The sequence below is a fragment of the Nitrobacter sp. TKz-YC02 genome (assembly GCF_049852135.1).
In the GTDB taxonomy this organism is placed as follows: Bacteria; Pseudomonadota; Alphaproteobacteria; order Rhizobiales; family Xanthobacteraceae; genus Nitrobacter; species Nitrobacter vulgaris.
The window spans coordinates 1,520,209-1,632,335 of sequence record NZ_CP180728.1; the positions used below are offsets into that span (position 1 = coordinate 1,520,209).

The window sequence follows — 112,127 nt, forward strand, 5'->3', positions numbered from 1 at the left end:
CGACCGACAGCGAACTCTACATGGCGCACTTCATGGGCGTCAGCGGGGCCGCGAAACTGATCGCGAATGCCGAGGACAATCCGCAAGCGTCCGGCGCGCGGCTGTTTCCGAATGCCGCCGCCGCCAATCGTCCGATCTTCTATGATTCTGACGGCCGCGCGCGTAGCGTCTCGGAAGTCTACGCCGATCTGGATCGGCGCTACGCTGTCGCCGCCAATTCGCCCGCGACCCGTATGGCCATGACGTCTGAGGCGCAATTCTCGACGCCATCCGACCACGCGGCCTATCTGTCACGCCTGCCCGACGTGCGCGGCGTCGCGCCGATCGCGGCATCCTCCTCGGTCGCGCCAAGCCAGCCGACGTTCCGTTCGCTGTTTCAGGTCGGCGAGCGTAGCCAGCCGGTGTCTCCGGTCGTTCAGGAATTGTGGGGTGTGCCATCCCCCACGGCGCAGAACCCATCGGTTTCAGATCCGCGTCCACCGTTCGATCTGTTCAGCGATCGCAGCGGCGCTTACAGCGGGTAGGGGCGCAACGAACCCTGGACGAGTTGTAGTCCAGAGTCGTTAGTCGTTTTCCGAACGACGCTGCGTACGGCTAACCCCTCGCAATGACGGTCTAACGCGATCGTCTCATCGTGCGCGTGAACTCGCCGCGTTAACGAAGCGTCAACGAAGGCAAACGGTTATGGTGAACCCTTTGTTAAGCGTCATGGTTTATTTTCTATGACCGACACCGTTTCGCGGTGTCGGTGCGTAAGCCGGAAACACCATGATCGTTCGGCAATTCCTAAGCTGGGTACGAACCGCTCCCGCAGGCGAGCGGGCCGAAGCGACGCGAGCGCTAGCCCGCGCGTGGCTCATATCCGATCTGTCCAATGACGACCGCGCCGCTGCCGAGGGTGGGCTGCTGTTGCAGCTCGATGACTCGTCTCCACTGGTTCGCCGGGCGATGGCGGACGTTTTCGCGCGCAGCGCGAGCGCGCCGCCGGCCATTGTCCGGGCGCTGTCGGTCGATCAGCCGTCGGTCGCTATTCCGATCCTCGAACATTCGCCACTCTTGATCGATGCGGACCTCGTCGACATCGTCGCGACAGGTAGCTGTGAAGTGCAGTGCGCCGTTGCGCGCCGCGTTCACGTGCCGGTCCCGGTCTGCGCAGCCCTTGCCGAGGTTGGCTCGGCGGCGGCGGCACTCGAACTGATCGAAAATCCGGGCGCGAATATCGCGCCGATGTCATGGGACCGCATCGTCGAGCGGCATGGTCATCTCGCGGCGATCCGGGAATCGATGCTGGCGCTCGACGATCTGCCCGTGGTCACGCGGCTCGCGCTGGCTACAAAGCTTTCGAATTCGCTGGCGCAGTTCGTTGTCTCACGGAGCTGGCTCAATGCCGATCGTGCCGGCCGCACGGTTAGCGATGCGCGCGATCGCTCGATCGTTGACATCGCTGCACATGCGCGAGACGACGACATGTGCAGTCTGGTCGCGCATCTGCGCGCCACTGGGCAACTCACCCCCGGATTGATTTTGCGCGCGCTGCTGTCAGGCAATACGGACCTGTTCGACCATGCGCTGGTGGAACTGTCCGGCCTGCCTTTAAGTCGCGTCACCGCGCTGGTTCATGATCGCGGCGGCGCGAGCCTTCCCGCGCTGCTGACGCGGGCGGGGCTGCCGGAATCCACGTTCCCTGCGTTTCGCGCCGCGCTGGAAGCGCGCGACGAAATCGGCTTTGTCGGGACGGTCCGCGGCGCGACGCGGCTGCGCCGCCGCATGGTCGAGCGCGTGCTGACGATGTGCGAAACGGCGCCCGCTGAGGTTTCGGAGCCTCTGCTGATCCTGCTGCGGCGTTTCGCGACGGAATCGGCGCGCGAGGAAGCGCGTGTGTTCTGTGACGAACTGGTTACCGAAGCAGCCGCCGAGCCGACGCGCGACGAAATTGATGAAATGCCGGTTTGCGAGCCGGAGTTTTACGAACCTGAGTTTCGCGAGGAGTTCCTCGAACCTGCGCCCTCTATAGCGTTTTTGAGCGACGTGGAATCCGGTTCGCGTGAAGAAAACGCGTCAAATCAAAATGCTAGAGTCCTTCACCGTCTCCGTGAAGCGGTGAAGGATTTCAGGCCGCGATTCCTCGACCGCTTGGCGTTCAAGATTCAGATCGACGAACGCGAGTTTGATGAAATTGAGCTCGACGACACGAGGTCTTGTGAAGCTTTGCCTTACGAAGCGGAGCCTTACGAAATTGAACCTTACGAAACTGAGCCTTACGAAGCCGAACTTTGCGAGGCTGGGTCTTACGCTGTTGCGTCTTATGAACCGGAACGCCTCGAACCGAGGTTTGACGCGCCGGCGTCATACGAGCCCGTGTCTCGTGAGCCGAGTTTTGGTGAGCCCAAAGATTCACCGCGAGCATATCGCGAACCCCTGCTCAGCGATTTACTTGCGGCGGCGTAGTTCGTTCGCGCGAGCGAAGACTCAAAATTCATCGCTCACGGAAACGGCAAAGGATTTTCTTTTGGCTGACGCGTTTCTTACGCGAGCCGGATTCCACTTCGTTCGAAAAACGCCGATACGGCGGATCTTCCGGCGGAAATCTTAGCGATCAAAAATCCGCGTGAGAACAAATCCTCAGTCGTTTGCAAGAACGGCCGAGCGCTATTCTGTCGGCGCAATGCTCGGCGCGAGAATGGCTTCAAGGTGTTCGGGACGGTCCTGGTTGACCGTTGCGAGATATTCGTCGGCGACGAGACGAAGTTTCCGGTTGATCTCCTTTGCCATGGCCTCGGTGCCAGGGCTGGCGTGCTCACGCACGATCGCCTGGATCGCATTGATGTGATAGGCAATCAACTCCGCAGGTACCCGGTCGAGAGCCGGCGAATGTTCGATGATGCGACAGAGACTTTCGGCGCCGGCGGCGGCGGCGGGATACTCGAAGGTTGCGGCGTCGCCTTTGATGTCATGTGCGGCGCGAAACAGTTCGTCACGCGTAGCCGGCGTGAATCCATTCTTGAGAATAGCCGCGTGGGCGGCGACAAGGCGGTCACACTCGATCGCCATCCACTTGGAGAATTCGTCCGAGAGCTCCGCTAGTGCCTTTTCGGCAAGCGCGATCGGGTCGTCTAAATTTTTCTCGTCGATCAGGCGAACGACGTTGCGCAGCCGATTGGGCTGGGTGATGACGTGATGGTCGGCGAATGCCTGGATCGTCAGTTCGGCGGGATCTTTCTTCTGCATCGCCGTGCCTTTTAGCCCGGGGCTCGCGCCTTATCCAGCAGCGATGGCTGCGGGATAACGTCGGGCTCCTTGGTGCCGCGGCGTTCGGGCCCGATATAGCCGTTGCTGGTATTGCGCCGGCGGTCCGGACCGAAATAGTTTTTGGTCTTGATGAAAGGGCGTGGCGAGACCACGACGTTCAGGATTCGTTGATAGAGCCCCTTGGCTGAAATCGGTTTTGCAAGGAATTCGGTGACACCAGCATCGCGCGCGACCGTGACGCGCCGCTTTTCAGAGTGTCCGGTCAGCATGATGATCGGGGCGAACGGGTTTCCCTTCGAGTCCGGCTGGCGGATCATTTGCGTAAGCTCGATGCCGTCGAAGATCGGCATCGCCCAGTCGACGATGACGATGTCCGGAACATAATGAGTAAACATTTCGAGGGCGGTGGCTCCGTCCTCGGCCTCGTAAACTTCGCGCGCGCCAAACGAATGCAGCAGCGTGCGCAGAATGCGGCGCATGTGTGCGTTGTCATCGCAGACGAGAAACCGCAGCTTGTTGAAGTCAATGCCGTACATGATGCGGGCCCGGTATACTTGCCGTTAACTATATGCCGTCGCCGTTAATGAATGGTTGCGTTCCTTCTGTCTCCCTCGGAAAGGCGAAACGAGGGCAGCGAAGTTCGAGCCTGCGAGGGGCGACGAGATCGATCGCTTCACCAGGTTTCGCGCGTCGCTCGAAACCGTCCACTCTAAAATGGAGGGAGAGGGAAGGGACTCAGTATCCGAACTGCTCTCTGAGGATTCGTTCCTCGAGGCTATGGCCCGGGTCGAACAGCATTCGCATTGAAATCATCTTGTCCGATGAGACCTCGACGCGGCGGACATTGCGAGCTTCATCGTGATCGGCGACGGCGGCAACCGGGCGCTTTTCGCCCTCAAGCACCTCGATTGTCACCATGGCCGTATCTGGCAACAGCGCGCCGCGCCAGCGCCGCGGACGGAAGGGACTGATCGGAGTCAGAGCGAGCAGCGCCGCGTTGATCGGCAGGATCGGTCCCTGCGCAGATAGGTTATAGGCGGTCGATCCGGCCGGCGTGGCAACCAGTATGCCGTCGGCGACGAGTTCGGCCATGCGTTCGCGCTCGTCGATCAAGATGCGCAGCCGCGCTGCCTGGTGAGTCTGGCGAAATACCGAAACTTCATTGATAGCGTGATGATTGTGAATCGTGCCATGAATATCGGTCGCGCGCATCAACAGCGGATGGATAACGGTGTCGGTCGCGGCAGCGAGGCGCGCCTGGAGATCATGCCGGGTGTATTCGTTCATCAGAAATCCAACCGTGCCGCGATGCATCCCGTAGATCGGCTTTCCCGACCGCATGTTCCGCTGAAGAGTTTGCAGCATCAACCCATCGCCGCCGAGCGCAACCAGCACATCGGCGTCCGCGGGATCGCGATTGCCATAGGTCTCTACCAACTCTGTCAGCGCCTGCTGGGCTTCTGGACTTGCGCCCGCGACAAAGGCGATCCGGTTATAGGACTGGGGTGAGGGCATGATGATTCGCAGGCTTCCGCAGCTGCCGTCGACGTGTTGTTTCCGGTCGCGCCGGCTATCGAAGAGGTACTTAACCGCGCTTTGCAGTCGCGTGTCGAGGCCCTGGTCGGTCCATGGTTAGCGGAAAGGACAAGGCTCCGCCGGTCGCGCTTATGACCAACTGTTCATCAAGGTGAACAGAAGCCGTCATCGCGCTTCAGCGTGCATTCAGCTACGCGCTTTCATGATGGGGGTCTTATCGAAGAGCCCGGCCATCCGGACGGCGGCCTCGGCGATCCACGCTCCAAGGAGACCAATCGATGTTCAAGACGATTTCGGCCGCACTGCTCGCGGCTTCCGTGTTTGTTGCGCCCGCGATGGCCGGCACCTCCCGCACGGACCAGGCCCCGGCGGCCAAGACGGCGACCGTCAATTCGAAAGTGCTGAACGCCAACGCGAAGGCCAAGGCGAAATCTCATCACCATCGTGCTCACCGTCATCATCGCGCCGCCCCCAAGCAGAGCTAATTCCGTCACGAGGTGCGATCAGGGCTTGCGGCGATCGCTTTTGGCTGCCGCAAGCCTCGATTCGTCGCAACCCCGAACTTTTGCGCGGATAAGCGAAATACGAATTTGTTTTCGGCAGCGGACGGTTTAGTGCTTTCGGGAGAAATACAAACCGGAAAGACGGACCGACGTTGGGGGCATCTGCAAAATTCCTGGCGATCGTGATGCTGGCGGCATCGCTCGCGGCCTGCATGACAGACAGCGAGCAGGGCGGTGGTCAGGGCGGCCTCGTCTATACCGATGATCGCGGGGTGGCCAATCAACCGTTTCCAGCCGATTATCGCGCTCAATTGCTGGCGTTTCTCAGAACCTACCTCAACAACCCCGCCGGCATCCGGGACGCCGCGATGGCTGAACCGGCTCAGCGTACCGTCGGTGGCCGGCTGCGTTATGTGAGTTGCCTGCGCTATAACGCCCGAGAGATCGACGGCAGTTATCGGGGTGTGGTGCAGCGCGCGGTCGTGTATGTCGATGCGCGGCTCGATCGCATGATTGAGAAGGTTGATGACATCTGTGCGGGCGCGGTTTACGCGCCGTTCCCGGAGCTTGAGAAGCTGACGCGCTGAGCCACCGGAGGGGCTGGGCTTCGGGTCTCAATCAGTTATCACATTTTGACGAGTCTGGAGCCCTTAGGTCCGCGGGGATTCTGTGGTGGAACCGCGGCAAAACGAGGCCCTGTTTTTCCGGCCGACAGTTCCTACATAGGAACAGCGTTGTGGTGCGCCGACGTGCCGTTGTGCAGCCCGGCAACCAAATTCGCGCCACGTTGTTTGACCATGGTGAACGAACGATGGTGGTAATCCAATGAGAGGGGAAACCCATCATGAAAAAATTCTTGCTTACTGTCGCTGCCGTTGCAGCCTTCGCCGCACCAGCATTTGCGGCTGACCTTCAGCCGCGACCCTATACCAAGGCGCCACTGCCCTCTACGCCGCCGCAGGCTGTCTACAACTGGACTGGCTTCTACGTCGGCGGCCATCTCGGCGGTGCGTTCGGCGGTGGCCTGGGGGGGAGCGACGGTCGTTTCCTCGGAGGCGTGCAGGGCGGTGCCGACTACCAGTTCGCGAACCAATGGGTCCTCGGCATCGAGGCCCAATATAGCTGGCTCGCCAACTACAGAGGAGATGTGGTCTTCCCTGGCGGCAGTATTGTGACTGGTGGTAACCCCGGCCTGGGCTCAGTGACCGGTCGGCTCGGCTATGCCTGGGGGCCGGCCCTTCTGTATACGAAAGGCGGTTATGCGTTCAGGGACAGCACGCTGGGTGTCTCCAACGCGGCCGGGGTGCCGCAGGCTTTCACAACCAATGGAAATCGGGACAGTGGTTACACTGTCGGTGCAGGTCTCGAATATATGTTCGCGCCGAACTGGTCCGCTAAGGCGGAGTACCAGTATTACAATTTCGGCAAGACGACATTCGGCGCGGGTTCGCCGGCTGATGTTGTCGGAGCGAGCTTCCGCAACGACGAGCATACCGTCAAGGCCGGCGTGAACTATCGCTTTGGCTGGGGCGGACCGGCGGTCCCTCATTACTGAGATCGCCTCCGGTTTATCTGCTCCGATTGATTGGCGAAAAGGCCGGCTTCGCCGACCTTTTTAGTTGTGCGTAATGCGATCTGCTGTTCGGCTGCGGAATCAAATGCGGTCGACCCACTGCGCGGCGCGTAATCCATAGTTGCGGGCGCGCGTCATCTTAAAGCAACCATCACCACTTGTAGGAGAGGCTTCCCGTGATACGGCGCCGGTCGCCGTAGTAGCATAAATTAAAAGAGCCGCAGCCTGAGACATAAGTGGTGTCGGCGACGTTCATAATGTTGACAGCCGCGCGCCAGTTGTTCGCCCATTCGTAGTGAACGGCAAGATCGCCAAGCACCCTGGACGGCACTACAATAAGATTGGCGGTGTCCGCGAAAGATGAGCCGACATAGCGCACGCCGCCGCCGAGACCAAAGCCGTCCAGCGGGCCTTCCCGGAACGTGTAGTCCGTCCAGAACGAAGCGGTCTGCCGCGGGACGCTGACCGGAACGCTGCCGATCAGGGTCGGATCGAGGTCCTTGCTGATAAACAACTGGTAGTTGGTATAGCTTGCAACCACTTTGAAATCGCGGGTGATGTTGGCCACGGCTTCCAGCTCGACGCCGCGCGACGTCACCTCGCCGGTCTGTCTCTGGAAAAGCGGATTATTCGGGTCGGTGGTCAGGGCGTTCGTGCGTTTGAGGTCGAACAAAGCGATGCCGAACCGCGCGTTCAGACCAGTCGGTGGCGTAGCCCCCGCCAAACAAGGCATTATAGTCAACAACGAGATTCGCAACGCGCCCATTCTGGCGGAACGTCGCGTTCTCCGAGAGATGCTTTTCGAATTGATAGCCGACCATTTTTTGCTGTTTATTGTGGTAGCCAATAGAAGGGTCACCGCTGAACAGGTTCGTCGGTATCCGGCCGAACGGAGCGTCGACCACTGTTCCGATATAAGGCAGAAAACCGAACAGCATGGTCTTGTTCTGGGATGCCAGGGCGAGCACCGTAAGCCGCGTGTCCACATCGGGTAGAAAGGTCACGGACGGCGCAATGAAATAGCTGTCGTCAGGGACGAAGTTTGTCTGGGTGCCGCCGCGATTGACCTGGCCGACGATCCTGTAGAGAATCTTGCCGGTTCCCGGCTCGGTCGCGACAGGACCGCCGAAGTCGAACTGCGTGTAAGCGTTACCGAAATTGTTGACGCCGGCCTCGATAAAGCCAAGGCGCTCCGCGGGAGGCAGCTTGCTTACGGCGTTGACCAGTCCGCCCGGCGCCGATCCACCGTACATCATTGCCGCCGGACCGCGCAGCACTTCGACCCGCTCAAGATTGAACGGCGGCAGTTTCCAGCTGGAAAAAGAAGCACTGAAAAGCTGCAGGCCATCGAGAAAAACATTGTTCTGCGCCTGAAATCCGCGGATCATAAACCAATCATCGCCATGATCTTGACCGTAGGTGGAAGTAGTGACTCCCGGCGTATAGTTCAGGATTTCATCGAGCTTCGAAATGATTTTCTGGTCGCGGACTTGCTCGGCCCCGATGACCGAGATCGACTGCGGCACCTCGATCAGCGGCGTATCGGTTTTGGTGGCTGTTGCGCTGCGGTTTGCAACATAACCTTGCACCGGCCCCCCCGCGGTCTCGCCCTGTACGTCGATGGTATCGAGCGAGATCGCTCCGGCCAGCGCCGTGCCGTTGGCCGCTGACGGCGAGACGATCGTGATCGCGTTTGGACCGGTCGCCCGCGCGACGAGGCCGGTTCCGCTCAGGATCGCCGACAACGCCTGGTTAGCAGTCAGTTCACCGTGGGCCCCGCCCGTCGTTTTGCCCCGCGCGATCGATGCGTCGAATAGTACCTGCAGTCTGGTCTGGGCGGCCAGCCGATTCAAGGCCGTTGTCAGCGGGCCAGCAGGAATGGACATGGTCCGCGACACGGACGCAGGCGCATTCTGAGCAATTGCCGGCACGATGAAACCGGTCGCAAGCAGCGTCGTCCCCAACAGAAGAGAACGAGCCCGCCTCAAAATCTGTGATTGCCGCCGCTGCCCCGTTGCTTCCCCCGCCATCGAACCCGTCCCCAAAATCATGCCGCTCCGCCGGGATGGCGGACAGTCAGCCTTTCAATGGAGTGACGAACGAAGCGAACGCTTTGGGACTCTGGACGATGAGGAAAGTAACTTGGAAGGTTTCAAGTATCGATCGAGCGCCTTGTGACGTCATTGACGTCAAGTCCGCGTGTGACTATGGCAAGGATGGATTTTCAGCCCCGCAGCACGATCAGCGGACCCATCCGGATCACACTAAGTCCCAGAGACTCGCGCAAGAGCGCGAGCGCCGCATCGGTATCGGTGACGTTAAATGTACCGCTGACGCGGCGTGCGGCGAGGTCCGAATTCGATATGATGATACGCCCCGCAAAATGGCGACCTATCTCTGTCACAACGTCGGCCAACAGCGCATTGTCAACCACGAGTTGGCCCCGGCGCCACGCCAGCACGGTATGAGTATCGGCCTGTCGGACATCCTTCACCCTGCCGTCACGGTCATATACGGCCTGCTGGCCCTCGTTCACCCGGACCGCAAGGTCGGCGTGCGTATGAGGGGTGACCGATACAGCATGTTCGGTCACCGTTACTTCCGTTGAGTTCGGATCCAGTCGGACATCGAAGGCCGTCCCGAGCGCGGTCGTCAGCCCGCCGTTCGCCTCGACAACAAACGGACGATTTGTGTCCTTCGCAACCTGGAAGAATGCCTGACCGCGCAGCAATGTTACCGTGCGAGTTTCTGCTGTAAATCGGTAGGAGATGGCGGAAAAGGCGTTGAGCTGAATGGTGGTGCCATCCGCCAGTTCAATGGTCGGCATTTCTCCCGTGCCCGACCTCGCGTTGGCCAGAAGCCGCATCGGGCCGTCGGAATAGACGAAGGCGCCGCCGGCGAGCGCCGCGCCGAGAATCGCGACCGCAAGCGTCTTGGCGACGCGCGGGCGCGGCTTGACTTTGAAGTTCCGTAGGGCCGGATCGTTCAAAATGGCCGTGCGCGCTTCGCCCATCAGCCGCTCTGCCGCCTCGTACGCCGTTCTGTTCTCCTGGCTTCGGTCGAGCCACTCCTCAAATGCGCGACTTTCGTGTGCGCTTTGATTCATGTCGCGATTTTTCAGCACCCAGGCAGCGGCTTCTTCATGTCGTTTGCGGCTTGCCTGCGCTGATTGGTCGGTTGTCATCGCGACTCCTGATCGCTTCTCACCCGTTATTATGGAGACGAGCGAGTCCTCTTGAGAAGGACTCTTACTCGATACCGAGCAGGCGATCGAGGCAATGCGCGAGTGCCCGCCGAAGGTGCCGGTCGACCATATTTCGCGAGATATTGAGCTTTCGCGCGATCTGGTCGGGCTCGAGTCGGTGGAGACGGTGCAGGACGAAAACGGCGCGCCGTCGCGCCGGAAGCTCCGCAATGGCCTCGCGCAACACCGCGAGGCGAGCCTCGACCTCGAGGCCATAATCAGGCGCAGCCGTTTCGGCAGGAACCGCGAGCGCCTCGACCGCTGTTCCTGAAAAAAGGTGCTGCTCAAGCCGCGTCCGGCGCATGCGATCGATGCCGAGGTTGATCGCCGAGCGGCACAGGAAAGCGCATAATGAACGCTTGCCCTTCAGGACCTCGGGCTGTTCGGCAAGTTTGATATAGAGATCGTGGACCACATCCGAGACGAATCCGCGTGCGCAGCCCCGGCGAAGCACCGCCGCCTTGATCTCGGCGTAGTGCGCTTCGATGGCGCGATCCAGAAGGTTGTCGCTGTCAAGAATGCCCGCCGGCGCCACGCTACGATTCCTGTCTGAGAATGCAGGCATATACAGAGACAAATAAGGTGCAGCGCAAGCTCATAACTTTAGATCACATCTAAATCAGTTCCCGCATTCGAAGCGGGATCAGCTCCTCTTGGTCAAGGTCAGACCAGGAAGTCGGTGCGGAATTCGGCTTGAACGGGGGCATTATCCGCAGTAACCCACCCGCGGTTTGATGCCGCCCGTGTGCCGGATCGTAAGGGGTGAGGAATGGCCAAAGCGAAATTTGAACGTAACAAGCCGCATTGCAACATTGGGACGATTGGTCATGTTGATCATGGCAAGACGTCATTGACGGCTGCGATTACGAAGGTTCTGGCGGAGACGGGCGGGGCGACGTTCACGGCGTACGACCAGATTGACAAGGCTCCGGAAGAGAAGGCGCGCGGCATTACGATTTCGACGGCGCATGTGGAGTACGAGACGGCGAACCGTCACTATGCGCATGTCGACTGTCCTGGCCATGCGGACTACGTGAAGAACATGATCACGGGTGCGGCGCAGATGGACGGCGCGATCCTGGTTGTTTCGGCGGCGGACGGCCCGATGCCGCAGACCCGCGAGCACATTCTTCTGGCGCGTCAGGTCGGCGTTCCGGCGCTGGTTGTGTTTTTGAACAAGTGCGACATGGTTGACGATCCGGAGCTGCTCGAGCTGGTTGAGATGGAAGTGCGGGAGCTTTTGTCGAAGTACGAATTTCCGGGCGACGACATTCCGATCGTGAAGGGGTCGGCGCTGGCGGCGCTTGAGAACTCGGACCAGAAGCTTGGCCATGACGCGATTCTGGAACTGATGAAGAACGTCGACGCCTACATTCCGCAGCCGGAGCGACCGATCGATCAGCCGTTCCTGATGCCGGTTGAGGACGTGTTCTCGATTTCGGGACGCGGTACGGTTGTGACGGGCCGGGTGGAGCGCGGGGTTGTCAAGGTCGGCGAGGAAATCGAGATTGTCGGCATCCGCGAGACACAGAAGACGACGGTGACGGGCGTGGAGATGTTCCGCAAGCTTCTGGACCAGGGGCAGGCGGGCGACAACATCGGGGCGTTGTTGCGCGGCACCAAGCGCGAGGACGTGGAGCGCGGCCAGGTTCTGTGCAAGCCGGGTTCGGTGAAGCCGCACACCAAGTTCAAGGCCGAAGCCTATATCCTGACCAAGGAGGAGGGCGGTCGCCACACGCCGTTCTTCACCAACTACCGTCCGCAGTTTTATTTCCGCACCACCGACGTGACGGGTGTTGTGCATCTTCCGGCCGGCACCGAGATGGTGATGCCGGGCGACAACATCGCGATGGAAGTGCATCTGATCGTGCCGATCGCGATGGAGGAGAAGCTGCGCTTCGCCATCCGCGAGGGCGGACGTACCGTCGGAGCAGGCGTCGTCGCCAGCATCATCGAGTAAGGACGCGGAGCGCCGTCAGCGTCGGCCAGAAGGGGTAGCCTCGCAGGAACTCGCGATCCGGGGATTGCTTGCCACTTGCAATCAGGGCGCCCGTCATGCTTGAAACGGCTAGGGTCTGCGGCGACGCGGCCCTCACAGGAGTGTAGCTCAATTGGTAGAGCACCGGTCTCCAAAACCGGGGGTCGCAGGTTCGAGCCCTGCCACTCCTGCCAGTCAATCGTGCACCTCCAATCCACCCCTAAGCATTGTTGCTCAGTAGGACTGCTGACCATCCCTTGACCTTTCCAGCCGCCAGCAGTAGATAGCGGCACCTGCTGTCGGCCCGATTTTACGGACATCCGACGCGGCCATGAATTTCCCGGACAGTCGAGCCCGCTGGGCGACTACCCTCAAAGGAGGAGTGGGCGCGCGAGAGAGTCTGTCCAGACATCCGAAATCAGATCGGCAACGAACGCGGATCATCAACGATGGCTTTCAGCCCGTTCAAATTCCTACAGGAAGTGCGCACCGAGACTGCGAAGGTCACCTGGCCGTCCCGTCGCGAGACCACGGTCACGACGATCATGGTGTTCCTGATGGTGGCGTTGGCGTCGATTTTCTTCTTCTTCACGGATCAGTTAATCCGTTTTTTCATTACGTTCGTCCTGAGTCTTCATTGAAGACACGAGCGACTCGCGCAACGGAACTGAACCATGAGCATGCGCTGGTATATCGTCCACGCCTATTCGAATTTCGAAAAAAAGGTCTCGGAATCGATCCGGGAGCAGGCCAAGCAGCGGGGGCTTGAGGATCTCTTCGAGCAGGTGCTGGTGCCGACCGAGAAGGTCACGGAGGTCCGGCGCGGCCGCAAGGTCGATACCGAGCGCAAGTTCTTCCCGGGTTACGTGCTGGTGAAGATGAACCTCACCGATGAGGCGTTCCATCTCATCAAGAACACCCCGAAAGTCACGGGCTTCCTCGGCGCCGAGAACAAGCCGATGCCGATTTCGGAGGCCGAGGCCATGCGCATCATGCATCAGGTGCAGGAAGGCGTGGAGCGGCCGAAGGCGTCGGTATCGTTCGAGATTGGCGAGAACGTTCGCGTCGCCGACGGCCCGTTCGCGTCGTTCTCCGGCGTGGTGGAGGAAATCGACGAGGCGCGTTCGCGCGTGAAGGTCGCTGTGTCGATTTTCGGTCGCGCAACGCCGGTCGAACTGGAATTCGGTCAGGTCGAGAAGGTCTGATTGGACGAAGAGGCGAAGCTTGCCTTCGCTTTTGAGAGGTCGTGGGAGGAAGAGGGTGGTTGCCAGCCGCTCTTGATCCGAACCACGAAACCTGAAACCGCCGGCCAAGCCGGCACAACAGGAGTGACGCATGGCAAAGAAAGTGACCGGATACCTGAAATTGCAGGTGCCGGCCGGTGCGGCGAATCCGTCGCCACCGATCGGTCCCGCGCTTGGTCAGCGCGGTCTCAACATCATGGAATTCTGCAAGGCGTTCAACGCCCAGACGCAGAAGGAAGAAAAGAATACGCCGATTCCGGTGGTGATCACGATCTATGCCGATCGTTCCTTCACCTTCGAGATGAAGACCCCGCCGATGTCCTACTTCCTCAAGCAGGCGGCAAAAATCCAGTCCGGTTCAAAGGCGCCGGGCCGCGATTCCGCCGGCAAGGTGACCAAGGCGCAGGTGCGCGAGATCGCCGAGAAGAAGATGAAGGACCTCAATTGCGACACCGTCGAATCGGCCATGAGCATGGTCGAGGGCTCTGCCCGCTCGATGGGCCTTCAGGTGGCGGAGTAACGAACCATGGCAACCGGAAAACGTTTGAAGAAGGCTCGCGAAGGCATTGATCGGGAAAAACTTTATCCGATCGCCGAGGCGATCAAGCTGATCAAGGAACGCGCCAAGTCAAAATTCGACGAGACGATCGAGATCGCCATGAATCTCGGCGTCGATCCGCGTCACGCCGACCAGATGGTGCGCGGCGTCGTCAGTCTGCCGAACGGCACCGGCCGCACGCTGCGCGTCGGCGTGTTTGCGCGCGGAGCCAAGGCCGAGGAAGCCAAGGCAGCAGGCGCGGACGTCGTTGGTGCGGAAGATCTGGTTGAGACCGTGCAGGGCGGTACGATCGCATTCGATCGCTGCATCGCCACGCCGGACATGATGCCGCTGGTCGGCCGTCTCGGCAAGGTGCTCGGTCCGCGGGGCATGATGCCGAACCCGAAGATCGGCACGGTGACCATGGATGTCGTCGGCGCCGTGAAGGGTGCCAAGGGCGGTTCGGTGGAATTCCGAGTCGAGAAGGCCGGTATCGTGCAGGCCGGTGTCGGCAAGGCTTCGTTCTCGGAAGAGAAGCTCGTCGAGAACATCAAGGCGTTGGCGGATGCGGTAGCGAAGGCCAAGCCGGCTGGCGCCAAGGGCACCTACATCCAGCGCATTGCAGTGTCCTCGACCATGGGACCGGGCGTCAAGGTCGAGCCGGGAACCGTGCTCGGCTGAGGCCAAGAATCTGCGACAAGCAAGGCGGGATCGGAGTTTTTCGGACCTGCCTTGATTCTTGACCGCGCGGCAGGCGGTCCCGTTGACGTCGGCCGAGTGCGGTGCGAGCTTTTCTGAAGCTGGCCGGAAAATTGCATGATTTAGAACTTGGCAGCGTGGCAAAGATTCGTTAAACACCACGCTCCGGACGTGCTGGCTCTCGCTGGCGCGGCGGTGTTCGCTTCCAAAAACCCAATGAGATTGGAGATCTTTCCTTTCCGCATGTCCATTCGGATGGTTCGGGGAGGACGGGATGCCAGTTTGGCTGGGACGACGGTGCGAGCAGGGGTCTTCGGTCGTCCCGTCAGGGACGGTGCTGTTGATCCCGTCCTGTCCGAGACTGCAGGCGCCGACGGCCGAACGCAAGTTTGTCCAATGGCTTAATTGTATGGCCTGCATAGACGGGTGAAGACCGGGTTTCGCTTTTCATCGCGGCAAGCGGTGGTTGCGAATTGGGTTCGAACCTCGACACCCCGTGCCATCCGGCCGCCAGGCCGTCAGGCGCGGGAGGGCAGGCTACTGAATTGTCGTCGCGCCCGGCGTGTGTCTTGAGGCAGGTGTCTTGTGGGACAAGTGCTTTGGGATCAGGTTTTGGGCGGGACGATGGGTATAACCCGGCGGCCTCAGCCTTGAGACAAAGGTCGCCAAACGGAAAGAGCTTGCTGTGGAACGAGCGGCAAAAAAAGAGGCGGTCGAGGCGCTGAACGAGGTCTTCAAGACCACGGGCGTTGCGGTCGTCGCTCATTATTCCGGCCTTACCGTGGCCCAGATGCAGAAGCTGCGTATGCAGATGAAGCAGGCGGGTGCGTCGGTGAAGGTCTCGAAGAACCGTCTCGCCAAAATTGCTCTTGAAGGCACAGACGTCGTTGCCATCGGCTCCCTGTTGAAGGGACCGACCGTGATCGCGACTTCCAACGATCCGGTGGCGGCGCCGAAGGTTGCCGTCGAATTCGCTAAGACGAATGAAAGCTTCGTCATTCTCGGCGGTTCGATGGGTAAAACCGTTCTGAACGTCGACAGCGTCAAGGCCTTGGCCTCGCTGCCGTCCCTCGATGAACTGCGCGGCAAGCTGGTCGGCCTCCTGGTGGCGCCGGCGACCAAGATCGCTCAGCTCTCGACTGCGCCCGCGGCCAAGCTCGCGCGCGTCGTTCAGGCCTATGCCTCAAAGAGTGAAGCGGCGTGAGGCCCTTCGCAAGTTGAATCTGGTTCGAACCGAATACGTTAAAGGAACACATCGATGGCTGATCTGCAGAAGATTGTTGATGACCTCTCGGCGCTGACCGTGCTCGAGGCTGCCGAACTGGCGAAGCTGCTTGAAGAAAAGTGGGGCGTGTCGGCGGCTGCCGCGGTTGCGGTTGCGGCGGCGCCGGGCGCCGGCGGTGGCGCTCCGGCCGCTGAAGAGAAGACCGAATTTACTGTCGTGCTCGCCTCGGCCGGTGACAAGAAGATCGAGGTCATCAAGGAGGTTCGCGCCATCACCGGGCTCGGCCTCAAGGAAGCCAAGGATCTGGTCGAAGGTGCACCGAAACCCGTCAAGGACGGCGTTGCCAAGGACGAAGCCGAGAAAATCAAGGCGCAGCTTGAGAAGGCCGGCGCCAAGGTTGAGCTTAAGTAACTGCAGTTCTTTGAGCGAGATCCGGTTTTCGTCGTCAGTTTGGCGAGCGTCAACGAGACCCGGAGATCGCCTTGCCAAAGGCGTGGATGGCCGGGACGGCCTCGCCACAACGGAGGCGGTAAGTTGTAACGAGAATTTCCGGATGGACGCGGTCGGAATCGCGCTCCATCCGGGCGCAACTGCCAAGCTTTGCTCTGGCCGGTTGTACACAGAAAAGTGTGGAGATTCAGGGGGGCGTCCCTCGAATCTCCACGATTGCCATCCCATATCGGGACGGCAGCACGAAAGCGCAGCATATGGCGGGAACGGCGGCGTTCTCTCATAAGCTGTTGGGAGAGCAGCGATTTCGGGCTTTTTCGGTCCGTTTGGATATGTTTTTGACGGGCGGGTGCATCCCTGCACCTCGCGCGTCGTTTTGCGTTCTGCGAGCCTGGCGTTCCAGTTCAGGATTTAAGTCCTGACATATGCGTGCCGCTCTTGAGAGCGTTCCGAGATTCACCCTGGAGGCGATGTCAATCGCGCTTCGGAAGGTTCGCCCCTCACGGGCGACGACATGAGAGGCCACGATGGTGCAGCAGACGTTCACCGGTCGCAAGCGGGTTCGCAAGTTCTTCGGGCATATCCGGGAAGTCGCCGAGATGCCAAACCTGATCGAGGTTCAGAAGGCGTCCTACGACCAGTTCCTGATGGTCGCCGAACCGGAAGGTGGCCGGCTCGACGAGGGCTTGCAGGCGGTTTTCAAATCCGTGTTTCCGATTAACGACTTTTCGGGCACGTCGCAGCTCGAATTCGTGCGCTACGAATTCGAGGCGCCGAAATATGACGTCGACGAGTGCCGCCAGCGCGGCATGACCTATGCCGCGCCGCTGAAGGTGACGCTCCGCCTCATCGTATTCGATATCGACGAGGAAACCGCTGCGAAGTCCGTGAAGGACATCAAGGAGCAGGACGTCTACATGGGCGACATTCCGCTCATGACAATGAACGGCACCTTCGTCGTCAACGGCACCGAGCGCGTCATCGTCTCGCAGATGCATCGGTCGCCCGGCGTGTTCTTCGATCACGACAAGGGCAAGACTCATTCGTCGGGCAAGTTGCTGTTCGCAGCGCGCGTCATTCCCTATCGCGGCTCGTGGCTCGACATCGAGTTCGATGCCAAGGACATCGTGTTCGCGCGCATCGACCGTCGCCGCAAAATTCCGGTGACGTCGCTGATGTTCGCCCTCGGCCTCGATGGCGAGGAAATCCTCAGCACGTTCTACAAAAAGATCATTTACAAGCGCGCGAAATCCGGCGGCAATTCAGACGGCTGGCGCGTGCCCTATGATCCGGTTCGCTTCCGCGGTTATTCGACGCTGAACGACCTGATCGACGCTGATACCGGCAAGGTCGTGCTCGAGGCCGGTAAGAAATTTACGGTTCGCGCTGCGCGCCAGCTCCAGGAGAAGGGGCTGAAGGCACTGCGCATGAGCGACGACGATTTGGTCGGCATGTATCTCGCCGAGGATCTCGTCAATCCCAAAACCGGTGAGATCTACGCCGAAGCCGGCGAGGAAATCACCGAGAAGTCGCTGAAGGGGCTGAACGAGCACGGCTATAAGGAATTGCCGCTGCTCGACATCGACCATATCAACGTCGGTCCTTACATCCGCAATACGCTCAGCGCTGACAAGAACATGACGCGGGAGGACGCGCTGTTCGACATCTACCGGGTGATGCGTCCGGGTGAGCCGCCGACGCTGGAGTCGGCGCAGAACATGTTCCAGTCGCTGTTCTTCGACGCCGAGCGCTACGATCTGTCCGCCGTGGGCCGCGTCAAGATGAACATGCGCCTCGATCTTGATGCGCCGGACACGTATCGCACGCTGCGCAAGGAAGACATCCTTGCGGTCATCAAGACGCTAGTCGACCTGCGCGACGGCAGGGGTGAGATCGATGATATCGACCACCTTGGCAACCGTCGCGTGCGCTCGGTCGGTGAACTGATGGAAAACCAGTATCGCGTCGGTCTGTTGCGGATGGAGCGAGCCATCAAGGAGCGGATGTCCTCCGTCGACATTGACACCGTGATGCCGCAGGATCTTATCAACGCGAAACCCGCGGCTGCTGCGGTGCGCGAGTTCTTCGGATCGTCGCAACTCTCGCAGTTCATGGATCAGACCAACCCGCTCTCGGAGATCACCCACAAGCGCCGCCTGTCGGCGCTCGGGCCGGGTGGTCTGACACGCGAACGCGCGGGCTTCGAGGTGCGCGACGTGCATCCGACGCACTACGGCCGCATTTGCCCGATCGAAACGCCGGAAGGTCCGAACATCGGCCTTATTAACTCGCTCGCGACGTTCGCGCGCGTCAACAAATACGGTTTCGTCGAGACACCGTATCGCAAGGTGAAGGATGGCCGCGTCACCGACGAGGTGGTCTATCTCTCGGCGATGGAGGAGGGCCGCTATCACGTCGCGCAGGCTAACCTGCCGCTCGACAACCGCGGCCGTTTCACTGAAGACCTCGTGGTCTGCCGTCATGCCGGCGAGGTGCTGCCGGTGACGCCGGACAAGGTCGACTTCATGGACGTCTCGCCGAAGCAGCTCGTCTCGGTCGCCGCGGCGCTCATTCCGTTCCTCGAGAACGACGACGCCAACCGCGCGCTGATGGGTTCGAACATGCAGCGTCAGGCGGTGCCGCTGGTGCGCGCCGAGGCGCCGTTCGTCGGTACCGGCATGGAAGGCGTGGTCGCCCGGGACTCGGGTGCCGCGATCGCCGCGCGCCGCTCGGGCGTGATCGATCAGATCGACGCCACCCGCGTTGTTATCCGCGCGACGGAAGATCTCGACCCGACCAAGTCGGGTGTCGATATCTACCGTCTCATGAAGTACCAGCGTTCGAACCAATCGACCTGCATCAATCAGCGTCCATTGGTGAAGGTCGGCGATATCGTCAAAAAGGGCGACATCATCGCGGACGGCCCGTCCACCGATCTTGGCGAACTCGCGCTCGGCCGCAACGTGCTGGTCGCGTTCATGCCGTGGAATGGCTACAACTTCGAAGACTCGATCCTGCTCTCGGAGCGGATCGTCAAGGAAGACGTCTTCACCTCGATCCATATCGAGGAGTTCGAAGTGATGGCCCGCGACACCAAGCTGGGTCCCGAGGAAATCACCCGCGACATTCCGAACGTTTCGGAAGAGGCGCTGAAGAACCTCGACGAAGCCGGCATCGTCTACATTGGCGCAGAGGTCCGCGCCGGCGACATCCTGGTCGGCAAGATCACGCCGAAGGGCGAAAGCCCGATGACCCCGGAAGAAAAGCTGTTGCGCGCGATCTTCGGCGAGAAGGCTTCCGACGTTCGCGATACCAGCTTGCGCGTGCCTCCGGGCGTGCAGGGCACGATTGTCGAGGTCCGCGTCTTTAACCGCCACGGTGTCGACAAGGATGAGCGTGCGCTGGCAATTGAGCGGGAAGAAATCGAGCGTCTTGCCAAGGACCGCGACGACGAGCAGGCGATTCTCGACCGCAACGTCTACGGCCGCCTCGCTGATCTGCTCGAAAACCGTCAGGGCATTGCCGGCCCGAAGGGCTTCAAGAAGGATACCAAGATCACCAAGTCGGTGCTCGAGGAATATCCGAAATCGCAGTGGTGGCTGTTCGCATCGCCAAATGACAAGCTGATGGCCGAGATCGAGGCCATGCGGAAGCAGTACGACGAGTCGAAGAAGGGCCTCGAGCAGCGCTTCCTCGACAAGGTCGAAAAGCTGCAGCGTGGTGACGAGTTGCCGCCCGGTGTGATGAAGATGGTCAAGGTCTTCGTCGCCGTGAAGCGTAAGATTCAGCCTGGCGACAAGATGGCTGGTCGTCATGGCAACAAGGGTGTGGTCTCGAAGATCGTTCCGATCGAGGACATGCCGTTCCTCGAGGATGGCACCCACGCCGACATCGTGCTGAACCCGCTCGGCGTGCCCTCGCGCATGAACGTCGGTCAGATTCTCGAAACCCACCTCGGCTGGGCATGTGCCGGCCTTGGCAGGCGGATCGGACAGGCCGTCGATGCCTATCTCGCGAGCGCGAAGCAGGAAACCAAGCCGCTGAAGGAGACCCTCAAGAAGGTCTATGGCGACAACGAGACTATCAAATCGCTCAACGATCATGAACTCGTTGAGCTCGGCCGCAATCTGAGCCGCGGCGTTCCGATCGCAACGCCGGTGTTCGACGGCGCCAAGGAAACCGATATCGAGCAGATGCTTGAGCTCGCTGGCATGGACAGGTCAGGCCAATCAACCGTTTACGACGGGAGGACCGGCGACTCGTTCGATCGTAAGGTAACGGTGGGCTACATCTACATGCTCAAGTTGCACCACCTTGTTGATGACAAGATCCACGCGCGCTCGATCGGACCTTACTCGCTCGTCACCCAGCAGCCGCTGGGCGGCAAGGCGCAGTTCGGCGGTCAGCGTTTCGGCGAAATGGAGGTGTGGGCCCTCGAGGCTTACGGCGCGGCGTACACGCTCCAGGAAATGCTGACGGTGAAGTCGGACGACGTTGCGGGCCGCACCAAGGTCTATGAGGCCATCGTGCGAGGCGACGATACCTTCGAGGCAGGCATTCCGGAATCGTTCAACGTGCTGGTCAAGGAAATGCGCTCACTGGGCCTGAATGTCGATCTGCACAACTCCAAAGTCGGCGGCATGTCCGAAGCGGCCGAGTAGCAGTTTGAGAACGCCTATTCCCGGCGCGGCGCATCGCGAGGCGTCGTAAAACCGGGACCGCAACGAATTCCGCGGACCGTGGAGGTTCCGGATCGGCAGCGCACCGGATCTCGGCTCGCGCAGCATCCGGAACGCGGCCGTCGAGGAGAAGACCATGAACCAAGAAATAATGAATTTATTCAATCCGACGACACCGGCCCAGGTCTTCGACCAGATCCGGATTTCGATCGCGTCGCCGGAGAAAATTTTGTCGTGGTCCTACGGCGAGATCAAAAAGCCGGAGACGATCAACTACCGCACGTTCAAGCCGGAGCGTGACGGCCTGTTCTGCGCGCGCATCTTCGGTCCGATCAAGGACTACGAGTGCCTGTGCGGCAAGTACAAGCGGATGAAATACAAGGGCATCATCTGCGAGAAGTGCTCGGTCGAAGTGACGCTATCGCGCGTGCGCCGCGAGCGCATGGGTCATATCGAGCTGGCCGCACCCGTTGCCCACATATGGTTTCTGAAGTCGCTGCCCTCCCGCATCGGCCTTTTGCTCGACATGACGCTGAAGGATCTCGAGCGCATTCTCTATTTCGAATACTACGTCGTTCTGGAGCCTGGTCTTACTGCGCTCAAGGACCGTCAGTTGCTGTCGGAAGAGGAATACCTTCGCGCGCAGGATGAATACGGTCAGGACAGCTTTACTGCCATGATCGGCGCCGAAGCGATACGCGAACTGCTGAAGGGCCTTGAACTCGAGAGGCTTGAGGCGGAACTGCGCGCGGAGATGCAGGCGACTGAGTCAGATATCAAGCACAAGAAGCTCGCCAAGCGCCTGAAGATCGTCGAAGCCTTCCGCTTCTCCGGCAACAAGCCGGAGTGGATGATCCTCACCGTGGTGCCGGTGATTCCGCCGGACTTGCGTCCACTGGTGCCACTCGACGGCGGCCGCTTCGCCACGTCCGACCTCAACGATCTGTATCGTCGCGTCATCAACCGCAACAACCGGCTGAAGCGGCTGATGGAGCTGCGTGCGCCTGACATCATCATCCGTAACGAGAAGCGAATGCTTCAGGAAGCGGTTGATGCGCTGTTCGACAACGGCCGGCGCGGCCGCGTCATCACTGGCGCAAACAAGCGGCCGCTCAAGTCGCTTGCCGACATGCTAAAGGGCAAGCAGGGGCGCTTCCGGCAGAACTTGCTCGGCAAGCGGGTCGATTATTCCGGCCGCTCCGTCATTGTCGTCGGTCCCGAACTGAAGCTGCACCAGTGCGGTTTGCCGAAGAAGATGGCGCTGGAACTGTTCAAGCCTTTCATCTATTCGCGGCTCGATGCCAAGGGTCTGTCTACGACCGTGAAGCAGGCAAAGAAGCTCGTTGAAAAGGAACGTCCCGAGGTCTGGGATATTCTCGATGAGGTCATTCGTGAACACCCGGTGCTCCTGAATCGTGCGCCGACGCTTCACCGGCTCGGTATTCAGGCGTTCGAGCCGGTTCTAATCGAGGGCAAGGCCATTCAGCTTCATCCGCTGGTTTGCGCCGCCTTCAACGCCGACTTCGATGGCGACCAGATGGCCGTCCACGTTCCGCTTTCGCTCGAGGCGCAGCTAGAGGCGCGCGTGCTGATGATGTCGACCAACAACATCCTGCACCCGGCGAACGGTCAGCCGATCATCGTTCCCAGCCAGGACATCGTGCTCGGTCTTTACTATCTTTCGATCATGCGTGAGGGCTTGCCCGGTGAGGGCAAGGTGTTTGGCGATATGGCCGAGCTGGAGCATGCGCTGCATTCCCGTGTCATCCATCTTCATAGCAAGATCAAGTATCGCTGGGATGTGATCAGCGAGGATGGTGAACCCGTAAAGCGTCTGATTGAAACCACTGCCGGCCGCGTCATGCTCGGCCAGGTGCTGCCGAAGTCGCCGAAGATCTCGTTCGACGTCATCAACAAGCTGATGACCAAGCGCGAAATCTCCGGTGTGATCGATCAAGTCTATCGCCACTGTGGTCAGAAGGAGACGGTGATCTTCTGCGACCGGATCATGGCGCTCGGCTTCTACAATGCGTTCAAGGCCGGCATCTCCTTCGGTAAGGACGACATGGTGGTCCCGCATGGGAAGTGGAAGATCGTCGACACCACGCGTACGCTGGCGAAGGATTTCGAGCAGCAGTACAATGATGGTCTGATCACGCATGGCGAGAAGTACAACAAGGTCGTTGACGCATGGTCCAAGGCGACGGAGGAAATCGCCAAGGAGATGATGAAGGAAATTTCTTCGACCAAGAAGGATGCCAAGGGCGTCGAGGCCCAGATCAACTCGATTTACATGATGGCACATTCCGGCGCGCGAGGTTCGCCCGCCCAGATGCGTCAGCTCGCCGGCATGCGCGGCCTGATGGCGAAGCCGTCGGGCGAGATCATCGAGACGCCGATCATTTCCAACTTTAAGGAGGGGTTGTCGGTTCTCGAATATTTCAACTCAACCCATGGCGCTCGCAAGGGTCTCGCAGACACCGCGTTGAAGACCGCAAATTCGGGCTATTTGACCCGCCGTCTGGTCGACGTCGCGCAGGACTGCATCATCACCCAGGACGACTGCGGCACCAAGCTCGGCATCAAGATGCGCGCTATCGTCGATGCCGGCACGGTGGTGGCGTCACTCGGATCGCGCATCCTGGGCCGCACGGCCTGCGATGACATCCGTGATGCCGCGAACAACAAGGTGGTAGTCAAGCGTAACACCTTGATGGAAGAAAGCCATGTCGATCAGATCTCCCGGGCCGGTATCCAGGAAGTCAAGATCCGCTCGGCCCTGACTTGCGAACTGGTCAACGGCATCTGCGGCAAGTGCTACGGTCGTGATCTGGCTCGCGGCACGCCCGTTAATCACGGCGAGGCTGTCGGCGTCATCGCGGCGCAGTCGATTGGCGAGCCTGGCACGCAGCTCACGATGCGCACGTTCCATATCGGTGGCGCTGCGCAGATCAACGAGCAGTCGGTGATCGAGTCGAACTTCGACGGCAAGATCACGTTCAGGAACAGGGCGATCGCAAGAAACGGCGAAGGTAATCTGGTTGCGATGGTGCGTAACATGGTTGTCGCCGTTGTCGATGCGGACGGCACTGAACGCGCAACTCACCGCATCCAATACGGCGCGCGCATGCACGTTGACGAAGGTGACATGGTCAAGCGCGGCCAGCGTATCGCCGAGTGGGATCCCTACACCCGGCCGATTTTGACAGAGCTTGAGGGTACTATCGGATTCGAGGATTTGGTCGAAGGTCAGTCGATCTCCGAAACGCTCGACGAATCCACTGGTATTGCCAAGCGCATCGTCATCGACTGGCGCGGCACACGCGGCGGCGCGGATCTTCGTCCGGCTATCGTGATCAAGGGCAAGGACGGCAAGGTGCTGAAGTTGCCCCGTGGCGGCGACGCCCGTTACATGCTGTCGGTCGATGCCATTCTGTCGGTCGACGTTGGCGCCAAGGTGAAACCCGGCGACATCCTGGCGCGTATCTCGACCGAGAGCGCCAAGACCCGCGACATCACCGGCGGTCTGCCGCGAGTGGCCGAACTGTTCGAGGCTCGCAGGCCGAAGGATGCGGCAATCATCGCGGAAATCGCCGGCACCATCCGGTTCGGCCGCGATTACAAGAACAAGCGCCGCATCTCGATAGAGCCGGTCGACAAGGACGAGGAGACCCGCGAGTACCTTATTCCGAAAGGCAAGCACATCCATCTGCAGGATGGTGACATCGTCGAGAAGGGCGATTTTATCGTCGATGGCAATCCCGCGCCGCACGACATCCTGGCGATCAAGGGCATCGAGGAACTCGCTGCCTATCTGGTCAACGAAATCCAGGAAGTCTACCGCTTGCAAGGCGTGCTCATCAACGACAAGCACATCGAGGTGATTGTCCGTCAGATGCTTCAAAAGGTCGAGATTACCGATCAGGGCGAGACCGACATGATCTCGGGCGAGCAAATCGACAAGATCGAGTTCGACCGGCTCAACCTCAAGGCTAAGGAAGAGGGTAAGAAGATCGCCACGGGAACGCCGGTTCTGCTCGGCATCACCAAGGCCAGCCTGCAAACACGCTCGTTCTTCTCGGCGGCGTCATTCCAGGAAACCACGCGCGTGCTCACCGAGGCTGCCGTCAACGGCAAGGTGGACCCGCTCGAGGGCCTGAAGGAAAACGTCATTGTGGGTCGACTCATTCCGGCAGGTACCGGCGCGTCGATGGCCAAGATCCGCGAAGTTGCGGTCAAGCGCGACAAGCTGATTCTCGACGAGCGCGAAAAACAGGCGACGATCGTGCCGTCCGCGCCGGAGGCCGAACCGCTGGCACTACCGCCGGCAGAGTAGGCATCGGCTGATCTCAGATGAAAAGGGCCGGTGCAAGCCGGCCTTTTTTCGTTGTGCCGCATCAGGCAACCGTTCGCGCAATCTCGCTGCTTTCCGAAATGGAAACAGTTTATGCGGTCAGCGTGAGGAAAAATTAATTTCAAGTTTAGCTAATCGGTCTTTCCGCGAGGCATTTATCTCTCCGCCGAGGCGAAATGATATACTGCGCGCAGATGGTGCGCTGGAGTGCAGGATGATGATCGCCGCAAGAAAACGGGTAGCCCGCAAGTCGGTCCGGCAATCGGCCTGGATCACTCTGGACGGCGGTTTTGCCGCAAGGCCGTGCGTCGTGCTCGACCTCTCGGCTGGGGGCGCCAAGATTACTGTCGATGACGCTGGCGCTGTACCGAGCGTTTTCCGGTTGGCTTTCTCCCGCGACGCTAGAGAAGGGCACTCGTGCAAGGTGGTGTGGCGACGCCAGGGGACGCTTGGCGTCAGGTTCATTCGCTGAAATTTCGAAGTCCCGCTCTCAAGGAGATGACCAGAGTCTGTCACCGCTTCATGGAAACGGTGAAACACTCTATCTTTTGATTTGACGCGTTTTCTTCGCGCGAACCGATTCCAGTTCGCTCGAAAACGCTATAGCCCGGTCTAAGGCCCTTACGCCAATCCCCCTTCTTGTGATTCCGGGCGCGGCGGTGATGGGGATGGCCGCATGTTGGATCTGTTCATCGGTCTGGTCAGGCCCAGAGCCAGACGCCCAATGAAGCGCGCCCATCGGCGTGCGCGCCAGGTCGGCCCATTGTCGATAGATAGCGAACGAAGATGCCAGGCTTTCGCCGCCGACCATTCATCACACTCCATCTTGACGGGATCGTCGTAGAAGGTCTCGATCTTGACGCGATCCATGCCTTCGGTCGAGAGCCAGTGCGGAATGTGGACATTGCAGAGTCGTTCGACGTCGGTAAACACCTTGTCGGTACCGGTGCCTGCGGCGGGGCACGAGGTCGCGAAAGCGTCACCGACGAGAGCGACCCCGGCCTGCCGATGATTTTCCGTAACATACAAATCTGCCGGTCTGATCTTGATCGGTCCGCTAACTTTGAAACCTCCGGTCATACGGTCGAGGCGGGGCATGACCGCGCGCATCGTCGCCTCGGGGTTGTTACGGAATTCGCGAAACCAGATGTCGTCGATTGGCCGATAGACCATCATGTTGGCCCGCATGGTATTGCCGATCGGAAACAGGGAGAGATAGGCCATCCGCGCGCCAGAGCGTTTCGGCCAATATGTCAGGGCCGGGAAGGGAAACGCCGATAGATCGACCGGCACGACGTTGAAGCCGAGCGTCACGGAATGACATTCGCTGACGACGCGACGCCTGAGGCCGAGCAGATGACGCAGGCTGACGCTAAGACCGTTCGCAAGCACGATCAGGCGCGCAGAAATTATTTCTCCATCGGCCAGCACCAGGCGCTGGCGTTCGTCGCTCGTGGCGACCTCGACGACTTTCGTGTTTAGGATCTCGACGTTGGGCGAGATTTGTGCGCGCATGGCATTGACGAGAGTGTCGTACATTACGCCGTGCTGGTCGCTTGGCTTTTTCGCCACCACAAAACCGAACCGCGCTTCCCAGATCTCGCCATCAATGGTCGTCGCCCGCAGTATTTCTTCCCCAAGCCCTGTCCTGCGTAGTCGTGGAAGTTGAGTGCCGCCGAGCTTTTCGCAGCGCAGGTCGGGCGGATACGTCATATGTGGATCAATCATGATCGCAGGGATGCCTGCACGGCCCAGCATCGCGGCGGTGGTCGAGCCGGCCAGTCCGCCGCCAACGATCGCAACATCCGTATAGCGCATGGATTGGTCCTCGTTCCGGAAGGGTTATTATTGCGCCGCAAAGGCAAATAAAATCTTGAAAGCGTCCAAGGATCGAAGGGCGACCGTCTCGATACAATTTAACTGAAAAGCAACGGGGGAGGACCAGTATCGCGGGCCGGGCGGGTCGCCGAGGATGATCCGAGGCGTCTGATGATTTCAGTAAACATTTGTTCACCAACACTGGACCTTGCGGCGCCCTGGGACGATCTCGTTCGGCGGGCGTCATCCAATGTGTTCATGAATCCAGCTGCCCTGACGGCCGCAAACGAGAGCGGGTTTGCGAGCATCCATGTTCTGTTGGCGTGGGACGACAGTACCGGACTCAAGAAGCTGGTTGGCGTATGGGCCTTGCAGGTTCGCAGAATTTCGCGGCTGTGGCCCGCGGTGCTTGAAGCATTGCCCTACAACTACGCTTTTCTTTCCAGTCCGGTCGTGGATCCTGCTTTCGTCAGAGATGTCATTCCAAGCTTTTTATCGGCGATCCGTGACAGTCGCTCACTGCCCAAGGTGATCAGTCTGAAATCGTTCAATGCCGAGGCCCGGAGCTTCGAAACGCTTGTTGATGCGTTGACCGAACAGGGCTGCGCCTACCTCAGATTGTCTGAGAATGCGCGGCCTTACGCGACTCCTGATATTGGCGTGAAACGGTCAGGCTCGACCCGGAAGAAGCTGCGGCAGGATTGGAACCGCCTTTCCGCCGTAGGCAGTGTCGATATCGTTAATCTCCGCGCTGCGGATACGAGAGAAGCGTTCGAGACGTTTCTGAAGCTGGAAGCCGCAAGCTGGAAAGGAGCGCGGGGCACGGCTTTGTTATGCAAGTCCGCGGATGCGGCCTTCGCCAGGCAGATGATTGCCGCGCTCGCCGAACGGGGCAATGCTTCGGTTGCTTTGCTTCGTGTTGATCGGCAGGCTATCGCCGCGCAGGTGCTGATGTATTGCGGCGCCACGGCCTATACTTGGAAAACGGCCTTCAGTCATGACTACGCGAAATATTCACCCGGCGTGTTGCTGATCGACAAGATCACGGACGACCTGTTCTCCTCCGCGGGGATCGAAGCGATCGATTCCTGTTCCTACGAACGGAGCTTCATGGCTCAGCTCTGGGCGGGCCGCCGAAAGATGGTCGATCTGCTGGTCGATGTTGGGCCGGGTCGATCGCCGACGTTTTTGCTGGAAGCCATTCGCCAACGGGGCTACGAGCAGCTCCGTCAGCTTCGCGACGGAGTTCGGAGTTGGTCGACGCCGGCCAACCCGAAAGCGAGTAAATAAGTGACGCATCGCCTTCGGCCTACTTCGAAAGTGCAGCCGGGGAGCGATGCCGTATTTCGAGGTCGTCAATCCAGCGTGGCTTGCCTTTGGTTGCGCAAAGAACCAAACTGTGGCCGCCGGTTTGACCTGCCGCAAGAACCGGTGATCGTGAGACAATGGTGCACGGACCAAAGAACAGCCTCCTGGCGAGCATACCGGACACGGAATGGATCGAAATTCAGAAGCTGTGTGAGTTTGTTCAACTTCCGCTTGGTTGCGTGCTGTACGAACCACGCGGCCCATTCGATTATGTGTACTTTCCCGAAACTGCGATCATCTCCAACGTCGCTCCGCTCAAGACCGACAAGACAGCTGAGACGTCGACCACGGGACGGGAGGGGATGATCAACGTCGGAGCTATCATGGGCGACGATCAATCCATGCATCGCGCCGTCGTCCAGGTTTCCGGCGACAGCATCCGGATTTCGTTTCGGGAATTTCAGGAGCTGCAAGCGCGTCTGCCAGTATTTCGGCGCAAGCTCAACGCCTACTCACGAGCGTTCCTTGCACAGGTAATGCAGTCTGTTGCGTGCAACGCCAGTCATACGCTTCTTCAGCGCTGCGCACGATGGCTGTTGAAGTCTCACGATCGTGTCGATGGTGACGAACTTCGACTTACGCAACAGTTCCTGGCCGAAATGCTCGTGGTCAGCCGCGTGGCTGTTAATGCTGAGCTAAGAAAGTTTCAGCAATTGCAGGTTCTCACATATAGCCGCGGCATCATTACCATACTGGACCGTAGACTGTTGGAGCGCACATCCTGCGAATGCTATCGCGCGGTCCGGCGCGAGTACGACAGGCTACTGCCTGGTTCTTTCACCAAATAAAAATGCCGACTATGTAAACTAGTTGGCTATACGGTCGCTGTTTCCATCAGTACACAAAGAAATCCAATAATGGAGGAGTGCACCGATGCCGCGACACATCTCTTTTTACGATGAATCTCTGGGTAAGCAGATCGACGGTTCATACACTTCGGATGGCAAGGTGATCCATGCCGGTTCGGGAGATCTGGGTGCCAAAAGCGCCACCATTGGCCATCTTGGTAACGCCACCACCTTTCCCGTCGATCAGGTCGGGCAGGATCTTCTGGCGCAGAAGCTGCTAAGCGAGCTGGCTCATCGCGAGGCGAAGAACGGCCACGGTCACGGCCACTAGGTCAAAGTCAAAATAGATGATGTGAGCCGCCATTGCGGTTCACATGTCATCGTCGCTTTCTGCCGCGGAGGCCTCCGCTGTGTTGGCCCCGCTGCAGGCAGTTGCGGTTAAAAAACCGCATCTCAAGCTCCATTCAGGCGTTCCTGGTTTCCGGCGCTTCGTTCGCTACAGCCTCAGCAGCTTGGGCTTGTCATTTCCAGACGCGTTAATCATTTTGAAGCGGTGAGCGGCGTGTTCGCTTGCCTCGATCGGGTAATCTGCGGTCGCTGACGCACTTGAGAAGCGGTGTCTGTTATTCAGCCTGTTTTCTGCGCGTGACGCGCGGTCGTCCCTAGCGACGACTCATTCGACTTCACCCGCCGGCGGACATCATGTGATCGCGAATCCAACCATCGCAGGTCATCTGTCAGGACCAGTTCGGTCTGCGAGCCTAGATCCTAGCTCAATTTGCGTGGTTCCGTTTCGTGGCGGCCCCGTCAAAACGACAGAAGATTCGCAGGGCCAGGAAGGCGTTTGATTCGACGCGCTATTGAGATGCTGCTCGGCGAAAAATCGGGCAGGAGCTGGATTCGGTGGTGTCCCTATCTGGCGAGCTGGAGCGTCCGTGGTGCGGCACCTGTCGCGCCGAAAAAGCCATTGTTACGAACGATATCCGGCCATCGGCGTACCGACTGCCCTGCCAAAGCCGGGTGAGGCGGAAGGTCGTGCGAAACGGTCAGAAGTGCTTCTGTTATGGCGTTTCAGCCTTGACTTGATGACTCGCCGTGGATAAAACCCGCCCACTTAACGGCAGGCGGTGAGCTCCACTAACGTCGGAACGGACCACCCTTTCTATCTGGTTTGATTGATAGAGACGGGCACCAACCTCGACGGATGCTGCTCAGACGCTGCCGAAATAGCTAGGCAATGCCAGGACGATGGTCATTCTCTTGAGCAAGATCTCTCGAGATTGATTTCGGATGCATGACCTCGGTGGAGGCTGGCCGGTTCGTTCCGGTTGGCGTTGGTCGCGGTCCTCTGTGGCGTCGAAGCGCTTCCCGTTCAGCAGTGAACGGTTGGCGCGATTTCGTTTTGCGTGAAACCATTCATGCATCGCGAGCGGGTGAGCGATAGCTCCGGACGAAGTGCGAAGCCGATCGGGGTTTCGCGTAAATATAAGGGTGAAGGCGAACGATGCCGACGATCAACCAGCTGATCGCAAGTCCGCGCGTCATACAGAAGTCGCGCAAGAAGGTGCCTGCGTTGCAACAATCGCCGCAAAAGCGCGGCGTGTGCACGCGTGTTTACACCACGACTCCGAAGAAGCCCAATTCGGCGCTGCGCAAGGTCGCTAAGGTACGCCTAACCAATGGCTTCGAGGTCATTGGTTATATCCCAGGTGAGGGGCATAACCTTCAGGAACATTCCGTGGTCATGATCCGTGGTGGCCGCGTGAAGGACTTGCCGGGCGTGCGCTATCATATCCTCCGCGGCGTCCTCGATACTCAGGGTGTCAAGAACCGCAAGCAGCGTCGTTCGAAGTACGGCGCGAAGCGTCCGAAATAAGCGGGAACAGAAACGATGTCGCGTCGCCATTCTGCCGAAAAGCGTGAAGTGCTCCCCGACCCGAAGTTCGGAAACGTGGTCATTACGAAGTTCATGAACTCGGTCATGTATGCCGGGAAGAAGTCTGTCGCCGAGAGCATTGTCTACGGCGCGCTCGACCTGATCGAGGCCAAGACCAAGCAGGGTCCGCTGACCGTGTTCGAGCAGGCGCTCGAAAACGTCATGCCGACCATCGAAGTGCGGTCGCGTCGCGTCGGCGGCGCTACCTATCAGGTGCCGGTGGAAGTTCGCTCGACCCGCCGTCAGGCGCTCGGCATTCGCTGGCTGATCGCGGCTGCGCGGGGGCGCAATGAAAAGACGATGACGGAGCGGCTCTCGGCTGAGTTGCTCGACGCGTCGAACAACCGGGGCAGTGCGGTCAAGAAGCGGGAAGACGTGCACAAGATGGCGGAAGCCAACCGTGCGTTCTCGCACTATCGCTGGTAACGGCGACACCACAGGAATTTAAGGATAGCTCCATGCCCCGCCAACATGCCATCGAGGATTACCGCAATTTCGGTATCATGGCGCATATCGACGCCGGCAAGACCACCACGACCGAGCGCATCCTTTATTACACCGGCAAGAGCCACAAGATCGGCGAAGTGCACGAAGGTGCCGCGACGATGGACTGGATGGCCCAGGAGCAGGAGCGCGGCATTACCATTACCTCGGCCGCGACCACCGCATTCTGGGACGGCAAACGTCTGAACATCATCGATACCCCTGGTCACGTCGACTTCACCATCGAGGTGGAGCGCTCCTTGCGGGTGCTCGACGGCGCCGTATGCGTGCTTGATAGCAACCAGGGCGTTGAGCCGCAGACCGAAACGGTCTGGCGTCAGGGCGACAAGTACAAGGTGCCGCGCATCGTCTTCTGCAACAAGATGGATAAGACCGGCGCTGACTTCTACAAGTGTCTGGCCGATATCGTCGATCGGCTCGGTGCGCGCCCGGTGGCGTTGCAGCTTCCGATCGGCTCGGAGAACAACTTCAAGGGAATGATCGACCTCGTCCGCATGAAGGCGCTGGTCTGGAACAACGAAGCGCTTGGTGCGATGTACGACATCGCCGAGATCCCCGCAGATCTTGCAGACAAGGCCAAGGAATACCGCGAGAAGCTGGTGGAAGCCGCCGTCGAACTCGATGATGACGCCATGGCCGCCTACCTCGACGGCACCGAGCCGGATGAGGCTACTCTGAAGGGGTTGATCCGTAAGGCCGTCATCACCGGCGCGTTCTATCCCGTCCTGTGCGGTACGGCGTTCAAGAACAAGGGTGTGCAGCCGCTTCTTGATGCCGTGGTTGCCTATTTGCCGTCACCGCTCGACGTGCCCGCCATCAAGGGCACCGACGACAAGGGCAACGAGGTCGTTCGTCACGCCGACGACAAGGAGCCGATGTCGTTACTGGCGTTCAAGATCATGGACGACCCGTTCGTCGGCACCATCACGTTCTGCCGCATCTATTCCGGTATTCTTCAGAGTGGCACCGGCGTCGTGAATTCGACGCGCGAGAAAAAGGAGCGCATCGGCCGGATGCTGCTGATGCATGCGAACAATCGCGAGGATATCAAGGAGGCCTATGCCGGCGACATCGTCGCGCTGGCCGGCCTGAAGGAAGCGCGCACCGGTGACACGCTGTGCGATTCAGCTCATCCCGTGATCCTTGAAAAGATGGAATTCCCTGATCCGGTCATCGAGATTGCGATCGAGCCGAAGTCCAAGGCTGACCAGGAAAAGCTCGGTGTCGCGCTGGCGAAACTCGCGGCGGAAGATCCGTCATTCCGTGTCTCAACCGATCAGGAGTCCGGCCAGACCATCCTCAAGGGCATGGGCGAACTCCATCTCGACATCAAGGTCGATATCCTCAAGCGCACCTACAAGGTCGATGCCAACATCGGTGCGCCGCAGGTGGCGTTCCGCGAGCGGGTCACTAAGCGGGTCGAACACAGCTACACCCACAAGAAGCAGACCGGCGGTACCGGTCAGTTCGCGGCTGTTACGATCATTGTCGAGCCGAGCGAGCCTGGCAAAGGTTACGAGTTCGAGTCGAAAATCGTCGGCGGCGCGGTGCCCAAGGAATACATTCCCGGCGTTGAGAAGGGCATCGAGAGTGTGCTCGGCTCTGGCGTGGTTGCGGGCTTCCCGGTGGTCGATGTCAAGGTGCAACTCATCGACGGCAAATACCATGACGTCGACTCGTCGGCACTGGCGTTCGAAATCGCGACCCGCGCCTGTTTCCGCGAGGCGCTGCAGAAGGGCAAGTCGGTGCTGCTCGAGCCGATCATGAAGGTCGAGGTGGTGACGCCGGAAGACTATACCGGATCGGTCATTGGCGATCTCAACTCGCGGCGCGGCCAGATTCAGGGTCAGGACATGCGCGGCAACGCCAACGTCATCAACGCGATGGTGCCGCTCATGAACATGTTCGGTTACGTGAATAACCTGCGCTCGATGAGCCAAGGGCGCGCCACCTTTACCATGCAGTTCGATCATTACGCTGAAGCGCCGGCGAATGTGTCGGCAGAAGTCCAGAAAAAGTTTGCCTGATTGTCGCTGGCGACAGTCGACGACTGAACGGAGAGTCAAATGGCCAAAGCGAAATTTGAACGTAACAAGCCGCATTGCAACATTGGGACGATTGGTCATGTTGATCATGGCAAGACGTCATTGACGGCTGCGATTACGAAGGTTCTGGCGGAGACGGGCGGGGCGACGTTCACGGCGTACGACCAGATTGACAAGGCTCCGGAAGAGAAGGCGCGCGGCATTACGATTTCGACGGCGCATGTGGAGTACGAGACGGCGAACCGTCACTATGCGCATGTCGACTGTCCTGGCCATGCGGACTACGTGAAGAACATGATCACGGGTGCGGCGCAGATGGACGGCGCGATCCTGGTTGTTTCGGCGGCGGACGGCCCGATGCCGCAGACCCGCGAGCACATTCTTCTGGCGCGTCAGGTCGGCGTTCCGGCGCTGGTTGTGTTTTTGAACAAGTGCGACATGGTTGACGATCCGGAGCTGCTCGAGCTGGTTGAGATGGAAGTGCGGGAGCTTTTGTCGAAGTACGAATTTCCGGGCGACGACATTCCGATCGTGAAGGGGTCGGCGCTGGCGGCGCTTGAGAACTCGGACCAGAAGCTTGGCCATGACGCGATTCTGGAACTGATGAAGAACGTCGACGCCTACATTCCGCAGCCGGAGCGACCGATCGATCAGCCGTTCCTGATGCCGGTTGAGGACGTGTTCTCGATTTCGGGACGCGGTACGGTTGTGACGGGCCGGGTGGAGCGCGGGGTTGTCAAGGTCGGCGAGGAAATCGAGATTGTCGGCATCCGCGAGACACAGAAGACGACGGTGACGGGCGTGGAGATGTTCCGCAAGCTTCTGGACCAGGGGCAGGCGGGCGACAACATCGGGGCGTTGTTGCGCGGCACCAAGCGCGAGGACGTGGAGCGCGGCCAGGTTCTGTGCAAGCCGGGTTCGGTGAAGCCGCACACCAAGTTCAAGGCCGAAGCCTATATCCTGACCAAGGAGGAGGGCGGTCGCCACACGCCGTTCTTCACCAACTACCGTCCGCAGTTTTATTTCCGCACCACCGACGTGACGGGTGTTGTGCATCTTCCGGCCGGCACCGAGATGGTGATGCCGGGCGACAACATCGCGATGGAAGTGCATCTGATCGTGCCGATCGCGATGGAGGAGAAGCTGCGCTTCGCCATCCGCGAGGGCGGACGTACCGTCGGAGCAGGCGTCGTCGCCAGCATCATCGAGTAAACAAGAGAATTGCGAATAGCGAGTGGCGAATAGAACATCTTCTATTTCGCTATTCGCTACTCACTACTCACTATTCGCTTTTCAAAGAGAGACACGGCAATGAACGGCCAGAATATCCGTATCCGTCTCAAGGCGTTCGACCATCGGATTCTCGATACGTCGACCCGCGAGATCGTAAATACCGCGAAACGCACCGGCGCGCAGGTTCGTGGACCGATCCCGCTGCCGACGCGAATCGAGAAGTTTACGGTCAACCGTTCGCCGCACGTCGATAAGAAAAGCCGCGAGCAGTTCGAAATGCGGACGCACAAGCGCCTTCTCGATATCGTCGATCCAACTCCTCAGACTGTCGATGCCTTGATGAAGCTCGATCTGGCTGCAGGCGTCGACGTCGAGATCAAGCTCTGACTCGGCAGCCCGCCGTTAGATCGGGCACGCGGAAGTCGAAACGAAGTTTGGGAAACGTTCGCACGTTAGCGGACAGAAAGAACAGGAAGCACGACGATGCGCTCCGGAGTGATCGCACAAAAGGTCGGGATGACGCGGGTCTTCACAGAGACCGGCGAGCATATCCCTGTGACCGTGCTGAAGCTGAGCAATTGTCAGGTGTTGGGGCACCGGACCGGCGAGAAGAACGGCTACGTTGCGTTGCAGCTCGGCTCGGGCGTGCGCAAGACGGTCTACCTGCCGAAGGCGGAGCGCGGACAGTTCGCGGTCGCCAAGGTCGAGCCGAAGCGCAAGGTTGCAGAATTCCGTGTGTCCGAGGATGCGCTGATTCCTGTCGGCGCGGAAATTCAGGCGGACCATTTCGTGGTCGGCCAGTTCGTCGATGTCACCGGAACCTCGGTCGGCAAAGGGTTCGCCGGCGGCATGAAGCGCTGGAACTTCGGTGGTCTGCGCGCTACGCACGGCGTCTCGGTCTCGCATCGTTCGATCGGTTCGACAGGCGGGCGTCAGGATCCAGGCAAGACCTTCAAGAACAAGAAGATGCCCGGTCACATGGGCGTCGACCGCATCACAACGCTGAATTTGCGCGTGGTGAAGACCGACGTCGAGCGCGGCCTGATCCTGGTCGAGGGCGCCGTTCCGGGCTCCAAGGGCGGCTGGATCGCGGTGCGCGACGCGGTGAAGAAGCCGTTGCCCAAGGAAGCGCCGCAACCAGGCAAGTTCAAGGTTGCAGGCGGCGCGCAGGCTGCGGACGACAAAGTCACGGCGGATGTCCCGGCCGAGAAGGAGGGGGCATAACATGGAACTGAACATTACCACCCTCGAAGGTAAGGCTGCGGGTTCGGTTCAACTATCGGACGGCATCTTCGGGCTTGAGCCGCGCAAGGATCTGATTCAGCGCTGCGTGAATTGGCAGCTTGCCAAGCGTCAGGCGGGCACCCGCAAGACCAAGGGACGTGCGGAAATCTGGCGTACCGGCAAAAAGCTGTTCAAGCAGAAGGGCACCGGCAACGCTCGTCACGGTTCAGCCCGCGCGCCCCAGTTCCGCGGCGGCGGCCGGGCGTTCGGGCCGGTCGTTCGTAGTCATGCGCATGATCTGCCCAAGAAGGTGCGCGCGCTGGCGCTGCGCCATGCTCTATCGGCGAAAGCCAAGGACGGCGGTTTGATTGTCATCGACAGCGTCGAATTGAAGGACGCCAAGACCAAGGCTCTGATGGGTCATTTTTCCGGCCTCGGTCTGACCAGTGCGCTGATCGTCGACGGCGCGCAGGTTCATGCCGGGTTCGCAACCGCTGCGCGGAACATTCCGAACATCGACGTGCTGCCGATCCAGGGCATCAACGTCTACGACATTCTGCGCCGCCAGAAGCTGGTGTTGACCAAGGCGGCGGTTGATGCGTTGGAGGCGCGCTTCAAATGACAATCGATGCGAAGCATTACGACGTGATTGTCGCTCCGGTCATTACCGAAAAGGCGACGATGGCCTCCGAGTACAACAAGGTGGTGTTCAAGGTGGCGCGCAAGGCGTCTAAGCCGCAGATCAAGGAAGCGGTCGAGAAACTGTTCGACGTCAAGGTCAAGAGCGTGAATACGCTGGTGCGCAAGGGCAAGGTAAAGGTCTTCCGCGGCAACTTAGGCTCGCAGTCGGATGTCAAGCGCGCGGTTGTGACCCTCGAAGAGGGTCACCGCATTGACGTCACTACCGGACTCTGAGGCGGAAACGGCTTTAAGGCGATAGATTATGGCACTTAAGACATACAATCCCACGACGCCAGGCCAGCGCCAGTTGGTGATGGTCGATCGCTCGGCCCTTTACAAGGGCAAGCCGGTCAAGACGCTGACCGAGGGCAAGCGCGGCAAGGGCGGCCGCAACAACACTGGGCGCATCACCGTGCGGTTCCGCGGCGGCGGCCACAAGCAGGCCTATCGCAACGTCGATTTCAAGCGCGGCAAGACAGACGTGCCGGCGGTTGTCGAGCGGCTCGAATATGATCCGAACCGCACTGCGTTCATCGCGCTGATCAAGTATCAGGACGGCGAGCAGGCTTATATCCTTGCGCCGCAGCGTCTGGCTGTCGGTGACACCGTCGTCGCGGGGAATTATGTTGACGTCAAGCCGGGCAATGTCATGCCGCTCGGCAACATGCCCGTCGGCACGATCGTCCACAATGTCGAGATGAAGATCGGCAAGGGTGGTCAGCTTGCCCGTTCCGCTGGCACCTATGCTCAGATCGTCGGCCGCGATCAGGACTATGTCATCCTGCGTCTGAATTCGGGCGAGCAGCGTCTGGTGCACGGGCGTTGCCGCGGCGCCATCGGCGCGGTATCGAATCCGGATCATATGAACACCTCGATCGGCAAGGCGGGCCGAACCCGCTGGATGGGCCGCCGTCCGCACAACCGCGGCGTGGTTATGAACCCGATCGACCATCCACATGGCGGCGGCGAAGGCCGTACCTCTGGCGGCCGTCATCCCGTGACGCCGTGGGGCAAGCCGACCAAGGGCAAGAAGACCCGTTCCAACAAGTCGACCAACAAGTTCATTCTCATCAGCCGCCACAAGCGGAAGAAGTAGTAAGGAAAGCCGGACATGGTTCGTTCAGTCTGGAAAGGCCCTTTTGTTGAAGGCTCCCTGCTCAAGAAGGCAGATGCCGCGCGGGCGAGCGGCCGTCATGACGTCATCAAGATCTGGAGCCGCCGTTCGACCATTCTGCCGCAATTCGTCGGTCTGGTGTTCGGTGTTTACAACGGTCAGAAGCACGTGCCGGTGTCGGTCAACGAGGAGATGGTCGGTCACAAGTTCGGTGAGTTTTCGCCGACTCGTACCTTCCATGGCCACTCGGGCGACAAGAAAGCCAAGAGGGCTTGAGGTTAAGTCATGAGCAAACCAAAGCGCGAACGGAGCCTCCCGGAAAACGAGGCCAAGGCGATCGCCCGGATGCTTCGGGTGAGCCCGCAGAAGCTCAACCTGGTTGCGCAATTGATCCGTGGCCGCAAGGCGTCTGCGGCGCTCGCGGACCTGCAGTTTTCGCGCAAGCGGATCGCAGTCGACGTAAAGAAGTGTCTGGAATCGGCGATCGCCAATGCGGAGAACAACCACGACCTCGACGTCGACGAGTTGATCGTATCGGAGGCGTTTGTCGGCAACGGCATGGTGATGAAGCGTTTCGCGCCGCGCGGCCGTGGCCGTTCGGGCCGTATCTATAAACCGTTCTCGCAACTGACAATCGTAGTACGTCAGGTCGAGGCCGAGGCGAGCGCTTAAAGAGGCGCGGGAGAAAACGATGGGTCAGAAGATCAATCCAATCGGGCTGCGTCTGGGTATCAACCGGACCTGGGATTCCCGTTGGTATGCCGGCAAGAGCGAGTACGGCAGACTGCTGCACGAGGATGTCAAGATCCGCGAACTCCTGCACAAGGAACTCAAGCAGGCGGCCGTTGCCCGCATCGTGATCGAGCGTCCGCATAAGAAGTGCCGCGTGACGATCCATTCGGCGCGCCCCGGTGTCGTGATCGGAAAGAAGGGCGCCGATATCGATAAGCTTCGCAAAAGGGTTGCTGACATCACCTCGTCCGACGTGGTTCTCAACATCGTCGAAATTCGCAAGCCGGAGCTCGATGCCACGCTGGTCGCCGAATCGATCGCGCAGCAGCTTGAACGCCGAGTCGCATTTCGCCGCGCGATGAAGCGCGCCGTGCAGTCGGCGATGCGTCTTGGCGCCGAAGGCATTCGGATCAATTGCTCGGGCCGTCTCGGCGGCGCCGAAATCGCCCGCATGGAGTGGTATCGCGAAGGCCGTGTGCCGCTGCACACGCTGCGCGCCGACGTGGACTACGGCGTTGCTACCGCGTTCACGACGTTTGGCACCTGCGGCGTCAAGGTCTGGATATTCAAGGGCGAGATCCTCGAGCACGATCCGATGGCTCAGGACAAGCGCCTGGCCGGCGACGACAGCCGTCCGCGCCGCGACGCGGCTTGAACGAGAGAAGGTTTGAGGGCGTAAGCCATGATGCAACCGAAGAAGACCAAGTTCCGGAAGGCACACAAGGGCCGCATCCACGGCGTCGCGTCGTCGGGCGCGACACTTGCGTTCGGCCAGTTCGGCCTGAAGGCAATGGCGCCCGAGCGCATCACGGCGCGCCAGATCGAAGCCGCGCGGCGAGCGCTTACGCGCCACATGAAGCGCGCGGGACGAGTTTGGATCCGCGTTTTTCCGGACGTGCCCGTATCGAAGAAGCCGGCCGAGGTCCGCATGGGCTCAGGCAAGGGGGCGCCAGAATTGTGGGTGGTACGGGTCAAGCCGGGCCGGGTTCTTTTCGAGATCGATGGCGTGGCCGCGCAAACCGCCAAGGAAGCGCTGACTCTCGCTGCCGCCAAGCTGCCGATCAAAACGCGCTTCGTCGCGCGTATTGCGGAGTAACCGACATGGCAGAAATGAAGACCGCCGACATCCGCGCGATGACCCCCGACCAGATGGACGACGCCGTCGCCAATCTGAAGAAGGAGCGGTTTAATCTGCGCTTCCAGCGAGCCACCGGACAGCTTGAGAACACCTCGCGGTTGCGCGAAGCCCGCCGCGATATTGCACGGATCAAGACCATCGCCGCGCAAAAGCGCGACGCGAAGAAATAAGGGGTCCGAAATGCCGAAACGTACGCTGCAGGGCGTGGTCGTTAGCGACAAGCAAGCCAAGACGGTTGTGGTGCGCGTCGATCGCCGCTTTACCCATCCGATCTACAAGAAGACCATTCGCCGCTCGAAAAACTATCACGCGCACGACGAGAACAATGAGTTCAAGCCGGGTGACATGGTGTGGATCGAGGAAAGCAAGCCGATCTCGAAGTTGAAGCGCTGGACCGTGGTTCGGGGCGAACAGAAGAAAACTGCTTAAGCGCGATTTTGCGCATTAGAAAGAGGACAAGGTGCATCAATGATTCAGATGCAGACCAACCTCGACGTGGCCGATAATTCAGGCGCACGCCGTGTCATGTGCATCAAAGTGCTTGGAGGCTCCAAGCGCCGCTATGCAACGGTGGGCGACATCATCGTCGTGTCGATCAAGGAAGCCATCCCGCGCGGGAAGGTGAAGAAGGGCGACGTCATGAAGGCGGTGGTGGTGCGGGTATCCAAGGATATCCGCCGCGCGGACGGTTCGGTGATCCGTTTTGACCGCAATGCGGCCGTTCTGATCAACAACCAGTCCGAGCCTGTCGGTACCCGCATTTTTGGGCCGGTGCCGCGCGAGCTGCGTGCCAAGAACCACATGAAGATCATATCGCTGGCGCCGGAGGTGCTGTGATGGCTGCCAAGATCCGGAAGGGCGACAAGGTTATCGTATTGTCGGGCCGCGACAAGGGTCGCACCGGCGAGGTGTTCGAGGTGCGCCCCGCAGAGGGCAGGGCGCTGGTGCGCGGCGTCAACATGGTGAAGCGCCACCAGAAGCAGAGCCAGAATCAGGAGGGCGGCATCATTTCGAAGGAGTCGCCGGTCCACCTGTCAAACATCGCGATCGTCGGCAAGGACGGAAAGCCGACCCGCGTCGGTTTCAAGATTCAGGCAGACGGCACCAAGGTGCGTGTCGCCAAGCGTTCGGGAGCGGAGATCGATGGCTGAAACAGCTTACGTGCCGCGCCTGCGCGCGGAATATGACAAGAGCATCCGCGCCAGACTCACCGAGGAGTTCGGCTACGCCAACGTCATGCAGGTGCCGCGTCTCGATAAGGTGGTCCTCAATATGGGAATCGGCGAGGCCGTGAACGACCGCAAAAAGGCCGAGACGGCGGCTGGTGACCTGGCGCTGATCGCCGGCCAGAAGGCGATCGTGACCTATTCGCGTGTCGCGATCGCGACCTACAAGCTGCGTGAAAACCAGCCGATCGGCTGCAAAGTGACGCTGCGTAAGGCGAAGATGTACGAGTTCATCGACCGCCTGGTAAACGTCGCGCTGCCGCGCGTGCGCGACTTCCGCGGTCTCAATCCGAAGAGCTTCGACGGTCGCGGCAATTACTCGCTCGGTATCAAGGAACACATCATTTTCCCCGAAATCGACTTCGACAAGGTAGGGGAGAGCTGGGGCATGGACGTCACGGTCTGCACGACGGCGCAGACGGACGACGAGGCCCGGGCGCTGCTGACTGCATTCAATTTTCCGTTCCGGCAGTGAGACGCTGAGAAGCGCTCAGACGCGGAAAGGCAAGGAGCCAAGCATGGCAAAGAAGAGTTCGATCGAGAAGAACAACCGGCGCAGGCGGATGGCTGGGAACGCGGCTGCGAAGCGCGCGCGGCTGAAGGCCATCATCTCCGACAAGACCAAGCCGATGGAGGAACGGTTCGCGGCCACTCTGAAGCTCGCCGAAATGCCGCGCAATTCGTCGGCGACACGTATCCGCAACCGCTGCGAACTGACCGGGCGTCCCCGTTCGAACTACCGCAAGAACAAGCTGAGTCGCATCGCACTGCGCGAGCTTGGCTCCAGAGGCCTGGTTCCCGGCCTCGTGAAGTCGAGCTGGTAAGGAGGGTCGCCAGATGTCCACGCACGATCCGATCAGCGATCTCATCACCCGCATCCGCAATGCGCAGATGCGTAACAAGCCAAAGGTTTCGACCCCGGGCTCGAAGATGCGAGCTAACGTGCTCGAAGTCCTCAAGAGCGAGGGCTACATCCGCGGCTACGCCAGCGTCGAGCATTCCTCGGGTCGCAGCGAGCTTGAGATCGAGTTGAAGTATTTCGACGGCGAACCCGTGATCCGCGAGATCGAGCGCGTCTCCAAGCCGGGGCGGCGTGTTTACGCTTCGGTGAAAAATCTACCGCGCGTCAACAACGGGCTGGGGATTTCGGTGCTGTCGACGCCGAAGGGAATCATGGCCGACCACGACGCGCGTGACGCGAATGTGGGCGGCGAAGTTCTCTTCACGGTGTTCTGAGGAAGGAATTAAGCCATGTCACGCATCGGCAAGAGGCCAGTCACGGTGCCATCCGGTGTCACTGCGACCGTCGAAGGGCAGACCGTCAAGATGAAGGGGCCGAAAGGCCAGCTTCAATTCGTCGTCCATGACGATGTCGAGGTGAAGCTCGAGGATGGCGCGGTGAAGGTCGCGCCGCGATACGAGACCAAGCGGGCGCAGGCGCTGTATGGTACAGCGCGCGCGCAAGTCGCAAATCTTGTCGACGGCGTCACAAAGGGATTCGAGAAGAAGCTCGAGATCGTCGGCGTCGGCTACCGCGCTGCGTTGCAAGGCAAGTCATTGCAGCTCGCGCTCGGCTATAGCCACGATGTCAATTACGCGGTCCCCGAGGGGATTACGATTGCTGTGCCGAAGCCGACTGAAATCACGATCACGGGTAATGACGCGCAGCGCGTTGGTCAGGTTGCGGCCGAAATCCGTGGCTATCGTCCGCCGGAGCCTTACAAGGGCAAGGGCGTGAAGTACGCCAACGAAACGATCTTCCGCAAGGAAGGAAAGAAGAAGTAACGGAGCCGGTCATGTCGAAACTGAAGATTACGAATGCCCGGCGCAAGCAACGCGTGAGGCTGTCGTTGCGTCGCACCGCAAATGGCAGACCGCGGCTGTCGGTGTTCCGCTCGTCGAAGCACATATATGCCCAAGTCATTGACGACCTGAAGGGCGAGACGCTGGCCTCGGCGTCCTCGCTCGAAAAGGTGATGCGCGGTACGGGCAACACGGGCGCCAATATCGAAGCAGCCAAAGCGGTCGGCAAACTGTTGGCGGAGCGGGCGGTGAAGAACGGCGTCAAGGAAGTGGTCTTCGATCGCGGCGGCTATCTCTATCACGGTCGCGTCAAGGCGCTGGCCGATGCCGCTCGCGAAAGCGGTTTGAGCTTCTAAGCGCGTATTCTGCAAAAGCGGGATCCGGTTTTGCAACAAGAATGCGTGTCTTGAAATTGATATCGAACGAATAGGACAGGGGCGAAGCCTCACAAGGATCGGAAAAACACCATGGCAGGTGAACGCGAACGCGGCGGACGCGAACGGAGCAGAGATCGCGAGGAGCGCGACAGCGAGTTCGTCGACAAGCTTGTCCACATCAATCGTGTGGCGAAGGTCGTCAAGGGCGGCAAGCGCTTCGGTTTCGCGGCGTTGGTCGTGATCGGCGATCAGAAGGGTCGGGTTGGCTTCGGTCACGGCAAGGCGCGCGAAGTTCCGGAGGCAATCCGCAAGGCGACGGAGTCGGCAAAGCGCAATCTGACGCGCGTGGCGCTGCGCGAGGGCCGGACGTTGCATCACGACATCGCAGGCCGCCACGGCGCAGGCCGCGTTTATCTGCGGGCAGCACCGGCCGGCACCGGCATCATCGCCGGCGGCCCGATGCGCGCGGTGTTCGAGACGCTCGGCATCCAGGACGTGGTGGCAAAGTCGATTGGCTCGTCCAATCCCTACAATATGATTCGCGCGACGTTCGACGCGCTGAAGCACCAGGATTCACCGCGCTCGGTTTCTGCACGCCGCAATATCAAGGTTTCCACGCTGCAATCGCGCCGTGTGGGCGGTGATGCGGAGGCTGTTGCCGAATAAGCGGAGTCCGGGCTGGGGCCGGCGGTTGCCACCTGCCCAATCCGACCGCCGGGCAAGACAGGATTTGGAGTGACGACGATGGCTAAGGCCGCAAAGACAATCAGGGTCGAGCAGACCGGCAGCGCAATCCGCCGCCACCACTCACAGCGCTCGACGTTGGTCGGGCTTAAGCTCAACAAGATCGGTCGGACCGCGGAGTTGCAGGATACGCCTGAAATTCGCGGCATGATCGAGAAGGTTCGACACATCGTCCGTGTAATCGACGAGACGTAACAATTTGCTATTTATGCCCGGCCTGTGCCGGGGGTCCACGGCTTAGAATGCGCCGGGTTCGGCAAAAGACGTGGAAGGCCGGGACGATCCTGGCACGACGAACACGATGAGGACGCGACCATGAAACTTTGCGATATCGCCGACAACGCAGGCTCGCGCAAGAAGCGCATGCGGATCGGCCGGGGTATCGGCTCCGGAAAGGGCAAGACCGGCGGCCGCGGCGGCAAGGGACAGACGGCGCGCTCGGGTGTGCGCATCAAAGGCTTCGAGGGAGGCCAAATGCCGCTGCACCGGCGTTTGCCGAAGCGCGGCTTCAACAATATCTTCCGGGTGGAGTTCGCCGAAATCAATCTTGACCGGCTTCAGGCCGCAATTGATGCCGGGTCGATCAATGCCAAGGAGACCGTTAACGCCGAGTCGCTGGTGAAATCCGGCGTGGTGCGTCGCGCTAAGGGTGGCGTCCGCCTGCTTGGCCGCGGCGAGATCAAGGCGAAACTGACTATCGAGGTTCATGGCGCCTCGAAGTCCGCGATCACGGCGGTCGAGAAAGCCGGCGGCACAGTGAAAATCCTTGCGCCGAAGAAGGACGAAGGTGAGGCAGCCTAACGTCTGCGTCATCGCCCGCTCTGGCGCACGACAAGAACTTGCGGATGTTAGATTTTATCAGAAATCGAGCACCATGAGAGATCTGGCGTCTGCCGGCTGGCCCGTTCTGGCGGAGCGTGACGGCACCATTGGCGCGGGAGAAGGCTGAATATGGTCTCAGCAGCGGAACAACTGGCGGCTAACCTAAACTTCTCGGCTTTTGCGAAAGCCGACGAGCTGAAGAAGCGCATCTGGTTCACGCTCGGCGCGTTGCTTGTCTATCGGCTGGGTACCTACATCCCGCTGCCGGGCATCGACCCGACGGTCTGGCAAAAGGTGTTCAATTCCCAGGCCGGCGGCATCCTCGGGATGTTCAACATGTTCTCCGGCGGTGGCATCGACCGCATGGCGATTTTCGCCTTGAACATCATGCCGTACATTTCGGCCTCGATCATCCTGCAACTGTTGACCTCGGTATCGCCTAAACTCGAGGCCCTCAAGAAGGAGGGCGAAGCCGGCCGCAAGATTATCAATCAATACACCCGTTATCTCACGGTGGTGCTGGCCTTCTTCCAGTCCTACGGCATTGCCGTCGGTCTCCAGGGCGCCGGCAACGTCGTCACCAATCCCGGCATGTTTTTCCTGCTCTCCACTGCGATCACATTGACCGGCGGCACCATGTTTCTGATGTGGCTCGGCGAGCAGATCACGTCGCGAGGTATCGGCAACGGCATCTCCCTCATCATTATGGCCGGTATTGTCGCCGAGCTGCCGTCCGCACTCGCCAACATGCTCGAACTCGGCCGGCAAGGCGCGCTGTCCACAGGGATTATCCTAATCGTTCTGATTATGGTCGTCGCGGTGATCGCCTTTATCGTGTTCATGGAGCGCGCCCAGCGCAGGTTGCTGATCCAGTATCCGAAGCGTCAGGTCGGCAATAAGATGTTTGATGGGCAGTCTTCTCATCTGCCGCTGAAGCTTAATACTTCGGGTGTGATCCCGCCGATTTTCGCTTCGTCGCTGCTGCTGTTGCCGACGACCGTCGCGAATTTCAACGCGGGTAGCGGACCGGAATGGTTCCAGTGGATCAATACCCAACTCGGTCACGGCCGGCCGATGTTTCTGGTCCTGTACATCGCCCTGATCGTGTTCTTCACCTTCTTCTATACCGCGATCGTCTTCAATCCGACCGAGACAGCCGATAATCTTAAAAAGCATGGCGGCTTCATTCCGGGCATCAGGCCAGGCGAGCGGACCGCCGAGTATATCGACTACGTGCTCTCGCGCATCACGGTGCCAGGGGCGGTTTATCTCGCGGTTGTCTGCCTGATTCCTGAGATTTTGATTTCTTACGCAGCGGTACCTTTCTATTTCGGCGGTACGTCGCTTCTGATCGTGGTCAGCGTCACGATGGATACAGTGTCGCAGGTGCAGGGATATCTGCTGGCCCACCAATATGAAGGCCTGATAAAAAAATCCAAGTTGAGAGGCCGCCGTCGATGACGTGAAGTGTTTCTTGCTCATCGGAATCGGTCAGTGAGAAGAAATGCTTTCAGTCAATAACTTGCGCGTGTTCTGCTTGCGATGATGATATCCACTTTTGCGGAATGCGTGTCAGATCCGCCAAACGCACCGCTTTCATACCCCGGCGTTCTTCGTTTGGGGTCGTATACGATGGCCGCGACATATCTGCCGCCTGCGATTCTTGTCCGAGGCATTGATCGCCTGAGCCGGACTGCCGTATTAGTTGCCGGAAGGGCGCAGGTCGTATTTTGCGGTGTGCCCGATATCGAAGCGCAGGTGCGCAGCTGCCCGTTCACCCGGCGATGGGGCAATTCTCTATGAGACTGATTCTTCTCGGGCCGCCGGGGGCGGGAAAAGGAACGCAGGCGCAACGTCTGGTTCATCACTACGGAATCATTCAGCTTTCTACGGGCGACATGCTGCGCGCCGCCGTCGCCGCCGGCACGCCGGTCGGCCTCAAGGCCAAGGACATCATGGCGAGCGGGGGACTGGTCCCGGACGATGTCGTCATCGGCATCATTTCCGACCGGCTGGAACAGGCGGACGCGAAGACGGGATTCATCCTCGACGGCTTTCCGCGCACCGTCCCACAGGCCGAGGCGCTGGATCGTCTGCTCCAATCCAAAAATCTCGCACTCGATGCCGTGGTTGAACTTCGCGTCGACGAAAGTGCGCTACTGCAGCGCGTTGAAAGCCGTGTCGCGGAAATGACGGCGCAGGGGGAACAGGTGCGGGCCGATGATAGGCCAGAGGTGCTCTCGAAGCGACTGGTCAGCTATCGCACGTTGACCGAGCCGCTCATTCGCTACTATTCGGAGCGAGGCAAGCTGCTGACCGTTGACGGCATGATGGCTATCGATGACGTCACACGGGATATCCGCCGCGTCCTGAGACGGTCGGGAGTTCCGATGTCAAAGTTCGGCATCCGCGGATGGTAAGCGGGCCAGAATCGACCTAAGCGCGAGAAAAACCAGTAAATGATGGTCCCAGGCGGCTCTCCCTTGGGAATGGGGAAGGAGCACGGTGAGGTGAGCAAAAATTGGCGGCCAAAAGTCACGAAAGAGCGAGCAAAAGTGGCGGGACGGTTGACGAAATGCCACCAAGTCCTTAATAAACAAGCATCCAGCGGATCGTTTCAGACGATGCCGGACCCGAAGATAACTGAGGGTCAGGCGTCGTGTTTGTGTTTGAGGATACCCGCCTGAAATATCGAAGGAAAGGCCGGCTCACCGCGAGTCGGCAACAGGAGAGAAATCTGTGGCCCGTATTGCCGGCGTGAATATCCCAACCAACAAGCGCGTTGTCATCGCGCTTCAATACATCCATGGCATTGGTCAGAAGAATGCCGCCGATATTGTCGAGAAGGTCAAGATTCCGGTCGATCGCCGGGTCTCGCAACTGACCGATCAGGAAGTGCTTCAGATTCGGGAAGTCATCGATCGCGACTATCTCGTCGAAGGCGATCTTCGCCGTGAGGTCGGCATCAACATCAAGCGGTTGATGGATCTCGGTTGTTATCGCGGTTTGCGTCATCGTCGCGGACTGCCGGTGCGCGGTCAGCGCACCCATACTAACGCGCGTACCCGCAAGGGGCCGGCCAAGTCGATTGCCGGCAAGAAAAAGTAAGAGCGCGGATACGAAATGGCGAATAACGATAGATTCTGATCGCTATTCGCTTCGTCGGTGGAGCCGCTGGCATTACGGCGGCGTTGAGATCACAGGAAAGGCTGACAATGGGTAAGGAAGCTACACGCGTTCGCCGCCGCGAGCGCAAGAACATCGCGTCCGGCATCGCGCATGTCAATTCGTCGTTCAACAACACCACCATCACCATCACCGACGCGCAGGGCAATACGATCGCCTGGTCATCGGCCGGGACGATGGGTTTCAAGGGATCACGCAAGTCGACCCCTTACGCGGCGCAGGTGGCGGCGGAAGATGTCTCCAAGAAGGCGCAGGAGCACGGCATGCGCACCCTTGAGGTCGAGGTGGCTGGTCCGGGTTCGGGTCGCGAATCGGCACTACGCGCGCTGCAGGCTGCGGGCTTCACCGTTACCTCGATCCGCGATGTGACCACGATTCCTCATAACGGTTGCCGTCCGCGCAAGCGCCGGCGCGTTTGATACTCGACAGTGGCGGTTTGTTGTTCCGCCAACTCGAGGTTTTTATCTTATTTCGCGGATTGATCCGCGTCCTCCAACGCCAACGATGTTGATGGCATGGGTGAAACAGTGACGATCCAGAAAAATTGGCAAGAGCTCATTCGGCCGAACAAGCTGCAGGTCGTTCCCGGCAGCGATCCCTCGCGCTTTGCGACCCTGATTGCCGAGCCGCTTGAGCGCGGTTTCGGCCAGACCCTCGGTAACGCGCTGCGCCGAATCCTGCTGTCCTCGCTGCAAGGCGCCGCAGTGCAGTCGGTACACATCGATGGCGTTCTACACGAATTCTCTTCGATCGCGGGCGTTCGCGAGGACGTCACCGACATCGTGCTGAATATCAAGGACATCGCGATCAAGATGCAGGGGGAAGGCCCCAAGCGCATGGTCGTGAAGAAGCAGGGTCCCGGCAGCGTCACTGCAGGTGACATCCAGACCGTCGGCGACATCGTGGTGCTTAATCCCGACCTTCAGATCTGCACCCTCGACGATGGCGCCGAGATTCGCATGGAATTCACGGTTGCCTCCGGCAAGGGTTATGTTGCCGCCGAGCGTAATCGGCCCGAGGATGCGCCGATCGGACTGATACCGGTTGATAGCCTGTATTCGCCGGTGCGCAAGGTATCCTACAAGGTCGAAAACACTCGCGAGGGTCAGATTCTCGACTACGACAAACTGACCATGACCATCGAAACGAATGGCGGGGTGACGCCCGAGGATGCCGTGGCCTTCGCCGCGCGTATTCTGCAAGATCAACTCAACGTCTTCGTCAACTTCGAGGAGCCGCGCAAGGAAGTCGCCACCGAGATCATTCCGGATCTGGCGTTCAATCCTGCCTTCCTCAAGAAAGTGGATGAACTGGAGCTGTCGGTACGTTCCGCAAATTGCCTGAAGAACGACAACATCGTTTACATCGGCGATCTGGTGCAGAAGTCGGAAGCGGAGATGCTGCGCACCCCGAACTTCGGGCGCAAGTCGCTGAACGAGATTAAGGAAGTGCTGGCCCAGATGGGTCTGCATCTCGGTATGGAAGTGCCGGGCTGGCCGCCGGAAAATATAGACGAACTGGCAAAACGCTTCGAGGACCATTACTGAGTGATCTCTTCCCCGGAGTGGGGGGAGAGAAACCCAAAATAGGGCGAACGCAGGCAGCCCACCTGAGCAGCGCGACCGCCGAGCAGTCGCAACCGGACAAGACTGAGGATCACATCAATGCGTCATGGTAAGGTTCACCGGAAGCTCAATCGCACCGCGGAGCATCGCAAGGCGATGTTCGCCAATATGGCGGCGGCGCTTATCAAGCACGAGCAGATTGTCACCACGCTGCCGAAGGCAAAAGAACTACGTCCGATCGTCGAAAAACTGGTGACCCTCGGCAAGAAGGGTGGCCTCGACAAGCGCCGTCAGGCGATCAGCGAGATGCGCGACGTCGATCAGGTGAAGAAGCTGTTCGACGTGTTGGCGCCGCGCTACAAGGACCGTCATGGTGGGTATACCCGCATTATCAAGGCCGGCTTCCGATACGGCGATAACGCGCCGATGGCAGTGATCGAGTTCGTCGATCGCGACGTCGATGCCAAGGGCCAGGACTCCGGGCCGGTGCAGGAAGCTTCGGAAGCCGCGTAAGCTCGACATCTTTTAAAACTTAGAAGGCGGCGCATCGTGGAGCGCCGCTTTTTTGTTGGTTCGAGCCTGCCCTATGAGCGTTTTCGAGCGAAGTGGACACCGGTTCGCGTAGGTGCGCGCGCTAAAAGGCTTCCATTACGGGGATGCGACAGGTGGTTCCGATTTGTGCGGCACTTCGCAGCGTCTGTGATGGACTCGCGATGTGTGTGGTTGTGCTGTCGCGACGATCATGTGCGTGCAGACGATGACATGGCGTCCTGTCTTGGCATCCGCGCGACGATCGGTCCTGATTGCGAACTTTAAACATGAAACGCGCGAGCAACAGGATATGCCGTGCGCGCATGGGCCGAAACGGCGCGGGAAAACCCGCAAGCAACTGTCGCGGACGTGAAAAGAGCGTCTTTTGCTTCTCTTGAAGGTTCGCGAAGCCTATATCTGCGGTCCTGACCCCGGGAGTGAATTCATGACGCCGTTCCGCCTGTTCGCCCCGCTATTCCTCGCTCTGACAATGCTGGCGTCTAGTCATGCTCAGGACCGCCACGTTCCGGCCTCCCAGGCCGAATTGCGGCTTTCCTATGCGCCGATCGTGCAGCGGGTGACGCCGGCTGTGGTCAATGTCTATGCCGCCAAGGTGATCCAACATCGCCATCCCTTGCTCGAGGATCCGATCTTCCGCCGTTTCTTTGGCGTTCCGGGCGGGCAGCCGGAACAGATGCAGCGCTCGCTCGGCTCAGGCGTGATGGTCGATCCGTCCGGCCTTGTCGTGACAAACAATCACGTGATTGAGGGTGCCGACCAGGTCAAGATCGCGCTGTCGGACAAGCGCGAGTTCGAGGCCGAGATCGTGCTCAAGGACACGCGGACCGACCTTGCGGTCCTGCGGCTGAAGGATGTGCATGAGAAGTTTCCGACGCTTGATTTCGCGAATTCGGATGAGTTGCAGGTCGGAGACCTCGTCATGGCGATTGGGAACCCATTCGGCGTCGGGCAGACTGTGACGCACGGCATTGTTTCGGCGTTGGCGCGCACGCAGGTGGGAATTACAGACTATCAGTTCTTCATCCAGACCGATGCGGCGATCAATCCGGGAAACTCAGGTGGGGCGCTGGTTGACATCACGGGCCGTCTCGCAGGTATCAACACCGCAATTTTCTCGCGCTCCGGAGGGTCGCAGGGCATCGGCTTCGCCATTCCGGCAAACATGGTGCGGGTTGTCGTGGCGTCCGCCAAGAACGGTGGCAAGGCGGTGCAGCGGCCCTGGCTCGGGGCGCGGCTGCAGACGATAACCCCGGAGATTGCCGAAACCATCGGCCTCAAGGCGCCGGCCGGTGCGCTGGTGGCCAGCGTTGCGGTTGGAAGTCCGGCGGCGCGTGCTGGTCTCAAACTATCCGACCTGATCGTCTTGATCGACGGACAGCCTGTCGAGGACCCCAATGCGTTTGACTATCGGTTTGCGACGCGTCCGCTCGGCGGCACATCGCAATTGGAAGTCCAACGCAATGGGAGGCCGATCAAGCTCACCGTTCCGCTCGAGGCGGCGCCGGACACCGGTCGCGACGAGTTAGCGATCACCGCGCCATCACCATTTCAAGGCGCCAAGGTTGCGAATGTCTCGCCGGCGCTGGCCGACGAACTTCATCTCGATTACGGTGCCGAAGGGGTCGTGGTCATCGCATTGGCGGACAATGGAATGGCCGCGAATGTCGGCTTCAGGAAAGGCGACATCATCCTTGCGGTCAACAACAAGAAGATCGTTAAGACGGCCGATCTCGAACAGGCCGTTCGCGAAGCGAGGCGGCTCTGGCGTATCACGCTGATGCGTGGAGGCCAGCAGATTCAAGTCATGCTAGGCGGATGAGCCCGAACCGCCAGCGCGCTTCCAAGAGCCTGTTCTCCGCGGCGGGTCTGGAACGTGATGCGCCGCATCCACTGCCGGACAAGCTGCGACCGCAGACCCTGTCGGACGTGGTCGGGCAGGATCACATTCTTGGATTGGACGGTGCGCTGACCCGGATGCTGGAAACCCGCACGCTAGGCTCGCTCATCTTCTGGGGACCGCCGGGGACTGGCAAGACTACAGTAGCGCGGCTGCTGGCGAATGCGACCGCGCTGCATTTCGAGCAACTGTCGGCGGTGTTCTCCGGTGTCGCCGATCTGAAGAAGGCGTTCGACGCCGCCCGCGCGCGCCGCGAGTCGGGGACGGGAACGCTTCTGTTCGTCGACGAGGTGCATCGTTTCAATCGCGCGCAACAGGATTCGTTTCTGCCTGTCATGGAGGACGGAACCGTCATTTTGGTCGGTGCGACCACTGAGAACCCATCGTTCGAACTGAACGCGGCGTTGTTGTCGCGGGCTCGCGTGCTTGTGTTCCGTTCGCTCGACTGGGAGGCGATCGAGAAATTGTTCGCTCGCGCCGAACAGGTCGAGGGCAAGCCGTTGCCGCTCGATGCTGAGGCGCGCTCGTCGCTGGTGCGCATGGCCGACGGCGATGGCCGCGCGGCGCTGACGCTGGTCGAGGAAGTCTGGCGGTCGGCGCGTGAGGGTGAGGTCTTCAATGCCGAGCAGTTGCAAGGCGTGCTGCAGCGCCGCGCGCCGATCTACGACAAATCCGCCGACGGCCACTACAACCTGATTTCTGCCTTGCACAAGTCGGTGCGCGGCTCCGATCCAGATGCGGCGCTTTACTATCTGGCGCGGATGTTCGAGGCGGGCGAGGATCCGTTATTTCTCGTGCGCCGCGTGGTGCGAATGGCAGTCGAGGATATCGGGCTGGCGGATCCGCAGGCGCTGGTGATCTGCAACGCGGCCAAGGATGCCTATGATTTTCTCGGCTCACCGGAAGGCGAACTCGCGATCGCGCAGGCGGTGATCTATCTCGCCACCGCGCCGAAATCCAACGCCGCCTACAAAGCGTTCGGCGCGGCGATGCGCGTCGCGAAGGACGCCGGCTCTCTCTTGCCGCCGAAGCACATCCTCAACGCGCCGACCGGTCTGATGAAATCCGAAGGTTACGGCGGCGGCTACCAATACGATCACGATATGCCCGATGCGTTCTCCGGACAGGATTATTTCCCGGAGATGCTCGGCCGCCGGACTTTCTATGATCCGCCGGATCGGGGTTTCGAGCGCGAAATCCGCAAGCGCATGGACTACTGGGCGAAACTGCGCCGGGAGCGCTCGTCGTGACGACTTCATCGACGTCAACACGCTGTCGATCTACGGTCGTAAGGCTGTTTCAAAACGGAGTGGTTTATGACGCTCCGACAAGGTGCGAGGCGTAAACAGGTGCAGGCGATGCAAAGACATATTACCCGATGGCTGTTGGCGCTGGTGCTGCTTGGCATCACGAATGCGGCGCGCGCCGAGATGGTCGAAGTTGCTCCGGGCGTGACGGTGACGAAGAAGACGTTCTCGGCGCGGATTGACGAGCAGCCGTTCTATGGTTTCTCGGAAAAAACTCCCGAACAGCAAAAGACCGATGCCGACTTTCTGGCGGCGTCGGATGAGATGGGTTCGCGCGAGGCGGTTTCCGCTGCAGCTATTGAGCGGGGCTGGGCTCATATCGATCGCGGTGACTTGTCGGAAGCGGCCAAACGATTCAATCAGGCTTGGCTGCTTGCTCCTGAGCGGAGCGAAATCTACCAAGGCTTTGCGGTGATCACGGCGGCGCGCTTCGGCGATCTCGAATACGCCGAAGAGCTGTTCAAGATTGCGTTGCGACAACCGAAGCCGCGGCGAACGCTGAAAGCTGATTACGGGCGCTTGCTATTGAAGGCCAAGCGTCCTGTCGAGGCAAAAACTATCCTGGAGGAAGGCGTGCGCGACGCGCCGGAATTCGCCGATGGATGGGTCAGTCTTGGACTTGCGCGGTTGCAGACGGACGATGCCGCGGGCGCATGTGCGGCCGCAGGCGAAGCCAACAAACTCAAGCTTTCGCGCGGGGCGATGATCGACCTCGTGTTGCTGAAGAGGCAGGGGACCTGCCCATAGCGGTCGGATGCTTGGCGATTTCACCGTGACGCTGCCGGGCTTCTGCGCTACCCACCTTGTGGGTGAACAGAGCGTGATCTGAAAAATGGAGCCGTTTTCGAAGCTTGATCAGACGAATATGATTAAGGCTTAAAGTTGAGTCTACGTAGAAGACCTAAATTCTAGAGGAACCGATGAGCCGGCGAGTCAGGCGACCGTTAGCGAAGTCCGGCGGTCGCGGGAGCGAACGCCTTAAAAGCGCTTCGGCCAAAAGCGCTTCGGCCAAAGTTGCTCGTCCAGAAAAAGGGACGAGCCGGAAAGGCCGTGGCGTCGCTGAGCGATCATCGGGCGAGCGGTGGCAGGGGGCTCGGCCGGATAGGCCGCAGCGCGCAGGTACGCCGGCCGACACTGTATGTTTCGCCGAAAAGCCGACTAAACCCGAACCAGCGCTTCTGCCGACAAAGGTCCAGACTGTCGCGGTGACGGCCGATGAAGCCAATATGCGCGTCGACCGCTTTCTTGAAGCACGCTTTCCCGGCCTGTCATTCTCTCACATTCAGCGCATCGTCCGCAAAGGCGAGTTGCGCGTGAACGGCAAGCGCGCCGACAGCAAGGATCGCGTGGGCGAAGGCGACAAGGTCCGCATTCCGCCGCTCAAGCTCGACACGCCGAAGGCCACGGCTCATCTGTCTGAGGCCGAGGCAAAGATTCGCGACGAATTGCAGAAGATGGTGCTGTTCGAGGATGCGGACGTCATGGTGCTGAACAAGCCGGCGGGCCTAGCGGTGCAGGGCGGCTCCGGCCTGTCCCGGCATATCGACGGGATGCTGGAAACGATGCGCGACGCAAAAGGGCAGCGACCGCGCCTCGTGCACCGGCTCGATCGTGAGACGGCCGGCTGTCTGCTGGTGGCCAAGACGCGTTTCGCGGCCACGGCGCTGACCGGCGCGTTCCGCCATCGTTCAGCGCGCAAGATTTACTGGGCGCTGGTCGCGGGCGTGCCAAAGCCGAAGCAGGGCCGTATCTCGACCTATCTCGCCAAGGAAGAGAATGAGGAGGAGTCGATCATGCGGGTTGCCGCGCATGGCGACGAGGGCGCGAGCCACGCGGTGACCTACTATGCGGTGGTGGAAACCTCGGCGCAGAAGCTCGCCTGGGTGTCGCTGAAGCCTGTCACGGGCCGGACCCATCAACTCCGCGCGCACATGGCGCATATCAATCACGCCATCGTCGGCGATCCAAAGTATTTCAACAAGGAAAACTGGCAATTGCCTGGAGGTCTTCAGAAACGGCTGCACCTGCTGGCGCGCCGCATCGTGATTCCGCATCCGCGGGGCGGCGTCATAGACGTCACGGCGCCGCTGCCGCCACACATGTTGCAATCCTGGAATCTGCTCGGTCTTGAAGCCGACCGGTTCGATCCGATCGAGCACGCGCCGGAGGAGTAGGTCCGTGCCGTCTCGTTGAGGCCGACCTCAGGGTGATATGAGAGTATGCCATGCGTGAATTGTTTGACGAAGATCTTGGCTCCTCGTCGCTCGACCCGGAAGAATCGGTACGCAACTCCGCGCGAGCCGGGCACCGCAACCGTTTCTATACTGCCACGAGCGTGAGGGAGACGCCGGAAGGGTTCGCTGTCCTGCTCGACGACAGGCCGGTTCGCACGCCGTCACGTAACGTGCTGGCGGCGCCTACACGCGAGATTGCCGAGACCATGGCCGCGGAATGGGAGGCGCAAAGGGACGTCATCAACCCCATGACTATGCCGCTAACGCGGCTCGCCAACAGCATCATCGACGGCGTGACTGGTCGTGTCGACGTGGTGATTGAGGATATTGCCAAGTATCTCGAAACGGACCTCCTGTTCTATCGGGCCGGCCATCCCGACGCGCTGGTGGCTCGCGAAGCCGCACATTGGGACCGCGTCCTTTTCTGGGCCGCCGAAACATTGGAAGCGCGTTTCATCCTGACCGAGGGCATCGTGCATGTCCGTCAACCGGCTCAGGCGGTCGCTGCCGTGCGCAAGGCGCTACCGTCAGACCCTTGGGTGGTTGGGGCGCTGCATGTCGTGACGACGTTGACCGGCTCCGTGCTACTCGCTCTCGCTTTAATGGCCGGGCGGTTGGATGCGGACGAGGTCTGGGCCGCCGCTCACGTCGACGAGGACTGGAACAGCGAGCAATGGGGGGTCGATGAGGAGGCGGCCGTCCAGAGGGCGTCGCGTTTGGTCGATTTTCGGTCCGCCGCTGCCGTCCTTCGGGCGCGGGCTGGACCAATCGGTTAAGGAGAGGTTTAGACACAGAAGTTAGCCTGACGGGTAAAACGAGGCTTCATGGCGATCTCGATCAACCCGATTTTCCCGGTCATTGCGGCGCAAGGCGCAGCAGCCGAAGCTGTGCTGCAGCCCGGCAGGGTGGTTGACGCGAAGGTCCAGGGAATCCTGGCCAACAATCTCGTCCGTATTGCCATCGCCGATCTGGCGATCGAGGTGCTGTCGGAAATTCCGCTTCAAGTTGGCCAGACCCTGCGGTTGGCGGTCTCGCAGACCGCGCAAGGGCTTCGGCTTGCGGTTGTGGATCAGGGCTCATCGGGCACGCATGCTGCCGGACCGGCGGATGCGTTGACGCCGACGCCGGATGCTGCGGCTGCAACGATAAGCGCCAAGGCCCCTCCGGCGCCCGTCCTGACGGCGCTGGAAGCCGTCTCGGTATCGTCCGCGGCGCAAGCAGCGGCGGCGCGACAAGGTAGCCTCTCGCCGCTCTACGCCAACCTGCTGGTTGCCGCCGGCACCGGCAGTTTGCCCCCTAACGTGCGACAGGTTCTGGACCGGCTGCTCGCTTTGCGGCCCGGTCTCGATCCGGGTCTTACGGGGAGCGATATCAAGACCGCGTTCCGTAACTCCGGCCTTTTTCTCGAAGCCTCGCTGGCGGCCGGCTTGAAGACGGGGCAGCCTGCCGCCTCGGCCAATACGTTACCCGATATGAAGGCTGCGTTGCTTGTGCTCCGCGAGGCGCTTTCGATCTCGGTCCGGGACATGTCTCGCGGTGCGCCGCCCGCCGTGGGCGCAGGATCTCAACAAGCGCAGCAGGCAGCTTCGCCGATGGCATCGGGCGCGCCGCCGCTGTCGCCGGATATCGACGCACAGGATGTGTATCTGCCGCAGGCGCACCTGGCTGTAGCTGATGATCCGGATACGCCTGCGAACCAGACATTATTTTCCCGAGTATCGGATGCAGGGCTTCGCGTCGCTGCGGCGGGTGCAGCCCTGAACGTTCTGCAGGAGGTACTTCAGAATCGAGGGACCAGCAACGATCCCGGCGCGGCGCTCGGACCCGACGGCGATCCGGCGGCCGCTACGCAGCCGTTCAGGAATGGGCCAGCGAACGGCCCCACCGAGAACCATGTCTTTGTCGTGCGCACCAGCACGCCGTCGCCGCCCTTTGGCGGCGCATTGCCAACTGCGCAGCCCGTCGCGTTGCCGGGACTGTCATCGGCTGCATCGTCGGAAGAGATCGCGCGACGACTGCTTGATGATACTGATGCTGCGATTTCCCGTCAGGTGTTGTTGCAGATCGCCTCGCTTCCGGATCGTGTCGATACAGCGGGAGCGCGGCTCGATCAGACCACGCCGCGCTGGAATTTCGAGATTCCATTTGCCGTCGCAACCGGCACGGCCATTGCGCAGTTTGAGGTTTCGCGCGACGCCGCCGGTCACAATACAGAAACAGCGACGCGGGTCTGGCGCGCACGATTTTCAGTCGACGTTGAACCCGCAGGGCCGGTTCATGCGCTGGTGTCGCTGGCCGGGGAAACCACGACGGTGCGGCTCTGGGCCGAGCGTCCTTCCACCGCGAGCCGGTTGCGCGCCGGCGCCTCGCAGCTCACTCAGGCATTGAGCGGCGCCGAATTGCAGCCGGGGGATATCATTATCCGCGAGGGCGCGCCGCCGCAGCCGAAGCCCGCGCCGGCCGGCCACTTTCTGGATCGCGCCCTATGATTGTGGAGACCAAGGATCAAGTCGCCATCGCCCTCCACTATGACAAAGGCAGCGGCGCGCCGCGTGTGGTTGCCAAGGGTAGGGGAACGCTCGGCACGAAGATCATCGAGGTGGCCAAGGAGAACGACATCCCGATCGAGGAAAACGAAGTGCTGGCCGGCGCGCTGTCGCATGTCGAACTCGGCGACGAGATTCCAGCCGAATTGTATAAGGCTGTTGCGGAGGTATTGGTGTTCGTGCTGCGGATGTCGGCGCGCGCGCCGTGATAGGTGGTGGCGCCTCCGCGCCGCGCCTGTTGGTGACAGCCTCAAAAACGGCAGTTAGGGTCTAATCCAAGTTTATTGAACCAGACCCAGGCAGGGCCATGAAAGACATCCTCCAAACGCTCGACGCCCGGCGGACGGCCGCAAAGCGTGGCGGTGGCGAGAAGCGCATCGAAGCCCAGCACAAGCGCGGCAAGCTGACGGCTCGTGAGCGCATCGAGATTTTGCTCGACAAAGACTCGTTCGAAGAATTCGACATGTTCGTCGAGCATCGGTCGATCGAATTTGGCATGGAGAAATCGAAAGTGCCGGGCGACGGCGTGGTGACCGGATGGGGCACCATCAATGGCCGCAAGATTTTCATGTTCGCGAAAGACTTCACCGTGTTCGGCGGCTCGCTGTCGGAGACACATGCGTTGAAGATCACAAAAATCCAGGACATGGCATTGAAGGCCAAGGCACCGATCATCGGCCTTTATGATGCCGGTGGCGCACGCATCCAAGAGGGCGTCGCAGCGCTGGCCGGTTACTCCTATGTCTTTCGTCGCAATGTGCAGGCCTCGGGAGTGATCCCGCAGATCAGTGTCATCATGGGGCCGTGCGCGGGCGGCGATGTCTATTCGCCTGCCATGACCGACTTCATCTTCATGGTGAAGAACACGAGCTACATGTTCGTCACTGGCCCCGATGTGGTGAAGACAGTCACCAATGAGGTGGTGTCCGCGGAAGAACTTGGGGGCGCCAGCGTGCATGCGACGAAATCGTCGATTGCCGACGGCGCGTTCGAGAACGATGTCGAGGCGCTCTTGCAGATGCGGCGCCTGATCGACTTCTTGCCGAGCAACAACACTGATGGCGTTCCGGAATGGCCGAGTTTCGATTATATCGAACGCACCGACGACTCGCTCAATACGCTGGTGCCGGACAATCCCAACAAGCCTTACGATATCAAGGAACTGATCCTGAAGGTCGTGGACGAGGGCGACTTCTTCGAGATCGCGGAAACATTCGCGAAGAACATTGTCACCGGATTCGGCCGCATTGCCGGGCGCACGGTGGGCTTCGTCGCCAACCAGCCGATGGTGCTGGCCGGCGTGCTCGACTCGGATGCGTCACGCAAGGCTGCGCGCTTTGTTCGCTTTTGCGATGCCTTCAATATTCCGATCGTGACCTTCGTGGACGTGCCGGGCTTTTTGCCGGGCACCGCGCAGGAATACGGCGGGCTGATCAAGCACGGCGCGAAGCTCCTGTTCGCCTATTCGCAATGTACGGTGCCGCTCGTCACAGTCATCACGCGAAAGGCCTACGGCGGTGCGTTCGACGTGATGGCATCAAAAGAGATCGGTGCCGACGTGAACTATGCTTGGCCGACGGCGCAGATCGCGGTGATGGGCGCCAAGGGCGCGGTTGAGATCATCTTCCGCAGCGATATCGGCGACGCGGAGAAGATCGCCGCACGCACCAAGGAATATGAGGATCGCTTCCTGTCGCCGTTCATCGCCGCCGAGCGAGGCTACATCGACGATGTCATCATGCCGCACTCGACCCGCAAGCGTATCGCTCGCGCGCTGGCGATGCTGAGGGACAAGCACGTCGACGCGCCCATGAAGAAGCATGACAATATTCCGTTGTGAATAATCTTGCTCAAGCTTCCTAACACCGGCCTGGTCGTTTTCAGAGCACGCCGACATCAACCATTCCGCAACCCTCGCCGAGACCGTCGAAAATGGCCTATAGTGGACTTCTTTGATCCAGATCAATTAATACGCTGCGGTCGCTGATTGTCTGGCCACGCCATTCGTCGCCGTCCTGGGATATTGAGGAGGAGCTCCATGAAGTGTCTATCGTCGCTTGCTGCGGTGTTGTCGGGTTTAACTCTCATGGTCTCGACATTGGCCCCAAGCGCTGCCCAATCGATTTCCGCGGACGAGGCACAAGCTATCGCTACCGAAGCGTATGTCTATTTCTATCCGCTCGTGACGATGGACGTGACGCGCAAGCAGCTCAACAATTCCGATCCGAAGACCGGAGGTATTGGCGGTCCTCCCAACGCTTTCGATAATGTCCAGGCCTACCCCACTGCGGACATGAGAGCAGTGGTGCGACCCAACTTTGACACCTTGTACTCGAGCGCTTGGCTGGACCTAACCAGCGAACCCATGATCGTTTCGGCTCCTGATACCGGCGGCCGCTACTACCTGCTGCCGATGCTCGACATGTGGACCGATGTGTTTGCGTCGCCAGGATCGCGCACGACAGGTACCAAGGCGGCCAATTTCCTGGTTGCGCCTCCGGGCTGGAATGGGAGTGTGCCGGAGGGTGTCACGCGCATCAATGCGCCGACGCCCCATGTCTGGATAATCGGCCGCACCAGGACGGATGGTCCCGCCGACTATGCCTCAGTCCACGAAGTGCAGAAGGGCTACAAGATTACGCCGCTGTCGGGATGGGGCAAACCCCCGGTCGCCGTCACGCAAACCATTGACCCCAGCGTCGATGTCAAGACTCCGCCGAAGAAGCAGGTTGATACGATGGCGGGCGATAAGTTCTTTGCGTATGCAGCCGAACTGCTCAAAGTCAACCCGCCGCACATCACCGATGAACCGATCGTCGCGCGCATGAAGCGGATCGGCCTCGAACCGGGTAAGAGCTTCGATATTACCAAAGTTGATGCGACCTCACGCAAAGCCATCGAAGATGCCCCGGCACAGGGTCTAAAGCTGATGGCATGGAAGCTCCCGACATTGGCGCGCGTAGCAAACCACTGGTCCATGAATACTGATACGATGGGTGTCTACGGGACTTATTATCTGAAGCGTGCAATCGTAGCTCAGGCTGGACTTGGTGCCAATCTGCCAGAAGATGCGATCTATCCGCTCAGCGTTGGCGATGAAAACGGCAAGCCGCTCGACGGTGCAAACAAGTACACCATCCACTTCGCCAAAGACGCGGTGCCGCCGGTCGACGCATTCTGGTCAGTCACCCTGTACGATAACGAAGGCTTCCAGGTTGCGAATCCGGCTAATCGCTTTGCGGTGAGTAGCTGGATGCCGTTCAAGCGCGGAGCCGACGGATCGCTGACGCTCTACATCCAGAACGCAAATCCCGGCAGTGATCACGAAACCAACTGGCTGCCTGCGCCTAAAGGCCCGTTCAACCTCACCATGCGTCTCTATGCGCCGAAATCGGAGGCGTTGACCGGCGTATGGAATCCGCCGACCATCAAGTCGGTGGATGGTGACATCATGGGTCGGCGGTGACGGCAGGTACTGGAGCGAACGTGGTCCGAATTAATTAAGGATGTGCTACTTCGCGCTCAGCAGCTTAAACAGCGGCGCGAGGTAGCTGATCTCCTGGCCCGATGTTGGCGTGGTGCGGCTGATGAAGTCGAAGATCTTGCCGTCCTTCAGGCCGTAATTGGCGAGCCGGGTTACCTGGCGGTTCTTGTCGAAATAGATCGCGATCACGCGCTGATCGATGACGCTTTGCTGCATGAACGCGACCTTCCGCTCGGCGCGCTGCGAGATGTAATAAAACACCTCGCCGTTCAGTGTCGCGACCGTGGATGGGGTTCCCATTACGATCAGCACCTGATCCTGGCTTGCGCCGATCTGGATTTGCTCGAGCGCGCCGGGGGGGAGGATATAGCCCTTCTGAAAGGTCTCGCCGGTGCAGCCGGCCATGACCGCGCACAGCAGTGTGGCAGCGAGCGTCGCGCGCAGACGAGGCCGTCGCATCGCGGCGTATCCGGGTGCTTTCTTCGGGACTGACACTGTCATTCCGGGACGACCTCATCCTCTTGCATCGCGCGCGCGGTTGACGTACCCGGCAACGGTCCCTGATTGCAACAACGGACCCCCTGCGGGCAGTCTTTCGGTACCCACATGCGCTGGCCGTTCAATCGGTTCAAAAAACAGTTCCCCGCGCCGCCGCGGCGCACCATTGAAGCGATCTATGGCACGATCGTGGCGCAAGCGCGAGAGCCCTTGTTTTATCAGGCGTATGGAGTGCCGGACTCCGTGAATGGCCGCTTCGATCTGGTCCTGCTGCATTTGTGGATGGTCCTTCGGCAACTGAGGTCGGGGCCTGACGAGGCTCTTCCGCAGGCCCTGTTCGATCATTTTTGCAGCGACATGGACGCCAACCTGCGCGAGATGGGCGTTGGCGATCTGAGCGTTCCGAAGCGCATGCAAGCCTTCGGAGAAGCCTTTTATGGTCGCTCGGCCGCCTACGATCGAGCCCTGGCCGAGGGCCCCGAGCCGCTGGCGCAGGCGCTCGACAAGAATATCTATAGTGGCGGGAACATCGAAAGTGCGCGACGGCTCGCCGCCTATACGGCGGACGCGATCGCCGCGCTCGCTTGTGGTGATCACGCGACGTCGACGGGAGACTTGCAGTTTCCGGACCCCGCACAACGGAAATGAAAGAGCAGGCATGATCGCCAAGGACAGGTCGGATATGGCCCCAAATCCGTGGAGCTTGCGGATCGCGGTTGCGCAGATTCCGGAAACCGGCCTTCATCGTGATGTCGAGGCCGATCAGAATGTGCGTATGGCATTGGCGAAGACCGCCGGCGTGCGCGACATCGAGTTCGCTCGGGCATCGTTCGATCTAACTCCGGGGCGCGACGACAGCGTGCATGTGCAGGGCAGGGTATCGGCGCGTGTCGGACAGACCTGCGTGGTGTCTCTCGATCCGATTGAAAACGATATCGTCGAGGAGGTCGACCTCATCTTTGTGCCGGAAAGTCAGGTTCGCGAGTTCGCCGCGCCCGTCAATGATGACGACGGTGTCACGGAGATTCCGGATTCCCCCGAACCCATCATTAATGGTGTCATTGACCTCGGGCGCCTCGCGACCGACGTCTTGTTTCTGGGAATCGATCCGTATCCGCGGAAATCCGATGCCGTTTTTGTCGCGCCCGCGAGCGCGACGGATCCTGAGGATCATCCCTTCGCTGCTCTGAAGAAGCTGAAAATCGATCCGAGCTTGCCCGGCAAGAAGAAACCGGCGCGCGATTAAGGACGGAACTCTGAATGTAATTTATAGAAAATCAAAGCAACAACATTGAAAATAAGTAGTTTTATCTAATTCCTGATATCTTGTTTTAACTTGCAAAACTGCAGGAATCGGGGTTTCGGATATTGTATCGAGGCGGGGACACGTTATTGTCGCGGCCGCGCCGGATAAAGCACCGCGCGCTGCCGTCCGTGTTTGGCCGCGCGTCTCAAGACTTCAAAAGATCAGGGTTTCCGGGACTTCCATGCCGAAAAAGGTTCGAATCGCGCTTGACGCCATGGGGGGCGACATCGGCGCATCGGTGGTCATTCCGGGCGCTGCGATTTTCCTGAACCGTCACGCCGACACCGAATTTCTGCTTTACGGCGACAACGCTCTGATCGAAGCGCAACTCGCTGCATACCCTGCGGTGAGGGCGGTATCCCGGGTCATCCACACCGATGTCGCCGTCGGCATGCACGAAAAGCCAAGCCAGGCGCTGCGTCGCGGCCGCAAGACCTCGTCGATGTGGCTTGCGATCGATGCGGTGAAGAAAGGCGAGGCCGACGTTGCGGTGTCCGCCGGCAATACTGGCGCGTTGATGGCGATGGCGCGATTCAATCTGCGGACGCTGCCCGGCATCGATCGCCCCGCGATCGCGGCGATATGGCCAACCATGCGCGGCGATTCCGTGGTGCTTGATCTCGGCGCCACGATCGGAGGCGATGCGCACCATCTGATGACACTTGCGATCATGGGCAGCGCCATGGCGCGCGTTCTATTCGACCTGGAACGGCCGACGGTCGGCCTCCTCAATATCGGCGTCGAGGAAATTAAGGGCGGGGAGGAGATTCGGGAAGCTGCGGAACTGCTGCGGGCGATGGAACTGCCGCAGCTCGAATTCATCGGCTTTGTTGAAGGCGACGGGATCGGCAAGGGGGTGGCGGACGTTATCGTGACGGAGGGCTTCAGCGGCAATATCGCGCTGAAGGCTGCCGAGGGAACGGCGCGGCAGATCAGCGAATTCTTGCGGGCGGCTCTGTCGCGAACATGGGCTTCAAAGCTCGGCTATCTTCTTGCCCGGGGCGCGTTCAAGGCGCTCAAGGAAAAGCTGGACCCGAACAGATCCAATGGCGGCGTGTTCCTCGGACTTAACGGAATCGTGGTCAAGAGTCATGGTGGAACCGACGCCGAGGGCTTTGCTTACGCGGTCGACGTTGGCTATGAGATGGTCCGTTACGATCTCCTGACCAAGATCAATCAAACGCTCAATCGCCACGGCCACACCCTTGCTTCGGCGTCGGCAGTGCAGGAGGCTATCTCTTGACTGCGATACGTTCGGTCGTGCTCGGCTGCGGCTCCTATCTGCCACAAAGGGTGCTGACCAATGCTGAACTGGCCACCAAGGTTGATACCTCGGACGAGTGGATCGTCCAGCGGACTGGTATTCGCGAGCGCCACATTGCCGCGGAAGGGGAGTTCACGTCACATCTCGCCATCCATGCGGCGAATGCCGCGCTGGCTCATGCCGGCATCGATGCGCAGTCGATCGACCTGATCGTGCTGGCGACGTCGACGCCGGACCATACGTTTCCGGCGACGGCGGTCGCGGTTCAGAACGGGCTCGGCATTGCTCACGGTGCCGCCTTCGATCTTCAGGCCGTCTGTTCCGGGTTCGTGTTTGCGTTGGCCACCGCCGACAATTTCCTTCGTTCTGGCGCGTTCAAGCGCGCGCTGGTGATCGGCGCGGAAACTTTCTCGCGAATTCTGGATTGGACCGATCGCGGAACCTGCGTTCTGTTCGGCGACGGGGCCGGCGCGGTCGTGCTGGAAGCTCGGGAGCAGCCCGGCAAGCCCTCGGATCGCGGTATTCTGACGACGCATCTGCGCTCGGACGGCCGTCATCAATCAAAACTTTATGTCGATGGCGGGCCATCCTCGACCCGGACCGTGGGCTATCTGCGGATGGAAGGCCGTGAGGTGTTCAAGCACGCCGTCGGCATGATTACAGACGTCATTGTCGATGCATTCAATGCGTCCGGCACGAGCGCGGACGACATCAACTGGTTCGTTCCACATCAGGCCAACAAGCGAATCATCGATGCGTCGGCTCATAAGCTGCATATCGCGCCGGAAAAAGTCGTCCTGACCGTCGATCGCCACGGCAACACCTCCGCTGCATCTATTCCGCTGGCATTGTCGGTCGCGGTCGCAGACGGACGCATCAAAAGCGGCGATCTGGTTTTGCTCGAGGCGATGGGAGGTGGCTTTACCTGGGGCTCGGCCCTTGTGCGATGGTAGGACTTGAATCAAAGCCGTCGTCCAGATGCCGTCATCTATCATGCGAAAGCATCATGTGATAGGTTGACCCTGGGCCGTTAAACTCTTAATTTCAGTTACAAATTGTTCGCCGGGAGCTTGGGGCAGGCGATGACCGAAACCGGAAAAACAGTCACGCGCGTTGACCTCTGCGAAGCAGTCTACAAAAAAGTAGGACTGTCGCGCACCGAGTCGTCTGCGTTTGTCGAACTCGTTCTCAAGGAGATCACCGACTGCCTGGAGAAGGGCGAGACGGTGAAGTTGTCATCCTTTGGATCGTTCATGGTGCGCAAGAAAGGCCAGCGTATCGGCCGCAATCCCAAGACCGGCACCGAGGTGCCGATCTCTCCGCGTCGCGTGATGGTCTTCAAGCCGTCGGCTATTCTGAAACAGCGGATCAACAGCAACGGCGCCGGCGCCAAAACTGACTAAACCGGCGTTCGGCGCACGATTGGCAGAGGAGCGAGCCTTGAACAAGGCACCGGATGCTTTTCGGACGATTAGCGAGGTCGCCGACGATCTCGATATCCCCCAGCATGTCCTGCGGTTCTGGGAAACCCGGTTCTCGCAGATCAAGCCGATGAAGCGCAGTGGCGGCCGGCGCTACTATCGTCCGGACGATGTCGATCTGCTTCGCGGCATTCGCCATCTGTTGTACAGCGAGGGTTACACCATCCGCGGCGTGCAACGGATTCTGAAAGAGCACGGCATCAAATCAGTGCAGAGCCTGACCGAGGGGTCGTCTGCCGCGGCTTTCGGCGCGATCGAGGACGATATCCGCAACACTCTCGGCGCAGTCGATGAGGAGGACGAGTCCGGCTACGAGACCGAGGACACAGACGACGACGAGGATGTCGACGACAGTTCGTCTCGCGCGCGAGAGCCGGGTGTGCATAAGCCGCTACGGCACGATCTCGACGACGTGCTCTGGTCCGGTCCCGACAGTGGTGCGATTCCGGGCGTGGGCGCCACCGCGATCGAGCTTACAAAACTAAAGGATGTGTTGGCTGAACTTGTTGCCTGCAGGCAACTATTGGACGACGCACTCAGCGAGGGTGAGCCGTAGCTTTTGTTGACGCATTTTCTTTATAAGACCCCGTATCACTTCGCTTGAAAACGCTATAATGGAAACGTGGCCGTAACGGCACGGAGCGTAGCGCAGCCCGGTTAGCGCACTAGTCTGGGAGACTAGGGGTCGGAGGTTCAAATCCTCTCGCTCCGACCACCATTTATAGCGTTTTCTTCACGCGAAGCGGCATCGTCCTCGGGTACACTTGAAGACCGGCTTTCGTTCGAACCGCTATATCGAGCATGATCTTAGCCGAATCCGGTTTTCACCCTTCAGAATCATGCTTTAAGCAGGACATTTTCGGGAAGGCCATGACATCGTCGTCAGCGGAGTTCGATATCATTGTCTACGGCGCAAGCGGGTTCACCGGCCGGCTCGTCGCGGAATACCTTGCTGCCAAATATGGCGGTGGCGATCTGAAGTGGGCCATCGCGGGACGCGACCTCGACAAGCTGGCGTCGGTACGCGAAGCCATCGGCGCGCCCCGCGATCTCCCGCTGATCGCCGCGGACGCCGAAAACCCCGCGTCACTCAGGACCATGGCTGGCCGGACGGCCTCGGTGCTAAGTACAGTCGGACCTTATCAGCTCTACGGTTCCGGTCTCGTCGCCGCCTGCGCGGCGAGCGGCACAGACTATCTTGACCTCTGCGGCGAGCCGATCTGGATGCGGCAGATGATCGACGCGCACGAGGCGGAGGCGCGCAGGAGCGGTGCGCGGATTGTGTTCTCCTGCGGGTACGATTCGCTGCCGTTCGAACTCGGCGTGTTCTTTCTTCAGCAGGCTGCAAAGCAGAGGTTCGGATCGAGCGTCGCGCGCGTCAAGGGTCGCGTACGTAAGATGAAGGGCACGTTTTCAGGCGGTACCGCGGCGAGCATGAAGGCGATTTTCGCCGCCGCCGCCAACGATCCAAGTCTGTTGCCGAAACTGCGCGATCCTTTCGTGCTGACGCCAGGGTTTGAGGGGCCGAAGCAGCCGCCGGGTAACAAGCCGTTGTTCGATGAGGATCTGGGGGTGTGGGTGGCGCCGTTCGTGATGGCCAACATCAACACCCGCAACGTGCATCGGTCGAATTTCCTGCTCGGGTTTCCGTACGGCAAGGATTTCGTCTACGACGAAATGGTGGTCGCGGGGCCGAAGGAGACCGGCGAGGCGACCGCAAAAGCCATCATTGCCGCCAACAACAAACTCGGCGCGCAGGGTGGCCCCAAACCGGGCGAGGGACCGTCGAAGGAAGAGCGCGAGAACGGCCATTACGATCTTCTCTTCCTCGGCATCGGCTCCGACGGGCGGCAATTGAAGGCGGTCGTGACCGGTGATCGCGATCCCGGCTACGGATCGACTTCCAAGATGATCGCGGAATGCGCAATCTGTCTGCGAAGCGACGCAGCAGACATCGCCGGCGGCTTTTGGACGCCGGGTGCTGCGATGAAGGAGGCCTTGATTAAACGGCTCGTCGACCGCGCGGGGCTGACGTTCGGGGTCGAGCCGTAACCTCACATCGCTCTGGCACTCGGGAAGCTCCGAGCCACAAATTTTGTGGTCGCAGAGCGCAGGACCTAAAACCAGCAACAGAGTCCTGCTCGCGAACACATAAAACAGTTTGAGTTAGTAAGCGAACCCCGCCTTTTCCGACCAACACCAAGAGATGACCGCGTCAGGGTTTCCGGTGGCGTCCGGATCAGTATTCAAACCAGCGCGTCCTCAACGCCGGCCTTGAATCGGATCACGGCAAGCACCGTGACAATGCCAAAGAACAGCAGCACCCCCGCCTGCGCGGCAAGGAAAGCAGGCTCGGTTTGTGTCGGTGCGTAGGCGTTGACGAAGGGTATCTTGAGGAACGCCTGCACCACTCCGACGAAGGCAAGCAGATAAACCGATAGCACCATCGCCGCCGCATACACCCAGCGCCATCCGCCTCGATAATGAAAGACGAAACGTGCGAGGAGAAGCGCAGCGAGGATGATCGCGGCAACGATGCCTGTGGCGAACGCCGGTGTGACAACGCTGAACGGGAACATGAAACCCGTAACGGTGGTTAGAACCGCGGTGATGATGAACCAATTCGTCCAACCCGATGTCCGCCGACCGTCGAACAAATTGAGAATGGTCGGAATTCCGAGGAACAGCGCGATGAGACTGATAGCCGTATGAATGAAGGTGAGCGCAACGACATACGACATGGATTACCTCCAGTGTGACGTTACCTGACCAAGGATAACACCACATTTCATGTGGTGGCTAGGCTGGACGGGAGCGAAGCGGCCGGCAAAACCCGTGTCGGAGATTTCCGATCGTACGGCCCCGGTGCGCTTATTGCAGCGCTTGTCGAAGGGAAGGCTGCCGGTCGCCGGCCATGTACTGGTGGGTTGCCGCGAACATGCCCCACATCATGCCGAGCATCAGCCAGAAATGGCGCCAGTGGTCGGTGTCGATCACAAAGCTCTCGCCGACGGTTCCCAGAAATGCCGTGAAGACGGCAAGATAAGTGCGTTGCCAGGGAACCCGGACGAAAATGTATCGAAAGCCCAAGATGACGGTGATGAAGATCAATACCGGATAGCAAATTCCGGAGATCCACCCGCCCGACATGAAAGCGTTCAGATACGAGTTGTGAGTGTCTTCCGGAAAGAACCGCGTGAACTGCAGCGGGCCGATTCCGAGCGGTAGGTCCAGCGCCATCTGGAAGCCGAGAATGTGCCGGCCGAAGCGGCCAAAACGACCCTCGTCGTAGCTCTGGTCGAAACTCGCACGTTCCTTGAACAGGCTTTCGACCGAATCGAGAGACAGCAGAATTGCCAGCAGCAGTGCAATCGCAGCGGCTGCGATCACCGCGGTCACAACCAGCCGCGACCGCTGTTTTCTTGATGGGCTGGTCAGGAACATCAGGACCAGCATCACAGCCGACGTGAGCACGAACTGGCCCCAGGCAGCGCGTGAAAAGGCCAACAGCAACGCAAGACTCATGATCCCGAGCGCAATCGCGCTGCGAGCAGCCTTTCCGAACCGATCCGAGACGACGCTTTGCAGCACGAACAATGCTGGCAAGATCAGGAACGCGGACAACACGTTCGGATCCTTGAAGGTACCTCGCGCGCGACCATAAAGGGTCAGCACGTCATGTTCGCCTGGCACCAGATGAAAATAGCCTGCGACACCAGCTACCGACGCGACAACCGCGCCGACGATCAGGCCACGCCGCATCAGGTCAAGCCGCGCCTCGGTATCTTCCGAGAAAACCAGCGCGAAGAAGATGACCGTCACCGCCATGTACCACGATGTCATGATCCAATTCACGATCGGAGTCTTGTCCATCAGGTGTATGGCGCAGATCGTGTAGCCGATATTGATGAGAAAGAGCAGCATGAGCAGGGGAACGAAGGCGAGCCGCATTCGTAAGCCGGTTGCGAAGAACACGACCATTGCCGCCAGAGTCGCAAACTCGTAGGGGCTGGGTTCGATGTAAACGATCGCGCCGCCAGCTCCCACTGCCCACAACAGCGCGCGTTGGAGCGCGGCAACGCCCGGTGCTTGCGTCGGTGACCGGAGCCAACTGTCAACTGCTGCAGGATACGCCATTACACTTTCGCAAACTCAACGTACCAAGCCGGATCAATAAGCGTTTTCGGATTTCAACAGCGCCAGCGGCGTCTTGAACAGGATATAAAGATCGAGCAGCACCGACCAGTTCTCGATGTAGTAGAGGTCAAACTCGACACGCTTCTGGATCTTTTCCTCGTTGTCGATCTCGCCGCGCCAGCCATTGATCTGCGCCCATCCCGTGATGCCCGGCTTCACGCGGTGACGCGCGAAATAGCCGTCAACGGCCTCATCGAACAGCCGCGTTTGCAATTTGCCCTGTACGGCATGGGGGCGTGGTCCAACAAGGGAGAGGTTGCCCTTGAAGACGACGTTGAAGAGTTGCGGCAATTCGTCCAGGCTGGTTTTGCGGATGAATCGTCCGACCCGGGTGACGCGACTGTCGTTCTTGGTCACGACCTTCGTAGCCATGGGATCGGCCTGGTCGTGAAACAACGAGCGGAATTTGAGGACTTCGATTCTCTCGTTGTTGAAGCCGAAGCGTTTCTGACGAAAGAGCACAGGGCCAGGACTATCCAACTTGATCGCGAGTGCGACCAGCACCATCACTGGCGAGGTGAGTAGCAAAATGAAACCACCTATGACCTTATCGAACAGCCATTTCATCACCATATCCCAGTCGGTGATCGGGGCCTCGAAGACGTCAAGCATCGGAATCGCGCCGAGAAAGGAATAGGCGCGGGGGCGAAAGCGCAGTTGGTTTGTATGCGCTGATAATCTGATATCAACCGGGAGCACCCACAGCTTCTTCAACATCGCGAGGATTCGCGTTTCCGCCGAGATCGGGAGCGCGAACAGCACGAGATCGAGCCGGGTACGCCGCGCGAATTCAAGCACGTCGTCGACCTTGCCAAGCTTGGGACTACCGGCACAGGTGTCGAGCGCGCGCGAGTCGTTACGGTCATCGAACACGCCCAGAATCTCGATGTCGGAGTCTTCCTGCGCTCGCAACGCGTTGATCAGATTTTCTCCGTTTATGTCCGCGCCGATGATGACGGTGCGGCGTTCCAGTCGGCCGTCGCGTGCCCAGCGGCGGATCATGGTGCGCAGCAGAAGCCGCCCGGCAATGAGGCCGGCGAGACCAACAAGGAAAAACTCGACCAGCCAGAGGCGCGAGACGGAACCGCCGAGCTTGACGAAGAACGAGGCGCAAATGAACAACAGGAAAACGAACGCCCAGGATGAACTCATCCGCGTTATCTGCCGCAACTGGCTACGAAAAACCTGGATGTCGTAGATGTCCGCAGCCTGGAAACACACGACCGCGGTGGCGGACATTGCGAGGATTGATGCGATGAAGCTCCAGCTAAAGCCGTCGATGCGAGCTACGTATCCGAGGTAAAGCGCGATGCCGATCAGGCTCAGCAGCAAGAAATCTGCGGCACGAACGATGCCGGTGATGATGATGGGTGAATAGGCCGGCCTTACCTTTTGATTGGTGACGGCAAGCGCCGCCGGTGACAGCCGTCGCCGACGCTCCACAGGTATCCCAAAGCCGCCGCTCGCTGCTGAATCGATCCTCGAGCGAGCGTTGAAAAGGTCCATGTCCTCAAGTCCACATCACGCCGCACGCCAGCAAGCGTTTTCAGAGCGACTTAAGGACTAAATCGGGAAGATTTGGTTTCGCGCAACTCCCGGCATTTCAGAAATGGTTAACGTCTCGCAAACGTCTCACGGTAACCCGCCATAACGCCCTCGACCATCGCATTCTGTGAGAAATGCATGAGGATGCGCTCGCGTAACGATGTTGCGCGCGCGGCGGCGGCCGCAGGGTCATTCAATGCGGCCTCTATGGCATCCGCCAAGGCGGTGACGACGCCGGGGGTGAACAGTGCGTCGGTGTACGAGTCGAAAATTTCCGGGATGCCGCCGACGTTCGCCGCGATCATGGGAATACCCGCTGCAGCTGCTTCGATCACGACGTATGGCATGGAGTCGCCGCGCGACGGCACGATCAGCAATCGGCCTTTCGAGAATCCGTAGCGAGCCTTGACGTGTCCAATGAAGCGGACCGTCTCCCCAAGATTGAGGCGCTCGACCTGGGCTTTCAGCGCTCCTGTTTCCTCGCCGTCGCCTGCGAGCGTGAGCGTGAGCGTGAGGCGTCTACCGCTTTCCCGCAAACGCGCCACTGCGTCGATCAGTAGGTCGGCACCCTTGATATGTCGGAACTCGCCGACATAGACAATATCGGTCGCATCGTCGGCTAGCATAACGGGTTCAAATTCGCCGGCCGTTACGCCGTTGAACACGCATTTCACCAGTCCAGCCGGGATGCCGACGATCCGCTGATAGGTATTTCGCGCGAATGCGCTCTCGAACAGAAACAGATCGGTGCGGTTCATCAGCGCGCGTTCGAGGCGGCTGTAAAACATTCCCTTCATTGTCGTCGATGGGAAGTGCAGGGACCCGCCGTGCGGTGTGTAGACGCGGATTGTGTCTTTCGATGAGCCCTTAAGCCGAACGAAGGCGCCGGCCTTGGCGCCGTGTCCGTGGAGGACATTTGGCTTCAACTTCCGCATCAGCGCGGCGAACTGCGTCCACGCAAACAGGTCGCTAGGATGGGGGTTCCGGCGGATCGGAATACGGTGGATACCGAGTTTCATTCGCGGGGCGATCTCTGCGAAAGCTGCAGCTGCGCGCTCGCCGCCGGTGAGGCTGTCGGCGACGATGCCGACGAGATGTCCACGATCGGCCTGTCCGTTTGCAACATCGAGAATATGCCGAATGATCCCGCCCACCGGCGCGCGAACGGCATGAAGGATGCGGAGCGGTCGATCGGGTGGCTCCGTCATGCCTCAGAACCAGCGTTCGTCGACGAGGACGGTGTCGCCGGGGCTGAGCGGCGTGGCGGTGGGGACGCTGATGCGGACGGTTCCGCGGGCATCGGTGTGGGTGACGATGACGAGGTCGCGTCTGGCGCGGGGCGAGAAGCCGCCGGCGATGGCGACGGCGCTTTCGACGGTCATGTTGGGCACGAACGGATATTGGCCGGGAGCCGCCACCTCGCCGAGAATGAAGAACGGCCGGTAGGCCTCGACCTCGGCGGCGACATAGGGCTGGCGGATGTAGCCGTTGCGCAGCCGTGCGGCGATGGCGGCGGACAGTTCAGCTGGCGTACGGCCGCGCGCGGTGACGGCGCCGATCAGCGGCATGGTGATGCTGCCGCCGGCACCGACCAGATAGGTGTTGGTGAGGCCCTCCTGGCCGTAGACCACGATGCGCAGCCGGTCGCCGGCATCGAGCCGGTAGGCGGGATCGTGCACAACCGGCGGCGGCGCGGCAGCGTAGACAACGGGCGTAGCGGCGATAGCTGGCGTGTCCCACAGACCCGGCGTGTTCCATAGGCGAGGGCCGGCCGGCGGCGGCGCGGACGCCATCCGTCCTCCATAGGCCAGCGCATCGAGAGCATCATGCGGACGGACCATCGCCGTCGGCTGCCGCATGCATCCCGACAACGCCAGCGCGGTTAGCAGGTACAAAGTGACGGCGCGCACGTTTCGCATCGGGCATCCATGAAATATCCAAATCCACTAAAGGCTTTTGTGGTTAATAAAGGCTTTTGTGGTTAATAAACCGTAATCGAAGGCGTCGCGACGCACCCGGTGGAACCCGCTTGGCAGGCGGAGTTAACTCGGCAGAAACTATAATCGACTGTAATCGTCCCGTTCGGCTGAGTGGTCCTATTCAAGGCTCCAACATTTGCCTCCGGTTCAGTGGGCGAGTGTCAGATTCACCCGAAAGCGCTCTAAGCGTCCAGCGGGAGTAAGCAATGCGGTTTGCGTTCTGGCGTGCTGTCAAGAACACGATGTTGGATCTGGAGACTAAATCCGGGGCGATATCTTCGCCAGGTCCGGCGGCGTCCGAAACCTTGCCGAACCCGGAGTCCGGTGACCTTGATCTGCGCTCGATCTGGCGGGTGCTGCTGCGCAAAAAGCGCTTGATCATCATCCCAACGCTTCTCGCCTTCGGGCTTTCGCTTCTTATCGTCAATCTGATCACACCCAGATACAAGTCCGAAGCCCGCATCCTGATCGATGGGCGCGAGAACGTTTTTTTACGCCCGACCGGGGAACGTAACGAAGAGCGCAACGCGCTCGATCCGGAAGCTGTCGCCAGCCAGGTGCAACTGGTGCTGTCACGCGATCTTGCCCGCGAGGTCATCAAAAAGAACAAGCTCGCGGAGAATCCGGAGTTCGACCCGGTGTTGCGCGGCGTGTCGCCGATCAAGTCGCTGCTTGCGCTGTTCGGAATCGGCCGCGACCCGCTTCGGATGACACCGGAAGAGCGCGTGCTGGAATCCTACTACGACCGACTGACCGCCTACGCCGTCGATAAATCCCGCGTGATCGTCATTGAATTCCAATCGCACGATCCGGAGCTCGCAGCCCGCATCGCGAATTCCATCGCGGACGGATATCTCGTCTTGCAACTGAACGCGCGTCAGGAGCAGGCGAAGGCTGCAGGTCAATGGTTGTCCGGCGAAATCGACAATTTGCGCAAGAAGGTCGCCGACGCCGAGTCGCGGGTGGAGGAATTCCGGTCTAAATCCAGCCTTTTCATCGGCACCAACAACACTTCGCTGTCGAACCAGCAACTGGGTGAAATCAATACCCAACTGAACAATGCGCGTGCGCTGAAGTCTGACGCGGAATCGAAATCGCGACTGATCCGCGGGATGCTTCAGACCGGCAAATCGATCGAAGCCTCGGAAGTTCTCAATTCGGAACTGATCCGCCGCCTTTCGGAACAGCGCGTGACGCTGCGCGCGCAACTGGCGGAGCAGTCGTCGACCCTGCTCGACCGGCATCCGCGGATCAGGGAACTGAAGGCCCAGCTTGCGGATCTCGATCGTCAGTTGCGCGAGGAGGCGGACAAGATCTCGCGGTCGCTGGAAAACGACGCTCGCATTGCCAGCGGCCGGGTCGAGAGTCTCAGCACTAGTCTCGATCAGTTGAAGAAGCTGGCGACATCTTCCAACGGGGACGATGTCAAGCTGCGTGCGCTGGAGCGCGAAGCCAAGGCGCAGCGTGACCTGCTGGAATCGTATCTCGCAAAATACCGCGAAGCTACCACGCGAGAAAACATCGATGCGGCACCGTCCGATGGCCGCGTTATCTCGCGGGCCATCGTCTCAAACACGCCGGCTTACCCGAAGAAGCTGCCAATCGTCCTGATCGCCACGCTGGCGACCCTGATGCTGGCCGCCGGCACTATCGCGACTGGCGAGCTGCTGCGCATCACTTCTCCGCGGAATCTGGCAGCAGTTAACTCCGGCCTAGCGTTGCCTGCTGCGCCGGGGATACGCGAGTTCCGCTTTGATCCCGCGCCGGCAGCGGACCTGGCAGAGATCGATCATCTCGCGAATGACCTGCGAGCGGCAGGCCAAGCGGCGCACAGAATCACGGTTATGGGTACCGGCGAGAACGAGAGCATCATGCTCGCGGCGCTCGCGCTCGCGCGCCTGTTAACCAATAGTGCAAAGGTAGTCCTGGTCGACCTTTCTCCGTCATCGTCGGCGTTGACGGCGACTTCGGTCGATCCGGCGGCGCCTGGATTGGCTGACCTGATGCTGGGCGAGACGTCTTTCGGACAGGTGATCACCCGCGACCGGCTCTCGCCGCTCCATCTTGTCGGCGCGGGGCGTTCTGATGCCGATCGCTCGCTGCTGCAATCGCCGCGCCTTGCAATTGCGCTCGATGCTCTGTTGGGCGTCTACGATCACGTGCTGCTCGTCGTGGGCACTGCTACTGACCTCCCGGCGAAACTCCTGACGGAGCAGGCGCGCGCGATCGTCGTTCCCGACCCGTCGATGAACGCGGATGCGCGGATGCGGATGAGTAGCCAACTCAAGGCTATTGGCTTTACGACAGTGACGATGCTTGATCCGGTATCACTACGCTCGGACACTCAGCTCGGTCCTCGCGAGGCGGCTTGATCGGTCGCCGGCGCGGGGGGGTGTCAGCGATGCATTATACCGCGTAACATCTCGGCCGACCGCTTCAGCGCCGGCGTCTGCTTCACGAAGCGTTTGGCACGGGCCAGCGACGACATGCCAATGGCAGCCATTCTGCCGCGTGTGGTGAGCGGCAGGTAGCTGTCGAAGATTGGCTCGTCGCTTTTGCAGAACAGGCGCTTGTAGTCGTCCGATCCGATTCCGAGGTCGAGCGAGGTGTAGCCGCGCCCAGCATAATGATCGATGATATCGCGCATCAGGATCAGGCCGGGACTGTAGCGGGCGCTTTCCGACATCGTGTAGGTGTTGAACATCATCGAGAAGCGGTGTCCGTCTGCGACGCCAGCGAAGATCGCGATCACCTCGGCATCGCATTCGAGGCCATGGACCTCGATGGCGCGCCCGCCATCCGTCAGCGGTGTCAGGCAAGCCGCGCGCAGGAAACTCTCGACGCCTGCCTCGGCGAACACGTTCGGAAGCTTCTGCGCGGCCATTCGCAGCGGCTTGATTGCGAAGAACGCATCACAGATCCGTTTAATCTCGGTGTCCGTCGACGCCATACAATAGCGATAGCCGGGCAGTGTTTCGAGCTTGCGTTCCTTGCCTTTGAGCCGGCGTCGAAATGAGTTGCTGATGCGCGCCGACGGCGGCGCTCCCGGCGAAAATCTTGTCAACGGACAGCCGTTGGCAGAGGGCTGGCTCGGCAAGAGCGCCATTGGATTTTGCAGATCGCGCCAGTGCCGCGGCTGCCGCGTGAACGCCAGCACGTCGATTTTGATTGGAAGCTCGCCGATTCCTCGAACCAGCGCATCGAGATCCGCACGCGTGGCGGAGGCCGCGAAATCCCGCTGCCAGAGCGCCATATTGAAAGTCGTGTGCTTGCCGCCCATGAACCGTGCGACACGAACGCCACTTTCCATGCTCAATACGAGCGGGAGCAGCAGGAGTGGTTGTCGCTGAGCGTCGGAGGCGACGATAATGCTGGGTAGAAGTTGCTCGTCGGTTCCGACGTGTCGCTGCCAGGCAGATAGGAAGTCGAATCGCTGATAGGGCGTCGAAAACTGCGACACCTCGAGATTACGCCAGATCGGCTCGGCTTCGCGTAGATCCTGGAGGATTTCGAGATGCGCGATACGCCGTTCGCCTGATCGTGGCTGTGACTTCGCGGTCGGACTTTCGATCAGAGCCGCCATGGTCATTGCCGAGCCTGTTATCAATTTTTTGTTAGCTTCTGGTCTGGGCGGACTTTCGCACAAGAGGTGTCAATAAAGAGTAATGACCATGAGCGACGAGAAGGCGGTTCCCGAAGGCATTCGCGTCGAAGGCGACGGATCGAAGACCCGGACCGCAGGCTTGCGCTCGTCGCCGGGGAAGTGACCGTGAAACGCTTCACGCGTCGGGTTTCGCCATCCAACTTACGATCGGCATAGCCGGCAAGACCCAGCCGAGTCCGGCGACAACATAGAAGATCGCCTGGTAGAGACCGGATGCCGCGAGCCACGGCATTTGCGCAACCGCCATGCCCAGCAGCGACCAGACGACGACCAGCACGAGCAAAGCGATCGTGCCAAGGAATTTCCGGGTGCGTATCCGCATACCTTAAAGTGCAACTCGTGACCGGGACGAGGCTTGCGCCGGGGCTGCGGTGGACTATAAAGGGCACGAAAAATACCTTCAACTGTGGCTTTTTTGATGACCCGTCCGATCGCAAAAAAGGAATTCCATCTGCGCGCCGTGCGCGGGTGGCTTGTGTTCATAGCGCTGCTGATTGCCGCGATGGTGTTGGTCGGAGGCGCGACGCGGCTGACTGAATCCGGCCTCTCGATCGTCGAATGGAAGCCCGTGACCGGCACGCTGCCTCCGCTCTCGCAAGAGGAATGGGCCCAGGCCTTCGAGGGCTATAAGCAGATACCGCAGTATAGCGAGATGAACGCGGGCATGACGCTCGATCAGTTCAAGACGATCTTCTGGTGGGAGTGGAGCCATCGTCTGCTAGGACGCTTTATAGGTATCGCGTTCCTGCTGCCGTTTCTCTGGTTCATGTGGCGCGGCGCGCTGCCGTCGGATCTGAAGCGGCGGCTCTGGATCATTTTCGGTCTCGGCGGACTTCAGGGCGCGGTTGGCTGGTGGATGGTTGCGTCCGGCCTCACTAAGCGCGTCGAGGTTTCGCAGTATCGTCTCGCGACGCATCTGGTGCTGGCGCTGCTGATTTTCGCGGCCGTCGTCTGGACCGTGCGGCGATTGTCGGAGCGTCCATCGTTGCTGTCGCCGATGCGGTTGCGCGTGACCAGCGGCATACTGCTGGTGCTCGTTTTTGTGCAGCTTTATTTCGGGGCGCTGGTCGCCGGACTGCGCGCCGGCAAGGTCTTCAACACCTGGCCCGACATCGACGGATCGTTCATTCCGTCCTCCGCGCGGCTGTTTTTCGAACAACCGTGGTGGCGCAATCTGTTCGACAATACGCTCACGGTGCAGTTCGAGCATCGCATGATGGCCTATACGCTGTTCGCGATTGCTGTTTTTCATCTGATTGATGCGCTCGTGTCGCGGGCAAGTTCCGCCGTCGTTCGCGGTGCGCTTTGGCTCGCCGCAGCAATGACGCTACAGGCGACGCTTGGTATCCTGACCCTCCTGCACGAGGTTCCGATCCCGCTTGCGCTGGTGCATCAGGGGGTTGCGATCCTCGTCCTCACGCTCGCGGTTGTTCAGGCGGAACGGTTGATGGCCGGTAACACGGCGTTGGAAGGGCAACGACTGCGCGTGGCGGCGGGATAAGATCGGTCCTGGTGGGCGTTCCGCGCCGCGACCGGAGCTTTAGTTCTGGTTTTTGTTTTGGTCCGTACGAAATCGCAAGCCGGCTGCTCGCGAGTTTGAGGCCGCATGACTCCGGGCCATGCTGAAGCGGCTACGATTGATTGAAATCGTCACCTTAACTTCAACCTGACACAAAGCCGAATATCTGGCGCTATGCAGATTCGCGAATTTGCATCATGATGTCGGAGTCATAGTCAGCATCGATAACGCGGAAACCGCAAAATTCTCTCCCGGTCGTTGGCGGGTCTGAATTGGGGTCAATCATGGCGAGATCTGGCAATCTGTCGGTTCTGCTCATCAGCACCTGGGCCTTCACCGTCTGCTTCGCTGTCTGGATGATGTTCGGCGTGATCGGCATCCCGATCCGCGCGCAGCTTGGACTTGGTTCGACCGAGTTCGGTCTCCTCACGGCGACGCCCGTCCTCACCGGTGCGATATTTCGTTTGCCGTTGGGCATCTGGACCGACCGCTTCGGCGGACAGATCATCATGCTGCTGTTGCTGATTGCCTGCGCGATCCCGCTTTGGCTGTCCGCCTATGCGACCGCGCTTTGGCAGTTTTTGCTGCTCGGATTGGCGCTCGGTCTCGTCGGCGCTTCATTTTCGGTCGGCACACCTTACGTCGCGCGCTTCTTTCCCAAAGAGAGCCGCGGTTTCGCGATGGGCTTCTTCGGTGCAGGAACAATCGGAGCGGCGCTCAACATGTTCGTCGCCCCGTGGCTGATCGAGGCCTATGGGTGGCAGATGGTTCCCAAGGTCTATGCGGTCGCGCTGCTGGTCACGGCGCTTTTGTTCTGGGTGTTGTCCAAGCCTGATCCTGGCGTTGGCGGTCCGGTCGCATCAATGTGGCAGCAGTTGTCCGTGCTGCGCAATCCGCGGGTCTGGAAATACTGCCAGTACTACTCGATCGTATTCGGCGGCTTCACCGCGCTGTCGATCTGGATGCCGCAATATTTCAAGACGGAGTATGGCTTCACCATCGCGCAGGCCTCGCTTCTCGCCGCCTGCTTCTCGCTCCCCGGCGGCGCCTTCCGCGCCTTCGGCGGTTGGTTGTCGGACCGCTTCGGCGCTCATAATGTGACGTGGTGGGTGCTGTGGGTTGCCTGGATATGCCTGTTCCTGCTGTCCTATCCCAAGACCGACCTGATCGTGCACACGATCCGCGATCCCCTGAGTTTCAGCATCGCTCTGCCGTCGTGGTTCTTCACGATGCTTCTCTTCACGCTCGGCATTGCCTTTGCCTGCGGCATGGCTTCGACGTTCAAATATATCGGTGACGACTTCCCTGACAGCATGGGTGCGGTGTCCGGCATTGTCGGCATGGCGGGCGGCCTCGGCGGCTTTCTGCTGCCGATCACGTTCGGTGCGATCCTGGACTGGCTCGGCATCAATTCGAGCTGCTTCATGCTGCTCTACGGCATCATCTGGGTGTCGCTGACCCTCAATTATCTGACCGAAGTCCGGCAGGCCCCGGTCATGGGAGAAAGGTCACGATCTCCGGCGACGGACTGATCCAAAAAAACAGAGTTTGATGCAACGCAGTTGAATCGGAGCTCAGGTTGGGCAGCAGACGACCATATGCGCTTCTTCACGCCATCGCCTGATCGAGATCGGCCATGAGGTCTTCTTTGTCCTCGATGCCGATTGACAGGCGAACGACATCGGGTCCGGCACCGGCTTTGGTCTTAGCCGCATCGTCGAGTTGGCTGTGCGTGGTCGATGACGGATGGATCACAAGCGATCGAGTATCGCCGATATTGGCAAGGTGTGAGAACAGCTTGAGTTTCGACACCAGATTGACGCCGGCGTCGTATCCGCCTTTTAGGCTGAACGTGAAGACCGCGCCCGCTCCCTTGGGCGAATACTTGCGGGCAAGGGTATTGTACTTGTCGCCGGGCAATCCGGCGTAGTTGACGGCCGCGACCGCAGGGTGGACGGCCAGCCATTCAGCGATCGCCTGCGTATTCTCGCAATGTTTCTGCATCCGTAACGGCAGCGTTTCGATGCCTGTCAGGATCATGAATGCATTGAACGGCGACAGCGCCGAGCCGAGATCGCGCAGGCCAAGCGCACGGCAGGCAATCGCGAATGCGAAATTGCCGAACGTCTCCTGTATCCGGATTCCATGATACTCCGGGCGCGGTTCGCTCAGCATTGGAAATTTGTTGTCCTTCGACCAGTCGAACGTGCCCGCATCGACGATGATGCCGCCGAGCGAGTTGCCGTGGCCACCGAGAAATTTCGTGAGCGAGTGAAGCACGATATCGGCGCCGTGCTTGATCGGCTGAATGAGGTAAGGGCTCGCCATCGTATTGTCGACGATCAGGGGGACACCGGCCTTGCGTGCGACGGCGGCGATAGCTTCGATATCGGTGATCGAACCTCTCGGGTTGGCGATGGACTCGATGAAGATCGCCCGTGTTCGCGGCGTGACCGCTTGTTCAAAAGTCTCGACGTCGTCCGGATCGGCCCACGCCACGTTCCAGCCAAAGCTCTTGAATGCGTGCGTGAACTGATTGATCGTCCCGCCATAGAGCTTGCGCGCGGCGATGACCTCATCGCCGGGTTTCATGAGCTGCTGAAGCGTGATGACCTGCGCGGCGTGTCCCGAGGCTACCGCGAGCGCAGCAGTTCCGCCTTCGAGCGCGGCGACTCGCTCTTCCAGCACCGCGTTGGTCGGATTGCCGATGCGGGTATAGATGTTGCCGAATGCCTGCAATCCGAACAGCGAGGCCGCGTGCTCGGCATCGTTGAACACGAACGAGGTGGTCTGATAGATCGGCGTCGCGCGTGCGCCGGTGGTCGGATCAGGCTGGGCGCCGGCATGGACAGCAAGCGTTGCAAAGCCTGGGATGCGATCGGTCATCTCGTGTCCTGTGTGCTCGGTCGAATGTGACACGGTGGATGCTGAGGGGATCGCGGGTCGCCGTCAAGGCGCTGCCTCAAGTGTCGGCTTTTTCCGCGCGTCGCGACGGTGGCCGCGATGCTTTAAACAAGAATCACGCGCTCACGCCGAGCCGCTCCTTGTTGAAAGTCCCGCGGATGTGCTGTCTCGGAGGCATCATGACTCATCTGGTGGTCCAGAACAGATCATGAGGTTTTGCGTTAGCTCCAACTCGGCAAGCGACTAATGGTCGGGGAAGGGAACGCTGTTCTGGCGCGTCGCCCGATCCAGCCGCACATGCGACACCTACCTATCCTATTCTATTCCGAACATTTAGAGATTTCACAGGTAATATAGAACCGTTTTCATAAGTGTATGATTATTATATAGAAATTACTTATGAATGACGTTGACTAGAGATGGTCGCTTCTCTAGAACCCCAATGGTTCGGTGCGTGGGCGCCGAGGTTTCTTTTCACGGATCTCTCACATGAAAACGTTCTCGGCTAAGCCCGCCGAAGTGACGAAGAAGTGGGTGCTGATCGACGCCAGCGGACTGGTGGTCGGACGGCTCGCCACGCTCGTTGCGATGCGGCTGCGTGGTAAGCATCTGCCGATCTATACGCCGCATGTCGATTGCGGCGACAATGTCATCATCATTAATGCCGCCAAGGTGGTTCTCACCGGCCGCAAGCGTGACAACAAGGTCTATTACAATCACACCGGATATATTGGCGGCATCAAGCAGCGCACTGCGAAGTCGATCCTCGAGGGGCGCTTCCCGGAGCGCGTCATCGAGAAGGCCGTTGAACGTATGATCCCGCGTGGACCGCTGGGACGCGTGCAGCTTGGCAATCTCCGTGTCTACGCCGGCGCGGAGCATCCGCATGAGGCCCAGCAGCCGGAAGTCGTCGATATCGGCGCTATGAACCGCAAGAACAAGAGGGCCGCATAATTATGTCCGATACCATGCAGTCTCTCGATCAGTTGTCGTCGCTGAAGTCGGCCGAGTCGGAAGCGCCGAAGCACACCAAGAAAGTCGATAAGTACGGCCGCGCTTACGCCACCGGCAAGCGCAAGGACGCGGTTGCCCGCGTCTGGATCAAGCCGGGCGCCGGAAAAATTCTCGTCAACGCCCGGGAGGTCGACATCTACTTCGCTCGTCCTGTGCTGCGAATGATGATTCAGCAGCCGCTTGTTGCCGCCGCACGCGCCGGCCAATATGACGTGGTCTGCACCGTCGCCGGCGGCGGCCTGTCTGGTCAAGCGGGAGCTGTCCGTCACGGCTTGTCCAAGGCATTGACAAACTTCGAGCCCGAATTGCGTAGCGTACTCAAGAAGGGTGGCTTCCTGACCCGCGATTCCCGCGTGGTTGAGCGCAAGAAGTACGGTAAGGCGAAAGCCCGCCGTTCATTCCAGTTCTCGAAACGCTAAAGACGCTAATTGGATCGTTCATGGCATTCGCTGCTGCTTGGTGGCAGCGAATGCCGGTTCTCGGAATCCAACGCGATTATCCCTTCCGGGACTGGAGTGGGTATATCGGGCTCCTCAAGAAGCCTGTTATGCTTGCGGGATGAAGCTGGCTTCGTCGCCGTCTGGGAAGAGAACCGGCGTGGTCTCACGTCTGCTGGTTCTCGCGCGATGCGCATTCGCCATCACGCTGCTCGCGCCAAATCTTGCCCTAGCGCAGGTCGGCACGGAGACAGCGGCTGATCCCGGACCTGCCGTCAAGGCCGACAAGACAGATCAAGATAAGACCGACAAGGCAGATCAAGACACGCGCGAATCGATCTGTCTGATGGTCGAGTCGGCGGCGAAGGCCGAGAGCTTGCCGCTGGAATTCTTCGCGCGCGTGATCTGGCAAGAAAGCCGGTTTCAGCCCGACGCGGTGGGACCGTTGACGCGCAGCGGTCAGCACGCCCAAGGCATTGCGCAGTTTATGCCGGGGACGGCAAATGAGCGACGTCTGCTCGATCCGTTCGATCCGGTGCAGGCCCTGCCGAAATCAGCCGAATACCTGAACGAGTTGCGCGGGCAGTTCGGCAATCTGGGATTGGCGGCCGCGGCCTATAATGCCGGACCGCGCCGGGTGCAGGACTGGCTTGACGGCAAGGGAGGCATGCCGGCGGAGACGCGCCACTACGTTGCCGCGATCACGGGATCGTCGGTTGAGGACTGGGCTGCCGCCGGCAGGAACGGCACGCTACCCGCGCAGCCATCGACGACGAGTTGTCGCGAGTTGATGGCATTGTTGACGCGCGCGCCCAATCCTTTCGTTTCGGAGCTTGAACAGCATGTGAAGCTCGGGGCCGACAAGTTATGGGGCGTACAACTCGCAGCCGGTTTTAGCCGTGTCCGCGCCATGGCTATGTACGCACGAGCCATCCGGCGGCTTGGCGCCGTGATCGGCGACCGCGATCCGAGTCTTTTGGGTTCGATATGGCGCAGCCGCGGCACCCGGACGTTCTATCAGGTCAGGATCGGGGCCGATACACGCCCGGAAGCCGATGGTCTCTGCAAGCAGATTCAGCGTGCTGGCGGCGCCTGCCTCGTGCTGCGGAACCCGCGCGTGAAAGGTTGAATCCGGCATCCAGGGCGGTGCGCGACGCTATTCGACACGCGCACCTTGCGTCATCATTGGTTATGCTTTGCGATGAATAACGGTCCGATTGCTATTTAGGATTCCAGGAGCTGTCGACAATGGTGCGTGAATACGAGGTACGAGAGGGAGAGTTGGTCGTCGAGGTACCGCCGACGACCGACGCCGGGCTGGTGTTCATCGGCCGAATTCGCACGCCGTGGACGTCTCGGCTCAAGACACCGCGTCAGGGGCGCGAGGACGGCCCGGTTTGCCGGCTCGAGATTTTCGATCCCTGGAAGCCTGCATTGCAGGGGCTCGATCGATACACGAGCATCGAAGTCATCTACTGGTTGCACCTTTCGCGTCGCGACATCGTGCTACAGACCCCAAAAAGCAGTGGCGCGACCCACGGTACGTTTTCGTTACGATCCCCGGTGCGTCCCAATCCGCTGGGAACGTCGCTGGTCAAGCTGGTCGGCATCGAGGGATCGACCGTGCTGGTGCGCGGACTGGATTGCCTCGACGAAACGCCGTTGATCGACATCAAGCCGAACCGCTGCCAATTCACGCCGATTGCTCCGCCGCAGGATGGCGATTTCGAAACCGGCTGACGGTTCAGTTTTCCCGCAGGCTGGGATCAGTAGCCAGTCATAACCTCCCGATGCCTGTGCTCAGGACGTCATGAGACGCCGTCGTCTTCGGTCTTGCGAAATGGGGCGGCCTCCGTAAGTTCGCTGGCCGCTGCGGCGACATACTGACGTTCGCGATTGAGGTAGTCACCCACCGCGCGGCGCAGCCCCGGATCGGCAATATAGTGCGCCGAGTAGGTGGTCTGCGGAAGATAACCGCGCGCGATCTTATGCTCGCCTTGAGCGCCAGCCTCCACGGTTTTCAAGCGACGATGGATGGCAAAATCGATCGCCTGATAATAACAGACCTCGAAATGCAGAAAAGGATGATGCTCGATGGCGCCCCAGTGTCGTCCAAACAGCGTGTCTGAACCGATGAAGTTGATGGCGCCTGCGATCCAGCGGCCGTTACGCCGGGCCATGATCAGAGCGATATCCCGGCCCATGTTTTCGCCGATCAGGGAGTAGAACGGCCGGGTCAAATAGGGCCGGCCCCACTTTCGCGATCCCGTTTCCATATAGAATTGAAAGAAAGCGTCCCAGATTTCCTCTGTGAGATCGCTGCCGGTGAGGACGTGGATGGTGATGCCGTTGGCCAGCGCATCACGACGTTCACGGCGGATCGCCTTGCGGTGTCGCGAGTTGAGGCTGGCGAGGAAGTCCTCGAAACTGGAATAGCCATTATTCTGCCAATGAAACTGCTGGTCGGTACGCTGGAGGAATCCGTTCTCAGCGAGGAACGCCCATTCTTCCTTGCGGGCAAAAGTGACGTGGACCGACGACGTGCGGGTCGCGTCACACAAGCCGACGAGGCCACCGGCCAACGCGGCGCAGACGGCCGCTTGGTCGTTGCCGGGGCAGATCAGAAGCCGCGGACCGGTAGCCGGCGTAAACGGAACCGAAGCCAGAAGCTTGGGATAATAGCGTCCCCCGGCGCTTTCGTAGGCATTTGCCCAGCCGTGATCGAAGACATATTCACCTTGCGAGTGTGACTTCAGATAGCAGGGAACGAGACCTACGATTGCTCCATTTTGGCGCGCGATCAAATGGCGCGGCCCCCAACCGGTTCGGGAGCAAGCCGAGTTCGATTCTTCAAGAGCCAAGAAAAAGGCATGCGAAACGAATGGATTGTATGTTTCTTTTGAACTTGAAAATGAATTTTGAGGTGGCGTGGAGGTTGTGCTGTCGGACACGTCGCTGGGAGCGACCGCCGGATTGGCGCAAGCATCCCAGTCGCCAGCCGGAATTTCGCTGACGGATCCAACGGCTGCGAGCGATATTTCGGATGATGACATCAAGGGGCTGAACTGGTCCTATAGCGTTTCCGAGCGAAGAAGCGGACGCCGGATTATCGTGAAAAAACACGTCAAATCAAACCTATGGAGACACCTTTGATTCCATCGCACGACATCAGAGGTTGGACGCGATGTGGACAAGGTCAAGGGTCGCCGGATCATATGTTCGGGTGGAAACCCTCGAAGATCATCTGATCGGCGTGTCTTGCGGCACGAGTACGCTGTTCCGCAGTGCGCACCGTCCACGTCAGCAAGGGACATCTGAAAAAGTTTCTTGCAATCCATGGTGCCAGAGCTGGAAGTTCGTTCACGTTGTAAGCCACAAAATGCGGTTGGGTGCGAAAGGCATGACGCAGATGGGTCATCGCCGCGCGCTGGTCCGGCGTCGCATCGGGCCAATCGGCTGCGGTATAGTGGCGCTCGGCGACGATACCGCGCGGGCGCGACGGCATCAATTCGCGCATCGCCATGACCTGATCCGGGTCGAAGGACATACCGGCTGCTGGCCCGTCATAGCCGGACAGCACCTCCGCCATGCGTCGTACCAGCCGCGTGCTGCCATCGAAATGACTTTTGACCTCGATCAGCAACGGTACACGGCCGCTGACCATCGCGCAGAGTTCCGCGAGCGACATCATTCTTTCTGACGTGTTCTTGAAAACGACCCGCTTGAGTTCGGCCACGGTCTGGGTCTGCAAGGCTCCCGATCCCTCGGTCAGTCGGCCGAGTTCATCATCATGGTGGACCATGGCCTCACCGTCGGCGGTAAGCTGGATGTCCACCTCGATGCTGAAGTTTCCGGCGATGGCCGCCCGGATCGCCTCAGGCATGTTCTCCACGATGCCGCGAGCGTGGTCATGCAGACCGCGGTGGGCGATCGGGCGTGCTGTCAGCCAGTCGGGTGCGCGCATCAGAGTCAGGCAACTTCGAACAGGCCTTCGATTTCGACCGCCGCATCTGCTGGAAGGGAGGCGACGCCGACGGTGCTGCGTGAATGGCGCCCCTTGTCGCCGAACGCTGCAACCATCAGATCCGATGCGCCATTCAACACCTTGGGTCCATCGAGGAAATCGGGAGCTGAGTTGACGAAGCCGCCCAGTCTGACGACGCGGACAACCTTGTCGAGATCGCCGAGCGCGGCTTTGACCTGCGCCAGCAGATTGAGGGCGCAGCCGCGCGCAGCGGCGTTGCCCTCTTCAACGGTAACGCCTGCGCCCAGCTTGCCCTTCGCGATCAAGTTGCCGTCGGAATCGAGGCAGAGCTGTCCGGATACGAACAACAGGTTACCGGTACGGACAAAGCCGACGTAATTCGCCACGGGCGATGCTGGTTCATGCAGGGTGATGCCCTGCGCGGCCAACTTCTGCTCAATCACTCCTGCCATGTCAGACCCCCCGTAATGGATGTTCCACTCGAAATCCGTTGAGGAGCCTATCTCGCCTATCGTCGTACGACATGCAAGCCGATGCCGAGTTCGGGCAAGTATCCGGAATTTCCTGACGGGCGATCAAACTTTCGGGATAGGCCGCAAATCGCAGTGTGCGGCTGTACCTCCCCAGTTGCAGCGCAATGGAGCGGTGACTATGGTCGGATTCGATCCATCGAGAGACGATATGCGCCATCATTTCCATCGCTCCGCTTTGTGGCTTTGGTCAGGGTTTCTGGCGGCGACTGGAGCCGCTGCGTTCCTGCCGACATCTGGTGATGCCGCGCACGCCGCTGCCGGCGTTCCGTTTCTATCCCACCAGGCTCTGTATAATTTGAGCCTGGCGAAGTCTCGTGGCAGCACCTCCCTGGACAGCGCCCGCGGACGAATCCTTTACAAGTTTTCCGGAAGCACTTGCGAGGGCTATACGTCTGATTTCAGGCAAGTTTCAGAAATGGACAACGGCGAAGGTAAAACCACGTTGAGCGATATGCAGTCCACGAGCTGGGAGGACGCGGAGGGAAGGACTTACCGTTTCAAGATTATGACTCGCATGAACGATAACGATCAGAGCGAGGTTGACGGAGTCGCTGAACGCACTGGTGACAAGATTACCGTGAAACTGAAACGGCCGTCGACCAAAACGTTCACCGTTGACGGCAAGGCGGTGTTTCCGACCGAACAGATCCAGCGGATCATCGCGGCTGCAAAAGAAGGAAAGTCGGTGCTCGAGCTAACCGTGTATGACGGAGCCGACAACGGTGAGAAAGTCTACAACACTTTTTCGGTTATCGGAAAACCCATACGGGGGGAAGCGACGAGATCGTCGCCCGATCCATCGACCACCCATAGTCAGATGAAGACCCTGACGCGATGGCCCGTCACTGTCAGCTACTACGAACGCGACGCTGCACGTACCGGCGGTGAACAGATCCCAAATTACTCCATGTCTTTCGAGCTGTTCGAGGATGGCGTGTCGCGGGCGTTGGTGCTCGACTACAATGATTTCGTGATTTCCGGGACGATGGATAAATTCGACGTCAGCGATGTCAGGAGTGCCAGGCCCTGCAAGTGATGTCAGGCAAAAGATATTCACGGATGCTCCCGAACGATGGCTTCCGGGTATTTTGGGAATATGAGCCAGTCATTTTACTGACGTTGTCTTATTGCTGGCGTGGTTTTTCGGGTCCTTCATAGGCCAGGCCGCGGATGACGGCCGCGCTCCCGAACTTCTTGCGAAGGTCATCCATTGCCCGCTCAGCATGAGCTGAGCGAAGATCCAGCATATCGGCCGTGTTTGCTTGCGATTCCGCCCGGAGCGCGCTGACGCCTATTCCCATCAGGCGGAAAGCTGTGCCATCGATTTCCTTCGTCAGCATTTCTCGGCACGTTGCGAAAATCTTTACCGCAAGCTGCGTCGAAACGGGGATTGATTGCGAACGGGTCCGTTGCCGGAAATCGGCGGTCTTGAGTTTCAGCGTGATGGTCGATCCCGCTAGCTCACTTGCCTTCAGTCGCGAGGAGACCTTCTCCGACAGCCGCCAGAGGAATCGTTCGAGCGTGGCGAAATCGCGGATGTTGGACTCGAACGTTGTCTCGCTCGAGATGGTTTTGGCGCCGCGATCTGCGACCACCCGCCGATCGTCGATGCCCCGTGCCAACCGCCACAATTGGCGGCCCTCGGCCGGAAACTGCTTCATCATTTCCATTTCGTTGGCACGCTGCAGATCGCCGATTGTCCGAAAGCCGCGTTCCGACAGACGCTCCTGGGTGGCCGGGCCGACGCCGAACATGAAACTTACCGGCTTGTCCGCGAGCATAATGCACGCTTCGTCCTGATCGAGCGCCGCAAATCCGCGGGGCTTATCCAGGTCAGAGGCGATCTTCGCGAGGAACTTATTGCACGACAGTCCGACCGATACCGTGATGCCGAGTTCGCGTTCGACGTCGGTTGCAAATTTCGCCAGCACCTTGGCTGGAATCATGCCGTGAACACGCCGGGTGCCGCTCAGGTCGAGAAAGGCTTCGTCGATCGACAGCGGCTCTACCAGCGGCGTCAGCGCCTGCATGGTGGTGCGCACCTCGCGACCGACCCGCACATACTTCGCCATGTCGGGCGGAACCACGGTTGCGAAGGGGCAAAGCGCAAGGGCTTTGAACATCGGCATTGCAGAATGCACGCCATACGTCCTGGCAGTATAGCAGGCGGCCAGAACCACTCCGCGCCGACCACCGCCTACGATTACGGGTTTGTCTGCTAAGGCCGGGTTGTCCCGCTTTTCGACCGTTGCGTAGAACGCGTCGCAATCGATGTGGGCGAGGGCCAGTGTCGGTAGCGTCCGATGTCGCACCAGTCGGGGCGAGCCACACGCGCTGCAACGGGGCGCCGTAAAGCTGAGATCATCAAGACAATCGCGGCAAAAGCATAAGGGATCATCCGACGGACCTGCGGTCACGGGACGTCGCGTTTCTGAAAGGATTCGCTGAGCGCCAGCCGGGCGGCTGCGATAGTGGTGGGATGATGTCCGGAGAACTCCGAAAAGGCCTTCACGGTTGCGTCATCGCGCAGCATGAAATCGAGCACGCCGGTGAGGAAGTGCGGATCGGAGGCAGAGCTGCGCAGAGTTTGAGGACCGATTCCGGTTTCGGCTAGAAATCGGCCTAAAATTTCGGCGTCGTCCGCGACAAACGAAAGGGCCTGAATTGCTACCAATTCAGCTGCTTCGCGCGGGTTTTGCACACGCTTTGTCGTCACGACCGTTTGCCTTTCCGTAACCTATCAATTCTACTTTGGAACCAGCATGACCGAGTCCCGAAACCTTCAAACAAGTGCTAATCCGCTCGCATAAAGATCGTCTTACGTCTTAACGGCTTAGAGCGAATTCTAGTGCAAATCTAACTTCAGTTAGCGGATAAGTATTGCTGTGCCGGCATGTTTTCGCTCACCAGCGTGGATGAGCACCGAGTCGACTGGAGGGCCAGGGTGGCCAAGACGGTCCTGATTGTGGAAGACAACGAGCTTAACATGAAGCTCTTTCGCGATCTGTTGGAGGCTCATGGTTACCACACGTCCGGGACCAGCAACGGTTTCGAGGCGCTCGATCTGGTTCGCAAACTTCGTCCCGATCTGGTCCTCATGGATATTCAGTTGCCGCAGGTGTCCGGTCTCGATGTCACGCGCTGGATCAAAGACGATCCCGAACTGCGCGCGATCCCCGTTGTTGCTGTGACAGCATTTGCAATGAAAGGCGACGAGGAACGTATCCGCGAGGGCGGCTGCGAGGCTTACCTGTCGAAGCCGATTTCGGTTGGCAAGTTCATCGAGACCGTCCGCCGGTTCGTGGGTTGAGGAGATAAGAGTGTCTGCGCGTGTTCTGGTCGTCGACGACATCCCCGCCAACGTCCGGCTCCTTGAAGCACGATTGTCGGCGGAATATTTCGACGTCATAACCGCTTCTAATGGCGCGCAAGCACTGGAGACCTGCGCCCGTGCCGAGTGCGACATCATTCTCCTCGACGTGATGATGCCTGACATGGACGGTTTTGAGGTCTGCCGTCGGCTGAAGGCAAACCCGGCAACCCATTTTATTCCGGTGGTGATGGTGACGGCGTTGGACAGTCCGTCCGACCGCGTGCGTGGCCTCGAAGCCGGCGCCGATGACTTCCTGACAAAGCCGGTATCGGATGTGGTTTTGACCGCAAGGGTCCGTTCGTTGACGCGCCTGAAGATGATGACCGACGAACTACGCATGAGGGCCGTGACCTCGCTCGAAATCGGCGTGCAGGCGCCGGAGCGCGAGGCGGTTGGTGATAGCGGGAAGGGCGGGCATATCCTGTTGGTCGACGACCGCCCCTCGTCGTACGAGCGGTTGGCATCGATGCTGAGCGCCGAACACACCGTTGATATCGAAACCGAACCCTCCGAAGCGCTGTTTCGTGCCGCCGAAAGCAATTACGATCTCCTTATCGTCTCGCTCGGGCTAGAAAATTTCGACGGTTTGCGGTTGTGCAGTCAAGCGCGCTCGCTGGAGCGGACGCGACACGTTCCGATTCTGGCTGTTACTGATGCCGACGGCAACGGACGATTGCTGCGTGGTCTTGAGATTGGCATCAATGATTATCTGATGCGGCCGATCGACAAGAACGAGTTACTTGCCCGCGCGCGCACGCAAGTCCGCCGCCGCCGCTACACCGTTCACCTGCGTGACAGCATGCAGAGTTCGATCGAAATGGCTGTCACGGACGGACTGACCGGGCTGCACAACCGACGTTACATGGAAAGCCATCTGGCGACGCTGGCCGAGCAGGCCTCGCTGCGGGGCAAGTCACTAGCGCTCATGATGCTCGATATAGATTACTTCAAGTCGATCAATGATAGCTACGGTCATGATGCCGGTGACGATGTTCTGCGAGAGTTCGCGCTGCGAATCCGCAAAACCATTCGAGGCATCGATCTCGCCTGCCGTTACGGCGGAGAGGAGTTCGTGGTCGTGATGCCGGAGGCCGATCTGCATGTGGCGAGCATGGTGGCCGAACGTCTGCGCCGCGCGATTGCTGGCGAACCGTTCTCCGTCCACAAGGGGACGAAGCGGATCAAGGTGACCATCTCGATCGGACTATCAACCCTGGAGCGGAAGGGGGAACCTGTCTCTGACGTTCTCAAGCGCGCCGATATCGCGCTTTACCGCGCCAAGCATGACGGCCGAAACCGCGTCGTGGCGGAGGCGGCGTAGTCATTGATATCGATGCGATTTTTGATCCCGCGTGTGGTGCATCGTCGAATCAACGATCTGCAACCGTTTAAGTGCGTCTTGGCCGTCGGTCGTGCCAGCGAGACGGTGGCGAGACATGACGCACGCGCGTCCATTTTGCGTATGGGCGATGGCGTGGCACTCGGCTGAGTCCCGGTGGCTGCAACGCTAGCCGTGACACGAAGGCGGCATCAAGCCAACGCAAAACGGAGCCCGAAAGCTCCGCTCAATTCACCGCTGATGAAGCGATCTTACGTGATCGTCACTTGATCTTGGCTTCGCGGAATTCGACGTGTTTGCGCGCGACCGGATCGTATTTTTTCTTGACCAGCTTGTCGGTCATGGTGCGCGAATTCTTTTTAGCTACGTAATAGAAGCCTGTGTCAGCACTGGAAACCAGCTTGACCTTGATGGTGACCGCCTTGGCCATGTGCAAACCCTTGATGTCGGGAAATGGAAAAGCCGGCCCGCATCAGGCCTGCATTTGGCCGGCAAACTAGACTCGAAACATCGAAAGTCAAGGATTTCGAGGCTGGTGACGTAAAAATCAGTCCACGATGGGCACATTCGCTGCCCGAAGGCAGGTGTTATGGTTTTCGAAGCCGTCCTGCATGAGTCCATTACATTAAGCTCTTCAATCGATGTCATATCGTATTGTCAGTTTTTGTGTATTTCTCGGATTTTGTTCATTTAATTCTATGAAAGGCGGGAGAATTGAAGGTATGAGCTTCGACTGCGGCTGGTTCGACTCTTCATATAATCGGAAGTGTCAAGTGTGGCTCTAACGCCCCAGACGTAGAGTTTCCGCTGAAACGGCCCCAAAGGGGTTTCCTTAGCACCCCGACGGCGAATATGTTTCGCACGGGGACAAAGCGACTTGAGGGGATGATCCGGCGTGGAGGCTCCGCCTTAACGTCTGATAAGATGAAGAATGGAACTTCGCGGATGGGTGGTGTGAGACTGGTGGCCGGAGCTGCTGTGTTGGCTCTTGCGACCGTGTGGCCGGGGGTGGCGACACGGGTTTTCGCGGATACCATCGAGTCCGCACTAGTGCGAGCCTATCAGAGCAATCCTCAACTCAACGCTCAGCGTGCCTCGGTTCGCGTTACCGATGAGAGCGTGCCCCAAGCCCTGTCGGGCTATCGGCCCAAAGTCGCCGTAACCACGAGCGGCGGCTTTCAGCATACCGACATTACCTTTAGCCAGGGTCTGCCGGGTCAGGGAAACGTACTGGGGAGGATCAAGGGTAATCAGACACCATTCGCTGTCGGCGCCACGGCTTCACAGACGCTATTCGACGGTTTCCAGACTGCAAACAGAACCCGTGCTGCGGAAGGACAGGTTTCGGCCGCGCGCGAGGGATTGAGGGTTCTCGAGCAGACCGTACTACTCGCTGCCGCAACCATCTATATGGACTATCTGCGGGATTCCGCCATTGTGGAAGTTCAGCGCAGCAATGTCCGCGTGCTTGAGGAGACGCTGAAGCAGACGCGTGATCGTTTCAATGTCGGCGAGGTGACCCGCACCGACGTGGCGCAATCGGAAGCGCAACTCGCCTCCGGTCGCACCCAGCTTATGGCCGCTGAATCCACCCTCACGACCACGCGCGCGAATTTTCAGCGCATCATCGGCAACGAACCGGCGCAATTGGCACCGGGGTCGCCGGTCGATCGCTTCCTGCCTCCAACGCTCGCGGGTGCCGTGGATCTCGGCCTTATCCAAAATCCCAATGTGACCGCAGCGATGTATGGCATCGACGTCAGTCACTTGCTGGTCAAGGTTGCGGAGGGTGCGCTGTTCCCGAGCGTGATCCTTCAGGCCAATGTGCAACAGGGCCAAAACCAGCAGCTCACGGTGCCGAAACAGCTCCTAGCATCTGCGATCGCACAGGTATCGGTGCCGATCTATCAGGGTGGCGCTGAATATTCGCTGATCCGCCAGTCCAAGGAAACGCTGGCGCAACAACGTCTCACCCTCGAATTGGTCCGCACCCAGGCACGCGCCAGCGTAGTGCAGGCGTGGGGCCAGCTCGTTGCGACCAAATTGCAGGTGAAGTCGGCGCAGGCGCAGGTTGAGGCATCCGAGATTGCGGTCAACGGCATCCGCGAAGAGGCCAAGGCCGGGCAACGGACCACGTTCGACGTGTTGGTCGCGCAACAGACGCTCGTCAGCGCGCGCGTTGCCCTGGTGACTGCTCAACACGATCGTGTGGTTGCCTCTTATGCGGTTTTGAATGCCGTTGGTCGGTTGTCGCCGCAGGTGCTTAAGCTAAACACCACGGTGTACGATCCGAGTGTCCACTACCATCAGGTTCGCGACAGTTGGGTGGGTATGCGTACGCCGGATGGACAGTGATCGCGCCGACGGCAGCCGCGTTCACAGTCCGTTGCTTGCAATCAGTTGTTGCCATGCCATACCTTGATGCAAGGGCATGAAGCGATTCGGGCGATAGTCGGCGTTTATCTATCGGTCTTGCCGCGGAAGTTCGCGCGGAGAATCGATATTGTCACCGGTTCACAACGCTTTCTCGGGGAACAAATCCGGTTGCGATCGAAATCGGCGGCCGCATCTGGAGCCGGAAAAATCCTTTTTCGCTTGAGGCCAACGCGCTGGCCAGGATCGTGACAGATGTGGAGTTGGACATGACGCAGCCTGCAAAGGTCCAAGAGCCCTCTATGGAGGAGATTCTGGCGTCGATCCGCCGCATTATAGCGGACGATGAGAAGCCCGCGGCGTCTGGAAAGACCGTCGCTGCTGACGCAGCCGTAGCAAAACCTGGATCTGTCAGTTCGGTCCCTAAGCCGGCACCTCCCGCAAACGCTGACGGCGCCAACAGCCAGGACGATATTGACGCGATGCTTGCGAACTTCGACGCCGCAACCGCGGAGGAGGAAGTCCGGCCCGCCCAGGCTGAGGAGGTGTTTGAACTGACGGATGAGATGGCCGTGCCGAATGCAACGCAAGCCGCTTTTCAGAAGATCGAGCCTCAGGACGATTTGGAATTCGCCGAAATTGCGCAGGTTCCGGCTATCCCACCGGATCCCGCCACCGCGGCTCGACCGTCCAGTCTAAATGCCGCAGCAGCGGAAATTCTGTCGCATTCGACGGTTTCCGCCGTCGAAACGGCCTTCAGCTCGCTTGCCAGTACGGTGCTGACGAATAACGCCCGCACCCTTGAGGACCTCGTCAAGGAGATGCTGCGCCCGATGCTGAAGTCCTGGCTCGATGACAACCTGCCGGGGCTGGTGGAACGCATCGTCAAGGCTGAAATCGAGCGGGTCTCGCGCGGTCGTCCGTAATCCATTCCCGTAGCCGGGAAAGCCGCGGCTATTGGAGCGGGGAAAGTCCCGCTCTCCTGACGTCCTTGAGCTCACATCTGCGCTCCATGGCCGGTTTATTCGGCGGTCTTGTTGACTTGATGCGCCCTGAAAGGCTTTTAGCGGTCAGAGGATATATTCCGTGAATTGACCTGAAACGCCCCGACGGTGATTGCATTGCCATGATCGAAAAAACCTACCAGCCCTCTGATATTGAAAATCGAATGTCCCGCGTTTGGGAAGAGGCCGGTGCATTCAAAGCCGGCCAGCCTGAACGCCGCGAGGCTGAGCCGTTCACGATCGTCATTCCGCCGCCGAACGTCACCGGCTCGTTGCACATGGGGCACGCGCTGAACAACACCTTACAGGACGTGCTGTGTCGCTTCGAGCGGATGCGTGGCCGCGACGTTTTATGGCAGCCAGGTACCGATCACGCCGGCATCGCGACTCAGATGGTGGTGGAGCGGCAGTTGGCGGAACGGAAGGAGCCCGGCCGCCGCGACATGGGCCGCGGCAGGTTTCTCGAGCGGGTTTGGCAGTGGAAGGCCGAGAGTGGCGGCGTTATCGTCAACCAGTTGAAACGGCTCGGTGCGTCCTGCGATTGGTCGCGTGAGCGTTTCACCATGGACGAAGGGCTGTCACGCGCGGTTGCCAAAGTTTTTGTCGAACTGCATCGCGCCGGCTTGATCTACAAGGACAAGCGGCTGGTTAATTGGGATCCGAAACTGCTCACCGCGATCTCCGATCTCGAGGTGAACCAGGTCGAGGTGAAGGGTAGCCTGTGGCATCTGCGCTACCCGGTCGAGGGTAAGAACTTCGATCCGAGTGATCCTTCAACCTATGTCGTCGTCGCCACCACACGGCCGGAGACGATGTTGGGCGATACTGCCGTCGCCGTGCATCCGGACAATGAGAAGCTCGAACACTTGATCGATTGCAACGTCGTGCTGCCTTTGGTCGGCAGGATCATTCCGGTCATCGGCGACGACTATGCCGATCCGGAGAAGGGCACCGGCGCAGTCAAAATTACTCCGGCCCACGATTTTAATGATTTCGAGGTTGGAAAGCGCCACCGCCTGCCGCAAATCAGTGTGCTCGATCGCGAAGGCCGGCTGACGCTATCCAACAACGAGGATTTTCTGCGCGGCCTTCCGGCTGGCGCGTTGATTCTGGCTGAAGAATTCGACGGCTTGGATCGCTTCGCCGCGCGCAAGGCGATCGTGGCGCGTCTCGAAGAGTTCGGTTTTCTCGACAAGATCGAGCCTCATGCGCACACAGTACCACACGGTGACCGCTCCGGCGTCGTCATCGAACCGTATCTGACTGACCAATGGTACGTTGACGCCAAGGAACTGGCGCGGCCCGCGATGTCCGCCGTTCGTTCGGGCGAAACAACATTTGTGCCGAAGAACTGGGAGAAGACCTACTTCGAGTGGATGGAGAACATCCAGCCCTGGTGTATTTCGAGGCAGCTCTGGTGGGGTCATCAGATTCCGGCCTGGTATGGTCCGGACGGCAAGGTGTTTGTCGCAGAGACGGAGGAAGAAGCGATCGGCCATGCGCTCGGCTTTTACGTTGAGCAAGGTGTCATCACCGTCGAGCAAGGCGCCGAAATGGCGAGCGATCCGGCAAAGCGTGATGGCTTCATTACGCGAGACGAAGACGTGCTCGACACCTGGTTTTCTTCGGCGTTGTGGCCGTTCTCGACGCTCGGCTGGCCCGATGAGACGCCGGAGTTGAAACGTTACTATCCGACCAGCGTGCTCGTCACCGGGTTCGATATCATCTTCTTCTGGATTGCCCGAATGATGATGATGGGCATCTATTTCATGAAGGAAGCCCCGTTTGCGACCGTTTACATCCACGCGCTCGTTCGCGACGAGAAGGGCGCCAAGATGTCGAAGTCGAGGGGCAACGTCATTGATCCTCTGCATCTGGTCGATAAATACGGCGCGGATGCGCTGCGCTTCACGCTCGCCGCAATGGCGGTGCAGGGCCGCGATATCAAGTTGTCTCCGCAGAGGGTCGAAGGCTATCGCAATTTCGCGACCAAGCTTTGGAACGCGTGCCGCTTCGCGGAGATGAACGATTGTGTCGTTCCTGCGCAGTTTGATCCGACCGCCGCGACTGAAACGCTCAATCGATGGATTGTCCATGAGACTGCGCGCGCGACGTGCGAGGTCACCGAGGCAATTGAATCCTCTCGTTTCAATGACGCCGCGGGCACGGTCTACCGCTTTGTCTGGAACGTCTACTGCGATTGGTATCTTGAACTCGCAAAGCCTGTAATTTTGGGCGAAGATGGCCCCGCCAAGTCTGAGACCCGCGCGATGGTCGCTTGGGCCCGCGATGAAATTTTGAAGCTTTTACATCCGTTCATGCCGTTCATCACAGAGGAGTTATGGGCGGTAACTTCGGCGCGGAAGCAATTGCTGACCCTGACGGAGTGGCCAAACAAGGTAGATCTCACCCTCAAGCAGCGGACGCTGATCGCGGCCGCCGATCCCTTCGCTGGACCAGAGCCGGTGACCGATCTGTTGGAGCCCTATTTTCGCGACGATGCTGCCGAAGCCGAGATCGGTTGGGTGGTCGATCTCGTCACAGCCATTCGCTCGGTCCGTGCGGAGATGAACATTCCACCTGCAACCCTGGCGTCGCTGGTGCTCGCAGGCGCATCCGCCGAAAGCAGGGTGCGGGCGCAGCGCTGGAGTGATGTCATCAAGCGGATGTCCCGGCTTGCGGACATCTCATTCGCAGACCAGGCACCGGCAGGCGCCGTGCAACTGCTGATCCGCGGCGAAGTTGCCGCGCTTCCGTTAAAAGGCATCGTCGACGTCGCCGCTCAGCGCACGCGTTTAGAGAAGGAAATCGCCAAGGCTGACGCCGACATCGATCGCGTGGAATCCAAGCTTGCAGATCAGAATTTCGTTGCCAACGCGCCCGAAGAAATCGTCGAGGACGAAAAAGAAAAGCGGGAAGCCGCAGTCGCACGCAAGGCAAAATTTGTCGAGGCTTTGGAGCGTTTGAAGGCCGCTGAGTGAGTGCTGCTCGGCCGTCATCACTGCGCCCTTTGAGTCTGCTATGGCTTGGGGGCGTAGGGTTGCGGCTCACGATCCTTGCCGTGCCGCCGGTACTGGCGCTTATCATTTCCGATCTTGCACTGTCAGGAACAGAGGTCGGGATTCTCAATGCCATTCCGGTGAGTTTGTTCGCGCTTGTCGCGGTACCCGGATCGCTGCTGATCGCGCGCGTTGGCGCTGTCAGGGCGCTTGTGGTCGGCCTCCTGATTGCAGCGGTCGGATCGGCGCTACGCGGTTTTGCCGTCGGCGCAATGACTCTGTTCGCGGCGACAGCGCTGATGGCGGCGGGCGTCGCTGTGATGCAACCGGCGTTTCCGCCGCTGGTGCGGCAGTGGGTTCCTCGCAGGATTGGTTTTGCCACAGCCGTCTACACCAATGGTTTGCTATGCGGCGAAATCTTTCCGGTCGTGCTCGTAGCCGTGGCCGTGCTCTTGCTGGGAGGTGGGTGGCGCGGGAGTCTCGAACTCTGGTCGATCGCGGCGGCAGTGATCGCACTAGTCATCTTCGTTGCGCGGCCGGACGGCGAACATACATCTGCTCAACACAGCCGCTGGATGCCGGACTGGCGAGATCCGCTGCTCTGGAAAGTCGGCCTCGTCGCCAGCGCGAACAACCAGCTCTATTTCTGCACAAACGCGTTTCTGCCGGGCCTGCTGCTGCAAACCGGTCATACTGAGTTGATTGGGCCTGCGCTATCGGCGCTCAACCTCGGGCAGTTGCCGGGGTCGGTCCTCCTTATGCTGATGGCGAGTCGCCTGGAGCGGAAAAGATGGCCGCTCATTCTTTGCGGCGTGCTCGGCCTGCTTTCTGTCCTCGGCGTCGCGACGAGTACAAGTCTCTGGGTGATCGTCGGCTCGGCGGCGCTGGTGGGCTTCACCTGCGCCGTGGGCCTGACACTTGTGCTGACGTTGCCGGCTCTGCTCGTCGCTCCCGATGACGTGCCTCACAACTCGGCCGGAATGTTCACGATCGGTTACGGGATCGCCATGCTGATCTCCATCGTCGGAGGGATGGTCTGGGATATCACGGGGAATGCCGCCTTTGCGTTCGTGCCGATCGGTCTTGCCGTCGTACCGATGATCGTGCTGCCATTTGGAATCGATTTCAGAACCCAGCGTTCTTGAACGGCTTGCTAAGGAATTTCGATTCTTTCAGTCCGTATCGCCATGGCAGGTCGGCGGCCTTGGTAATGCCGATGCGCACGCCGGCGACGACTTCAACCCCGTCTGCGCGCTGAAATATGGCGATAGGAGGCGTATCGAGCGGCAGCGCGTTATGCGCAATCGATATGCCGAGCGCCTGGCATAATTTGCCTGGCCCCGAACATAAGAGGCGCTCGTCATGCAGCCCGCGCCGGCGTCGCATCGCTGGAATGCCGTGGGTTGGCTGTAGCGCGCGGATCAGAACCGCGGCGGCAGAGCCATCCATTTCGCAGACGAAGTTCACGCACCAGTGGATGCCGTAAGAGCGATAGACATAGGCAAATCCAGGCGGGCCGAACATCACTATGTTCCGCGGCGTCGGTCCTCGATGGGAGTGCGCGGCTGGCTCGGTGTGATGATAGGCCTCCACTTCGACGATGATGCCGCCGATGCCTTCGACCAGCAGGGTCGCGCCGATCAGGTCGGGTGCCACGTCATGCACGCTGCGACTGAAAAACCCGCGTTTGATCGGCTTGCCGAGAGCAGGCGGCGTCAGACCGTCGGATGGGGATGGATTTAGAGTCATTTTCCAATGCAGGCGGGCGGTCGGGTCATAATGGGATATGTTACATATCTGACTGATCTGGCGAAGCGGGTTGCAGCCCTGCGTCGCGCAGATTACCTAAAGTCTCCTGCACAACCGGATCATTCCATGGTCGTCATCCTCGATACGGTTTCCGCCGACCCCGTCCGGCCACGGCATCCGGAAAAGATCAACCGGCCGGACGCGTTGTCGCCGCCAAAGCCGGACTGGATTCGCGTACGCGCGCCGAACACGCGCGGCTATTCGGACACGCGCCGGATAGTCAAGGAGAACGGTCTCGTCACGGTGTGCGAAGAGGCCGGCTGCCCGAACATCGGCGAGTGCTGGGACAAGAAGCACGCGACCTTCATGATCATGGGCGACACCTGCACCCGCGCCTGCGCATTCTGCAACGTCAAGACGGGTATGCCGGTCGCGTTGCAGGCTTCGGAGCCCGAATATGTGGCCGAGGCGACGCGCAAACTGGGTCTGGCCCACGTTGTCGTCACATCCGTTGATCGCGACGATCTCGACGACGGTGGGGCAGGGCATTTTGCCGAGACAATTCACGCGATACGCGAGCGTTGCCCGACCACCACCGTCGAAATCCTGACGCCGGATTTCCTCCGCAAGAAGGGGGCGCTGGAAAGGGTCGTGGCGGCGAAGCCCGACGTCTTCAACCACAATCTCGAAACCGTGCCGTCGCGCTATCTCACCGTCCGGCCAGGTGCGCGCTATTTTCACTCGATCCGCCTGCTGCAGCGGGTGAAGGAGATCGATCCGGCGATATTCACCAAGTCAGGCATCATGGTTGGGCTTGGCGAGGAGCGTCATGAAGTCTTGCAGGTGATGGACGATCTGCGGTCGGCCGATGTCGACTTTCTCACCATCGGACAGTATCTGCAGCCGACCCGCAAGCATCACGCCGTGATACGCTATGTCACGCCGGAGGAGTTTTCGAATTATGAGACCGTCGCCTACACCAAGGGCTTTCTGATGGTATCGGCGAGCCCGCTGACTCGTTCGTCACATCATGCCGGTGAGGATTTTGCGAAGCTGCGGGCCGCGCGCGCCGCGCAGGCGCGCTAGTCCGTCTCGCCATGCAGCGTGTTCTGGTCGTGGGATCGCCGGGATCCGGCAAATCCATGTTCGCCAAAAAGCTCTCGTCGATCATGGACGTTCCCATGGTATCGCTCGACGCCCTGTTTTGGAGATCCGGCTGGACCCCATCCGAAGGCGCCGACTTCGACAGGCGCGTGACCGAAGCGACAAATGCCCCGCACTGGGTCATGGAGGGTAATTATCTCTCGCACGCGGGTATGTTGCGACGTGAACGCGCCGACACCGTCGTCTGGTTAGATCTGCCGCGGATGACCTGTATGATCGGCGTCATGATCAGAACAGCGACTGGTCATGGACGGGTAAGGCCTGAGATGTCGCCGGGCTGTTCGGAAAGGTTCGATGCCGACTTTCTGCATTATGTCTGGACTTTCTGCCAAAAACAGCGTCCGCAGCTTGCGCGCTTCGTTGAGGGCTTGCGCTCCGATCAGATCCTAATGCGCTTCACGCGCCGATCTGAGGCAGATCGCTATCTGCACGATCTTTCCGCTTCAGAGAGCGTTCACTGATGCCGTTGTTTTCAAGCAAACGCCGCGTTCGTCACAGCGCTAACGAGATGTTCGATCTGGTGGCGGACGTCGAACGCTACCCGGAGTTTGTGCCGCTATGCCAGTCGCTGAAGGTGCGTCAGCGTACCACCGCGGCCGACGGTAAGGAGGTCGTGGTCGCCGATATGACCGTGTCGTTCAAACTGGTGCGCGAGACCTTTACGAGCAGGGTGACGCTGGATCGGCCGAACCTCAAAATTTTCGTCGAATACCTGCGCGGACCGTTCAGCCACATGGAGAATCGCTGGACGTTTGAGCCGAAACCGGATCAAGGCTGCGATGTCGTGTTTTTCATCACGTATGAGTTCAAGAGCCGGATGCTGGCAATGCTGATGGGCGCGATGTTCGACACCGCGTTCCAACGCTTTGCAGCGGCATTCGAGAAACGCGCCGACGCTGTCTACGGTTCGCCGAAGGTGGTAAGTTGACGCGATACGGTCTTAGGTTTTCTTTGGAGAAGGTTTCACCGGTCCTGCGGTGCGCCGCCGCTCGGAAGTGCGCCGCGCCGGCGTACGCGCTGCTCGCGGTCGTGATCGACTAACGCTTTCGCGGCGGACTTTCGCAGGTGGCTTCGGGCCGCGCGCTAATTCCATCAGCATCCGCAGGGCTTCGACAACCGAACGTTGCCGTACTGAACTCCGACCGATGGCACCAAAGCGGAATTCGCGATGGATCATGCGGCCGTCACGCGCTGCGGCCGCGAAATGAACAAGGCCCACGGGCTTGCCGGGTGTCGCGCCGCCGGGACCGGCGATCCCGGTGATGGCGACGGCCAGATCGGTGCCGGCTCGTTCCAGCGCGCCAACTGCCATTGCGGTCGCGGTTTCCTTGCTGACAGCGCCAAAACTGTCGAGCGTGATGGATTTAACGCCAAGCATCGCGCGCTTGGCGTCATTGGAATAGGTGACGAAACCGCGATCGATGACGTCCGAGGAGCCGGGAATCTCGGTCAGTGCCCCGGCGACCAGTCCGCCGGTGCAGGATTCGGCCGTTGCGATGGTAAGCTTGCGCATCCGGCAAAGATCGAGCAGCGAACGCGACAGGGCGCGTGTGTCGCTGCCGCTCATGTCAGGTGTCCCAGCCCTTGTCGTTCCACGGCAGGCGGACGGTGGCGCTGGCGGTAGCCGCGATTCCTTCCTCACGCCCGGTGAAGCCGAGCCGTTCGCTGGTCGTCGCCTTGACAGCGATACGCGAGATGGCGACCCCAGTGATGTCCGAGATGCGAGCGCGCATCTGGTCGCGCAGAGGTCCGATCTTCGGCTGTTGGCATATCATGGTGACTTCGAGATTGGCGATGCGGCCGCCGCGCGCCGTAACTTTGTCGATAGCGTACTTCAGAAATTTATCGGAAGCCGCACCCTTCCACTGCGGATCGCTGGGAGGGAAATGCGAACCAATGTCGCCGTCCGCGAGCGCTCCGAGAATGGCATCGACAAGCGCGTGCAAACCGACGTCGCCATCGGAGTGCGCCAGGAAACCGCGATTGTGCGGAACCTTCAAACCGCACAGCATGAGGTGATCGCCGTCGCCGAAGGCGTGCACGTCATAGCCCGTGCCAGTCCTGATGTCGCCGAGCGATGCCGCGAGGCGCGCTTCCTCGCGCACGAAATCTTCGGGAGTCGTTAGTTTCATGTTTGCAGCATCGCCCTCAAATGTCGCAACCGTCAATCCTACCCACTCGGCGAGCGCGGCGTCGTCGGTAAAATCGTCGCGGCCGTCGCGTGCCGCCCGGCGATGCGCATCGAGAATCATCTCGAAATGGAATGCCTGCGGCGTCTGCGCGATCCGCAGCTTTGCACGGTCGGGGGTCGCGTTGACCGCGCCGGATGCATCAACCTGTTTGATGGTGTCGGTAACGGGAATAGCGGGCACCGCCGCGCCGGCTTTATCCGCGGCGTCGATTGCGCGCGTGATCAGTGCCGGTGTTACGAACGGGCGGGCGGCATCGTGGATCAGCACGATGTCCGGTGCGTCGGCTGCCAATGCCTCGAGGCCTGCGCGAACGGAGGCTTGGCGGGTGGCACCGCCATTCGCCGGCTGGCGATAGCGGAATCCGGCGACGGCCTGATTGAACATGGAAAGGTCATCGGGATTGAGCACCGGCTGAACGGCAAATACGTCGGGGTGTTGGCAGAACGCCTCCATCGCCCGCGAAATCACGGTTCGTCCGCCAATTGTCCGGTATTGTTTGGGGCCTCCAGCGCCAGCGCGCAGGCCCCGGCCAGCGGCAACGATGATGGCGGCAGTTCGTTTTGAGGTGAGCATTGGAATCGCTGTGAAGGAATCAGGTTGTTTGAGCAAGCCCTTACCATGAAGGTAGCAAAACTGCAGGTGGCGAATTAATCGTCGCAGCGCAGTTGCAAGATACCGGAAACTGTCTATTGTATAGGCATGTATCTATATTGCCTAATAAATAAGCTGATTTTCGGTCAGTGAGGCTGCGACGGAGTAGTTGGACCATGAGCACGAGCCCGACCGGTCCTGCTCCGTCATCAGGGCTCAAGCCATTCGCGGTTGGAGGTATTTCCATCTGCAACCGCGTTCTTCTTGCGCCGATGTCGGGAATCACGGACCGGCCCTTCCGGCGCCTTGCTGAAGCGTTGGGAGCAGGGCTCGTTGTTTCCGAGATGACTGCCAGCGACGATCTCGTCCGGGGTCGGCCTATGTCCGTGCTCCGCTGTGAAGCCACCGGTCACGGACCACACGTGGTTCAGCTTGCCGGCTGTGAGATGCGCTGGATGGCGGAAGGCGCCCGGATCGCCGAGGCAGCTGGCGCCGACATCATCGATATCAACATGGGTTGTCCCGCCCGCCACGTGACAGGCGGTCAGTCTGGTTCGGCGCTGATGCGCGATCTCGATCATGCCCTCGATCTGATCGAGGCGACGGTCGGCGCGGTGAAAGTCCCGGTCACACTCAAAATGCGCCTCGGATGGGACGATGGCTCGCTCAATGCGCCTTCGCTGGCCCAGCGCGCCGAATCCGCTGGCGTGCACATGATTACGGTTCACGGCCGAACGCGTTGCCAGTTCTACAAGGGTCACGCCGATTGGCAGGCTGTGCGAGCGGTGAAAGAAGCGGTCCGCATTCCCGTCGTCGTCAACGGCGACATCACGTCGTTCGATGCAGCCGTCGCTGCGTTGGAGGCGTCGGGGGCCGATGCTGTCATGGTGGGGCGCGGTGCGCAGGGCCGACCCTGGATGCCTGGTCAGATTGGGCGGCAGCTCGAAACCGGTATCGAAGAACCGCATCCTCCGCTCGCGGACCAGTTGGCGTATGTCCGCACGCTCTATGACGACCTGCTCCTGCACTACGGCCTGCGCATAGGGCTTCGTCATGCGCGAAAACATCTCGGCTGGGCGCTCGATACGGCGGCAGCGCTTCGTGCTGTACCAACACCGATCCTGAAGACCTGGCGGGGGAAAATTCTGAAGGCTGATGATCCGGCCTGCGTACAGCGATCACTGGCGGATGCGTTCGAGGACTTCGCGTGGAGGGCTGCGGCATGAGTTCGATCGCACAGCGCCCGCGCGTCGCGCCCAGCGATAGCGAGGCTATTCTCAACGCACTGCCGAACCCCGTGCTACTGGTCGCGCCCGACGGTCGGATCGTCGACGCCAACATCGCGGCAGAGTCCTTCTTCGAGATGTCGAAGCAGTTCCTGCAACGCGAGCCGCTAAAGCAGCTTGTCCCCTTCGGCAGCCCGCTCCTGACCCTGATCGATCAGGTTCGTGAGAGCGGTGCGCCTGTAAACGAGTTCAAGGTCGATCTCGGCACGCCGAGGATCGGCCGGGATCGTCAGGTCGACTTGCATGTCGCGCCCCTGACGGAACGGCCCGCTCATGTGGTGGTGATGATCCAAAAGCGCACCATCGCTGACAAGATGGATCGGCAGCTGACCCATCGTAGCGCGGCGCGCTCGGTGATTGCGCTTGCGGCCATGCTCGCTCACGAGATCAAGAACCCGCTCTCCGGCATTCGCGGCGCGGCGCAGCTTCTCGAACAGGGGGCGACGCCGGACGACCGAATGCTGACCCGCCTGATCTGCGACGAGGCGGACCGCATCGTCACGCTGGTTGATCGCATGGAGGTATTCGGCGACGAGCGGCCGATGAGGTGGGGGCCAGTCAACATTCACGCTGTCCTCGATCATGTCAAACGGCTCGCGCAGTCGGGCTTCGCGCGAAAGGTGAGATTCACCGAGGATTACGATCCGTCGCTTCCGCCGGTCCTCGCCGACCGGGATCAGCTGGTTCAGATCTTTCTGAACCTTGTCAAAAATGCTGCGGAGGCCATTTCTGATCTCGGAGAAGAGGGGGAAATCCAGTTCACGACCGCATTCCGCCCAGGCTTGCACCTTTCCCTCCCGGGCAAGAAAGCGCGGGTTTCGCTGCCGCTGGAATTTTGCGTCAAGGACAACGGCCCCGGCGTAGCGGAGGACCTGCTTCCGAACCTGTTCGATCCATTCGTAACAACCAAGCAGACCGGGAGCGGGCTCGGCCTCGCGCTCGTCGCTAAGATCGTTGGGGACCACGGTGGCATCGTCGAGTGCGAGTCGCAGCCGCGCAAGACCACCTTCCGGATCCTGCTACCGATGTTCGATTCCAGTCCAGTAGACCAGCTTGGCAATGACGTTACCGCATCCGGAATGTCGTCACGCGCCGCACGCCATCCAGTATGAGGACAAAATGCCTCCAGCCAACATACTTATCGCCGATGACGATGGAGCCATCCGCACGGTGCTCAATCAGGCTTTGTCGCGTGCTGGATATGATGTGCGCTTGACGGGAAATGCCGCAACGCTGTGGCGATGGGTCAGCCAGGGCGAAGGAGATATCGTCATCACTGACGTGGTGATGCCGGACGAGAACGCTTTCGATCTGCTGCCGCGCATCAAGAAAATCAGGCCGAACTTACCGGTCATTGTGATGAGCGCGCAGAACACTTTCATGACGGCGGTCCGCGCTTCCGAGCGCGGTGCATATGAATATCTCCCCAAACCGTTCGATCTCAAGGAGCTGATCGCAATCGTGGGCCGCGCGCTTGCTGAGCCCAAGGAGCGCGCGGCCACCGGCAGCGACGAGAACGAATGCGATTCCCTTCCGTTGATCGGTCGATCCCCCGCCATGCAGGAAATCTATCGTGTGCTGGCGCGGCTGATGCAGACCGACCTGACCGTGATGATCTCCGGCGAGTCCGGCACCGGCAAGGAACTGGTCGCGCGCGCGCTTCACGACTACGGCAAGCGTCGCAACGGCCCCTTCGTCGCCGTGAATATGGCGGCAATTCCCCGCGACCTTATCGAGTCGGAATTGTTCGGCCACGAACGCGGCGCGTTCACGGGTGCAAACGCCCGCGCGTCAGGCCGTTTCGAGCAGGCAGAAGGAGGGACCCTCTTCCTCGATGAAATCGGCGATATGCCGATGGAGGCGCAGACACGTCTGCTCCGCGTGCTTCAGCAGGGTGAATATTCCACCGTCGGAGGAAGGACCGCCATCAAGACGGATGTCCGCATCGTTGCGGCAACCAACAAGGATCTCCGTATCCTGATCCAGCAGGGGCTATTTCGCGAGGATCTTTTTTTCCGCCTTAACGTGGTACCGCTGCGCCTGCCGCCGCTCCGCGAACGCATCGAGGATCTGCCGGATCTTATCCGGCACTTCTTTGTCCTCGCTGAAAGGGATGGACTGCCGCCCAAGAAGCTAGACACGCTTGCGCTCGAGCGCTTGAAGCGGCACCGCTGGCCCGGCAACGTCCGCGAGCTGGAAAACCTGGCGCGCAGGCTTGCGGCGCTCTACCCGCAAGATATCATCACCGGCCCGGTGATCGATTGCGAACTTGCATCACCTGCGGTGGCCTCCGGAATCGGCGGAAATAGTATCAACGGTCTCAGTGGCGCCGTCGAAATGCACCTGTCGTCGCTTTTCGCCAGCTTCCCGAATGGGCTCCCGCCGCCGGGCTTGTACCACCGCGTTCTCAGGGAGATTGAGGTTCCGCTTCTCACCGCCGCGCTGACGGCTACCCATGGCAACCAGATCCGGGCAGCCGACCTTCTAGGTTTGAACCGCAACACGCTCCGCAAAAAAATTCGCGATCTGGACATCCAAGTCTACCGGTCCGCAGGGTAGAAGCGGGGGGCTATCCGGTCAGTTTTCCACTGCTCACGTTTGATTGACGATTCCAGTTGTTTTGCCGGTTCGCGCCCGATGTTTGCGCCGCGGAAATGTCTCAATTGTGCAACATTGTTGTACGATTGCATCAGTTCGCTGGTTTGACCGACGCCAGCCTCAACACTCAACCTTCTCGCGAATGACCACAGCAGACACGCCGGTTCCATCACACGATCCGACACTCGCCGAGTCGCGCGGCTGGACCATGCGCCGGCTATTGGCGCCGGTCGGGATTGGCCTAGCGTTGCTATCGGCATTCCTGACGTTTGTGGTTTTGGTTCGTCTCACGCCGATCGAGCCGACCCACCGAGTTGTCATCACGTTTCTGCTGATAGACGCGGGCATCATTCTTCTGCTCGTCGGCATTATCGCTCGCGAAGTCTGGCGTGTCGTGCAAGCACGCCGCCGCGGTCGCGCCGCCGCGAAGCTGCATGTTCAGGTGGTCGGTCTGTTCTCGGTCATTGCCGTGCTGCCGGCGGTCGTGGTCTCGGTCGTTGCCAGCATCACGATCGATCGGGGACTCGACCGTCTGTTTTCAGGACCGATCAAGGAGGTCATTGAGAACTCGCGGATCGTCGCACACGCCTATGCGAACGAACACGCCCAACTGATTCGGGGCGACATTCTCGGCATGGCCAATGACATCTCCAATGCGCGGCCGTTATACGACCAGGACCGCAAGACATTTCTCCAGCTCCTGACCTCGAGCGCCAATGCCCGCAACCTTCGGGGTGCGATGCTGATTGATAAAGAAGGCCACATGCTTGTATCGGCGCAAACCGGAATCAAGCTGGCCTACGACACACCGAACCCCGACTTTCTCAAGAATGTCAACGAGGACGATCCGCAGGTCGCGTTAATTCCGGAGGCAAACTATGTCGCCGCCGTCATTCGCCTGAGCGCGTTCCAGGACACTTTTCTTTATGTCGCAAGACTGCTCGACCCCTACGTCGTCGCGCAATTGAAACAGACCGAATCAAGCCTTGCTGTATACGCCACGATTGAGGCTCGGCGCCTCGGCATCCAGGTGGCGCTCGCGCTGATGTTCGCCGTGATCGCGCTGACCATTCTGATGGCGTCGGTATTGCTTGGCCTGAACTTCGCCGACCGGTTCGTCGCACCAGTCCGACGCTTGATGAATGCGGCCAATCTCGTGTCTACTGGCGACCTGAACGTGCAGGTACCTGTCCTGAAATCCGAAGGAGATCTGGCGCAGCTCGGTGAAACCTTCAATAAGATGACGGCCGAGTTGCGAACCCAGCGCGACGAACTCGTTAGCGCGAGCGGCCTGATCGACAGCCGGCGCCGTTTCATCGAGGCGGTATTGTCGTCGGCCAGCGCCGGCATCATCGGCGTCGACGGCGCCAACACCATCCGCATCCTGAACCGCTCGGCGGAGAAACTGATCGGCCATTCGGAATCGGAAACTCTGGGGCATCCGTTGTCCGAGGTGGTACCTGAGCTGAGCGATCTCATGCAAACGGCGAGGGAAGGGACGCAGCGGCTGGTGCAGGGCCAGATTACCCTTAATCGGGACGGCAATGAGCGCAATGTCTCGGTACGCGTCAGTGCCGAGCAAACCAGTCAATCACGTGACAGTTACATCATTACTTTGGACGATATCACGGAGCTGGTGACCGCGCAGCGCACGTCTGCCTGGGGCGACGTGGCGCGACGAATCGCTCATGAAATCAAAAATCCATTGACGCCGATCCAACTGTCGGCCGAACGCATCCGCCGCAAATTCGGCAAGGCGATCACCCAAGACAAGCCGATTTTCGAGCAGTGCACCGATACGATCGTGCGTCAGGTCGAGGATATCAGGCGGATGGTCGATGAGTTTTCGCGTTTCGCGCGAATGCCGAAGCCTGTGATGGAAGGAGAGGATGTCGCCGATACAGTCCGCCAGACAGTTTTTCTCATGCGTGTTGGGCATCCCGAGATCGATATTGAAGCCGACATCAGGCATGAACCGATGCGCGCGAAGTTTGATCGGCGGCTGATCTCACAGGCACTGACCAATATCATCAAGAACGCAGCCGAAGCTATCGAAGCCGTGCCGCCGGAGATACTCGGAAAAGGCCGGATCGATGTTGTCGCGGCGCAGGAAGAAGACGACATCGTCATTGACGTGATCGATAATGGTGTTGGCTTGCCGAAAGTTGCGCGCGCGCGGCTGCTGGAGCCTTACGTAACGACACGCGAGAAGGGCACCGGCCTTGGTCTAGCGATCGTGGGGCGCGTCTTGCAAGACCATGGCGGCAAGCTCGAACTCAACGACGCCTCGGCGATAAAGCCGGGGGCGCGGGGAGCCTGGATGCGGTTGCGGTTTGCCGTCGCAGGGCAGGCGAATGCTGGAACCATTAGCAAGGATGGAGCGACTAACGGCGATAACGTGACCGAAGACTGAGGTTGCTACCGGCGACTGACGAGGCGGATCCAATTCATGGCACACGACATTCTCATTGTTGACGACGAGGCAGACATTCGCGACCTCGTTGCGGGCATCCTGGAAGACGAGGGTTTCACGACTCGAACCGCGCGTAACAGCGATGAAGCGCTTGCGGAGGTTTCAAACCGTCGTCCGCACATGGTGTTTCTCGACATCTGGTTGCAAGGCAGTAAGCTTGACGGGCTGCAACTGCTCGAAATGATCAAGCAGGACAGTCCCGATATGCCGGTCGTCATGATCTCCGGTCATGGTAACATCGAAACGGCAGTTGCGGCCATCAAACGCGGTGCCTATGACTTCATTGAAAAGCCCTTCAAATCCGATCGCCTGATTCTAGTGGCGACGCGTGCCCTCGAAACGTCACGTCTAAAGCGCGAGGTGCGTGAACTGAAGCAGCTTGCGCCAGCGGCAAGCTCGCTGGTCGGACGTTCGCCATGCGTGAATCAACTTCGGCAAACCATCGAGCGCGCGGCGAAAGCCAACAGCCGCATCATGATCGTCGGCCCGTCCGGATCCGGTAAGGAACTGGCAGCGCGAACGCTTCACAATCAGTCGAGCCGTGCTGAAGGACCGTTTGTCGTCATTAACGCTGCGGCGATTACACCGGAACGCATGGAGTCCGAACTGTTCGGCGTCGAGCAGATCGACGGCCAGCAGCCCCGCAAGGCCGGCGCGCTGGAAGAAGCGCATGGCGGGACGCTGTTCATCGACGAGATCGGCGATATGCCGCGCGAGACTCAGAACAAGATCATGCGGGTTCTGGTCGATCAGACATTTCAACGCTTTGGTGGCACGACCAAGATCAAGGTGGATGTGCGCATCATCTCGTCGACAGCGCGCAACCTGGAGGAGGAGATTGCCGCAGGCCGGTTCCGTGAAGACCTCTACCATCGGTTATCAGTGGTGCCGATCCGCGTTCCGGCACTGTCCGAACGCCGCGAGGACATTCCCGAGCTGATTGAATTTTTCATGGATCATATCTCTGCCGCAAGCGGGCTACCGAAGCGAAAGATCGGCGACGACGCGATGGCCGTGCTGCAATCTCATGTCTGGCCCGGCAATGTCCGGCAGCTCCGAAACAA

Annotated in this window: 112 protein-coding genes, 2 tRNA genes and 1 pseudogene (2 of these 115 only partly in view); 89 read left to right on the forward strand and 26 right to left on the reverse strand. The window is 59.9% G+C overall.

Going from position 1 to position 112,127, the window contains the following annotated elements:
* Together ACM561_RS07175 and ACM561_RS07180 are read left to right on the forward strand one after the other, a co-directional pair.
* Positions 1-524, forward strand: the 3' portion of a protein-coding gene (locus tag ACM561_RS07175) for a transglycosylase SLT domain-containing protein (RefSeq protein WP_425909077.1). The gene continues 421 nt to the left of window position 1, outside the view; only the last 524 of its 945 coding nucleotides appear in the window; its start codon lies beyond the left edge, outside the window; it ends in the stop codon at positions 522-524.
* A gap of 244 nt (positions 525-768) precedes the next feature.
* Positions 769-1,935, forward strand: a pseudogene (locus tag ACM561_RS07180) (DUF2336 domain-containing protein); the annotation flags it as partial.
* Between the two features lie 714 nt (positions 1,936-2,649).
* Here the strand turns inward: ACM561_RS07180 and ACM561_RS07185 are convergent.
* The 3 genes from ACM561_RS07185 to ACM561_RS07195 form a co-directional block, all read right to left on the reverse strand.
* Positions 2,650-3,228, reverse strand: coding sequence for an Hpt domain-containing protein (locus ACM561_RS07185; protein ID WP_425909079.1), 579 nt, complete (start codon positions 3,226-3,228; stop codon positions 2,650-2,652).
* An 11-nt stretch (positions 3,229-3,239) separates the two neighbouring features.
* Positions 3,240-3,785, reverse strand: coding sequence for a response regulator (locus ACM561_RS07190; RefSeq protein WP_079446466.1), 546 nt, complete (start codon positions 3,783-3,785; stop codon positions 3,240-3,242).
* 199 nt (positions 3,786-3,984) lie between these two features.
* A complete protein-coding gene (locus ACM561_RS07195) occupies positions 3,985-4,764 on the reverse strand; it encodes an NAD kinase (RefSeq protein ID WP_425909081.1) in 780 nt (259 codons plus the stop codon).
* A 299-nt stretch (positions 4,765-5,063) separates the two neighbouring features.
* Between ACM561_RS07195 and ACM561_RS07200 the strand changes: the two genes are divergently transcribed.
* The 3 genes from ACM561_RS07200 (at position 5,064) to ACM561_RS07210 (ending at position 6,843) form a co-directional block, all read left to right on the forward strand.
* The gene (locus ACM561_RS07200; protein WP_425909083.1) at positions 5,064-5,270 is read left to right on the forward strand and encodes a His-rich protein BRANT; all 207 of its coding nucleotides are present in this window, start codon (positions 5,064-5,066) and stop codon (positions 5,268-5,270) included.
* 170 nt (positions 5,271-5,440) lie between these two features.
* The gene (locus ACM561_RS07205; RefSeq protein ID WP_309775154.1) at positions 5,441-5,875 is read left to right on the forward strand and encodes a hypothetical protein; all 435 of its coding nucleotides are present in this window, start codon (positions 5,441-5,443) and stop codon (positions 5,873-5,875) included.
* 257 nt (positions 5,876-6,132) lie between these two features.
* The gene (locus tag ACM561_RS07210) at positions 6,133-6,843 is read left to right on the forward strand and encodes an outer membrane protein (RefSeq protein ID WP_425909084.1); all 711 of its coding nucleotides are present in this window, start codon (positions 6,133-6,135) and stop codon (positions 6,841-6,843) included.
* A gap of 169 nt (positions 6,844-7,012) precedes the next feature.
* Here the strand turns inward: ACM561_RS07210 and ACM561_RS07215 are convergent, their stop codons facing one another.
* From ACM561_RS07215 to ACM561_RS07230, 4 genes are all read right to left on the reverse strand, one after another.
* Positions 7,013-7,534: a TonB-dependent siderophore receptor gene (locus ACM561_RS07215; protein WP_425909086.1), complete on the reverse strand. Its 522-nt coding sequence runs from the start codon at positions 7,532-7,534 to the stop codon at positions 7,013-7,015.
* Positions 7,488-8,891, reverse strand: a complete 1,404-nt coding sequence (locus ACM561_RS07220) for a TonB-dependent receptor plug domain-containing protein (protein WP_425909087.1) — start codon at positions 8,889-8,891, stop codon at positions 7,488-7,490. The genes ACM561_RS07215 and ACM561_RS07220 overlap by 47 nt, the downstream gene beginning before the upstream one ends.
* A 194-nt stretch (positions 8,892-9,085) precedes the next feature.
* Positions 9,086-10,045: a FecR family protein gene (locus ACM561_RS07225; RefSeq protein ID WP_425909088.1), complete on the reverse strand. Its 960-nt coding sequence runs from the start codon at positions 10,043-10,045 to the stop codon at positions 9,086-9,088.
* A 64-nt stretch (positions 10,046-10,109) separates the two neighbouring features.
* A complete protein-coding gene (locus ACM561_RS07230) occupies positions 10,110-10,670 on the reverse strand; it encodes an RNA polymerase sigma factor (protein WP_425909090.1) in 561 nt (186 codons plus the stop codon).
* Positions 10,671-10,874: 204 nt separating this feature from the next.
* Between ACM561_RS07230 and tuf (ACM561_RS07235) the strand changes: the two genes are divergently transcribed.
* From tuf (ACM561_RS07235) to ACM561_RS07285, 11 genes are all read left to right on the forward strand, one after another.
* Entirely contained in the window at positions 10,875-12,065 is a 1,191-nt protein-coding gene (gene tuf, locus ACM561_RS07235; protein WP_425909092.1) for an elongation factor Tu, read from the forward strand.
* A gap of 136 nt (positions 12,066-12,201) precedes the next feature.
* Positions 12,202-12,277: transfer RNA gene (locus ACM561_RS07240), tRNA-Trp, on the forward strand.
* A gap of 255 nt (positions 12,278-12,532) precedes the next feature.
* Positions 12,533-12,724, forward strand: a complete 192-nt coding sequence (secE, locus tag ACM561_RS07245; protein ID WP_079446310.1) for a preprotein translocase subunit SecE — start codon at positions 12,533-12,535, stop codon at positions 12,722-12,724.
* Positions 12,725-12,757: 33 nt separating this feature from the next.
* Complete coding sequence (nusG, locus tag ACM561_RS07250; RefSeq protein WP_009797155.1) at positions 12,758-13,288, forward strand: transcription termination/antitermination protein NusG; 531 nt, start codon at positions 12,758-12,760, stop codon at positions 13,286-13,288.
* 130 nt (positions 13,289-13,418) lie between these two features.
* On the forward strand, positions 13,419-13,847 hold the full coding sequence (rplK, locus tag ACM561_RS07255; protein WP_079446311.1) for a 50S ribosomal protein L11: 429 nt from the start codon (positions 13,419-13,421) through the stop codon (positions 13,845-13,847).
* 6 nt (positions 13,848-13,853) lie between these two features.
* Positions 13,854-14,546: a 50S ribosomal protein L1 gene (rplA, locus tag ACM561_RS07260; RefSeq protein WP_079446312.1), complete on the forward strand. Its 693-nt coding sequence runs from the start codon at positions 13,854-13,856 to the stop codon at positions 14,544-14,546.
* 703 nt (positions 14,547-15,249) lie between these two features.
* The gene (gene rplJ / locus ACM561_RS07265; protein ID WP_011510040.1) at positions 15,250-15,768 is read left to right on the forward strand and encodes a 50S ribosomal protein L10; all 519 of its coding nucleotides are present in this window, start codon (positions 15,250-15,252) and stop codon (positions 15,766-15,768) included.
* A gap of 54 nt (positions 15,769-15,822) precedes the next feature.
* Positions 15,823-16,200, forward strand: a complete 378-nt coding sequence (gene rplL, locus ACM561_RS07270; RefSeq protein ID WP_425909096.1) for a 50S ribosomal protein L7/L12 — start codon at positions 15,823-15,825, stop codon at positions 16,198-16,200.
* A gap of 566 nt (positions 16,201-16,766) precedes the next feature.
* Positions 16,767-20,900 carry a DNA-directed RNA polymerase subunit beta gene (gene rpoB / locus ACM561_RS07275; RefSeq protein WP_425909098.1) on the forward strand — a complete coding sequence of 1,378 codons (4,134 nt, stop codon included), beginning with the start codon at positions 16,767-16,769 and terminating at the stop codon, positions 20,898-20,900.
* A 154-nt stretch (positions 20,901-21,054) separates the two neighbouring features.
* The gene (gene rpoC, locus ACM561_RS07280) at positions 21,055-25,254 is read left to right on the forward strand and encodes a DNA-directed RNA polymerase subunit beta' (protein ID WP_425909100.1); all 4,200 of its coding nucleotides are present in this window, start codon (positions 21,055-21,057) and stop codon (positions 25,252-25,254) included.
* A gap of 232 nt (positions 25,255-25,486) precedes the next feature.
* Positions 25,487-25,744, forward strand: a complete 258-nt coding sequence (locus tag ACM561_RS07285) for a PilZ domain-containing protein (protein WP_425909102.1) — start codon at positions 25,487-25,489, stop codon at positions 25,742-25,744.
* A gap of 149 nt (positions 25,745-25,893) precedes the next feature.
* On the opposite strand, the gene ACM561_RS07290 is transcribed toward ACM561_RS07285, so the two are convergent.
* Positions 25,894-27,090, reverse strand: coding sequence for an FAD-dependent oxidoreductase (locus tag ACM561_RS07290; RefSeq protein WP_425909104.1), 1,197 nt, complete (start codon positions 27,088-27,090; stop codon positions 25,894-25,896).
* A gap of 171 nt (positions 27,091-27,261) precedes the next feature.
* Between ACM561_RS07290 and ACM561_RS07295 the strand changes: the two genes are divergently transcribed.
* The 43 genes from ACM561_RS07295 (at position 27,262) to ACM561_RS07505 (ending at position 61,578) form a co-directional block, all read left to right on the forward strand.
* Complete coding sequence (locus ACM561_RS07295) at positions 27,262-28,380, forward strand: GNAT family N-acetyltransferase (RefSeq protein WP_425909106.1); 1,119 nt, start codon at positions 27,262-27,264, stop codon at positions 28,378-28,380.
* A 155-nt stretch (positions 28,381-28,535) separates the two neighbouring features.
* Positions 28,536-29,246 (forward strand): Crp/Fnr family transcriptional regulator, encoded by a 711-nt coding sequence (locus ACM561_RS07300; RefSeq protein WP_425909108.1) that lies wholly within the window; start codon positions 28,536-28,538, stop codon positions 29,244-29,246.
* Positions 29,247-29,331: 85 nt separating this feature from the next.
* Entirely contained in the window at positions 29,332-29,577 is a 246-nt protein-coding gene (locus ACM561_RS07305; RefSeq protein ID WP_079446322.1) for a hypothetical protein, read from the forward strand.
* Positions 29,578-30,750: 1,173 nt separating this feature from the next.
* The gene (gene rpsL, locus ACM561_RS07310) at positions 30,751-31,122 is read left to right on the forward strand and encodes a 30S ribosomal protein S12 (RefSeq protein ID WP_009797142.1); all 372 of its coding nucleotides are present in this window, start codon (positions 30,751-30,753) and stop codon (positions 31,120-31,122) included.
* Between the two features lie 15 nt (positions 31,123-31,137).
* Positions 31,138-31,608 (forward strand): 30S ribosomal protein S7, encoded by a 471-nt coding sequence (gene rpsG / locus ACM561_RS07315; protein WP_425909111.1) that lies wholly within the window; start codon positions 31,138-31,140, stop codon positions 31,606-31,608.
* A 32-nt stretch (positions 31,609-31,640) separates the two neighbouring features.
* Entirely contained in the window at positions 31,641-33,713 is a 2,073-nt protein-coding gene (gene fusA / locus ACM561_RS07320) for an elongation factor G (protein ID WP_425909113.1), read from the forward strand.
* A gap of 39 nt (positions 33,714-33,752) precedes the next feature.
* Positions 33,753-34,943 (forward strand): elongation factor Tu, encoded by a 1,191-nt coding sequence (gene tuf, locus ACM561_RS07325; RefSeq protein ID WP_425909092.1) that lies wholly within the window; start codon positions 33,753-33,755, stop codon positions 34,941-34,943.
* Between the two features lie 99 nt (positions 34,944-35,042).
* On the forward strand, positions 35,043-35,351 hold the full coding sequence (gene rpsJ, locus ACM561_RS07330) for a 30S ribosomal protein S10 (protein ID WP_002712302.1): 309 nt from the start codon (positions 35,043-35,045) through the stop codon (positions 35,349-35,351).
* A 96-nt stretch (positions 35,352-35,447) separates the two neighbouring features.
* Positions 35,448-36,188 (forward strand): 50S ribosomal protein L3, encoded by a 741-nt coding sequence (gene rplC / locus ACM561_RS07335; RefSeq protein WP_425909120.1) that lies wholly within the window; start codon positions 35,448-35,450, stop codon positions 36,186-36,188.
* 1 nt (position 36,189) lies between these two features.
* Complete coding sequence (rplD, locus tag ACM561_RS07340) at positions 36,190-36,810, forward strand: 50S ribosomal protein L4 (protein WP_425909121.1); 621 nt, start codon at positions 36,190-36,192, stop codon at positions 36,808-36,810.
* Complete coding sequence (locus ACM561_RS07345) at positions 36,807-37,103, forward strand: 50S ribosomal protein L23 (RefSeq protein WP_079446329.1); 297 nt, start codon at positions 36,807-36,809, stop codon at positions 37,101-37,103. The genes rplD and ACM561_RS07345 overlap by 4 nt, the downstream gene beginning before the upstream one ends.
* A 28-nt stretch (positions 37,104-37,131) precedes the next feature.
* Positions 37,132-37,965, forward strand: a complete 834-nt coding sequence (rplB, locus tag ACM561_RS07350; RefSeq protein WP_079446330.1) for a 50S ribosomal protein L2 — start codon at positions 37,132-37,134, stop codon at positions 37,963-37,965.
* Between the two features lie 15 nt (positions 37,966-37,980).
* On the forward strand, positions 37,981-38,259 hold the full coding sequence (rpsS, locus tag ACM561_RS07355; RefSeq protein ID WP_309774077.1) for a 30S ribosomal protein S19: 279 nt from the start codon (positions 37,981-37,983) through the stop codon (positions 38,257-38,259).
* Positions 38,260-38,268: 9 nt separating this feature from the next.
* On the forward strand, positions 38,269-38,655 hold the full coding sequence (gene rplV, locus ACM561_RS07360; RefSeq protein WP_079446332.1) for a 50S ribosomal protein L22: 387 nt from the start codon (positions 38,269-38,271) through the stop codon (positions 38,653-38,655).
* 19 nt (positions 38,656-38,674) lie between these two features.
* Complete coding sequence (gene rpsC / locus ACM561_RS07365; protein WP_009797132.1) at positions 38,675-39,370, forward strand: 30S ribosomal protein S3; 696 nt, start codon at positions 38,675-38,677, stop codon at positions 39,368-39,370.
* A 27-nt stretch (positions 39,371-39,397) separates the two neighbouring features.
* Positions 39,398-39,811 (forward strand): 50S ribosomal protein L16, encoded by a 414-nt coding sequence (rplP, locus tag ACM561_RS07370; protein WP_079446333.1) that lies wholly within the window; start codon positions 39,398-39,400, stop codon positions 39,809-39,811.
* Positions 39,812-39,816: 5 nt separating this feature from the next.
* Positions 39,817-40,023, forward strand: coding sequence for a 50S ribosomal protein L29 (rpmC, locus tag ACM561_RS07375; RefSeq protein ID WP_309774076.1), 207 nt, complete (start codon positions 39,817-39,819; stop codon positions 40,021-40,023).
* Between the two features lie 10 nt (positions 40,024-40,033).
* Complete coding sequence (gene rpsQ, locus ACM561_RS07380; RefSeq protein ID WP_009797129.1) at positions 40,034-40,282, forward strand: 30S ribosomal protein S17; 249 nt, start codon at positions 40,034-40,036, stop codon at positions 40,280-40,282.
* Positions 40,283-40,321: 39 nt separating this feature from the next.
* Complete coding sequence (gene rplN, locus ACM561_RS07385) at positions 40,322-40,690, forward strand: 50S ribosomal protein L14 (protein ID WP_009797128.1); 369 nt, start codon at positions 40,322-40,324, stop codon at positions 40,688-40,690.
* Complete coding sequence (gene rplX, locus ACM561_RS07390) at positions 40,690-41,004, forward strand: 50S ribosomal protein L24 (protein ID WP_079446335.1); 315 nt, start codon at positions 40,690-40,692, stop codon at positions 41,002-41,004. Before rplN ends, rplX begins: the two co-directional genes overlap by 1 nt.
* Entirely contained in the window at positions 40,997-41,554 is a 558-nt protein-coding gene (rplE, locus tag ACM561_RS07395) for a 50S ribosomal protein L5 (RefSeq protein ID WP_309774075.1), read from the forward strand. The genes rplX and rplE overlap by 8 nt, the downstream gene beginning before the upstream one ends.
* Positions 41,555-41,597: 43 nt before the next feature.
* Positions 41,598-41,903, forward strand: a complete 306-nt coding sequence (rpsN, locus tag ACM561_RS07400) for a 30S ribosomal protein S14 (RefSeq protein WP_079446337.1) — start codon at positions 41,598-41,600, stop codon at positions 41,901-41,903.
* Positions 41,904-41,916: 13 nt separating this feature from the next.
* On the forward strand, positions 41,917-42,315 hold the full coding sequence (gene rpsH / locus ACM561_RS07405) for a 30S ribosomal protein S8 (RefSeq protein ID WP_079446338.1): 399 nt from the start codon (positions 41,917-41,919) through the stop codon (positions 42,313-42,315).
* Between the two features lie 15 nt (positions 42,316-42,330).
* On the forward strand, positions 42,331-42,864 hold the full coding sequence (gene rplF / locus ACM561_RS07410; protein WP_079446339.1) for a 50S ribosomal protein L6: 534 nt from the start codon (positions 42,331-42,333) through the stop codon (positions 42,862-42,864).
* A gap of 11 nt (positions 42,865-42,875) precedes the next feature.
* The gene (rplR, locus tag ACM561_RS07415; RefSeq protein WP_079446340.1) at positions 42,876-43,238 is read left to right on the forward strand and encodes a 50S ribosomal protein L18; all 363 of its coding nucleotides are present in this window, start codon (positions 42,876-42,878) and stop codon (positions 43,236-43,238) included.
* A 111-nt stretch (positions 43,239-43,349) separates the two neighbouring features.
* Positions 43,350-43,925 (forward strand): 30S ribosomal protein S5, encoded by a 576-nt coding sequence (gene rpsE / locus ACM561_RS07420; RefSeq protein WP_079446341.1) that lies wholly within the window; start codon positions 43,350-43,352, stop codon positions 43,923-43,925.
* A gap of 78 nt (positions 43,926-44,003) precedes the next feature.
* Positions 44,004-44,198, forward strand: coding sequence for a 50S ribosomal protein L30 (gene rpmD / locus ACM561_RS07425; protein WP_425909126.1), 195 nt, complete (start codon positions 44,004-44,006; stop codon positions 44,196-44,198).
* A 120-nt stretch (positions 44,199-44,318) separates the two neighbouring features.
* Complete coding sequence (gene rplO, locus ACM561_RS07430) at positions 44,319-44,804, forward strand: 50S ribosomal protein L15 (RefSeq protein WP_079446343.1); 486 nt, start codon at positions 44,319-44,321, stop codon at positions 44,802-44,804.
* Positions 44,805-44,954: 150 nt separating this feature from the next.
* On the forward strand, positions 44,955-46,286 hold the full coding sequence (gene secY, locus ACM561_RS07435) for a preprotein translocase subunit SecY (RefSeq protein ID WP_079446344.1): 1,332 nt from the start codon (positions 44,955-44,957) through the stop codon (positions 46,284-46,286).
* 338 nt (positions 46,287-46,624) lie between these two features.
* Entirely contained in the window at positions 46,625-47,245 is a 621-nt protein-coding gene (locus tag ACM561_RS07440; protein ID WP_425909129.1) for an adenylate kinase, read from the forward strand.
* 319 nt (positions 47,246-47,564) lie between these two features.
* A complete protein-coding gene (gene rpsM / locus ACM561_RS07445; protein ID WP_425909131.1) occupies positions 47,565-47,933 on the forward strand; it encodes a 30S ribosomal protein S13 in 369 nt (122 codons plus the stop codon).
* 107 nt (positions 47,934-48,040) lie between these two features.
* Positions 48,041-48,430, forward strand: coding sequence for a 30S ribosomal protein S11 (gene rpsK / locus ACM561_RS07450; protein ID WP_006021048.1), 390 nt, complete (start codon positions 48,041-48,043; stop codon positions 48,428-48,430).
* Positions 48,431-48,526: 96 nt separating this feature from the next.
* Positions 48,527-49,558, forward strand: a complete 1,032-nt coding sequence (locus tag ACM561_RS07455; RefSeq protein WP_079446347.1) for a DNA-directed RNA polymerase subunit alpha — start codon at positions 48,527-48,529, stop codon at positions 49,556-49,558.
* A 117-nt stretch (positions 49,559-49,675) separates the two neighbouring features.
* Positions 49,676-50,089, forward strand: coding sequence for a 50S ribosomal protein L17 (gene rplQ, locus ACM561_RS07460; protein WP_079446348.1), 414 nt, complete (start codon positions 49,676-49,678; stop codon positions 50,087-50,089).
* Between the two features lie 463 nt (positions 50,090-50,552).
* Positions 50,553-51,947 carry a DegQ family serine endoprotease gene (locus ACM561_RS07465; RefSeq protein WP_425909134.1) on the forward strand — a complete coding sequence of 465 codons (1,395 nt, stop codon included), beginning with the start codon at positions 50,553-50,555 and terminating at the stop codon, positions 51,945-51,947.
* The gene (locus tag ACM561_RS07470) at positions 51,944-53,275 is read left to right on the forward strand and encodes a replication-associated recombination protein A (RefSeq protein ID WP_425909136.1); all 1,332 of its coding nucleotides are present in this window, start codon (positions 51,944-51,946) and stop codon (positions 53,273-53,275) included. Before ACM561_RS07465 ends, ACM561_RS07470 begins: the two co-directional genes overlap by 4 nt.
* A 66-nt stretch (positions 53,276-53,341) precedes the next feature.
* Positions 53,342-54,079, forward strand: coding sequence for a tetratricopeptide repeat protein (locus ACM561_RS07475; protein ID WP_425909138.1), 738 nt, complete (start codon positions 53,342-53,344; stop codon positions 54,077-54,079).
* Positions 54,080-54,252: 173 nt separating this feature from the next.
* Positions 54,253-55,506, forward strand: coding sequence for an RluA family pseudouridine synthase (locus tag ACM561_RS07480; protein WP_425909140.1), 1,254 nt, complete (start codon positions 54,253-54,255; stop codon positions 55,504-55,506).
* Positions 55,507-55,556: 50 nt separating this feature from the next.
* Positions 55,557-56,342, forward strand: coding sequence for an ATP12 family chaperone protein (locus tag ACM561_RS07485; protein WP_425909142.1), 786 nt, complete (start codon positions 55,557-55,559; stop codon positions 56,340-56,342).
* Positions 56,343-56,390: 48 nt separating this feature from the next.
* Positions 56,391-58,055, forward strand: coding sequence for a flagellar hook-length control protein FliK (locus ACM561_RS07490; RefSeq protein ID WP_425909144.1), 1,665 nt, complete (start codon positions 56,391-56,393; stop codon positions 58,053-58,055).
* Positions 58,052-58,321 (forward strand): EscU/YscU/HrcU family type III secretion system export apparatus switch protein, encoded by a 270-nt coding sequence (locus tag ACM561_RS07495; RefSeq protein ID WP_425909145.1) that lies wholly within the window; start codon positions 58,052-58,054, stop codon positions 58,319-58,321. Before ACM561_RS07490 ends, ACM561_RS07495 begins: the two co-directional genes overlap by 4 nt.
* Positions 58,322-58,419: 98 nt before the next feature.
* On the forward strand, positions 58,420-59,952 hold the full coding sequence (locus ACM561_RS07500; RefSeq protein ID WP_425909147.1) for an acyl-CoA carboxylase subunit beta: 1,533 nt from the start codon (positions 58,420-58,422) through the stop codon (positions 59,950-59,952).
* Positions 59,953-60,150: 198 nt separating this feature from the next.
* Entirely contained in the window at positions 60,151-61,578 is a 1,428-nt protein-coding gene (locus tag ACM561_RS07505; RefSeq protein ID WP_425909148.1) for a DUF1254 domain-containing protein, read from the forward strand.
* A gap of 45 nt (positions 61,579-61,623) precedes the next feature.
* Here ACM561_RS07505 and ACM561_RS07510 read toward each other — a convergent pair whose 3' ends face one another.
* Positions 61,624-62,097, reverse strand: coding sequence for an outer membrane protein assembly factor BamE (locus tag ACM561_RS07510; protein WP_425909149.1), 474 nt, complete (start codon positions 62,095-62,097; stop codon positions 61,624-61,626).
* 105 nt (positions 62,098-62,202) lie between these two features.
* Between ACM561_RS07510 and ACM561_RS07515 the strand changes: the two genes are divergently transcribed.
* From ACM561_RS07515 to ACM561_RS07550, 8 genes are all read left to right on the forward strand, one after another.
* Positions 62,203-62,742 (forward strand): ubiquinol-cytochrome C chaperone family protein, encoded by a 540-nt coding sequence (locus ACM561_RS07515; RefSeq protein WP_425909151.1) that lies wholly within the window; start codon positions 62,203-62,205, stop codon positions 62,740-62,742.
* A gap of 34 nt (positions 62,743-62,776) precedes the next feature.
* A complete protein-coding gene (locus ACM561_RS07520; RefSeq protein WP_425909153.1) occupies positions 62,777-63,340 on the forward strand; it encodes a YceD family protein in 564 nt (187 codons plus the stop codon).
* Between the two features lie 241 nt (positions 63,341-63,581).
* Positions 63,582-64,643, forward strand: a complete 1,062-nt coding sequence (gene plsX / locus ACM561_RS07525; protein WP_425909155.1) for a phosphate acyltransferase PlsX — start codon at positions 63,582-63,584, stop codon at positions 64,641-64,643.
* A complete protein-coding gene (locus ACM561_RS07530) occupies positions 64,640-65,617 on the forward strand; it encodes a beta-ketoacyl-ACP synthase III (protein WP_425909157.1) in 978 nt (325 codons plus the stop codon). The genes plsX and ACM561_RS07530 overlap by 4 nt, the downstream gene beginning before the upstream one ends.
* Before the next feature lie 129 nt (positions 65,618-65,746).
* Positions 65,747-66,067: an integration host factor subunit alpha gene (locus tag ACM561_RS07535; protein WP_079446363.1), complete on the forward strand. Its 321-nt coding sequence runs from the start codon at positions 65,747-65,749 to the stop codon at positions 66,065-66,067.
* A 37-nt stretch (positions 66,068-66,104) separates the two neighbouring features.
* Positions 66,105-66,701: a MerR family transcriptional regulator gene (locus ACM561_RS07540; RefSeq protein WP_425909159.1), complete on the forward strand. Its 597-nt coding sequence runs from the start codon at positions 66,105-66,107 to the stop codon at positions 66,699-66,701.
* Between the two features lie 81 nt (positions 66,702-66,782).
* Positions 66,783-66,860: transfer RNA gene (locus tag ACM561_RS07545), tRNA-Pro, on the forward strand.
* Positions 66,861-67,015: 155 nt separating this feature from the next.
* Positions 67,016-68,197, forward strand: coding sequence for a saccharopine dehydrogenase family protein (locus tag ACM561_RS07550; protein ID WP_425909161.1), 1,182 nt, complete (start codon positions 67,016-67,018; stop codon positions 68,195-68,197).
* Between the two features lie 194 nt (positions 68,198-68,391).
* On the opposite strand, the gene ACM561_RS07555 is transcribed toward ACM561_RS07550, so the two are convergent.
* The 5 genes from ACM561_RS07555 to ACM561_RS07575 all read right to left on the reverse strand — a co-directional run bounded on the left by ACM561_RS07555 (position 68,392) and on the right by ACM561_RS07575 (position 73,806).
* Positions 68,392-68,886 (reverse strand): hypothetical protein, encoded by a 495-nt coding sequence (locus ACM561_RS07555; protein ID WP_425909162.1) that lies wholly within the window; start codon positions 68,884-68,886, stop codon positions 68,392-68,394.
* A 130-nt stretch (positions 68,887-69,016) separates the two neighbouring features.
* Positions 69,017-70,282, reverse strand: coding sequence for an O-antigen ligase family protein (locus ACM561_RS07560; RefSeq protein ID WP_425909163.1), 1,266 nt, complete (start codon positions 70,280-70,282; stop codon positions 69,017-69,019).
* A 33-nt stretch (positions 70,283-70,315) separates the two neighbouring features.
* Positions 70,316-71,848, reverse strand: coding sequence for an undecaprenyl-phosphate glucose phosphotransferase (locus ACM561_RS07565; protein ID WP_425909165.1), 1,533 nt, complete (start codon positions 71,846-71,848; stop codon positions 70,316-70,318).
* A 107-nt stretch (positions 71,849-71,955) separates the two neighbouring features.
* Positions 71,956-73,095, reverse strand: a complete 1,140-nt coding sequence (locus ACM561_RS07570) for a glycosyltransferase (protein ID WP_425909167.1) — start codon at positions 73,093-73,095, stop codon at positions 71,956-71,958.
* 3 nt (positions 73,096-73,098) lie between these two features.
* Positions 73,099-73,806, reverse strand: coding sequence for a polysaccharide biosynthesis/export family protein (locus ACM561_RS07575; RefSeq protein WP_425909168.1), 708 nt, complete (start codon positions 73,804-73,806; stop codon positions 73,099-73,101).
* Between the two features lie 266 nt (positions 73,807-74,072).
* Here ACM561_RS07575 and ACM561_RS07580 point away from each other — a divergent pair, with 266 nt between their 5' ends.
* Positions 74,073-76,238, forward strand: a complete 2,166-nt coding sequence (locus ACM561_RS07580) for a GumC family protein (protein WP_425909170.1) — start codon at positions 74,073-74,075, stop codon at positions 76,236-76,238.
* Between the two features lie 23 nt (positions 76,239-76,261).
* Here the strand turns inward: ACM561_RS07580 and ACM561_RS07585 are convergent, their stop codons facing one another.
* Positions 76,262-77,455 carry a GNAT family N-acetyltransferase gene (locus tag ACM561_RS07585; RefSeq protein WP_425909172.1) on the reverse strand — a complete coding sequence of 398 codons (1,194 nt, stop codon included), beginning with the start codon at positions 77,453-77,455 and terminating at the stop codon, positions 76,262-76,264.
* Between the two features lie 190 nt (positions 77,456-77,645).
* Positions 77,646-77,852, reverse strand: coding sequence for a DUF2842 domain-containing protein (locus tag ACM561_RS07590; RefSeq protein WP_079446371.1), 207 nt, complete (start codon positions 77,850-77,852; stop codon positions 77,646-77,648).
* Positions 77,853-77,948: 96 nt separating this feature from the next.
* On the opposite strand from ACM561_RS07590, the gene ACM561_RS07595 reads away from it, so the two are divergent.
* Together ACM561_RS07595 and ACM561_RS07600 are read left to right on the forward strand one after the other, a co-directional pair.
* Positions 77,949-79,031 (forward strand): COX15/CtaA family protein, encoded by a 1,083-nt coding sequence (locus ACM561_RS07595; RefSeq protein WP_425909174.1) that lies wholly within the window; start codon positions 77,949-77,951, stop codon positions 79,029-79,031.
* Between the two features lie 302 nt (positions 79,032-79,333).
* A complete protein-coding gene (locus ACM561_RS07600; RefSeq protein WP_425909175.1) occupies positions 79,334-80,581 on the forward strand; it encodes an MFS transporter in 1,248 nt (415 codons plus the stop codon).
* A 76-nt stretch (positions 80,582-80,657) separates the two neighbouring features.
* Here ACM561_RS07600 and ACM561_RS07605 read toward each other — a convergent pair whose 3' ends face one another.
* A complete protein-coding gene (locus ACM561_RS07605; protein WP_425909176.1) occupies positions 80,658-81,935 on the reverse strand; it encodes an O-acetylhomoserine aminocarboxypropyltransferase in 1,278 nt (425 codons plus the stop codon).
* Positions 81,936-82,442: 507 nt separating this feature from the next.
* On the opposite strand from ACM561_RS07605, the gene rplM reads away from it, so the two are divergent.
* The 4 genes from rplM to tsaA all read left to right on the forward strand — a co-directional run bounded on the left by rplM (position 82,443) and on the right by tsaA (position 85,144).
* On the forward strand, positions 82,443-82,907 hold the full coding sequence (gene rplM, locus ACM561_RS07610) for a 50S ribosomal protein L13 (RefSeq protein ID WP_425909178.1): 465 nt from the start codon (positions 82,443-82,445) through the stop codon (positions 82,905-82,907).
* Between the two features lie 2 nt (positions 82,908-82,909).
* Positions 82,910-83,386: a 30S ribosomal protein S9 gene (gene rpsI, locus ACM561_RS07615; protein WP_079446376.1), complete on the forward strand. Its 477-nt coding sequence runs from the start codon at positions 82,910-82,912 to the stop codon at positions 83,384-83,386.
* 139 nt (positions 83,387-83,525) lie between these two features.
* Complete coding sequence (locus ACM561_RS07620) at positions 83,526-84,533, forward strand: lytic transglycosylase domain-containing protein (protein ID WP_425909179.1); 1,008 nt, start codon at positions 83,526-83,528, stop codon at positions 84,531-84,533.
* A 119-nt stretch (positions 84,534-84,652) separates the two neighbouring features.
* Positions 84,653-85,144 carry a tRNA (N6-threonylcarbamoyladenosine(37)-N6)-methyltransferase TrmO gene (tsaA, locus tag ACM561_RS07625; protein ID WP_425909181.1) on the forward strand — a complete coding sequence of 164 codons (492 nt, stop codon included), beginning with the start codon at positions 84,653-84,655 and terminating at the stop codon, positions 85,142-85,144.
* Positions 85,145-85,212: 68 nt separating this feature from the next.
* Here tsaA and ACM561_RS07630 read toward each other — a convergent pair whose 3' ends face one another.
* The 3 genes from ACM561_RS07630 to ACM561_RS07640 form a co-directional block, all read right to left on the reverse strand.
* Positions 85,213-86,457 carry a GNAT family N-acetyltransferase gene (locus tag ACM561_RS07630; RefSeq protein WP_425909183.1) on the reverse strand — a complete coding sequence of 415 codons (1,245 nt, stop codon included), beginning with the start codon at positions 86,455-86,457 and terminating at the stop codon, positions 85,213-85,215.
* A 158-nt stretch (positions 86,458-86,615) separates the two neighbouring features.
* On the reverse strand, positions 86,616-87,368 hold the full coding sequence (locus ACM561_RS07635) for a glycerophosphodiester phosphodiesterase (RefSeq protein ID WP_425909185.1): 753 nt from the start codon (positions 87,366-87,368) through the stop codon (positions 86,616-86,618).
* Between the two features lie 5 nt (positions 87,369-87,373).
* On the reverse strand, positions 87,374-87,841 hold the full coding sequence (locus ACM561_RS07640; RefSeq protein ID WP_079446381.1) for a RidA family protein: 468 nt from the start codon (positions 87,839-87,841) through the stop codon (positions 87,374-87,376).
* A 229-nt stretch (positions 87,842-88,070) separates the two neighbouring features.
* On the opposite strand from ACM561_RS07640, the gene ACM561_RS07645 reads away from it, so the two are divergent.
* Complete coding sequence (locus ACM561_RS07645) at positions 88,071-88,958, forward strand: cell envelope integrity EipB family protein (protein WP_425909187.1); 888 nt, start codon at positions 88,071-88,073, stop codon at positions 88,956-88,958.
* Positions 88,959-89,046: 88 nt separating this feature from the next.
* On the opposite strand, the gene ACM561_RS07650 is transcribed toward ACM561_RS07645, so the two are convergent.
* Positions 89,047-90,339, reverse strand: a complete 1,293-nt coding sequence (locus tag ACM561_RS07650; RefSeq protein ID WP_425909188.1) for a DNA polymerase IV — start codon at positions 90,337-90,339, stop codon at positions 89,047-89,049.
* On the reverse strand, positions 90,336-90,638 hold the full coding sequence (locus ACM561_RS07655) for a DUF3572 domain-containing protein (RefSeq protein ID WP_425909189.1): 303 nt from the start codon (positions 90,636-90,638) through the stop codon (positions 90,336-90,338). Before ACM561_RS07655 ends, ACM561_RS07650 begins: the two co-directional genes overlap by 4 nt.
* A 228-nt stretch (positions 90,639-90,866) precedes the next feature.
* Between ACM561_RS07655 and ACM561_RS07660 the strand changes: the two genes are divergently transcribed.
* Both ACM561_RS07660 and ACM561_RS07665 read left to right on the forward strand, forming a co-directional pair.
* Positions 90,867-91,232 (forward strand): response regulator, encoded by a 366-nt coding sequence (locus tag ACM561_RS07660; protein ID WP_011314701.1) that lies wholly within the window; start codon positions 90,867-90,869, stop codon positions 91,230-91,232.
* A 10-nt stretch (positions 91,233-91,242) separates the two neighbouring features.
* Positions 91,243-92,616, forward strand: coding sequence for a PleD family two-component system response regulator (locus tag ACM561_RS07665; RefSeq protein ID WP_425909191.1), 1,374 nt, complete (start codon positions 91,243-91,245; stop codon positions 92,614-92,616).
* 280 nt (positions 92,617-92,896) lie between these two features.
* On the opposite strand, the gene rpmG is transcribed toward ACM561_RS07665, so the two are convergent.
* Positions 92,897-93,064 (reverse strand): 50S ribosomal protein L33, encoded by a 168-nt coding sequence (gene rpmG, locus ACM561_RS07670; protein ID WP_007603295.1) that lies wholly within the window; start codon positions 93,062-93,064, stop codon positions 92,897-92,899.
* A gap of 515 nt (positions 93,065-93,579) precedes the next feature.
* Between rpmG and ACM561_RS07675 the strand changes: the two genes are divergently transcribed.
* The 4 genes from ACM561_RS07675 to ACM561_RS07690 all read left to right on the forward strand — a co-directional run bounded on the left by ACM561_RS07675 (position 93,580) and on the right by ACM561_RS07690 (position 100,155).
* A complete protein-coding gene (locus ACM561_RS07675) occupies positions 93,580-94,989 on the forward strand; it encodes a TolC family outer membrane protein (RefSeq protein ID WP_425909195.1) in 1,410 nt (469 codons plus the stop codon).
* Positions 94,990-95,276: 287 nt separating this feature from the next.
* Complete coding sequence (locus ACM561_RS07680; protein WP_425909197.1) at positions 95,277-95,933, forward strand: DUF2497 domain-containing protein; 657 nt, start codon at positions 95,277-95,279, stop codon at positions 95,931-95,933.
* Between the two features lie 200 nt (positions 95,934-96,133).
* Positions 96,134-98,992: a valine--tRNA ligase gene (locus tag ACM561_RS07685; protein ID WP_425909199.1), complete on the forward strand. Its 2,859-nt coding sequence runs from the start codon at positions 96,134-96,136 to the stop codon at positions 98,990-98,992.
* Positions 98,989-100,155: a CynX/NimT family MFS transporter gene (locus tag ACM561_RS07690; RefSeq protein ID WP_425909200.1), complete on the forward strand. Its 1,167-nt coding sequence runs from the start codon at positions 98,989-98,991 to the stop codon at positions 100,153-100,155. Before ACM561_RS07685 ends, ACM561_RS07690 begins: the two co-directional genes overlap by 4 nt.
* On the opposite strand, the gene ACM561_RS07695 is transcribed toward ACM561_RS07690, so the two are convergent.
* Positions 100,136-100,759, reverse strand: coding sequence for a DNA-3-methyladenine glycosylase (locus ACM561_RS07695; protein WP_425909202.1), 624 nt, complete (start codon positions 100,757-100,759; stop codon positions 100,136-100,138). The genes ACM561_RS07690 and ACM561_RS07695 overlap by 20 nt on opposite strands.
* 126 nt (positions 100,760-100,885) lie before the next feature.
* Between ACM561_RS07695 and lipA the strand changes: the two genes are divergently transcribed.
* The 3 genes from lipA to ACM561_RS07710 are packed head-to-tail and all read left to right on the forward strand — an operon-like array spanning position 100,886 to position 102,851.
* Complete coding sequence (lipA, locus tag ACM561_RS07700) at positions 100,886-101,845, forward strand: lipoyl synthase (RefSeq protein WP_425909676.1); 960 nt, start codon at positions 100,886-100,888, stop codon at positions 101,843-101,845.
* Positions 101,846-101,856: 11 nt separating this feature from the next.
* Positions 101,857-102,384, forward strand: a complete 528-nt coding sequence (locus ACM561_RS07705; RefSeq protein ID WP_425909204.1) for an AAA family ATPase — start codon at positions 101,857-101,859, stop codon at positions 102,382-102,384.
* The gene (locus ACM561_RS07710) at positions 102,384-102,851 is read left to right on the forward strand and encodes a type II toxin-antitoxin system RatA family toxin (RefSeq protein ID WP_425909206.1); all 468 of its coding nucleotides are present in this window, start codon (positions 102,384-102,386) and stop codon (positions 102,849-102,851) included. The genes ACM561_RS07705 and ACM561_RS07710 overlap by 1 nt, the downstream gene beginning before the upstream one ends.
* A 12-nt stretch (positions 102,852-102,863) precedes the next feature.
* Here ACM561_RS07710 and ACM561_RS07715 read toward each other — a convergent pair whose 3' ends face one another.
* Entirely contained in the window at positions 102,864-103,490 is a 627-nt protein-coding gene (locus ACM561_RS07715) for a CinA family protein (RefSeq protein WP_425909208.1), read from the reverse strand.
* A 1-nt stretch (position 103,491) separates the two neighbouring features.
* Positions 103,492-104,688 (reverse strand): bifunctional 2-C-methyl-D-erythritol 4-phosphate cytidylyltransferase/2-C-methyl-D-erythritol 2,4-cyclodiphosphate synthase, encoded by a 1,197-nt coding sequence (locus ACM561_RS07720; RefSeq protein ID WP_425909210.1) that lies wholly within the window; start codon positions 104,686-104,688, stop codon positions 103,492-103,494.
* 194 nt (positions 104,689-104,882) lie between these two features.
* Between ACM561_RS07720 and dusB the strand changes: the two genes are divergently transcribed.
* The 5 genes from dusB to ACM561_RS07745 form a co-directional block, all read left to right on the forward strand.
* Positions 104,883-105,932 (forward strand): tRNA dihydrouridine synthase DusB, encoded by a 1,050-nt coding sequence (gene dusB, locus ACM561_RS07725; RefSeq protein WP_425909212.1) that lies wholly within the window; start codon positions 104,883-104,885, stop codon positions 105,930-105,932.
* Positions 105,929-107,104, forward strand: a complete 1,176-nt coding sequence (locus ACM561_RS07730) for a two-component system sensor histidine kinase NtrB (protein ID WP_425909214.1) — start codon at positions 105,929-105,931, stop codon at positions 107,102-107,104. The genes dusB and ACM561_RS07730 overlap by 4 nt, the downstream gene beginning before the upstream one ends.
* Positions 107,105-107,111: 7 nt before the next feature.
* The gene (gene ntrC, locus ACM561_RS07735; RefSeq protein WP_425909216.1) at positions 107,112-108,551 is read left to right on the forward strand and encodes a nitrogen regulation protein NR(I); all 1,440 of its coding nucleotides are present in this window, start codon (positions 107,112-107,114) and stop codon (positions 108,549-108,551) included.
* Positions 108,552-108,732: 181 nt separating this feature from the next.
* Positions 108,733-111,003, forward strand: coding sequence for an ATP-binding protein (locus ACM561_RS07740; protein ID WP_425909218.1), 2,271 nt, complete (start codon positions 108,733-108,735; stop codon positions 111,001-111,003).
* Positions 111,004-111,039: 36 nt separating this feature from the next.
* Positions 111,040-112,127: the 5' portion of a sigma-54-dependent transcriptional regulator gene (locus ACM561_RS07745; protein ID WP_309773997.1), read on the forward strand. Its footprint extends 283 nt past the window's final position; only the first 1,088 of its 1,371 coding nucleotides appear in the window; the start codon lies at positions 111,040-111,042; the stop codon falls past the right edge of the window.

Excerpts from the sequence above, each read along its gene's own strand:
- ACM561_RS07185 (WP_425909079.1), bottom strand. The coding sequence starts at position 3,228 with ATGCAGAAGAAAGATCCCGCCGAACTGACGATCCAGGCATTCGCCGAC.
- ACM561_RS07190 (WP_079446466.1), bottom strand. The coding sequence starts at position 3,785 with ATGTACGGCATTGACTTCAACAAGCTGCGGTTTCTCGTCTGCGATGAC.
- ACM561_RS07195 (WP_425909081.1), bottom strand. The coding sequence starts at position 4,764 with ATGCCCTCACCCCAGTCCTATAACCGGATCGCCTTTGTCGCGGGCGCA.
- ACM561_RS07200 (WP_425909083.1), top strand. The coding sequence starts at position 5,064 with ATGTTCAAGACGATTTCGGCCGCACTGCTCGCGGCTTCCGTGTTTGTT.
- ACM561_RS07210 (WP_425909084.1), top strand. The coding sequence starts at position 6,133 with ATGAAAAAATTCTTGCTTACTGTCGCTGCCGTTGCAGCCTTCGCCGCA.
- ACM561_RS07220 (WP_425909087.1), bottom strand. The coding sequence starts at position 8,891 with ATGGCGGGGGAAGCAACGGGGCAGCGGCGGCAATCACAGATTTTGAGG.
- ACM561_RS07225 (WP_425909088.1), bottom strand. The coding sequence starts at position 10,045 with ATGACAACCGACCAATCAGCGCAGGCAAGCCGCAAACGACATGAAGAA.
- ACM561_RS07230 (WP_425909090.1), bottom strand. The coding sequence starts at position 10,670 with ATGCCTGCATTCTCAGACAGGAATCGTAGCGTGGCGCCGGCGGGCATT.
- tuf (WP_425909092.1), top strand. The coding sequence starts at position 10,875 with ATGGCCAAAGCGAAATTTGAACGTAACAAGCCGCATTGCAACATTGGG.
- secE (WP_079446310.1), top strand. The coding sequence starts at position 12,533 with ATGGCTTTCAGCCCGTTCAAATTCCTACAGGAAGTGCGCACCGAGACT.
- nusG (WP_009797155.1), top strand. The coding sequence starts at position 12,758 with ATGAGCATGCGCTGGTATATCGTCCACGCCTATTCGAATTTCGAAAAA.
- rplK (WP_079446311.1), top strand. The coding sequence starts at position 13,419 with ATGGCAAAGAAAGTGACCGGATACCTGAAATTGCAGGTGCCGGCCGGT.
- rplA (WP_079446312.1), top strand. The coding sequence starts at position 13,854 with ATGGCAACCGGAAAACGTTTGAAGAAGGCTCGCGAAGGCATTGATCGG.
- rplL (WP_425909096.1), top strand. The coding sequence starts at position 15,823 with ATGGCTGATCTGCAGAAGATTGTTGATGACCTCTCGGCGCTGACCGTG.
- rpoB (WP_425909098.1), top strand. The coding sequence starts at position 16,767 with ATGGTGCAGCAGACGTTCACCGGTCGCAAGCGGGTTCGCAAGTTCTTC.
- rpoC (WP_425909100.1), top strand. The coding sequence starts at position 21,055 with ATGAACCAAGAAATAATGAATTTATTCAATCCGACGACACCGGCCCAG.
- ACM561_RS07285 (WP_425909102.1), top strand. The coding sequence starts at position 25,487 with ATGATGATCGCCGCAAGAAAACGGGTAGCCCGCAAGTCGGTCCGGCAA.
- ACM561_RS07290 (WP_425909104.1), bottom strand. The coding sequence starts at position 27,090 with ATGCGCTATACGGATGTTGCGATCGTTGGCGGCGGACTGGCCGGCTCG.
- ACM561_RS07295 (WP_425909106.1), top strand. The coding sequence starts at position 27,262 with ATGATTTCAGTAAACATTTGTTCACCAACACTGGACCTTGCGGCGCCC.
- ACM561_RS07300 (WP_425909108.1), top strand. The coding sequence starts at position 28,536 with ATGGTGCACGGACCAAAGAACAGCCTCCTGGCGAGCATACCGGACACG.
- ACM561_RS07305 (WP_079446322.1), top strand. The coding sequence starts at position 29,332 with ATGCCGCGACACATCTCTTTTTACGATGAATCTCTGGGTAAGCAGATC.
- rpsL (WP_009797142.1), top strand. The coding sequence starts at position 30,751 with ATGCCGACGATCAACCAGCTGATCGCAAGTCCGCGCGTCATACAGAAG.
- rpsG (WP_425909111.1), top strand. The coding sequence starts at position 31,138 with ATGTCGCGTCGCCATTCTGCCGAAAAGCGTGAAGTGCTCCCCGACCCG.
- fusA (WP_425909113.1), top strand. The coding sequence starts at position 31,641 with ATGCCCCGCCAACATGCCATCGAGGATTACCGCAATTTCGGTATCATG.
- tuf (WP_425909092.1), top strand. The coding sequence starts at position 33,753 with ATGGCCAAAGCGAAATTTGAACGTAACAAGCCGCATTGCAACATTGGG.
- rpsJ (WP_002712302.1), top strand. The coding sequence starts at position 35,043 with ATGAACGGCCAGAATATCCGTATCCGTCTCAAGGCGTTCGACCATCGG.
- rplC (WP_425909120.1), top strand. The coding sequence starts at position 35,448 with ATGCGCTCCGGAGTGATCGCACAAAAGGTCGGGATGACGCGGGTCTTC.
- rplD (WP_425909121.1), top strand. The coding sequence starts at position 36,190 with ATGGAACTGAACATTACCACCCTCGAAGGTAAGGCTGCGGGTTCGGTT.
- ACM561_RS07345 (WP_079446329.1), top strand. The coding sequence starts at position 36,807 with ATGACAATCGATGCGAAGCATTACGACGTGATTGTCGCTCCGGTCATT.
- rplB (WP_079446330.1), top strand. The coding sequence starts at position 37,132 with ATGGCACTTAAGACATACAATCCCACGACGCCAGGCCAGCGCCAGTTG.
- rpsS (WP_309774077.1), top strand. The coding sequence starts at position 37,981 with ATGGTTCGTTCAGTCTGGAAAGGCCCTTTTGTTGAAGGCTCCCTGCTC.
- rplV (WP_079446332.1), top strand. The coding sequence starts at position 38,269 with ATGAGCAAACCAAAGCGCGAACGGAGCCTCCCGGAAAACGAGGCCAAG.
- rpsC (WP_009797132.1), top strand. The coding sequence starts at position 38,675 with ATGGGTCAGAAGATCAATCCAATCGGGCTGCGTCTGGGTATCAACCGG.
- rplP (WP_079446333.1), top strand. The coding sequence starts at position 39,398 with ATGATGCAACCGAAGAAGACCAAGTTCCGGAAGGCACACAAGGGCCGC.
- rpmC (WP_309774076.1), top strand. The coding sequence starts at position 39,817 with ATGGCAGAAATGAAGACCGCCGACATCCGCGCGATGACCCCCGACCAG.
- rpsQ (WP_009797129.1), top strand. The coding sequence starts at position 40,034 with ATGCCGAAACGTACGCTGCAGGGCGTGGTCGTTAGCGACAAGCAAGCC.
- rplN (WP_009797128.1), top strand. The coding sequence starts at position 40,322 with ATGATTCAGATGCAGACCAACCTCGACGTGGCCGATAATTCAGGCGCA.
- rplX (WP_079446335.1), top strand. The coding sequence starts at position 40,690 with ATGGCTGCCAAGATCCGGAAGGGCGACAAGGTTATCGTATTGTCGGGC.
- rplE (WP_309774075.1), top strand. The coding sequence starts at position 40,997 with ATGGCTGAAACAGCTTACGTGCCGCGCCTGCGCGCGGAATATGACAAG.
- rpsN (WP_079446337.1), top strand. The coding sequence starts at position 41,598 with ATGGCAAAGAAGAGTTCGATCGAGAAGAACAACCGGCGCAGGCGGATG.
- rpsH (WP_079446338.1), top strand. The coding sequence starts at position 41,917 with ATGTCCACGCACGATCCGATCAGCGATCTCATCACCCGCATCCGCAAT.
- rplF (WP_079446339.1), top strand. The coding sequence starts at position 42,331 with ATGTCACGCATCGGCAAGAGGCCAGTCACGGTGCCATCCGGTGTCACT.
- rplR (WP_079446340.1), top strand. The coding sequence starts at position 42,876 with ATGTCGAAACTGAAGATTACGAATGCCCGGCGCAAGCAACGCGTGAGG.
- rpsE (WP_079446341.1), top strand. The coding sequence starts at position 43,350 with ATGGCAGGTGAACGCGAACGCGGCGGACGCGAACGGAGCAGAGATCGC.
- rpmD (WP_425909126.1), top strand. The coding sequence starts at position 44,004 with ATGGCTAAGGCCGCAAAGACAATCAGGGTCGAGCAGACCGGCAGCGCA.
- rplO (WP_079446343.1), top strand. The coding sequence starts at position 44,319 with ATGAAACTTTGCGATATCGCCGACAACGCAGGCTCGCGCAAGAAGCGC.
- secY (WP_079446344.1), top strand. The coding sequence starts at position 44,955 with ATGGTCTCAGCAGCGGAACAACTGGCGGCTAACCTAAACTTCTCGGCT.
- ACM561_RS07440 (WP_425909129.1), top strand. The coding sequence starts at position 46,625 with ATGAGACTGATTCTTCTCGGGCCGCCGGGGGCGGGAAAAGGAACGCAG.
- rpsK (WP_006021048.1), top strand. The coding sequence starts at position 48,041 with ATGGGTAAGGAAGCTACACGCGTTCGCCGCCGCGAGCGCAAGAACATC.
- ACM561_RS07455 (WP_079446347.1), top strand. The coding sequence starts at position 48,527 with ATGGGTGAAACAGTGACGATCCAGAAAAATTGGCAAGAGCTCATTCGG.
- rplQ (WP_079446348.1), top strand. The coding sequence starts at position 49,676 with ATGCGTCATGGTAAGGTTCACCGGAAGCTCAATCGCACCGCGGAGCAT.
- ACM561_RS07465 (WP_425909134.1), top strand. The coding sequence starts at position 50,553 with ATGACGCCGTTCCGCCTGTTCGCCCCGCTATTCCTCGCTCTGACAATG.
- ACM561_RS07470 (WP_425909136.1), top strand. The coding sequence starts at position 51,944 with ATGAGCCCGAACCGCCAGCGCGCTTCCAAGAGCCTGTTCTCCGCGGCG.
- ACM561_RS07475 (WP_425909138.1), top strand. The coding sequence starts at position 53,342 with ATGACGCTCCGACAAGGTGCGAGGCGTAAACAGGTGCAGGCGATGCAA.
- ACM561_RS07480 (WP_425909140.1), top strand. The coding sequence starts at position 54,253 with ATGAGCCGGCGAGTCAGGCGACCGTTAGCGAAGTCCGGCGGTCGCGGG.
- ACM561_RS07485 (WP_425909142.1), top strand. The coding sequence starts at position 55,557 with ATGCGTGAATTGTTTGACGAAGATCTTGGCTCCTCGTCGCTCGACCCG.
- ACM561_RS07490 (WP_425909144.1), top strand. The coding sequence starts at position 56,391 with ATGGCGATCTCGATCAACCCGATTTTCCCGGTCATTGCGGCGCAAGGC.
- ACM561_RS07495 (WP_425909145.1), top strand. The coding sequence starts at position 58,052 with ATGATTGTGGAGACCAAGGATCAAGTCGCCATCGCCCTCCACTATGAC.
- ACM561_RS07500 (WP_425909147.1), top strand. The coding sequence starts at position 58,420 with ATGAAAGACATCCTCCAAACGCTCGACGCCCGGCGGACGGCCGCAAAG.
- ACM561_RS07505 (WP_425909148.1), top strand. The coding sequence starts at position 60,151 with ATGAAGTGTCTATCGTCGCTTGCTGCGGTGTTGTCGGGTTTAACTCTC.
- ACM561_RS07510 (WP_425909149.1), bottom strand. The coding sequence starts at position 62,097 with ATGACAGTGTCAGTCCCGAAGAAAGCACCCGGATACGCCGCGATGCGA.
- ACM561_RS07515 (WP_425909151.1), top strand. The coding sequence starts at position 62,203 with ATGCGCTGGCCGTTCAATCGGTTCAAAAAACAGTTCCCCGCGCCGCCG.
- ACM561_RS07520 (WP_425909153.1), top strand. The coding sequence starts at position 62,777 with ATGGCCCCAAATCCGTGGAGCTTGCGGATCGCGGTTGCGCAGATTCCG.
- plsX (WP_425909155.1), top strand. The coding sequence starts at position 63,582 with ATGCCGAAAAAGGTTCGAATCGCGCTTGACGCCATGGGGGGCGACATC.
- ACM561_RS07535 (WP_079446363.1), top strand. The coding sequence starts at position 65,747 with ATGACCGAAACCGGAAAAACAGTCACGCGCGTTGACCTCTGCGAAGCA.
- ACM561_RS07550 (WP_425909161.1), top strand. The coding sequence starts at position 67,016 with ATGACATCGTCGTCAGCGGAGTTCGATATCATTGTCTACGGCGCAAGC.
- ACM561_RS07555 (WP_425909162.1), bottom strand. The coding sequence starts at position 68,886 with ATGTCGTATGTCGTTGCGCTCACCTTCATTCATACGGCTATCAGTCTC.
- ACM561_RS07560 (WP_425909163.1), bottom strand. The coding sequence starts at position 70,282 with ATGGCGTATCCTGCAGCAGTTGACAGTTGGCTCCGGTCACCGACGCAA.
- ACM561_RS07565 (WP_425909165.1), bottom strand. The coding sequence starts at position 71,848 with ATGGACCTTTTCAACGCTCGCTCGAGGATCGATTCAGCAGCGAGCGGC.
- ACM561_RS07570 (WP_425909167.1), bottom strand. The coding sequence starts at position 73,095 with ATGACGGAGCCACCCGATCGACCGCTCCGCATCCTTCATGCCGTTCGC.
- ACM561_RS07575 (WP_425909168.1), bottom strand. The coding sequence starts at position 73,806 with ATGCGAAACGTGCGCGCCGTCACTTTGTACCTGCTAACCGCGCTGGCG.
- ACM561_RS07580 (WP_425909170.1), top strand. The coding sequence starts at position 74,073 with ATGCGGTTTGCGTTCTGGCGTGCTGTCAAGAACACGATGTTGGATCTG.
- ACM561_RS07585 (WP_425909172.1), bottom strand. The coding sequence starts at position 77,455 with ATGACCATGGCGGCTCTGATCGAAAGTCCGACCGCGAAGTCACAGCCA.
- ACM561_RS07590 (WP_079446371.1), bottom strand. The coding sequence starts at position 77,852 with ATGCGGATACGCACCCGGAAATTCCTTGGCACGATCGCTTTGCTCGTG.
- ACM561_RS07595 (WP_425909174.1), top strand. The coding sequence starts at position 77,949 with ATGACCCGTCCGATCGCAAAAAAGGAATTCCATCTGCGCGCCGTGCGC.
- ACM561_RS07600 (WP_425909175.1), top strand. The coding sequence starts at position 79,334 with ATGGCGAGATCTGGCAATCTGTCGGTTCTGCTCATCAGCACCTGGGCC.
- ACM561_RS07605 (WP_425909176.1), bottom strand. The coding sequence starts at position 81,935 with ATGACCGATCGCATCCCAGGCTTTGCAACGCTTGCTGTCCATGCCGGC.
- rplM (WP_425909178.1), top strand. The coding sequence starts at position 82,443 with ATGAAAACGTTCTCGGCTAAGCCCGCCGAAGTGACGAAGAAGTGGGTG.
- rpsI (WP_079446376.1), top strand. The coding sequence starts at position 82,910 with ATGTCCGATACCATGCAGTCTCTCGATCAGTTGTCGTCGCTGAAGTCG.
- ACM561_RS07620 (WP_425909179.1), top strand. The coding sequence starts at position 83,526 with ATGAAGCTGGCTTCGTCGCCGTCTGGGAAGAGAACCGGCGTGGTCTCA.
- tsaA (WP_425909181.1), top strand. The coding sequence starts at position 84,653 with ATGGTGCGTGAATACGAGGTACGAGAGGGAGAGTTGGTCGTCGAGGTA.
- ACM561_RS07630 (WP_425909183.1), bottom strand. The coding sequence starts at position 86,457 with ATGTCATCATCCGAAATATCGCTCGCAGCCGTTGGATCCGTCAGCGAA.
- ACM561_RS07635 (WP_425909185.1), bottom strand. The coding sequence starts at position 87,368 with ATGCGCGCACCCGACTGGCTGACAGCACGCCCGATCGCCCACCGCGGT.
- ACM561_RS07640 (WP_079446381.1), bottom strand. The coding sequence starts at position 87,841 with ATGGCAGGAGTGATTGAGCAGAAGTTGGCCGCGCAGGGCATCACCCTG.
- ACM561_RS07645 (WP_425909187.1), top strand. The coding sequence starts at position 88,071 with ATGCGCCATCATTTCCATCGCTCCGCTTTGTGGCTTTGGTCAGGGTTT.
- rpmG (WP_007603295.1), bottom strand. The coding sequence starts at position 93,064 with ATGGCCAAGGCGGTCACCATCAAGGTCAAGCTGGTTTCCAGTGCTGAC.
- ACM561_RS07675 (WP_425909195.1), top strand. The coding sequence starts at position 93,580 with ATGGGTGGTGTGAGACTGGTGGCCGGAGCTGCTGTGTTGGCTCTTGCG.
- ACM561_RS07680 (WP_425909197.1), top strand. The coding sequence starts at position 95,277 with ATGACGCAGCCTGCAAAGGTCCAAGAGCCCTCTATGGAGGAGATTCTG.
- ACM561_RS07685 (WP_425909199.1), top strand. The coding sequence starts at position 96,134 with ATGATCGAAAAAACCTACCAGCCCTCTGATATTGAAAATCGAATGTCC.
- ACM561_RS07695 (WP_425909202.1), bottom strand. The coding sequence starts at position 100,759 with ATGACTCTAAATCCATCCCCATCCGACGGTCTGACGCCGCCTGCTCTC.
- lipA (WP_425909676.1), top strand. The coding sequence starts at position 100,886 with ATGGTCGTCATCCTCGATACGGTTTCCGCCGACCCCGTCCGGCCACGG.
- ACM561_RS07705 (WP_425909204.1), top strand. The coding sequence starts at position 101,857 with ATGCAGCGTGTTCTGGTCGTGGGATCGCCGGGATCCGGCAAATCCATG.
- ACM561_RS07710 (WP_425909206.1), top strand. The coding sequence starts at position 102,384 with ATGCCGTTGTTTTCAAGCAAACGCCGCGTTCGTCACAGCGCTAACGAG.
- ACM561_RS07715 (WP_425909208.1), bottom strand. The coding sequence starts at position 103,490 with ATGAGCGGCAGCGACACACGCGCCCTGTCGCGTTCGCTGCTCGATCTT.
- ACM561_RS07720 (WP_425909210.1), bottom strand. The coding sequence starts at position 104,688 with ATGCTCACCTCAAAACGAACTGCCGCCATCATCGTTGCCGCTGGCCGG.
- dusB (WP_425909212.1), top strand. The coding sequence starts at position 104,883 with ATGAGCACGAGCCCGACCGGTCCTGCTCCGTCATCAGGGCTCAAGCCA.
- ACM561_RS07730 (WP_425909214.1), top strand. The coding sequence starts at position 105,929 with ATGAGTTCGATCGCACAGCGCCCGCGCGTCGCGCCCAGCGATAGCGAG.
- ntrC (WP_425909216.1), top strand. The coding sequence starts at position 107,112 with ATGCCTCCAGCCAACATACTTATCGCCGATGACGATGGAGCCATCCGC.
- ACM561_RS07740 (WP_425909218.1), top strand. The coding sequence starts at position 108,733 with ATGACCACAGCAGACACGCCGGTTCCATCACACGATCCGACACTCGCC.